General features: G+C 68.7%; 108 protein-coding genes (1 of these 108 cut by a window edge). 44 read left to right on the plus strand and 64 right to left on the minus strand.

Translation table 11 applies throughout. The features are described 5' to 3' along the window. From ACE3QW_RS00735 to arsH, 3 genes are all read right to left on the minus strand, one after another. The coding region (locus ACE3QW_RS00735; protein WP_374250032.1) for a beta strand repeat-containing protein at window positions 1-2,751 on the minus strand (2,751 nt) is incomplete at its 3' end. 318 nt (window positions 2,752-3,069) lie between these two features. Beyond that, complete coding sequence (locus tag ACE3QW_RS00740) at window positions 3,070-4,254, minus strand: MFS transporter (RefSeq protein ID WP_374250033.1); 1,185 nt, start codon at window positions 4,252-4,254, stop codon at window positions 3,070-3,072. Further along, on the minus strand, window positions 4,251-4,973 hold the full coding sequence (gene arsH / locus ACE3QW_RS00745) for an arsenical resistance protein ArsH (RefSeq protein WP_374250034.1): 723 nt from the start codon (window positions 4,971-4,973) through the stop codon (window positions 4,251-4,253). Before arsH ends, ACE3QW_RS00740 begins: the two co-directional genes overlap by 4 nt. 300 nt (window positions 4,974-5,273) lie before the next feature. Between arsH and ACE3QW_RS00750 the strand changes: the two genes are divergently transcribed. Continuing rightward, a complete protein-coding gene (locus ACE3QW_RS00750) occupies window positions 5,274-6,419 on the plus strand; it encodes a hypothetical protein (protein WP_374250035.1) in 1,146 nt (381 codons plus the stop codon). A 12-nt stretch (window positions 6,420-6,431) separates the two neighbouring features. On the opposite strand, the gene ACE3QW_RS00755 is transcribed toward ACE3QW_RS00750, so the two are convergent. The 8 genes from ACE3QW_RS00755 to soxY all read right to left on the minus strand — a co-directional run bounded on the left by ACE3QW_RS00755 (window position 6,432) and on the right by soxY (window position 13,655). Continuing rightward, window positions 6,432-7,703: an FCSD flavin-binding domain-containing protein gene (locus ACE3QW_RS00755; RefSeq protein ID WP_374250036.1), complete on the minus strand. Its 1,272-nt coding sequence runs from the start codon at window positions 7,701-7,703 to the stop codon at window positions 6,432-6,434. Window positions 7,704-7,707: 4 nt separating this feature from the next. Continuing rightward, window positions 7,708-8,229 carry a DsrE family protein gene (locus ACE3QW_RS00760; protein WP_029555570.1) on the minus strand — a complete coding sequence of 174 codons (522 nt, stop codon included), beginning with the start codon at window positions 8,227-8,229 and terminating at the stop codon, window positions 7,708-7,710. A 99-nt stretch (window positions 8,230-8,328) separates the two neighbouring features. Beyond that, complete coding sequence (locus tag ACE3QW_RS00765) at window positions 8,329-8,709, minus strand: cytochrome c family protein (protein ID WP_374250181.1); 381 nt, start codon at window positions 8,707-8,709, stop codon at window positions 8,329-8,331. A 110-nt stretch (window positions 8,710-8,819) separates the two neighbouring features. Next, window positions 8,820-9,596 carry a c-type cytochrome gene (locus ACE3QW_RS00770; protein WP_374250037.1) on the minus strand — a complete coding sequence of 259 codons (777 nt, stop codon included), beginning with the start codon at window positions 9,594-9,596 and terminating at the stop codon, window positions 8,820-8,822. Next, entirely contained in the window at window positions 9,580-10,893 is a 1,314-nt protein-coding gene (gene soxC / locus ACE3QW_RS00775) for a sulfite dehydrogenase (protein ID WP_374250038.1), read from the minus strand. The genes ACE3QW_RS00770 and soxC overlap by 17 nt, the downstream gene beginning before the upstream one ends. A 78-nt stretch (window positions 10,894-10,971) precedes the next feature. Beyond that, a complete protein-coding gene (soxB, locus tag ACE3QW_RS00780) occupies window positions 10,972-12,666 on the minus strand; it encodes a thiosulfohydrolase SoxB (protein WP_374250040.1) in 1,695 nt (564 codons plus the stop codon). 98 nt (window positions 12,667-12,764) lie between these two features. Continuing rightward, window positions 12,765-13,094 carry a thiosulfate oxidation carrier complex protein SoxZ gene (gene soxZ / locus ACE3QW_RS00785; protein WP_024280673.1) on the minus strand — a complete coding sequence of 110 codons (330 nt, stop codon included), beginning with the start codon at window positions 13,092-13,094 and terminating at the stop codon, window positions 12,765-12,767. A gap of 87 nt (window positions 13,095-13,181) precedes the next feature. Beyond that, a complete protein-coding gene (gene soxY / locus ACE3QW_RS00790) occupies window positions 13,182-13,655 on the minus strand; it encodes a thiosulfate oxidation carrier protein SoxY (RefSeq protein ID WP_374250041.1) in 474 nt (157 codons plus the stop codon). Between the two features lie 256 nt (window positions 13,656-13,911). Between soxY and soxA the strand changes: the two genes are divergently transcribed. After that, the gene (soxA, locus tag ACE3QW_RS00795; RefSeq protein ID WP_374250042.1) at window positions 13,912-14,742 is read left to right on the plus strand and encodes a sulfur oxidation c-type cytochrome SoxA; all 831 of its coding nucleotides are present in this window, start codon (window positions 13,912-13,914) and stop codon (window positions 14,740-14,742) included. Window positions 14,743-14,756: 14 nt separating this feature from the next. After that, on the plus strand, window positions 14,757-15,383 hold the full coding sequence (gene soxX, locus ACE3QW_RS00800) for a sulfur oxidation c-type cytochrome SoxX (RefSeq protein WP_374250043.1): 627 nt from the start codon (window positions 14,757-14,759) through the stop codon (window positions 15,381-15,383). Window positions 15,384-15,425: 42 nt separating this feature from the next. Here the strand turns inward: soxX and ACE3QW_RS00805 are convergent, their stop codons facing one another. Then, entirely contained in the window at window positions 15,426-15,989 is a 564-nt protein-coding gene (locus ACE3QW_RS00805) for a SoxW family protein (RefSeq protein WP_374250044.1), read from the minus strand. Between the two features lie 17 nt (window positions 15,990-16,006). Continuing rightward, the gene (locus tag ACE3QW_RS00810; protein ID WP_374250045.1) at window positions 16,007-16,735 is read right to left on the minus strand and encodes a cytochrome c biogenesis CcdA family protein; all 729 of its coding nucleotides are present in this window, start codon (window positions 16,733-16,735) and stop codon (window positions 16,007-16,009) included. A 117-nt stretch (window positions 16,736-16,852) separates the two neighbouring features. Between ACE3QW_RS00810 and ACE3QW_RS00815 the strand changes: the two genes are divergently transcribed. The 3 genes from ACE3QW_RS00815 (at window position 16,853) to ACE3QW_RS00825 (ending at window position 18,835) form a co-directional block, all read left to right on the plus strand. Continuing rightward, the gene (locus ACE3QW_RS00815) at window positions 16,853-17,245 is read left to right on the plus strand and encodes a thioredoxin fold domain-containing protein (RefSeq protein WP_374250046.1); all 393 of its coding nucleotides are present in this window, start codon (window positions 16,853-16,855) and stop codon (window positions 17,243-17,245) included. Window positions 17,246-17,277: 32 nt separating this feature from the next. Further along, window positions 17,278-17,649 carry a metalloregulator ArsR/SmtB family transcription factor gene (locus tag ACE3QW_RS00820; protein WP_024280680.1) on the plus strand — a complete coding sequence of 124 codons (372 nt, stop codon included), beginning with the start codon at window positions 17,278-17,280 and terminating at the stop codon, window positions 17,647-17,649. A 79-nt stretch (window positions 17,650-17,728) separates the two neighbouring features. Next, window positions 17,729-18,835: a YeeE/YedE family protein gene (locus ACE3QW_RS00825; RefSeq protein ID WP_374250047.1), complete on the plus strand. Its 1,107-nt coding sequence runs from the start codon at window positions 17,729-17,731 to the stop codon at window positions 18,833-18,835. Between the two features lie 9 nt (window positions 18,836-18,844). Here ACE3QW_RS00825 and ACE3QW_RS00830 read toward each other — a convergent pair whose 3' ends face one another. Further along, a complete protein-coding gene (locus ACE3QW_RS00830; protein ID WP_374250048.1) occupies window positions 18,845-20,188 on the minus strand; it encodes an ATP-binding protein in 1,344 nt (447 codons plus the stop codon). After that, entirely contained in the window at window positions 20,185-20,847 is a 663-nt protein-coding gene (locus ACE3QW_RS00835) for a response regulator (protein WP_374250049.1), read from the minus strand. Before ACE3QW_RS00835 ends, ACE3QW_RS00830 begins: the two co-directional genes overlap by 4 nt. Before the next feature lie 76 nt (window positions 20,848-20,923). Between ACE3QW_RS00835 and dsbD the strand changes: the two genes are divergently transcribed. Genes dsbD through ACE3QW_RS00850 form a run of 3 tightly spaced genes read left to right on the plus strand, consistent with a single transcriptional unit; the run spans window position 20,924 to window position 24,075 of the window. Continuing rightward, on the plus strand, window positions 20,924-22,738 hold the full coding sequence (gene dsbD, locus ACE3QW_RS00840) for a protein-disulfide reductase DsbD (RefSeq protein ID WP_374250050.1): 1,815 nt from the start codon (window positions 20,924-20,926) through the stop codon (window positions 22,736-22,738). A gap of 22 nt (window positions 22,739-22,760) precedes the next feature. After that, entirely contained in the window at window positions 22,761-23,390 is a 630-nt protein-coding gene (locus ACE3QW_RS00845) for a DsbA family protein (RefSeq protein WP_374250051.1), read from the plus strand. A gap of 7 nt (window positions 23,391-23,397) precedes the next feature. Beyond that, window positions 23,398-24,075: a L,D-transpeptidase gene (locus tag ACE3QW_RS00850; protein WP_374250053.1), complete on the plus strand. Its 678-nt coding sequence runs from the start codon at window positions 23,398-23,400 to the stop codon at window positions 24,073-24,075. 203 nt (window positions 24,076-24,278) lie between these two features. Here the strand turns inward: ACE3QW_RS00850 and ACE3QW_RS00855 are convergent, their stop codons facing one another. Then, on the minus strand, window positions 24,279-26,381 hold the full coding sequence (locus ACE3QW_RS00855) for a c-type cytochrome (protein ID WP_374250055.1): 2,103 nt from the start codon (window positions 26,379-26,381) through the stop codon (window positions 24,279-24,281). Window positions 26,382-26,658: 277 nt separating this feature from the next. Here ACE3QW_RS00855 and trxC point away from each other — a divergent pair, with 277 nt between their 5' ends. Continuing rightward, window positions 26,659-27,105 carry a thioredoxin TrxC gene (trxC, locus tag ACE3QW_RS00860; RefSeq protein WP_374250056.1) on the plus strand — a complete coding sequence of 149 codons (447 nt, stop codon included), beginning with the start codon at window positions 26,659-26,661 and terminating at the stop codon, window positions 27,103-27,105. A 31-nt stretch (window positions 27,106-27,136) separates the two neighbouring features. Here trxC and ACE3QW_RS00865 read toward each other — a convergent pair whose 3' ends face one another. Then, entirely contained in the window at window positions 27,137-28,054 is a 918-nt protein-coding gene (locus ACE3QW_RS00865) for an alpha/beta fold hydrolase (protein ID WP_374250057.1), read from the minus strand. A 64-nt stretch (window positions 28,055-28,118) separates the two neighbouring features. Further along, window positions 28,119-28,694, minus strand: a complete 576-nt coding sequence (locus ACE3QW_RS00870) for a TetR/AcrR family transcriptional regulator (protein ID WP_250167234.1) — start codon at window positions 28,692-28,694, stop codon at window positions 28,119-28,121. Window positions 28,695-29,179: 485 nt separating this feature from the next. On the opposite strand from ACE3QW_RS00870, the gene ACE3QW_RS00875 reads away from it, so the two are divergent. The 3 genes from ACE3QW_RS00875 to ACE3QW_RS00885 are packed head-to-tail and all read left to right on the plus strand — an operon-like array spanning window position 29,180 to window position 34,322. After that, the gene (locus ACE3QW_RS00875; RefSeq protein ID WP_374250059.1) at window positions 29,180-30,163 is read left to right on the plus strand and encodes an efflux RND transporter periplasmic adaptor subunit; all 984 of its coding nucleotides are present in this window, start codon (window positions 29,180-29,182) and stop codon (window positions 30,161-30,163) included. A gap of 14 nt (window positions 30,164-30,177) precedes the next feature. After that, window positions 30,178-31,236, plus strand: coding sequence for an efflux RND transporter periplasmic adaptor subunit (locus ACE3QW_RS00880; protein ID WP_374250182.1), 1,059 nt, complete (start codon window positions 30,178-30,180; stop codon window positions 31,234-31,236). Next, a complete protein-coding gene (locus ACE3QW_RS00885) occupies window positions 31,233-34,322 on the plus strand; it encodes an efflux RND transporter permease subunit (RefSeq protein WP_374250060.1) in 3,090 nt (1,029 codons plus the stop codon). The genes ACE3QW_RS00880 and ACE3QW_RS00885 overlap by 4 nt, the downstream gene beginning before the upstream one ends. Before the next feature lie 16 nt (window positions 34,323-34,338). Here ACE3QW_RS00885 and ACE3QW_RS00890 read toward each other — a convergent pair whose 3' ends face one another. From ACE3QW_RS00890 to ACE3QW_RS00925, 8 genes are all read right to left on the minus strand, one after another. Next, on the minus strand, window positions 34,339-35,406 hold the full coding sequence (locus tag ACE3QW_RS00890; protein ID WP_374250061.1) for an ABC transporter ATP-binding protein: 1,068 nt from the start codon (window positions 35,404-35,406) through the stop codon (window positions 34,339-34,341). Then, the gene (ugpE, locus tag ACE3QW_RS00895; protein WP_374250062.1) at window positions 35,406-36,272 is read right to left on the minus strand and encodes a sn-glycerol-3-phosphate ABC transporter permease UgpE; all 867 of its coding nucleotides are present in this window, start codon (window positions 36,270-36,272) and stop codon (window positions 35,406-35,408) included. Before ugpE ends, ACE3QW_RS00890 begins: the two co-directional genes overlap by 1 nt. Further along, a complete protein-coding gene (locus tag ACE3QW_RS00900; RefSeq protein ID WP_250167238.1) occupies window positions 36,269-37,150 on the minus strand; it encodes an ABC transporter permease subunit in 882 nt (293 codons plus the stop codon). Before ACE3QW_RS00900 ends, ugpE begins: the two co-directional genes overlap by 4 nt. A 23-nt stretch (window positions 37,151-37,173) precedes the next feature. Further along, entirely contained in the window at window positions 37,174-38,514 is a 1,341-nt protein-coding gene (ugpB, locus tag ACE3QW_RS00905; protein ID WP_374250063.1) for a sn-glycerol-3-phosphate ABC transporter substrate-binding protein UgpB, read from the minus strand. 117 nt (window positions 38,515-38,631) lie between these two features. Then, window positions 38,632-40,335: a diguanylate cyclase gene (locus ACE3QW_RS00910; protein ID WP_374250064.1), complete on the minus strand. Its 1,704-nt coding sequence runs from the start codon at window positions 40,333-40,335 to the stop codon at window positions 38,632-38,634. 388 nt (window positions 40,336-40,723) lie between these two features. Further along, complete coding sequence (locus tag ACE3QW_RS00915) at window positions 40,724-41,218, minus strand: lipocalin-like domain-containing protein (RefSeq protein ID WP_374250065.1); 495 nt, start codon at window positions 41,216-41,218, stop codon at window positions 40,724-40,726. 26 nt (window positions 41,219-41,244) lie between these two features. Further along, the gene (locus ACE3QW_RS00920) at window positions 41,245-42,216 is read right to left on the minus strand and encodes a c-type cytochrome (RefSeq protein ID WP_374250066.1); all 972 of its coding nucleotides are present in this window, start codon (window positions 42,214-42,216) and stop codon (window positions 41,245-41,247) included. Between the two features lie 136 nt (window positions 42,217-42,352). Next, the gene (locus tag ACE3QW_RS00925; RefSeq protein WP_374250067.1) at window positions 42,353-43,291 is read right to left on the minus strand and encodes a hypothetical protein; all 939 of its coding nucleotides are present in this window, start codon (window positions 43,289-43,291) and stop codon (window positions 42,353-42,355) included. Between the two features lie 316 nt (window positions 43,292-43,607). Between ACE3QW_RS00925 and ACE3QW_RS00930 the strand changes: the two genes are divergently transcribed. Then, a complete protein-coding gene (locus ACE3QW_RS00930; RefSeq protein WP_374250068.1) occupies window positions 43,608-44,156 on the plus strand; it encodes a hypothetical protein in 549 nt (182 codons plus the stop codon). A 15-nt stretch (window positions 44,157-44,171) separates the two neighbouring features. Here ACE3QW_RS00930 and budA read toward each other — a convergent pair whose 3' ends face one another. Further along, a complete protein-coding gene (budA, locus tag ACE3QW_RS00935) occupies window positions 44,172-45,005 on the minus strand; it encodes an acetolactate decarboxylase (RefSeq protein WP_374250069.1) in 834 nt (277 codons plus the stop codon). A 171-nt stretch (window positions 45,006-45,176) separates the two neighbouring features. On the opposite strand from budA, the gene ACE3QW_RS00940 reads away from it, so the two are divergent. Both ACE3QW_RS00940 and ACE3QW_RS00945 read left to right on the plus strand, forming a co-directional pair. Further along, window positions 45,177-45,365, plus strand: coding sequence for a hypothetical protein (locus ACE3QW_RS00940; protein WP_024280704.1), 189 nt, complete (start codon window positions 45,177-45,179; stop codon window positions 45,363-45,365). 94 nt (window positions 45,366-45,459) lie between these two features. Further along, on the plus strand, window positions 45,460-46,086 hold the full coding sequence (locus ACE3QW_RS00945; RefSeq protein WP_245272312.1) for a glycosyltransferase: 627 nt from the start codon (window positions 45,460-45,462) through the stop codon (window positions 46,084-46,086). Window positions 46,087-46,088: 2 nt separating this feature from the next. On the opposite strand, the gene ACE3QW_RS00950 is transcribed toward ACE3QW_RS00945, so the two are convergent. The 6 genes from ACE3QW_RS00950 to ACE3QW_RS00975 form a co-directional block, all read right to left on the minus strand. Beyond that, a complete protein-coding gene (locus ACE3QW_RS00950; protein WP_374250070.1) occupies window positions 46,089-47,042 on the minus strand; it encodes a cupin domain-containing protein in 954 nt (317 codons plus the stop codon). Beyond that, complete coding sequence (locus ACE3QW_RS00955; protein WP_374250071.1) at window positions 47,039-48,286, minus strand: Zn-dependent hydrolase; 1,248 nt, start codon at window positions 48,284-48,286, stop codon at window positions 47,039-47,041. Before ACE3QW_RS00955 ends, ACE3QW_RS00950 begins: the two co-directional genes overlap by 4 nt. Window positions 48,287-48,487: 201 nt before the next feature. Then, a complete protein-coding gene (locus ACE3QW_RS00960) occupies window positions 48,488-49,393 on the minus strand; it encodes an alpha/beta fold hydrolase (protein ID WP_250167246.1) in 906 nt (301 codons plus the stop codon). A 171-nt stretch (window positions 49,394-49,564) separates the two neighbouring features. After that, window positions 49,565-50,698 carry a pyridoxal phosphate-dependent aminotransferase gene (locus tag ACE3QW_RS00965; RefSeq protein WP_374250072.1) on the minus strand — a complete coding sequence of 378 codons (1,134 nt, stop codon included), beginning with the start codon at window positions 50,696-50,698 and terminating at the stop codon, window positions 49,565-49,567. A 63-nt stretch (window positions 50,699-50,761) separates the two neighbouring features. Beyond that, a complete protein-coding gene (locus ACE3QW_RS00970) occupies window positions 50,762-51,541 on the minus strand; it encodes an SDR family oxidoreductase (protein ID WP_024280710.1) in 780 nt (259 codons plus the stop codon). 105 nt (window positions 51,542-51,646) lie between these two features. Then, the gene (locus ACE3QW_RS00975; RefSeq protein ID WP_250167247.1) at window positions 51,647-52,351 is read right to left on the minus strand and encodes a GntR family transcriptional regulator; all 705 of its coding nucleotides are present in this window, start codon (window positions 52,349-52,351) and stop codon (window positions 51,647-51,649) included. A 240-nt stretch (window positions 52,352-52,591) separates the two neighbouring features. Between ACE3QW_RS00975 and ACE3QW_RS00980 the strand changes: the two genes are divergently transcribed. From ACE3QW_RS00980 to ACE3QW_RS01010, 7 genes are all read left to right on the plus strand, one after another. Further along, window positions 52,592-53,443 carry an ABC transporter ATP-binding protein gene (locus tag ACE3QW_RS00980; RefSeq protein ID WP_245279273.1) on the plus strand — a complete coding sequence of 284 codons (852 nt, stop codon included), beginning with the start codon at window positions 52,592-52,594 and terminating at the stop codon, window positions 53,441-53,443. Further along, window positions 53,443-54,234 carry a class II aldolase/adducin family protein gene (locus tag ACE3QW_RS00985; RefSeq protein WP_374250183.1) on the plus strand — a complete coding sequence of 264 codons (792 nt, stop codon included), beginning with the start codon at window positions 53,443-53,445 and terminating at the stop codon, window positions 54,232-54,234. Before ACE3QW_RS00980 ends, ACE3QW_RS00985 begins: the two co-directional genes overlap by 1 nt. A gap of 122 nt (window positions 54,235-54,356) precedes the next feature. Next, the gene (locus tag ACE3QW_RS00990) at window positions 54,357-55,379 is read left to right on the plus strand and encodes an ABC transporter substrate-binding protein (protein WP_374250073.1); all 1,023 of its coding nucleotides are present in this window, start codon (window positions 54,357-54,359) and stop codon (window positions 55,377-55,379) included. After that, on the plus strand, window positions 55,376-56,182 hold the full coding sequence (locus ACE3QW_RS00995; RefSeq protein ID WP_374250074.1) for an ABC transporter permease: 807 nt from the start codon (window positions 55,376-55,378) through the stop codon (window positions 56,180-56,182). Before ACE3QW_RS00990 ends, ACE3QW_RS00995 begins: the two co-directional genes overlap by 4 nt. Next, a complete protein-coding gene (locus ACE3QW_RS01000; RefSeq protein ID WP_029555614.1) occupies window positions 56,179-56,931 on the plus strand; it encodes an ABC transporter permease in 753 nt (250 codons plus the stop codon). The genes ACE3QW_RS00995 and ACE3QW_RS01000 overlap by 4 nt, the downstream gene beginning before the upstream one ends. Window positions 56,932-57,133: 202 nt before the next feature. Then, window positions 57,134-58,432, plus strand: a complete 1,299-nt coding sequence (locus ACE3QW_RS01005; RefSeq protein WP_374250075.1) for an LLM class flavin-dependent oxidoreductase — start codon at window positions 57,134-57,136, stop codon at window positions 58,430-58,432. A 78-nt stretch (window positions 58,433-58,510) separates the two neighbouring features. Beyond that, a complete protein-coding gene (locus tag ACE3QW_RS01010; protein WP_374250076.1) occupies window positions 58,511-58,912 on the plus strand; it encodes a VanZ family protein in 402 nt (133 codons plus the stop codon). A gap of 15 nt (window positions 58,913-58,927) precedes the next feature. Here the strand turns inward: ACE3QW_RS01010 and ACE3QW_RS01015 are convergent, their stop codons facing one another. Beyond that, complete coding sequence (locus tag ACE3QW_RS01015) at window positions 58,928-59,473, minus strand: copper chaperone PCu(A)C (protein WP_374250077.1); 546 nt, start codon at window positions 59,471-59,473, stop codon at window positions 58,928-58,930. A 69-nt stretch (window positions 59,474-59,542) separates the two neighbouring features. After that, window positions 59,543-59,902 carry a hypothetical protein gene (locus ACE3QW_RS01020; RefSeq protein ID WP_374250078.1) on the minus strand — a complete coding sequence of 120 codons (360 nt, stop codon included), beginning with the start codon at window positions 59,900-59,902 and terminating at the stop codon, window positions 59,543-59,545. Window positions 59,903-60,097: 195 nt separating this feature from the next. Here ACE3QW_RS01020 and zigA point away from each other — a divergent pair, with 195 nt between their 5' ends. After that, the gene (zigA, locus tag ACE3QW_RS01025) at window positions 60,098-61,345 is read left to right on the plus strand and encodes a zinc metallochaperone GTPase ZigA (protein WP_374250079.1); all 1,248 of its coding nucleotides are present in this window, start codon (window positions 60,098-60,100) and stop codon (window positions 61,343-61,345) included. Window positions 61,346-61,434: 89 nt separating this feature from the next. On the opposite strand, the gene ACE3QW_RS01030 is transcribed toward zigA, so the two are convergent. After that, window positions 61,435-62,934 (minus strand): CoA-acylating methylmalonate-semialdehyde dehydrogenase, encoded by a 1,500-nt coding sequence (locus tag ACE3QW_RS01030; RefSeq protein WP_374250080.1) that lies wholly within the window; start codon window positions 62,932-62,934, stop codon window positions 61,435-61,437. Window positions 62,935-63,030: 96 nt separating this feature from the next. On the opposite strand from ACE3QW_RS01030, the gene ACE3QW_RS01035 reads away from it, so the two are divergent. Further along, window positions 63,031-63,933: a LysR family transcriptional regulator gene (locus ACE3QW_RS01035; protein ID WP_374250081.1), complete on the plus strand. Its 903-nt coding sequence runs from the start codon at window positions 63,031-63,033 to the stop codon at window positions 63,931-63,933. Here the strand turns inward: ACE3QW_RS01035 and ACE3QW_RS01040 are convergent. Continuing rightward, window positions 63,920-64,825: a LysR family transcriptional regulator gene (locus tag ACE3QW_RS01040; protein WP_374250082.1), complete on the minus strand. Its 906-nt coding sequence runs from the start codon at window positions 64,823-64,825 to the stop codon at window positions 63,920-63,922. The two genes, ACE3QW_RS01035 and ACE3QW_RS01040, sit on opposite strands and share 14 nt — an antisense overlap. A gap of 130 nt (window positions 64,826-64,955) precedes the next feature. Between ACE3QW_RS01040 and ACE3QW_RS01045 the strand changes: the two genes are divergently transcribed. Then, a complete protein-coding gene (locus ACE3QW_RS01045) occupies window positions 64,956-66,596 on the plus strand; it encodes a GMC family oxidoreductase (protein ID WP_374250083.1) in 1,641 nt (546 codons plus the stop codon). 21 nt (window positions 66,597-66,617) lie between these two features. Here the strand turns inward: ACE3QW_RS01045 and ACE3QW_RS01050 are convergent, their stop codons facing one another. From ACE3QW_RS01050 to ACE3QW_RS01060, 3 genes are all read right to left on the minus strand, one after another. After that, window positions 66,618-68,150 carry an acyl-CoA synthetase gene (locus ACE3QW_RS01050; protein WP_374250084.1) on the minus strand — a complete coding sequence of 511 codons (1,533 nt, stop codon included), beginning with the start codon at window positions 68,148-68,150 and terminating at the stop codon, window positions 66,618-66,620. 189 nt (window positions 68,151-68,339) lie between these two features. Beyond that, a complete protein-coding gene (locus ACE3QW_RS01055; RefSeq protein WP_374250085.1) occupies window positions 68,340-69,044 on the minus strand; it encodes a class I SAM-dependent methyltransferase in 705 nt (234 codons plus the stop codon). A gap of 19 nt (window positions 69,045-69,063) precedes the next feature. Then, window positions 69,064-70,542, minus strand: a complete 1,479-nt coding sequence (locus ACE3QW_RS01060) for a PLP-dependent aminotransferase family protein (RefSeq protein WP_374250087.1) — start codon at window positions 70,540-70,542, stop codon at window positions 69,064-69,066. Window positions 70,543-70,739: 197 nt separating this feature from the next. On the opposite strand from ACE3QW_RS01060, the gene ACE3QW_RS01065 reads away from it, so the two are divergent. Together ACE3QW_RS01065 and ACE3QW_RS01070 are read left to right on the plus strand one after the other, a co-directional pair. Beyond that, window positions 70,740-71,264 (plus strand): CinA family protein, encoded by a 525-nt coding sequence (locus tag ACE3QW_RS01065; protein ID WP_374250088.1) that lies wholly within the window; start codon window positions 70,740-70,742, stop codon window positions 71,262-71,264. Between the two features lie 10 nt (window positions 71,265-71,274). Beyond that, a complete protein-coding gene (locus ACE3QW_RS01070) occupies window positions 71,275-72,234 on the plus strand; it encodes a GTP-binding protein (protein WP_374250089.1) in 960 nt (319 codons plus the stop codon). Window positions 72,235-72,297: 63 nt separating this feature from the next. Here the strand turns inward: ACE3QW_RS01070 and ACE3QW_RS01075 are convergent, their stop codons facing one another. Further along, complete coding sequence (locus ACE3QW_RS01075) at window positions 72,298-72,792, minus strand: hypothetical protein (protein ID WP_374250090.1); 495 nt, start codon at window positions 72,790-72,792, stop codon at window positions 72,298-72,300. A 293-nt stretch (window positions 72,793-73,085) separates the two neighbouring features. Between ACE3QW_RS01075 and ACE3QW_RS01080 the strand changes: the two genes are divergently transcribed. From ACE3QW_RS01080 to ACE3QW_RS01125, 10 genes are all read left to right on the plus strand, one after another. Continuing rightward, the gene (locus ACE3QW_RS01080; protein ID WP_374250091.1) at window positions 73,086-73,835 is read left to right on the plus strand and encodes an orotidine 5'-phosphate decarboxylase / HUMPS family protein; all 750 of its coding nucleotides are present in this window, start codon (window positions 73,086-73,088) and stop codon (window positions 73,833-73,835) included. Continuing rightward, window positions 73,832-75,289 carry an aldehyde dehydrogenase gene (locus tag ACE3QW_RS01085; RefSeq protein ID WP_374250092.1) on the plus strand — a complete coding sequence of 486 codons (1,458 nt, stop codon included), beginning with the start codon at window positions 73,832-73,834 and terminating at the stop codon, window positions 75,287-75,289. Before ACE3QW_RS01080 ends, ACE3QW_RS01085 begins: the two co-directional genes overlap by 4 nt. Before the next feature lie 119 nt (window positions 75,290-75,408). Continuing rightward, window positions 75,409-76,665 carry an amidohydrolase family protein gene (locus ACE3QW_RS01090; protein ID WP_374250093.1) on the plus strand — a complete coding sequence of 419 codons (1,257 nt, stop codon included), beginning with the start codon at window positions 75,409-75,411 and terminating at the stop codon, window positions 76,663-76,665. Between the two features lie 114 nt (window positions 76,666-76,779). Then, entirely contained in the window at window positions 76,780-77,652 is an 873-nt protein-coding gene (gene nadC, locus ACE3QW_RS01095) for a carboxylating nicotinate-nucleotide diphosphorylase (protein WP_197022931.1), read from the plus strand. A 37-nt stretch (window positions 77,653-77,689) separates the two neighbouring features. After that, window positions 77,690-78,445: a pyrimidine 5'-nucleotidase gene (locus ACE3QW_RS01100; protein WP_374250094.1), complete on the plus strand. Its 756-nt coding sequence runs from the start codon at window positions 77,690-77,692 to the stop codon at window positions 78,443-78,445. Beyond that, window positions 78,442-79,575, plus strand: a complete 1,134-nt coding sequence (locus tag ACE3QW_RS01105) for an ABC transporter substrate-binding protein (protein ID WP_374250095.1) — start codon at window positions 78,442-78,444, stop codon at window positions 79,573-79,575. Before ACE3QW_RS01100 ends, ACE3QW_RS01105 begins: the two co-directional genes overlap by 4 nt. 195 nt (window positions 79,576-79,770) lie before the next feature. Beyond that, window positions 79,771-80,655 carry a branched-chain amino acid ABC transporter permease gene (locus ACE3QW_RS01110; RefSeq protein ID WP_374250096.1) on the plus strand — a complete coding sequence of 295 codons (885 nt, stop codon included), beginning with the start codon at window positions 79,771-79,773 and terminating at the stop codon, window positions 80,653-80,655. Next, entirely contained in the window at window positions 80,652-81,533 is an 882-nt protein-coding gene (locus ACE3QW_RS01115) for a branched-chain amino acid ABC transporter permease (protein WP_051678802.1), read from the plus strand. The genes ACE3QW_RS01110 and ACE3QW_RS01115 overlap by 4 nt, the downstream gene beginning before the upstream one ends. After that, window positions 81,530-82,303, plus strand: coding sequence for an ABC transporter ATP-binding protein (locus ACE3QW_RS01120; RefSeq protein ID WP_374250097.1), 774 nt, complete (start codon window positions 81,530-81,532; stop codon window positions 82,301-82,303). Before ACE3QW_RS01115 ends, ACE3QW_RS01120 begins: the two co-directional genes overlap by 4 nt. Continuing rightward, window positions 82,296-83,024, plus strand: a complete 729-nt coding sequence (locus ACE3QW_RS01125) for an ABC transporter ATP-binding protein (RefSeq protein WP_374250098.1) — start codon at window positions 82,296-82,298, stop codon at window positions 83,022-83,024. Before ACE3QW_RS01120 ends, ACE3QW_RS01125 begins: the two co-directional genes overlap by 8 nt. Before the next feature lie 82 nt (window positions 83,025-83,106). On the opposite strand, the gene ACE3QW_RS01130 is transcribed toward ACE3QW_RS01125, so the two are convergent. Beyond that, window positions 83,107-84,831: a SulP family inorganic anion transporter gene (locus ACE3QW_RS01130; RefSeq protein ID WP_374250099.1), complete on the minus strand. Its 1,725-nt coding sequence runs from the start codon at window positions 84,829-84,831 to the stop codon at window positions 83,107-83,109. Window positions 84,832-85,135: 304 nt separating this feature from the next. On the opposite strand from ACE3QW_RS01130, the gene ACE3QW_RS01135 reads away from it, so the two are divergent. Continuing rightward, on the plus strand, window positions 85,136-85,630 hold the full coding sequence (locus ACE3QW_RS01135; protein ID WP_374250100.1) for a DUF2165 family protein: 495 nt from the start codon (window positions 85,136-85,138) through the stop codon (window positions 85,628-85,630). A gap of 27 nt (window positions 85,631-85,657) precedes the next feature. Here ACE3QW_RS01135 and ACE3QW_RS01140 read toward each other — a convergent pair whose 3' ends face one another. From ACE3QW_RS01140 to ACE3QW_RS01150, 3 genes are all read right to left on the minus strand, one after another. Continuing rightward, a complete protein-coding gene (locus ACE3QW_RS01140; protein WP_374250101.1) occupies window positions 85,658-86,863 on the minus strand; it encodes an ABC transporter substrate-binding protein in 1,206 nt (401 codons plus the stop codon). A 122-nt stretch (window positions 86,864-86,985) separates the two neighbouring features. Further along, the gene (locus tag ACE3QW_RS01145) at window positions 86,986-88,680 is read right to left on the minus strand and encodes a dihydroxy-acid dehydratase (RefSeq protein WP_374250102.1); all 1,695 of its coding nucleotides are present in this window, start codon (window positions 88,678-88,680) and stop codon (window positions 86,986-86,988) included. Between the two features lie 17 nt (window positions 88,681-88,697). Then, window positions 88,698-90,023, minus strand: coding sequence for an FAD-dependent oxidoreductase (locus ACE3QW_RS01150; RefSeq protein WP_374250103.1), 1,326 nt, complete (start codon window positions 90,021-90,023; stop codon window positions 88,698-88,700). A gap of 119 nt (window positions 90,024-90,142) precedes the next feature. Here ACE3QW_RS01150 and ACE3QW_RS01155 point away from each other — a divergent pair, with 119 nt between their 5' ends. Next, window positions 90,143-91,195 carry a LacI family DNA-binding transcriptional regulator gene (locus tag ACE3QW_RS01155; RefSeq protein ID WP_374250104.1) on the plus strand — a complete coding sequence of 351 codons (1,053 nt, stop codon included), beginning with the start codon at window positions 90,143-90,145 and terminating at the stop codon, window positions 91,193-91,195. A gap of 21 nt (window positions 91,196-91,216) precedes the next feature. Here the strand turns inward: ACE3QW_RS01155 and ACE3QW_RS01160 are convergent, their stop codons facing one another. The 6 genes from ACE3QW_RS01160 to ACE3QW_RS01185 form a co-directional block, all read right to left on the minus strand. Further along, on the minus strand, window positions 91,217-92,833 hold the full coding sequence (locus ACE3QW_RS01160) for an MFS transporter (RefSeq protein ID WP_374250106.1): 1,617 nt from the start codon (window positions 92,831-92,833) through the stop codon (window positions 91,217-91,219). Next, on the minus strand, window positions 92,830-93,237 hold the full coding sequence (locus ACE3QW_RS01165) for a DoxX family protein (protein ID WP_374250107.1): 408 nt from the start codon (window positions 93,235-93,237) through the stop codon (window positions 92,830-92,832). The genes ACE3QW_RS01160 and ACE3QW_RS01165 overlap by 4 nt, the downstream gene beginning before the upstream one ends. Window positions 93,238-93,276: 39 nt before the next feature. Continuing rightward, window positions 93,277-95,142 carry an amidohydrolase gene (locus ACE3QW_RS01170; RefSeq protein WP_374250108.1) on the minus strand — a complete coding sequence of 622 codons (1,866 nt, stop codon included), beginning with the start codon at window positions 95,140-95,142 and terminating at the stop codon, window positions 93,277-93,279. 38 nt (window positions 95,143-95,180) lie between these two features. Next, a complete protein-coding gene (locus tag ACE3QW_RS01175; RefSeq protein ID WP_374250109.1) occupies window positions 95,181-95,468 on the minus strand; it encodes a XapX domain-containing protein in 288 nt (95 codons plus the stop codon). 61 nt (window positions 95,469-95,529) lie between these two features. Beyond that, window positions 95,530-96,360, minus strand: coding sequence for an alpha/beta fold hydrolase (locus ACE3QW_RS01180; protein WP_305852723.1), 831 nt, complete (start codon window positions 96,358-96,360; stop codon window positions 95,530-95,532). A 196-nt stretch (window positions 96,361-96,556) separates the two neighbouring features. Next, window positions 96,557-97,180, minus strand: a complete 624-nt coding sequence (locus tag ACE3QW_RS01185; RefSeq protein WP_374250184.1) for a hydrolase — start codon at window positions 97,178-97,180, stop codon at window positions 96,557-96,559. Window positions 97,181-97,299: 119 nt separating this feature from the next. Here ACE3QW_RS01185 and ACE3QW_RS01190 point away from each other — a divergent pair, with 119 nt between their 5' ends. Beyond that, a complete protein-coding gene (locus ACE3QW_RS01190) occupies window positions 97,300-97,662 on the plus strand; it encodes a winged helix-turn-helix transcriptional regulator (RefSeq protein WP_374250110.1) in 363 nt (120 codons plus the stop codon). A 191-nt stretch (window positions 97,663-97,853) separates the two neighbouring features. On the opposite strand, the gene ACE3QW_RS01195 is transcribed toward ACE3QW_RS01190, so the two are convergent. The 7 genes from ACE3QW_RS01195 to ACE3QW_RS01225 form a co-directional block, all read right to left on the minus strand. Continuing rightward, window positions 97,854-98,750 carry a helix-turn-helix transcriptional regulator gene (locus tag ACE3QW_RS01195; protein WP_374250111.1) on the minus strand — a complete coding sequence of 299 codons (897 nt, stop codon included), beginning with the start codon at window positions 98,748-98,750 and terminating at the stop codon, window positions 97,854-97,856. A gap of 136 nt (window positions 98,751-98,886) precedes the next feature. Continuing rightward, complete coding sequence (locus ACE3QW_RS01200; protein WP_374250112.1) at window positions 98,887-99,510, minus strand: HupE/UreJ family protein; 624 nt, start codon at window positions 99,508-99,510, stop codon at window positions 98,887-98,889. Between the two features lie 47 nt (window positions 99,511-99,557). After that, a complete protein-coding gene (locus ACE3QW_RS01205; protein ID WP_374250113.1) occupies window positions 99,558-100,079 on the minus strand; it encodes a DUF1097 domain-containing protein in 522 nt (173 codons plus the stop codon). Between the two features lie 141 nt (window positions 100,080-100,220). Then, entirely contained in the window at window positions 100,221-100,559 is a 339-nt protein-coding gene (locus ACE3QW_RS01210) for a nitrile hydratase accessory protein (protein WP_051678805.1), read from the minus strand. A 13-nt stretch (window positions 100,560-100,572) separates the two neighbouring features. Beyond that, window positions 100,573-101,199 (minus strand): nitrile hydratase subunit alpha, encoded by a 627-nt coding sequence (nthA, locus tag ACE3QW_RS01215; RefSeq protein WP_374250114.1) that lies wholly within the window; start codon window positions 101,197-101,199, stop codon window positions 100,573-100,575. 55 nt (window positions 101,200-101,254) lie between these two features. After that, window positions 101,255-101,929, minus strand: a complete 675-nt coding sequence (nthB, locus tag ACE3QW_RS01220; protein ID WP_029555657.1) for a nitrile hydratase subunit beta — start codon at window positions 101,927-101,929, stop codon at window positions 101,255-101,257. Beyond that, window positions 101,926-102,297: a hypothetical protein gene (locus ACE3QW_RS01225; RefSeq protein ID WP_374250115.1), complete on the minus strand. Its 372-nt coding sequence runs from the start codon at window positions 102,295-102,297 to the stop codon at window positions 101,926-101,928. The genes nthB and ACE3QW_RS01225 overlap by 4 nt, the downstream gene beginning before the upstream one ends. A 268-nt stretch (window positions 102,298-102,565) precedes the next feature. Between ACE3QW_RS01225 and ACE3QW_RS01230 the strand changes: the two genes are divergently transcribed. The 3 genes from ACE3QW_RS01230 to ACE3QW_RS01240 all read left to right on the plus strand — a co-directional run bounded on the left by ACE3QW_RS01230 (window position 102,566) and on the right by ACE3QW_RS01240 (window position 105,539). Beyond that, window positions 102,566-103,717 carry a transporter substrate-binding domain-containing protein gene (locus tag ACE3QW_RS01230; RefSeq protein WP_374250116.1) on the plus strand — a complete coding sequence of 384 codons (1,152 nt, stop codon included), beginning with the start codon at window positions 102,566-102,568 and terminating at the stop codon, window positions 103,715-103,717. 17 nt (window positions 103,718-103,734) lie between these two features. Beyond that, complete coding sequence (locus tag ACE3QW_RS01235) at window positions 103,735-104,382, plus strand: ANTAR domain-containing response regulator (protein ID WP_374250117.1); 648 nt, start codon at window positions 103,735-103,737, stop codon at window positions 104,380-104,382. A 185-nt stretch (window positions 104,383-104,567) separates the two neighbouring features. Beyond that, window positions 104,568-105,539, plus strand: a complete 972-nt coding sequence (locus ACE3QW_RS01240) for an acetamidase/formamidase family protein (protein WP_374250185.1) — start codon at window positions 104,568-104,570, stop codon at window positions 105,537-105,539. Window positions 105,540-105,603: 64 nt separating this feature from the next. On the opposite strand, the gene ACE3QW_RS01245 is transcribed toward ACE3QW_RS01240, so the two are convergent. The 6 genes from ACE3QW_RS01245 to ACE3QW_RS01270 form a co-directional block, all read right to left on the minus strand. Then, window positions 105,604-105,912 carry a GNAT family N-acetyltransferase gene (locus tag ACE3QW_RS01245; RefSeq protein ID WP_250167283.1) on the minus strand — a complete coding sequence of 103 codons (309 nt, stop codon included), beginning with the start codon at window positions 105,910-105,912 and terminating at the stop codon, window positions 105,604-105,606. Between the two features lie 55 nt (window positions 105,913-105,967). Continuing rightward, a complete protein-coding gene (locus tag ACE3QW_RS01250) occupies window positions 105,968-107,050 on the minus strand; it encodes a glycerol dehydrogenase (protein ID WP_374250118.1) in 1,083 nt (360 codons plus the stop codon). Then, on the minus strand, window positions 107,047-107,823 hold the full coding sequence (locus tag ACE3QW_RS01255) for an SDR family NAD(P)-dependent oxidoreductase (RefSeq protein ID WP_374250119.1): 777 nt from the start codon (window positions 107,821-107,823) through the stop codon (window positions 107,047-107,049). The genes ACE3QW_RS01250 and ACE3QW_RS01255 overlap by 4 nt, the downstream gene beginning before the upstream one ends. A 12-nt stretch (window positions 107,824-107,835) precedes the next feature. Beyond that, a complete protein-coding gene (locus tag ACE3QW_RS01260) occupies window positions 107,836-108,672 on the minus strand; it encodes a carbohydrate ABC transporter permease (RefSeq protein WP_374250120.1) in 837 nt (278 codons plus the stop codon). Between the two features lie 7 nt (window positions 108,673-108,679). Then, the gene (locus ACE3QW_RS01265) at window positions 108,680-109,540 is read right to left on the minus strand and encodes a carbohydrate ABC transporter permease (protein ID WP_029555665.1); all 861 of its coding nucleotides are present in this window, start codon (window positions 109,538-109,540) and stop codon (window positions 108,680-108,682) included. A 174-nt stretch (window positions 109,541-109,714) separates the two neighbouring features. Continuing rightward, window positions 109,715-110,458: the 3' portion of an ABC transporter substrate-binding protein gene (locus ACE3QW_RS01270; protein ID WP_374250121.1), read on the minus strand. Its footprint extends 600 nt past the window's final position; only the last 744 of its 1,344 coding nucleotides appear in the window; its start codon lies off the right edge, out of view — the gene reads right to left on this strand; it ends in the stop codon at window positions 109,715-109,717.

The raw sequence follows: 110,458 nt of genomic DNA on the forward strand, positions 1-110,458 counted from the left end.
GATGTCCGCGCCCACATCGACCCGGGCCGCGCCCGTGCCGCCGGAGGTCGCGCCCACGCCGAAGCTGCCGCCCGCCGTGATCTTGCCCGCGACCGTGACCGTGGTCGCGCCGCCGGTGTTGAGGGCGAGGATGCCGGAGCCCGTCGCGTCGATCTCCGCCGTGTTCTTGACCGTCACCGTGCCCCCGGCGCCGGAGAGGCCGGCATCGATGCCGGTGCCGCCCGCCGTGACCTTGGCGTTGGTGGTGACGCCGACCGTGCCGCCATCGCCCGTGAGCGCGGCGAGGATGCCCGCGCCGCCCGCCTTCACGATGCCGTCCGTGGTGACGGTGACGCTCATGCCCGTGCCGGTGGCACTGGCGTCGATGCCCTGCGCGCCGGAGGTGATGGCGCCGTTCGCCGTCGTCGTCACCGTGGCGGAGCCGCCGGCGCCGGTGGAGACGGCGCGCACGCCGAAGCCCGAGACGGTGATGGCATTCTCCACCTTCACCTCGGTGGTCGCCGTGCCCGCCGCCGTGGCCGCGGCATCGGCGCCGCTGGCGCTGTCGGTGATGGCGCCGCGCAGGGTGAAGCGGCTCACGGCGTCGCCCGTGGTCGAGGTGGCGAGCCCCTTCACCGCCGTGCCGGTGCCGCCCTTCACGGTGGCGTCGGTGGTGATGAGGGTCGTGGCGTTGCCCTTGGTGCTGGTGGCGTCGGCGACGATGCCGCCGACCGCCCCCGTCACCGCGCCGGTGACGCCGATCTTGGTCTGGGTCGTCCCCTCCACCGAGGAGACGGCCGCGATGGCCGCGCCGCCGCTGCTGGAGACGGTGCCGGCCGTCGTCACGTCCACATTGCCGGAGATGCCGGTCTTGTCGATGCGGATGCCGCCCACCGCGCCGGACACCGAGGTGCCGGGCGCCGTCTCCACCACGATGTCGCCGCTGCTGCCCGCATCCGACGACACGCGCAGGCCGACGCTCGAGCCCTTCACCTCGGTGGTGCCGCCGAGATTCACCGCGACCTTGCCGCCCATCTGCTTCAGGAACACGCCATCCTGCGTGCCTTCAATGGATGCGCTGCCGGACGTGGTAAGCGTGATGGTGCCGGTGGCCTCGCCATAGAGGCCGAACCCGCCCGCCGCCGTGGACTTCGCCGTGCCGGAGAAGGTCTGGATGGAGAGGTCGCCGCCGGTGGCGTTGAAGAAGGCGCCGTATTGCCCGCCCGAGGCGCTGCCGCTGAAAGTGTCGGCGGTGACGCTGCCGCCCAGCGTGCGCGCGAACACGCCCGCCCCGGTGCCGCCCGTCGCCGTACCGGAGAAGCCGGAGACAGTGATGTCCCCGCTGGTGCCCGCCTGCGCGAAGATGCCGTACTGCCCGCCCGAGGCGCTGGCGGCGAAATTCTTCACGCTGATGCCGCCGGTGTCGGTGAGCAGCATCACGCCGTTGGCGCCGCCGACGATGTTGGGCGAGCCGGCGGAGCCGCCGGTGAAATTGTCGGCGGTGATGGCGCCGCTGGTGGTGCGGCCATAGACGCCGTAGTCGCTGGTGCCCGTGGCCGAGCCGGAGAAGCCGGAGACATTGACGCTCCCCGCCCCGGTCTGGGCGAAGATGCCGTATTGCCCGCCCTGGGCGCTGGAGCCGAAATTCTGGATGCTGATGGCGCCCGACGTGGACAGCGCCTGAAGGCCGGCTGCGCCGCCGGTGAGGAACGGCCCGCTGCCCGCGCCGGCCGCGAAATTGTCGGCGGTGATGGCGCCTGTCGTGGTCGAGAGCAGAAGGCCGCTGCCAGCCGTGCCCTTGACCGTGCCGCTGAAGCCGGAGGCATCGATGGCACCGGTGGTGGCGAAGGCGACAATGCCATTCTGGCTGCCCGTCGCGCTGCCGCTGAAGGCCTTCAGCGAGATGTCCCCGGTGGTGACCACCTGGGCGAAGATGCCGTTGGCGCTGGTGCTGTCCGCCGTGCCGCTGAAACCCGAGAGATCGACGGTGCCGGCATTGGCCTGGGCGAAGATGGCGTTCTGGCCCGCCGTCGCGCTGCCGCTGAAGTTGCGGATGTTGATGTCGCCCGTTCCGGTCACCTGTGCGAACACGCCGTTGGCGCCGGTGCCATCGGCACTGCCGGTGAAGCGGTCGATGGCGATGGTGCCGTTGACCGACTGGGCGAACAGGCCATTCTGGCCGCCGGTGGCGCTGCCGGCGAAATCGTTCACCGTGATGTTGCCGACGGCGATGAGGGTGAGGCCGTCCGAAGTCGTGCCCTTGAAAGTGCCGCCTTCGGCCGCGATGTCGATATTGCCGGTGGTGGAAGCGAGCACGCCGCTCGCCCCGCCGCTGAGGCTCGCGCCCGCCAGCACCCGCACGCTGGCGTCGGTGGCGGGCAGAAGCGTGAGGGCATAGCTGTCCGCCGTCACCGTGGCGCCGATGCCGGTGCCGGCCGCCTGCGAGATGGCGCCGCTCGAAATCAGCGAGATGCCGTCGGTGGTCGCCGTGAAGCTGCCGCCGATGTTGTTCAGCACGATGTCGCCGCCGCCGAGGCCGGAGCCGACGATGACGGAGATGGGCAACGCCGCCGTGATGGTCGTGTCGTCCGCAGTGGTGACGGTGATGGTGTTGTCTGTCAGCACCGCCGCGGCCGTGCTCGCGCCCGAGCAGTCCAGCGCCGTGGGGTTGCCCACCGGTCCGGAGGTGACGCAGGCGCCGTAGGCGACCGTCGCCGGCATCAGGCCCGCGAGCACGGTGGCGAGCGCCGATCCCGAGAGAAGTGCGCGCATGAGGCGCGCGCGCCGATGGGTCCCGGTTATAACCCGGCTAGGTCTGTGCCCATGCGTGGCGCCGAACATGCGCTTGTCCTCCCTCCCGGTCCCGGACGCGCCCCCTTTAGCGCGGCACAAGGACTCCGGCGCACGTTCGCGCATGCGACCGGCCCGCCAGAGGGGCGCCGGTCGGCGACAGCGAAGCAGCCGTTTCGGGTGGGGACAGAATTTCCCATCATGGTTAACCTAGAGTTACGTAACGCAACAAATGCTCGCAAGGTCTTCCCGAAGCTCTCGCCGGCATTCTTCGCGCCCTGAGGGCTACACGCCTGAGCGCTACACCTGCCGCCACAGCAACGCGAGCAGCACCGCCGCGCCGAGCCACAAGGCGATCAGCGCCGAGAGCACCGCGCCCGCCCCGCCGGCCGTCAGCAATTGCGCTGCACCGAGCGGCGCCAGCGCCTGCGCCAGCAAGGCCGGCCGGGCGAGGCGGCCGGCGAGGATGGGATAGCGCTCCGCCCCCAGCACGGCCAAAGGCACCGTGCCCTTGGAAATGGAGAAGATGCCGTTGCCGGCGCCGTAAGCCACCAGCGCCACCGCGACGATGGGAAAGCCCGCCGCCAGCAGCACCAGCCCCAGCCCCATCAGCGCCACCGCCCAGATCATCGTCCAGAGCGGATGGTGACGCCCGCCGGACGCCTGCTCGATGATCCGCGCGAACACCTGCGCCGGGCCGATGAAGGCCCCGGCGGCCACCGCCTCGGCGAGGCTCAGGCCGCGCGACTGGAGCAGCGCCAGCACCTGCACCGACATAGCGGAGGCGATGGTGCCGATGAGGGTGACGATGCCGGCCATGAGCAGGAAGGAGATGCGCTCGGGCCCGCCCAGCACCACCGGCCCGCCCCGCGCCGGCCGGCCGGTCTCCGCCCGCGGCGCGATCGCCGGCATGAAGGCCAGCACCAGCGGGATCGACACGAAGAGATGGAGGCCGGCATAGACGAGGCAGGTCGCCCGCCAGCCCAGATGCGCATCGAGGAAGGCGGTGATGGGCCAGCACACCGTGCTGGCGAACCCGCCCCACAGGGTGAGCATGGTGATCGCCCGCCGCGCCCCCGCGCCATAGAGCCGGCCGAGGGCGGCGAAGGCCGCGTCATAGAGGCTCGCCGCCATGCCCGCGCCGGCGATGCACCAGCCCAGCATAAACATCGCCGGCCCCGGCGCCAGCGCCAGCAGCGCGAGGCCGCAGGCCAGCAGTGCGCATCCGCCCGCCAGCACCGGCCGCCCGCCGCGGGCATCGATCAGCGCGCCCACCTTCGGCGAGACCAGCCCGGCCACCAGAAGCCCGACGGAGAGGCTGCCGACGATCCATTGCAGCGGCCAGCCGGTATCCCTGGAAATCGGCCCGGCCAGCACCGTGAGCAGATAGAAGGACGAGCCCCACGTGAGGATCTGCACCACGCCCAGCGCGGCGATGACCGAACGGCCGGCGCCCTCCGTCCCGGCGGGTAAAGCGGCGCTCACCGCACGGCCGCGTCGAGGGCGAGCCGCGCCTCCAGCGCCTCGGCCGCTTCCTTGCGCTCGCTGTAGCGGTCGGTGAGATAGGGGGAGATGTCGCGCGTCAGCAGCGTGAACTTCACCAGCTCCTCCATCACGTCCACCACCCGGTCGTAAAAGGCGGAGGGCTTCATGCGGCCCGCCTCGTCGAACTCCTGATAGGCCTTGGCGACGGACGACTGGTTGGGGATGGTAAGCATGCGCATCCAGCGACCGAGGATGCGCATCTGGTTCACCGCATTGAAGGATTGGGAGCCGCCGCACACCTGCATCACCGCCAGCGTGCGCCCCTGCGTGGGGCGGATGGCGCCCAGCGCGAGGGGGATCCAGTCGATCTGCGCCTTCATCACCGCGCTCATGGCGCCGTGCCGCTCCGGGCTGCACCACACCTGCCCTTCGGACCACAAGGTGAGTTCGCGCAGCTCCGCCACCTTGGGGTGCTCCACCGGGGCACCATCGGGCAAAGGCAGGCCATCCGCGTGGTAGACCCGCGTTTCCGCGCCGAGCCGGTTCAGCAGCCGCTCCGCCTCCAGCGTCAGCAGGCGGGAATAGGAGCGCTCGCGCAGGGAGCCGTAGAGCAGCAGGATGCGCGGCGGATGGCGCGACGGCGCGGCGGGGAGCAGCCGGTCGAGGCTCGGGACGTGAAACAGGGCCTCGGTTACGTTGGGGAGGGTGTCGTCGGTCACGGGGGCGTCCTCGCCTGGGCTGGCTCCGGCGCTCTCATAGCAGGCCCGCGCACGGCTCACAGCATCGATCCGCTCCCGGCGGCGTTGCGCCGCGCGGGAGCATCTGCACGCGGCTTGAGCAGCGCGAAAGTCAAAATATCATCAAAAGTACAAATACTGCGCACGATTGGGCGGAACGTAGGATCACGCTCCAATCATTCCGCCGCGATCCGAACTATTCGATTGACGCCGCGCCCGGTCGCCCGAATATATCCCGAGGCCTTCACGGCCCCGCATCCGCTTCGCAACCGGGAGATTGCTATGGGTCTTCAGTCCATGGGCGATTTCAAATGGCCCGGCCTCATGCAGCCGGATGGGGCGCCCATCGCCCTCAATCGCGACGCCTTCATCGCCGTCGATCGCTACAAGGACATCAGCTACGATCCGGTGTACCGGCCGCAGGCGCTCTATCACCGTGCGCTGGAAGGCCTTAACGCCAACAACGGCGCCTTCCTGCTGCAGGAGGTCGCGACCAACCTGCCCGTCTATCGGGAAGACACGGGGCCCACCGACTTCCACCTGCACCTGCCGCCCGGCGGCTTCCAGCTGGTGCTTGTCACCTCCGGCATGTTCACCTTCGACTATGACGGCAAGGTCCATTACGTGGGGCCGGGCGCGGCGATGCTGCAGAGCGCCATCGTCCACCGCCAGCTGTTCTACACATGGTCCGGCCTCTCCACCGAAGAGAACCTGAAGACGCCGCAGACCGTGGTGCCCGACCCGCTCTGCATGGGCTATTCCGGCAAGTTCCTCGAAGCCTTCATCACCGATCCCTCCACCTTCCCGAACCCCACCGTGGTCGGGCCGGACAAGATCCGCGAGGACGAGACGCCCCGCACCGCCTGGAAGCATCCGCTGCACAACCGGCCAAAGGGCGCAGGCTTCTGGGTTCAGGACCCGCTCGCCCTCGACGCCCTCTTCCGCCCCTACCCGGCCGACGCGCTGGGGCCGCTGGCCTCCCCCATGCCGGTGCATGTGCGTGACCTCGGCATCGAGGCGCCGAGCGGCCATCTCGTCACCGGCCATATCATCGCCACCGATCCGCGCGGCGGGGCGGTGCTGCCCAAGTCGGCGATGGCGGCGGATGCGGAGGGGCTGGCGAAGGGCGAGGTCGTGGTCTACCGCCTCATCCGCGGCACCGCCGGTTTCACGGACGGCGCGGGCAAGCTCATCGAGCTGGCCACCGGCGATACCGTGACCGCCGGCGCGGGCGCCATCCGGCTCGTGGAGATCGGCGAGGACACGCAGATCCTGCGGCTCGGCCTCCTCAACGGCTTCGATGCCCTGAAGATGTGGACGCCCGGTCAGCGGGACGAGATCGACGCCCTCGCCGGCCGGATCATCACCCGCGCGGACCTGCGCAGTGATCGCCTCGCCGGCAGCCCGGTGGGCTATCTCTACGAATAGGACGGGCGCCGCTCAGCCGAACATGCCGGCGACCATGGCGCGGTACCAGTCGGCATTTTCCTCAAGCTGGCGACGGCGCAAGGCCGGCGGCTCGCGGGCAGCTGAGACGGTGCCCTCCACCTCGCGGATGCGACCGTCCTGCGGGCGATAGAGCCCGCTCACCTTCACCGCGTCGTCGGCCGTGATGAGGCTCCAGCAGGTGCTGGCATAGCTGGCCGATGGGGCAGCCGCGCCGAACAGGCCGGCGAGCAGCGCCCGCGCCGCCACCTGCGCCTGGCTCCCTGCGGCGAAGGCGGATTTCGGAATGTCGCCCCCAATGGCCGCGTCGCCGATGACGAAGACGGCCGGGTCCAGCGCCGAGGCCATGGAGCCGGCATCCACCGGGCACCAGCCCGAGGCGTCCGCGAGCCCCGCCTGCCGCGCGACGGCGCCGGCCTTCTGCGCCGGGATCACGTTCACCAGCGCCGCCTCCTTATAGGTCTCGAAGCCGGTGACGACGGTGCCAGTCGCCGGGTCCACCGAGACGAGGCCGTCGGAGATGTCCGGCGCCATCCATTCCACCATGCCGGGATAGTGCCCCTCCCAGCCTTCCTGAAAGAGGCCCTGCATGGAGAATTTCGGCTTCGGATCGACGATGACGATGCGCGCCCCGCCACGCCCGGTGCTCTTCAGGCGATGCGCCATCATGGAGGCGCGCTCGTAGGGCGCCGGGGGGCAGCGGAAGGGGTTGGGCGGGGCGGTGATGACGATGAGGCCGCCGTCGGGCACCTGATCCAGCCGCTCCTTCAGGAGGCGCAGCTGGGCGCCGCCCTTCCAGGCGTGGGGCATCGCCGTCTCCGCCGCGCGGCTCCAGCCGGGCACGCTGTCATAGTCGAGATCGATGCCGGGGGAGAGGATGAGGCGGTCGTAGGGAAGGCGGCCGCCATCGGCGAGCCGCACCTCGCGCCGCTCCCGGTCGATGGCGTCGGCCCGTTGCGGCACGAGGCGCACGCCGGCCCGCGCGAGGCCCTCATAGCCAAATTCCAGCGCGGCGAAATCGATGATGCCGCCGAGCCAGAGGTTGGAGTGGAATACCGCCACGTAACGCGGCTCCGGCTCCACCAGCGTGACCTCCACCCGGCCATCGCGCAGCAGCGCCCGGGCGGCATTCGCCCCGCCGGCGCCGCCGCCCACGATCACCACGCGCGGCTTGCCCTGCGCGGCGACATGCGGCGCACAGAGCAGCGCCGCCGCCAGCGCCGAACCGCCCAGCAGCGCCCGCCGCGAGACGCCCGCGCGTGTCATGTCGTCAGCCGACCTTGAGGTAGCCGAACCCCTTGCCCTGCAATGCGCCGGCGGTGGCGATGCCGGAGGGCACGAAGGCGATGAAGGCCTCATCGCGCGCCTTCTCCTTGGGCACATGGTTGCGCTCGAAGGTGTAGGCGCACAGGTAGACCTTCAGCCCGTTCTTGGCGAGGGCGGCGATCTTCTCGTTGAGCGTGGGATCGAGGGTTTCCTTCTCCCACATGGTGCCGTTGAGATTGTCGAGGAAGAATTTGATGCCGCCCGCATGGGCCACCATCACGATCTGCAGCGCGAAGGGATCGGCGCCGTAGGAAGCGTAATGGTTGTTGATGTTGTTCAGCGTCTGGGCGAAGCGGGCATGGTCGCCATAGTCCACGTGATAGACGCAGGCGGTGTCCGCTTCCTTCTTGATGTCGGCGAGCTGGAGCGACTGCACGGCGGCATGGGCCGACGTTGAGGCCGCGATCGGTGCGGCGCCCGCAAGCGCCATGGTGCCGAGGAAGGCCCGGCGGTCGAACTGGGGCATGGTTTCCTCTCCCGTCATCGGCGTCTGGCGCGCCGTGTGCTTCGGACTGTGCCACCCGCCGCCCCCGCTCCGCAACGGCGCGGCGGGCCGGCGCGCGAACTACTTCTTCGAACCGTCCGGCTTGAACTGGGCGAGGAAGGCGATGAGATCGGCGCGCTCCTGCTCGTTCTTGACGCCGGCGAAGGCCATCTTGCCTTTGGGGGCGAGGTGCTTGGGATTCTCGATGTAATCGTTGAGGTTGGCCTCGTCCCACACCTTGCCGGCGGCGGCGCCGTCCTTGATGTCCTGGGAGTAGGAATAGCCCTCGAAATGCGCCCATTTGGCGCCGACGATGCCATTCAGCGGCGGGCCGACCTTCACCTTCGCGTCAGGGCCGACCGCATGGCAAGCCATGCACTTCTTGAACACGGTCTCGCCCTTGGCGATGTCCGGGTCGGCGTGCGCCGGGGCAGCGGCGACGCCGAGCAGAAGGGCGACCATCACGGGGATGCGCACGATCCTCGTCCTTTCCGTTGGAGGGGCTGTGTGGTGTCCCGGCCGCGGCCGGGACCCTTCCTTGGTGTCACGACGGGCGGCTCACTCGAGGGTGCTCACTCCAGATTCCCCTTGGGCGGATCGCCATCCGGCGTCACGTTGAGGATCTGGGCGCGGGCGGTGACATGGACCTCGCCGCTGCAGTCCTTCATGCAGGGGTTCTTCTTCCAGAAGGCCTTTTCCGAAGTCTCCCGGTCGTCGTCGTAGAAGTTGGCCTCGTTGGGCAAATCCACCTTTGGAAAGTTGTCCTTCGAGAGCACGTAGTCCTCGGCAACGAGATCGTTGAGGTTCAGAAGATACGCGACGATGGCGTAAGTCTGGTCCGGCGAGAGCGACAGATTGCTGCCGAAGGGCATGGCCCGGTGCACGTAGTCATAGACCGTGGAGGCATAGGGCCAGAAGGAGCCGATGGTCTTTTCCGGCCGCTCGGATTTCAGGGTGCCGCGCCCGCCGGCCAGCACCGGCCAGCGGCCAGCGCCTTCGCCGAACTCGCCGTGGCACTGGGCGCAGTTCTGCAGGAACAGCTCCTCGCCCTGCTTCACCGAACCCTTGCCCGGCGGCAGGCCCTCGCCATCGGCGCGCACGTCGATGTTCCAGGCGGCGATCTCCTCGGGCAGCGCGGGGCGGCCGAGGGCGATGGTCTTGGCCGCGGCCGATGCCGTTGCGGCGGCGGGAGCGGCTACGTTCACCGCCTGCCGGGCCTTGTCCGTCCCGACCTTCTCCGCCTTCGCCGCGGGCTTTCCGCCCGGCTGCTCCGCCAGGGCGACGCCGGCGACAGCCAGCCCACCGGCGAGAAGGGTGGCGGCGAGGAGCGTCTCAGCCGACTTCCACATTTTCCGTCTCCCCGTTGGAGCGCACCAGCCACGTCTGGATGCCGTTGTTGTGATAGATGGAGTTGGTGCCGCGGATGGCCCGCAGCTCCTGCTTGGTGGGCTGGACATAGCCGGTGTCATCCATGGCGCGGGACTGCACCATCAGCTCCTGCCCGGCCCAGTCGAAATCGAGATAGAAGCGCGTCATGGACATGGGCGTGGCCGGCCCGTCGAGGCGCGCGGTGGTCCAGTTGCGCCCGCCGTCCAGCGACACATCCACCCGCGCGATGGTGCCGCGCCCGGACCAGGCGATGCCGGAGAGCACGTTCGGCCCCTTGTGCTTCAGGGGCGCCTGGGGGCTCGGGCTCGTCACCACGGATTTCGCATCCATCACGAAGGTGAAGCGGCGCGAGCGGCCGTCGGCGAGGAGGTCGGTGTATTTCGACGTCTCCTCGCGCTGCTGCCAGGGCTGGTCGCCGATCTTGAGGCGGCGCAGCCACTTGACCCACATATTGCCTTCCCAGCCCGGCACCACGAGCCGCACCGGATAGCCCTGCTCGGGCCGGAGCGCCTCGCCATTCATGCCGAAGGCGACGAGGCAGTCGTTCATGGCCTTTTCGAGCGGGATGGAGCGCGTCATCACCGCCGCGTCGGCGCCCTCGGCGAGCACCCATTTGCCCTTGGGATTGACGCCGGCCATGTCCAGCAGCGTCTTCAAGGGCACGCCGGTGTAGAAGAGATTGTGGATCATGCCGTGGGTGAACTGGCAGCCGTTGAGCTGCGCGCCGCGCCACTCCATGCCTGAATTGGCCGCGCATTCGAGGAAGTAGGCCCGGTTCACCCGGCCCGGCATGCGCTTCAGGTCTTCCAGCGTGAAGACGAGGGGCTTGTCCACGAGGCCGTGGATCATCAGCCGATACTTGTCCGGGTCGATCTCCGCCTGCCCGCCATGGTGCCGCACGAAGCACAGGCCGTTGGGCGTGATGACGCTGTCGAGGGCATAGAGCGGGGTGAAGCTGACCGAGCTTTGCGAGCTGGCGGTGAGCCACGTCACCTCCCGGCGCACCACGTCCTTCTCGAAGACGGACGGCTTGCCATAGGGGTTCTCGTTGACCGGCGCGCCCAGTGTCTTGGTCCAGTCGGGCACCGGCACGATGTTGGGATCGGGCGTGCCGGCGGCCGGGGCGGCAAGGGCGGAACCTCCGCCGGCGGCAACGGCGCCCGCGCCGATCCCGGCGAGGTTGAGGAAGCGCCTGCGGGAGAGCGACGGTTTCGCGCCGGTCGCGCGCTCCGTCGGGGGCAGACTGGTGTCGGACATGGACGTCCTCCCTGATATTCTTTTATTCGTAGATTTGAATATTTCGATTGGAATCGTGTGCCGGAGGGGCGTTGCGCCTCACGCGCCCGTCACCTTCACCGAGGCGTTGGGGGCGATCTTCACGGCCTTCGTGTCGGTCACGTAGCGCTCCACCAGCTCCCACACCGGCGGGCCTTCCACATTCTGGGCGATGGAGGCCCAGCCGGCGACCGTATAGGCCTTGTCGGCCTCCAGCGGCTTGCCGGTCTTGAGGAAGGTGAGGTCGGAGATGCGTTGGCCCGAGCCCTTCGACACGTCGATGGCGTAGCCCACCCCGCCGACGCGCACCATGTCGCCGCCGCCCTGGAAGTAAGGATCGGGATTGAAGATGTTGTCGGCCACGTCTTCCAGTACGTCCTTCAGCTGCTTGCCGGTCATGGTGTTGCGGTAGCAGGCGGGATAGGTGATGGCGGTGGCGTTGGCCACGGCATCGAAGGTGATGGGATCGCCCGGCAGCAGCGTGCCACCCCAGCGGAAGCCGGGGGAGAGGGCGATCTCCGCATCGCGCTCCTTCATGATCGCATCGCAGATCATGTCGTCGAACGTGCCGTTGAAATTGCCGCGGCGGTAGAGAAGGCTGTCGGCGCGGCCCAGCTCGCGGGCGAGATCCTTGGCATAGGGCGCGCGGATGTCCGTCACGAGCTTCGCCATCTCCGGGTCGGGCGCGATGACGTCCGAGAACACCGGGATGAGCTGGAAGCGATAGCCGGTGACCTTCTTGTCCTTCACGTCGAGATCGAGGCGGGACACGAATTTGCCGTGGGAACCGGTGGCCACCAGCAGCGTCTTGCCCACCTCCACCGCGCGCGGCATGGCATCGTGGGTATGGGCGGTGAGGATCACGTCGATGCCGGAGACGCGGGACGCCATCTTGCGGTCCACGTCGAAGCCGTTGTGGGAGAGCACCACCACCGCATCGGCGCCGCCGGCGCGGGCGGCGTCCACCTGCTTCTGCATGTCCTCCTCGCGGATGCCGAACTCCCAGTCCGGGATCATCCAGCGCGGGTTGGAGATGGGGGTGCGGGGGAAGGCCTGGCCGATGACCGCCACCTTCGCGCCGCCCTTCTCGAAGGTCTTCGCCGCCTCGAACACCGGCTCCTGCCACTCGGCCGAGCGCACGTTCTGGGCGAGGAAGGCGAAGGGCGCCTTCTCCTTGATCTCGGTGACGCGGTCGGCGCCGTAGGTGAATTCCCAGTGCCCGACCATGGCGTCCGTGCCGAGGGCGGAAAACACCTTCACCATGTCCTCGCCCTGCGTCTTCAGCGAGGACCAGGAGCCCTGGAGCCCGTCGCCGCCGTCCAGCAGCAGCACCTTGTCCGCCCCGCGCTCCGCCCGGATCGCCTTCACCAGAGTGGCGATGCGGTCCACGCCGCCCATACGCCCATAGGTGTGGGCAAGCTGGGTGAAGTCTTCGGAGGTGAGGGAATAGGCGTCGCGGGTGCCGCCCTTCAGCCCGAAATACTTGAGGAAGGCTGCATCGGTGAGGTGCGGCGGCACGCCCCGGGCCTCGCCCACGCCGAGATTGATGGAGGGCTCGCGGAAATAGAGCGGCACGAGCTGGGCGTGGATGTCGGTGATGTGCAGGATGGTGAAGGTGCCGGCATTGCCGAACTTCAGCAAATCCGCCTGGCTCAGCGCCTGCGCGCCGACTGCCTGCGCCAGCCCGGTGCCGGAGGCGGCGAGCAGGCCGGCGAGGGCCGTTCCGGCGGACAGAAAATCGCGCCTTGAGATCATGAGGGCCACGCTTTCTCAGGTCATGGCTGGAGCGCCCACCGGATCGCGTGATCCGGCGGCACATCCACCGTCAACGAAACAATGCGAGGGGCGTCGCCTCAGGCGACGGTGAGCTTCGCGGTGGCCTTCTGCTCGGCGCCGCCGTCATCCTTCCAGGTGAAGGTGAACTCGCCGCTCTCCTTCGCCTTGAAGAAGAAGGACTGGTAGGGATTCGCCGAAATGGAGGTGAACCACTCCGCGGTGAAGAAGGGCTTGCCGTTGAAGGCGGCCTGGAAATTGTTGATGATGTCGCGCGGCACGGTCTTTCCGGCGGCGTCCTTGCGCTGGCCGCTTTCCATCTCGTGCGAAATCAGGGTCTTGATCTCGATGATCTCGCCCGCCTTGGCCTGGGCAGGCACGCGCACGCGCGGCTGGGACTTGAGGGCCATGGGTTTCCTCCGGTTTCTGCTCGGCGGCGCTCCGGCGCGCGCCTGTTCTGTTCTTTTGTGCGTTCGGGCCGTGATTCGACTGTCGTATCAGCCGCCGCAGCCGCCGATGGTGACTTTCACCTGCACCTTGGCCGAATAAAGCTGTCCGTTGGACATCTCCGCCACGGCGATGACGTTCTGCGTCTGCGCGAGCCGCATACGGGTGGAGGCGGAGGCTTTTCCGCTCTCGGGGGTGAAGTGATAGGTCACCACCTGCGGCAGCGGATTGCCGTCGGCGAAGACGTGGACGGACTTCACGAAGTCCGCCTCGGTCATCGGGCTTTCCACATCGATGTTGATGGGCACGACGAGACCGTTCTCGGCGATCTCGGGCATGTCGAGCTTGATCTTGCCCTCGCCCATGGCCTTGCCGGCGAACAGCTTCTTCATTTCGTCCGCCACCTGCGCCTCGGTGGCGAGCGCCATGCGCGGCGCCAGCACGGCCGCGAATGCGGCGAGGCCGGCGAGCTTCAGCGCGCGGCGTCGCGTAGAGACAAGGGTGACGTCGAGACGGGGCGGCATGCGTTTTCCTCCTGGCACGACCGGCGCTTGAGGGCCGGCTTTTGGCGTTGTTCTTGTTGAATCTCGTCCCCGTGACGGCGGTGGTCTCGGCGGATCAATTTCACATATTGTGATATCGAATTTTTTGAATGTAAAGTAGCTCCTATCCGCCGATCGCATCCATCTATGAGGGATGGAGCGTCGCAGGTGGATCGCCGCGGCTCAAGGGCTTCAACGAGAAGGCCCCAGGCCCCGGACGTCTCGCTGGGGAGGATACATGCGACCCAAAGCCACGATTCTCACATGCCTGTGCGCCCTCGCTCTGGCGTTCTTGCCCTTCGTCACGGCCCGCGCGCAGGAGGACGCGAGCGAAAAGGAGATTGAGCGCTACCGCGCCATGATCAACGATCCGATGGCCAATCCCGGCTATCTCGCCGTTGACCGCGGCGAGGCCATCTGGGCCGATCCGCGCGGCACCAAGAACGTCTCGCTGGAGGCCTGCGACCTCGGCCAGGGGCCGGGCAAGCTGGAAGGCGCCTATGCCGCCTTGCCGCGCTATTTCGCCGACGCCGGCAAGGTCATGGACCTCGAACAGCGCCTCTTGTGGTGCATGGACAAGATCCAGGGCGTCGACATCAAGCCCATCATGTCCAAGCCCTTCTCCGGCCCCGGCCGCGGCTCGGACATGGAGGACCTCGTCGCCTTCATCGCCAACAAATCCAACGGCATGAAGATCAACATTCCCCTGGCTGATCCGAAGGAAAAGGAGGCCTATGCCATCGGCGAGGCGCTGTTCTACCGGCGCTCGTCCATCAACGACTTCTCCTGCTCCACCTGCCACGGCGACCCCGGCAAGCGCATCCGGCTCCAGGGCCTGCCGCAGCTCGACAAGCCCGGCAAGGACGCCCAGCTCACCATGGCCTCCTGGCCCACCTACCGCGTCTCCCAGAGTTCGCTGCGCACCATGCAGCACCGGCTGTGGGACTGCTATCGCCAAATGCGGATGCCCCCGCCCGATTATGCGTCCGAGGTCGTCACCGCGCTCACCGTCTTCCTGCAGGCGCAGGCGGCCGGGGGCGAGCTGAACGTGCCGTCCATCAAGCGCTGAGGGGAGGAAGAGCCATGAATAAAATCATCATCGCCGCGGCGCTTCTTCTTCCGCAGATCGCCCCTGGAATCGCGTTTGCCCAGCAGATCCCCCCTGCCCCGCCCGCCGTGGTGGACAAGGTGGTGAAGGAGAGCTTCACCAAGCTGCCCGACGGCTGGGCTGCGCGCCTCGTGCCCGACGAGACCATGGAAATCTGCTCGGTCACGCGCAACCAGCCCTCCGCCAAGCAGGCGGAGGCCATCATGGCCCGCGAGGCCAAGACGGTGAAGTATCCGCAAGGCAGCGTGCTCGGCGACTGGAAGAAGGGCGCGGAAGTCGCGCAGAACGGACGCGGCGGCCAGTTCTCCGATCCACCCGGCACGGTGAGCGGCGGCAATTGCTACGCCTGCCACCAGATGGACCCGAAGGAAGTCAGCTACGGCACCCTCGGCCCGAGCCTCGTCAACTACGGCGCGGAGCGGAAATTCTCCGCCGAGGACGCCAAGGCCGCCTATGCCAAGGTCTACAACGCGCAGGCCGTCTTCGCCTGCTCGCCCATGCCGCGCTTCGGGCATAACGGCGTGCTCAGCGAAGAGCAGATGAAGGACGTGGTGGCCTATCTGTTCGACCCGAATTCGCCGGTGAACAAGCCGGCGAAATGAGGCGACCGGCGGGGGCGCTCCGGCGTCCCCGCTCTTTGTTTTTCAGCCCTTGCCCTGCCGGCCGAGCCACGCATCGAACGGCTCGCGCGCATAGGCGCCTTCCGCCACATAGCGGAACAGGGCGGAGAATTCCGGCCGTGGCAGCAGGCCGGGCATGCGCGCGACCTCCTTCGGCTTTCCGTCCACCTCGGCGAAGAACTGGAAAGTGGGCGTGGCGCGGATGCGCTCGCGCTGGCCGAGCGCCTTCTCGCTGAGCTTCGCGCCATCGAGAAACGTCACCTCCCGCGCGCCGAACAGGTCCAGATGCACGATGTCGAACGCCTCCCTGATGGGCGTCTCGATGGCCGGATCGGCGAAATAGGAGGTGTGCAGCTCCTTGCAATAGATGCAGCCGCGCTGGCTCCACTGCAGCGCGAAGCCCCGCCCCTTCCCGCGCGCGGCGGCGAAGTCTTCCGGCAGGTCGAGGAAGCTGTCCACGTACCAGTCTTCAGTATAGAGCCCATCGTCGCCGAGGTGCGCCTTGGCCTGCGCGGCGGCGGGTACGAGCGCCGCGAGCCCCGCCGAGGCCTTCAGGAGGCGCCGGCGGCTGAGCGTGGGGTCTGCCATGGGGAGGTCCTCCTGTCCTATCCGATGCGGCCGAGGCCGGGCGCGGCATCGAGCAGCCATTGGGCGATCTCAGGCATGAAGCCGGTCATGAAGGCGATGCCGGTGAGGATGAGCAGCCCGCCGGCGATCTTCTCCACGAGGCCGAGCCGGCTGCGCGCCGCCCGCGTCCAGGCGAGGAACCGCTCGGTGAAGGCCGCGGCGATGAGAAAGGGAATGCCGATGCCGGCGGCATAGATGGCGAGCAGCAGCATGCCCCGCCCCACCGATGCCTCGGCCCCGGCGACGAGCAGGATCGCCGCCAGCACCGGCCCGACGCAGGGCGACCAGCCGAAGCCGAAGGCGAGCCCCACCACGTAAGGTCCGATGAGCCCCGCCGGCCGCGCCATGGGCTCCAGCCGCGCCTGCCGGTAGAGCAGCGGGATGCGGATGAGCCCCGTCATGTGCAGCCCGAACACCACCAGCAAGGCGCCGGAGAGCAGCGTCAGGGTCTCGATATGGTCCATCAGCACCCGCCCCAGCGAAGAGGCGGTTGCCCCGAGCAGGATGAAGACGGAGGCGAAGCCGAGGACGAACAGCAAGGCCGCGCCGAGGATGCTGCGCCGTGCGGGCGCGGTGCTCTCCCCGTCCTCCGCAGCCGCACCCGCGAGGAAGCCGAGATAGGCCGGCACCAGCGGCAGCACGCAGGGCGAGGCGAACGAGAGGAGGCCGGCAAGGAACGCCCCTGCGAGGCTGACATCGAGAGACATGCTCCTCCCCGATCGTTGGAAACCGCGTCGGTTCAAGGTGCGCGGATTGGTCCTTGCCCAAGATATATGCGAATGCGATAATATGTCTTGTGAAATCCACGTCTGGATTGTGAATTCATGCGCCCTTCAGCGGTCCTGATGCTCGCGGCCGGCCTCATCGCGGCCGGTCTTTCGCTGTTTCTCGCGCCTGCTGCCTCGGCGCGGGAGCTGCTGATGTTCGAGCGCAAGGGCTGCGCCTATTGCCTGAAGTTCGACCACGACGTGGCGCCCATCTACGAGAAGACCGACGAGGGGCAGCGCGCGCCGCTCCGCCGGGTGGACCTCTCCAACGGTGCGCCGGGCGACGTGGTGCTGGCCGCGCCGGTCCGCTTCACGCCCACCTTCGTGCTGGTGGACGAGGGGCGCGAAGTCGGGCGCATTACCGGCTATGCTTCAGATGAAGCATTCTGGGGCCTGCTCGGCTCGATGCAGAACACGATACCGGACAGGATGGCAGGCGCGCGGCCGTGAGGTCGCCCCGCCAGGATTGAGAAGGCAGGCACATGTCGATCGTTTCCAGGCGCCTTGAGGACGAGCTGCGGGAAGGCCCGGAGATTTCGCCCGAGCTCGACCGCCTCATGCGCAACGCCCGCAAGGCGAGCGACTTCCTCAAGGCGCTCTCCCACGAGAACCGCCTGCTGCTCCTGTGCCTGCTGGCAGAGGGCGAGCGCTCGGTGACGGAGCTGGAGAACATCCTGTCCCTGCGCCAGCCCACGGTCTCCCAGCAGCTAGCGCGCCTGCGCCTCGACGATCTCGTCACCACGCGGCGCGACGGCAAGACCATCTATTACAGCCTCGCCAACGATGATGTGCGCCGGGTGATCTCGGTCATCTACGACATGTATTGCGGCACGCCCGCATCGGACGCAAAGTAAGCTCAGTAAAAATGCGCCGGGCCGGCGACGGGACGCTCCATAAGTCCCGCTCCGGCCATCTCAGGGAGGAAGGCGCGCAATGGATGTTTCAAGCCCCTGGTGGACCGCGCTGGCCGGTCTCGCCGTGGGCGGGGTGGTCGGCTTCGCCGTGTTCCGCGCCCGCCTGTGTACCTTCGGCGCGCTGGAAGACGCCATGGTGGGCCACGACTGGCGCCGCATGAAGGTGTTCGCGCTCGCCCTCGGCCTCGCCGTGCTGGGCACGCAAGCCCTCACCATGGCCGGCATTCTCAGCCCCGACCGCACGAACTACGTCACCACCGCGCTGCCGTGGCTCGGCATCCTCACCGGGGGCGTGCTGTTCGGCCTCGGCATGGCGCTGGTGGGCACCTGCGCCTTCGGCTCGCTGGTGCGCCTGGGCTCGGGCGATCTGCGCAGCCTCGTGGTGCTGCTGGTGTTCGGCGCGGTCGCCTATGCGACGCTGCGCGGCATCTTCGCCGGCATCCGCGTGGACGGGCTGGAGCGCGTCGCCCTTCTGCTGCCGGCCGGCACCGCCAGCGACCTGCCCTCCATCATGGGGCGCCTCACCGGGCATGATTTCAGGGGCATCCTCACCGCCGTCGCGGGCGTCGCGCTGGTGGCGCCGGCTTTTGCCGACCGCAGGCTGCGCCGCGCCGGACGATTGATGACGGCGGGGGTGATGCTGGGCCTCGGCGTGGTCGCCGGCTGGCTCGCCACCACCTGGCTGGTGGATGAATTCGCCCACCCCATGGCGCCGCAGAGCCTCACCTTCGTCTCGCCGGTGGCCCGCGCTTTGTTCGGCGTGCTGTTCGAGCCCGCGAGCCTCGCCGAGTTCGGCGCCGGCAGCGTCTTCGGCGTCGCCCTCGGCGCCTTCGCCGCCGCCCGGCTCGCGGACGAATTCCGCTGGGAAGCCTTCGACGACCCGCGCGAGATGAAGCGCCATCTGCTCGGCGCGGTGCTCATGGGCTCCGGCGGCATCCTCTGCGGCGGCTGCACCATCGGGCAGGGCCTGACGGCCGGTTCCCTCTTCGCCTTGTCCTGGCCGCTCGCGGTGGCGGGCATGGCGGTGGGCGCGCGGCTCGGCATCGCGCTGCTGATGGAAGGCTCTCTGACCGGCTTCGTGCGCCAGAGCGTGGCTGGCCGCTTCGGCTTCCACAACAAGCCCTGACGGCGCGCCTCAGGCGGCGGCGCGCGGCCACACGATGGTCGCCCTCAGGCCGGCGCCATCGCGGCGGTTCTCCAGCGTCAGCCGGGCACCGGCGCGGGCGGCGGCCATGGTGGCGATGGTGAGCCCAAGGCCGCTCCCCGCCCCGCTGCGGCTGCGGCCCCGGTAGAAGCGGCGCGTCACCAGCGGCAGCTCGTCCTCGGGAATGCCCGGCCCCTCATCCTCCACGCACAGACCGCCGGCGCAGGGACGCCACGCGATGGTGCCGCCGGCCGCATGTTCTACGGTATGCTCCACCGCGTTCTCGTGCAGGTTCCGCAGCATCAGGTGCAGCGCCTCGCGGTCGCCCTTCAGCTTCACCGCGTCGAGGGCCTCATCCACCACCACATGCGCCGTCCCGGGCCTCGCCGTCTGGCGCACGATGTCGCGCAACAGCGCCCCGGCCTCCGTCTCGCCGGAAGCTTCCAGCGGCGGGGACGGCGTGCCTTCGAGCTTGGCCAGCGCCAGCAGCTGCCGCACGAGGCGGGTGGTGCGGTCCACCGAGACGAGGATCTGCCGCAGCGCGCCTTCCCGCGTCGGCGCGTCATGCGCCGCCAGCGCGATCTGGGCCTGCGTCTTCAGGCCGGCGAGGGGCGTGCGCAATTCGTGGGCGGCGAAGGCGGTCACGTCGCGCTCCTGCCGCCGCGCGGCCTCCACCTTGGCGAACAGGCCGTTGATGGCCTCCAGCAGCGGGCGGATCTCGGCCGGGGCGGCGGCGGGCGCCACGGGGCGCATGTCCTCGCCGTCGCGGGCGGCGATGTCGCCGGCCACCGCATGAAGCGGCGCGAGCCCGCGGCCGACGCTGATCCAGATGAGCAGGCCGAGCAACGGCACGATGAAGATCACCGGCGCCAGCAGCCCCGCCACCAGATCACGCACCAGCCGGTCGCGCAGGCCGATGCGGTCGCCCACCATCACCCGCACGCCCTTGTCCGGATCGAGGATGGTGTAGACCCGCCACGGCTCGCCATTCACCGTGCGCTCGGAGAAGCCTTCCGCGGGCCCCGCCAGCGCCTCCTCCGGCGCACCTCCGGATTTCGCGACGAGGCGGCCGTCCAGTGACCAGATCTGGCAGGAGAGCTGGCGCTCGTAGCCGGCCTCGGGCGGAACCGTGGCCTGCGCCACGGCCTCGGCGGCCGCGATGTTGCCGCCGGCCACCAGCGAATGAACCATGCGCGCCGCCTCCTGCAGGCGGGTGTCGAGCACATGCTCCAGCTCGCTGCGGCTGGAGGCGTAGATCCAGCCGGTGGCGCACAGCCAGATGACGCCGGTTGCCGCCAGCAGGATCAGCACCAGCCTGCGCTTGAGCGAGGTCATGCCGGCCCCCTGACGCGATAGCCGAGGCCGCGCACGGTCTCGATGGTCTCGCGGCCGACCTTGGCCCTCAGATTGTGGATGTGCACCTCCACCGCGTTGCTCTCCACCTCCTCCTGCCAGCCATAGAGCCGCTCCTCGATCTCCATGCGGGAGCGGATCACGCCGGGCCGCTCCATGAGCGTGGAGAGCACCGCGAACTCGCGCCGCGACAGGGCGATGGACTGCCCGTCCAGCGTCGCCGCGAGGGTGGCGGGATCGAGCACCAGCGCGCCCACCTTGAGCAGCGGGCCGGCCCGGCCGTGGCCGCGGCGGGCGATGGCGCGCACGCGGGCGTTCAGCTCATCGAGGTCGAAGGGCTTGCCGAGATAGTCGTCGGCACCGCCATCGAGGCCACGCACCCGGTCCGGCGCCTCATCGAGGGCGGTGAGCAGGAGGACGGGCGTCGCGTCACCTTGCGCACGCAGGCCGGCGAGCACATCGAGGCCGGAGCCGTCCGGGAGCATCACGTCCAGCACCACCGCATCGAAACGCGCGGCCGCGAGCGCCGCCCGCGCGTCGGCGCAGGTCGTCGCATCGTCCACCGTCGCCCCGGCGAGGCCGAGCCCCACCTTGAGGCCGTCCATCAGGATCGGATCGTCCTCGACGACCAGTATGCGCATCACACCGCTCTCCTTGCCCCTTCCCTTCTACCCCGACCTTAAGGCCCGCTTAAGGTGGGCATCCGAGGGAGCGGCCATGGTCGCGAACACGCCCCGCTCTCCCCTCTCCCCCCTCCGCCACGCGCTCGCCGTGCTGGCGCTGGCCATGCTGACGGCCACCGGCGCCGCCCCCGCGCTGGCGCAGGGCCGTATCCTGAAGGCGGACGAGGCCTTCACCGTCTCGGCGACACGGGGGACGGACGGCACCCTCTCCCTGAGCTGGCGCATCGCGCCGGGCACCTATCTCTATCGCGAGAGCCTGAAGGCCGGGACGGGGGGCGCCGCCGTCCCCCTCGCCTTGCCGCCGGGCGAGGAGAAGGATGATCCGAATTTCGGGCCGGTGGAGATCTATCACCGGTCCGTCACTGCGCAGGCCACCGGCCTGCCGGCGACGGGGGCGCTGGACATCTCCTTCCAAGGCTGCGCCGAGCAGGGTGTCTGCTACCCCGCCGTGACACGGCGGGTGGATCTGGCGACGCTCGCCATCACCACCGCTCCTCCGCGCGCCGAAGCCGCGCCCTTGGAGCAACCGGCCTCCCCGGCCGCAGCGCAGCCCGCCGCCCCGCCCACCGCCATGGATGGGCTGTTCCACAGGGGCCTGCTACCCCTGCTCGGCGCCTTCTTCGGCCTCGGCCTGCTGCTCGCCTTCACGCCCTGCGTCTTCCCCATGCTGCCGATCCTCTCCGGCATCCTCGCGGGCGGCGGAGCGAAGCCGACACCGGCCCGCGGCCTCGCATTGTCCGGGGCCTATGGTCTTGCCATGGCCGCCGCCTATGGCGTGCTCGGCATGGGCGCAGCCTGGACCGGCGCGAACCTTCAGGCGGCGTTGCAGACGCCATGGGCCATCGGCCTGATGGCCGCTGTGTTCGTCGCGCTGGCCGGCGCCATGTTCGGCCTCTTCGATCTCGCCGTCCCCTCCGCACTGGCTGCCCGGCTGCCGTCGGGCGGGCGCGGCTCCATCGCGGGCGCGGCGGGGCTCGGCTTCGCGTCGGCGCTGGTGGTGGGGCCGTGCGTGACGCCGCCGCTCGCCGCCGCCATGCTCTATGCGGCGCAGACGGGGGATGCCGCGCGCGGCGCCTCCGCTTTGTTCATGCTCGGCCTCGGCATGGCGGCGCCGCTGGTGGCGGTGGGCGCGTTCGGCGCGCAGATCCTGCCCCGCTCGGGACGCTGGCTTGTCGCCATCAAGCAGGGCTGCGGCGTGCTCTTCCTCGCCATCGCCGTCTGGCTCGCGGCGCGCGTGCTGCCCGATGCCGCCGGCCTTGCCCTCTACGGCCTGCTCGCCATCGGCCTCGGTGTGTTCACCGGCGGCTTCGATGCGCTGGCCTCCGACGCCGATGCCGGCCGCCGGATAGGCAAAACCTTGGGCAAGACGGCAGGCATCGCCGCCGTGGCGTGCGGGCTCCTGCTGCTGGTCGGCGCGGCCGGCGGGGCCAATGATCCCCTGCGCCCCCTCGCCTTCCTCGCCGCACCGGTCCGCCCGGCCACTGCGGAGGCAAGGGAGGTGCGGGTGTCGTCCCCCGCGGCGTTGACGCAGGCGCTCGCCGCCGCCGGTCAGGACGGCCGCCCCACCCTCGTCTCCTTCACCGCCGACTGGTGCACGGTATGCAAGTCCAACGAGGCGGCGATGGCCGCGCCGGCCGCCGCTGCGCGCCTGTCGGGGCTCGATCGCATAGCCGTGGACGTGACCCGGTATGGCGACGGCGCGCAGGCCCTCATGGGCCGCTACGCGGTGATCGGCCCGCCGACCCTGTTCCTCCTCGATCCCGCCGGACGCGAGGTGCCGGGCTCGCGCCACGTGGGCGCGCTGACCCTCGCCGACATCGACCACCTCGCCCTTGAAGCAGGGCTCTGACCCCATAACCGAAGGACACCCCATGCAACGCAGGGACTTCATCCGCATCGCCGCCGTGGCGGCCCTGATGCCGGCCGTGCTGGCGCGCGCAGGCACCGCCTGGGCGGACGGGGTGGACGTCAACGCCATCCTCCACGACCCGGCCGCGCCGACGTTCGGCAATGCGGAGGGCGATGTCACCATCGTCGCCTTCCTCGACTACAATTGCCCCTTCTGCAAGAAATCGGCGCCGGACCTCGCCCGCGTGGTGAAGGAGGACGGGCACATCCGCCTCGTCTACAAGGATTGGCCGGTGCTCACCGAGGCTTCGGTCTACGGCGCGCAGCTGGCGCTGGCGGCCACCTATCAGGACCGCTACGAGAGCGTCCACAACGCGCTGATGGCCATCCCCGGCCGCCGCATCGACGAGCCCACCATGCTGAAGGCGGTGGCCGGCTCGGGCGTCGATCTCGACCGGCTGATGGCGGATCTCAAAGCCCACATCGCCGACATCGGCGCGCTCCTGAAGCGCAACGCCGCGCAGGCGGACTCCCTCGGCCTCAGCGGCACGCCCACCTATCTGGTCGGCCCGCTGCTCGCCTCCACCCTTGACTACTCAAGCTTCAAGCGCGCCGTGGCCGAAGCCCGCCGCCGCCAGACCGCAGGGGAGTGAGCCGGCCTTGGATTCCCTTCCCGCGTCCCCCCTGCTGTCCCGTCGCGGTCTCTTCACCACCCTCGTCCTGCCGCTGGCCCTCGGGGCCTGCGTGACCACGCAGGACGAGATGCCGGTGAAGGCACCGCGCGTCGCCCCGGCTGATGCCGCGCGCTATGGCGCGCTGGAGGACGGCGGCTTCCGCATTCCCGCCGCCGATCCCGACGACATCAAGCCGCGCAACGTGCGCCAACTGGTGAAAGCCCCCACCGGGGAGGAGCCGGGCACGCTGGTGGTCGATCCCCGGAACCGCTTCCTTTACCTCGTGCAGGAGAACGGCAAGGCGCTGCGCTACGGCGTGGGTGTCGGCCGCGAAGGGCTGGAATTCTCCGGCACCGCGAACGTGGGCAACAAGCGCGAATGGCCGAGCTGGCGGCCCACCGACGCCATGATCGCGCGCGAGCCCGCCAAGTATCGCCCCTGGGCAGGTGGCATGGCCGGCGGCGAGACCAATCCGCTCGGCGCTCGTGCGCTTTATCTCTTCAAGGACGGCAAGGACACGCTCTACCGCATCCACGGCACCAACGAGCCCTGGACCATCGGCGAGGCGGTCTCCTCCGGCTGCATCCGCATGATGAACCAGGACGTGATCGACCTGTACCGCCGCGTGCCCAACGGCACGAAGGTGGTGGTGCTTCCCGTCTGAGTTCTTCCAAGCCCGCGCGGCGTTTGAGCGTAGGCAACGCAAAGAAGCCCGCGCGGCGTTTGAGTGAGGGCAACGCAAAGAAGCCCGCGCGGCACCTGAGCGTAGGCAACGCAACACCCTTTCCACCCGTCCATTGTCCCGCGACGGGGGGATGCGCGAGCGCCCGGACCCTGCACGGTCCGGGCGCTCGTTGTTTCAGGGGGTCAGTAGCGGGCGTCCGCCGGCTTCTTGTCCTTCGGCCAGTCGTTCACCTTGGGGGCGAAGTCCGGCCGCGGCATGTGGCTGAAGTATTCGGCCACATCCACCGCCTCCTGATCGGTGAGGCCGCCCTGGCCCAGCGGGAAACCGCCGTGGAAGCCGATGGGCATGTTGCGCTTCACGAACGCCGCTGCCGTGTACGTGCGCGCCATGCCCGCGCCGATGTTGAAGGACTGGTCGCCCCAGAGCGGGGGATAGACGAAGGCGCCGGCGGCGTCCTTGATGCCCTCTCCGTTGCCGCCGTGGCAGACGGCGCACTGGGCGGCGTAGACCTTGGCACCGTTCTCGGTGTCCGGCTTGATCTGCTGGCTGATCTTGCCGACGCCCCGGCCCTCCACCTTGTCCTCGGGCTTGGTCTCCCGCTTCATCCAGTCGAAATAGGCGACCATGGCCTTCATGTCGTCGCCGTCCTTGGCGAGCGGCTTGCCGTTCATGGAGCGCAGGAAGCAGCCGTTGATGCGGTCTTCCAGCGTGATCTCCCGCCCGGCCCGCGGCGCGTAGCTGGGGAAGAAGGCGGAGACGCCCACATAAGGCGAGCCGTCGGCCACCGTGCCGGCATTGAGGTGGCAGCTGGAGCAGTTCAGCACGTTGCCCACGTTCTTCGGCAGCAACGTGTGCGTCTCGGTGTTGAGGCGCATGCCGCGCACCAGCTGGGTGGCGTTGGGCTCATTGAGCACGTCGGCGATGCGGGGCGTGTCGAAGGGCCGGGTGTCCACCTTCGGGTCGAGGGTGGCGCGCGCCGCCTTCACCTCGCCGGCCGTCACCGGCGCCGCCCCGCCGCCCCAGCTGGCGCGGACGAAGGAGAGGATGTCGGCGATCTCGTCGTCGCCCAGCCGGGCGAAGCCGGGCATGGTGAAGACGCGGGCATGGGCCTGCGTCTGCGCCGTCGCCCAGCCGGTCAGGGTGATGTGGACGAGCGTCGAGGGGTCCTTGGCCGCGACGGTCGGATTGCCGGCAAGCGGCGGGAACACCTTGGCGACGCCTTCCCCGTTCAAACGATGGCAGTCGGCGCAGAACTGGGCGTAGGCGAGCCCGCCCCGGCTGGTGAACATGGCGGCGGGAACCGCCGAGGCCACGCCCGTGTCCGGCGTCGCCGGGCGCGGTGCGCGCGGCTGGTCGGTGGGCAGACCGCCGAGATAGGTGGCGATGGCCACAAGATCAGGGTCGGTGAAGTTCTGGGTGGAGTTGTGGATCACCTCGGTCATGGAGCCGGAGACGGTGCCGAAGCGATTCTGACCGGTCTTCAGCAGCTCCACTGTGTCATCCACGTCGCCGAGGCCGCGCAGATTGACCGCGTTCCACTCCTCCACCTTGGAGCCGGAGAGGAACTTTTCGCCGCCGCCACCCGTGTCGGCCATGGCGAGTTCCTGGAAGCCGATGCCGCGCGGCGTGTGGCAGGCGCCGCAATGGCCGAGGCCCTGCACCAGATAGGCGCCGCGGTTCCACACCTCGCCCTTGCCCGCGTCCGCGACGAAGGGGTGGCTGTCGAGGAACATCTGGTTCCAGAAGGCGAGCGTCCAGCGCTGGTTGAAGGGGAAGCCGATGCCGGACGGCCTGTTGAGGCTGTCCACCGGGGCCACGCCCTTCATGAGGTAGACGTAGAGCGCATACATGTCGTCCGGCGACATCTTCGCATAGGACGGGTACGGCATGGCCGGGTACATGTGGGTGCCATCGGCGGTCACGCCCTTGCGCATGGCGCGGTCGAAGGCGCCGAAGCTGTAGCGGCCGATGCCGGTCTTCGGATCGGGCGTGATGTTGGTGGAATAGAGCATGCCGAACGGCGTCTCCAGCCCGCGCCCGCCGGCCATGGGCTTGCCGTCCGCCGTGGTGTGGCAGGCGACGCAGTCGCCCAGCTCGGCGATGTACTTGCCACGCGCCACCAAATCCGCGTCCGCCGCCTGCGGCAGCGCGCGGCCGCCATCCTCGATGCGTGGCGGGGTGACGACCCACCAGAACACGGCCGCGCCAACCACCGCGACGCCGGCTGCGGCCGCCGCGAGCGTCTTCAATCGCGGCCTGCGCCGGATTGTCCCTTCGTCGTTCATGGAACGACCTCCTGTCATGGCCGGCGCCCCGAACGCGCACACGAACCCTTCCGGAGAAACGGCATCCCGTCCCTCCGGCGATTCGCGGCTGCTTTCGCACCGCCTTCCAAGTCCCGCGCGACGACACTACAGCCGCACCGCAGCAGGGCATTGACGCACCGCAACTGTGAAATTCCCGCCCTCGCCTTGCGGCGCCGCCACGGCCGCCTATCTGGACGGGAGAAAGGAGCGGCCGCAGGCGAACCGGGTCCGGCGCCCGGCGGCCGTCATCGACATCATGTCCGACAAGATCATCATCCCCTGCCCCCATTGCGGGCAGCTGAACCGCCTGCCCGCCGAGCGGCGCGGCGGCGGACGATGCGGTTCGTGCGGGCAGGCCCTGTTCACGGGCCATCCCGTGGCGCTCACCACGGCGGCGTTCGACCGGCAGATCGGCTCGGACGACCTGCCGGTGCTGGTGGACTTCTGGGCCGGCTGGTGCGGCCCCTGCCGCGCCATGGCCCCGGCATTCGAGGCCGCCGCCGCGGCGCTGGAGCCCCGCGTGCGGCTGGCCAAGGTGGATACGGAAGCCGAACCGCAGCTCGCCGCCCGCTTCCAGATCCGCTCGATCCCGACGCTGATCCTGTTCCGCGGCGGCCGGGAAATCGCCCGCCAGAGCGGCGCCCTCTCCGGCGGGCAGATCCGCGCCTTCGTGGAGCAGCACGCCGCCGGCCCGGCACGCTGAGCCACGGCGGAGCGCGCGGTCGGAACCGTGCTCAGTGACAGGTTCCGGCCTGATCGCGGCCGGCCGCTTTCGCCACACGAACGATGGCCTCCGCCACCACGCGGTGGAGGCTCGCCGGCACGTGATGGCCCATGCCGTCGACCAGCAGGAATTCGGCGCCGGGGATCGAAGCCGCGGTGTCGGCGCCGCAGGCCGGCGGGATCAGGGGATCGCATGCGCCGTGGATGACCAGCGCGGGCACGGCGATGTCCGCGAGCCGGGCGCGGCGGTCCCTCGCCACGACCATGGCGGCGAGCTGCCGGCCCGCGCCGCCGGGATCATGGGCGCGTCTCGCCTCCTCCAGCACGAGGCGGCCATGCGCGCCTTCGTCCACCGGATGCGCCGGACCGGCGATGCGGCGGGCGAAGGCGAGGCTGTGGGCCAGAAAGCCGGCTTCGTCGCGGGCCGGATCGGGCGCGGGGCGCATCATCATGGCCAGAACGTCCGGCTCGGCCTGGGGCAGCGCCGGATTGCCGGTGCCCGACATGATCGAGGTGAGGGACAGCACCCGTCCGGGGTGCTCGCTCGCCATGATCTGCGCGATCATGCCGCCCATGGACAGGCCGACCACATGCGCCCGCGGAATGGCCAGGGCATCGAGCAGGCCCACCGCGTCGGCCGCCATGTCGGCGAGGGTATAGGGAACGTCCGGCCGTCGCCCCGCCATCAGCGCGGCGACGAGGGCGCCGAGGTCTAGCGGCGTGTGCTGGCCGAAATGGGTCGAGCCGCCGGCATCGCGATTGTCGAAGCGGATCACGCGAAAGCCCTGCCCCGCGAGGGCCGCACAGAACGGCTCGGCCCAGCGGATCCTCTGAACGCCGAGACCGGCGACCAGCAGGATCGCTTCGCCGTCCTGCGGGCCGAAGCTGTCGAAGGCGATGTCGAGACGGTTGGCTTTCACGAGGGGCATGGCGACGTCCGGGAGAGGGCCCGCTATTAATACCCGGACGAAATTATAGTCAATATTACCCGGATCAAATTTTCGGACCGGCCTGTCCCAGCACCATCGCCAGCGTATCGGCGACACTGCGCTCAAGGGTGCCGCCCGGTCCTTCCGAGAGGGCCGGAAGCTCCAGCACGTCGCGCAGGATCCCGACCCCCATCAGCAGCGCCGCCGCCAGCGCCGCACGCTGCGTGGCGTTGGTGTCGAGATGCGCGCCCAGCGGCGTCACGAACTCCTCCATCACCGCCGTGCGCAGCACCGCCGCCGCCTTCGGGCTGGTCAGGGACCGGATCAGAATGTCCATGGGCCGGACCGTCGCGTCCGGCTCGTCTTCCGCCAGCAGATGGGCCGCCAGCATCCGGGCCGGGTCGGAACCGAGCGCGTCGAAAATCTTGTCCATCTGCACGGCGCACTTCAGCGCTTCGTGAAACAGCTGCTCCTTGGAGCCGAAGGCGCGGTGCACGTAGGCGACGTCCACGCCCGCGTCGGCGGCGATCTCGCGCAGTCCGGTCTCGTCGTAGGACTGCCGCGAGAAGCGCGCGACAGCCGCCGCCAGAATGCGCTCCCGCCCGGAGGCGGGCGCCGAGCTGTCACGGGTCTTGGTCATCACATCCGTCCTCATCCGGCCTCAAGGCGTAGGAGGTCGCGGGCATCTGGTCAACACCCGTTGACTTTCACCCGCGGCTCGCGCTACAGGGATAGCAGAACCGAGGGGCGCGAGGTTCCGGAGCGGAGATTTTCATGCCTGTGCACCGGCGCGCGCCCCCCGGACATACGTCCCCTCGAGATGAATCCCCAGGACATCGGTCCCTTGGAGATTCGCACCCTGGACACTGGCCCGCCGATTGCGCCGTAGGGCGTGGCGGCGGCGCGGTGCGCCGGGTCTTGAACAGAACGGCCTGATTTCTCATGCAATTCCCGTATCGCGCGCCGGCGGCGAACACCGGAGCGGGCGTTCGTTCGCCTGCGCGACGGCCGACGGCCGCGCTGATCTGCATCTTCGCCCTCTCGGGCCTGCTCGCCGCCTGCGACGGACAGGGAACCCCGAAGGACGCATCCCACCCCACACCGGACGCAGGGCGGCCCGCGTTCGTGGTCCGGGCCACGGCCGTCGCGGTCACGAACCGCACCACCTCCGTCTCGCTGACGGGGGATGTCGAGGCCAAGGTCCTCACCCAGCTGTCCTTCCGGGTCGGCGGGCGGGTCACGGAACGTCTGGTGGACGTGGGCGCGCACGTCGCCGCCGGCGATCTCCTGGCGCGGATCGATCCCACCGAGCAGCAGGCCGAACTCGACGCCGCCACGGCCGCCGTCTCCGCCGCCGAATCCCGGCTGCGCGTCGCCAACGCCAATTTCCAGCGGCAGTCGACGCTGCTCGCCAAGGGCTACACCACCCGCGCCGCCTACGATCAGGCGACGGAGACGGCCGGCGCGGCGGAAAGCGCGCTGGAGACCGCGCGCGCCCAGCTGGGAACGGCACGGGATGCGCTGGGCTACGCCGAGCTGCGGGCCCGCGCGGCCGGCGTCATCACCGCCCGCACCATCGAGGTGGGGCAGGTGGTGCAGCCCGCCCAGCCGGCGTTCACGCTGGCCGAGGACGACACGCGCGACGCGGTGTTCGACGTCTACGAGACCTTCTTCCACAACAGCGACACCGACCGCATCAGGGTCTCGCTCGTCTCCGATCCCAAGGTCGTCGCGGACGGGCGCGTGCGGGAAGTCTCGCCGGTCATCGATGCGACCACCGGCACCGTGCGGGTGAAGGTGGCCATCGACGCCCCGCCCGAAGCCATGCCCCTCGGCAGCCCGGTGACCGGAACCGTGATGTGGAAGGCGAAGCCGCGCATCGTCCTGCCCTGGAGCGCGCTGGCCTCCGATGGCGGAGACCCCGCGGTCTGGCGGATCGATCCGAAGACCCATGCGGTATCCCTCGCCAAGGTCGTCGTGGACGCCTTCGAGACCGGCTCCATCGTGATCTCCTCCGGCCTCGCGCCGGGCGACCTCGTGGTCGTGGACGGCGCCAAGCGCCTCAGCACCGGCCAGACCGTCGACTACACACTGGAGAGCGGCTCGTGAGACACGCCCATCTGATGCTGGTGCTCGCCGCGGCGGCCGCCCTCGCCGGCTGCGGCGAGCAGGCGGCCGCTCCCGCAGTTCCGCCGCGTCCGGTGCTGACGGCGGTGGTGCAGCCCATGTCCCGCGAAGTGCTCGAAGTGGCGGGCACCATCGAGCCGCAGGTGCAGACGGACCTCAGCTTCCGGGTGCTGGGGCGGCTGCTCGTGCGGTCGGTGAACGTGGGCGATGTGGTCGCGAAGGACCAGGTCGTCGCCGCCATCGACGACACCGCCCTGAAGCTCTCGGTGCGGTCCGCCCTCGCGGAGGTCGCCAACGCCCAGGCCCAGCTCACCAACGCCTCCGGTACGGAGGATCGCCAGCGGACCCTTCTGGAGACCGCGGCCACCAGCCGGGCGACGTTCGAGACCGCCGAGCAGGGCCGCTCGGCGGCCGAGGCGTCGCTGGCCCGCGCCCAGGCGAACCTCGTCAAGGCGCGCGAGCAGCTGGGCTACGCGCAGCTCAAGGCCGAGTTCGCCGGGGTCGTCACGGCGGTCGGCGCGGAACTGGGACAGGTGGTTTCCCCCGGGCGCAGCGTCGTCACCATCGCGCGGCCCGACATCCGCGAGGCAGTGGTGGATATCGGCGAGGACTTCATCGGCGATATCAGGATCGGATCGCCGTTCCAGGTCAGCCTCCAGCTCGACGGGGCGCCCGTCGTGACCGGCCGGGTGCGGGAGATCGCGCCCCAGGCCGACAGCGTGACCCGCACCCGCCGCGTCCGCATCACCCTCGACCATCCGCCCGCGGTGTACCGGCTCGGCTCAACCGTCGCGGCGCGTCCCGCCGACACTCTTGCCGCCGACCTGTTGATTCCGGGCTCTGCGGTGTTCACCCGCGACGGCAAGTCCTTCGTCTGGTGCGTCGCGGCGGACGGCCGGACGGTGCACGCGCAGCAGGTCACCGTGTCCGCCGCCTCCGGCGACAAGGCGCGCGTGACCTCGGGATTGGCAGCAGGAACGCGCCTCGTGACCGCGGGCGTGCACAGCCTGTCCGAGGGCCAGAAGATCCGTCTAGAGCAGGATGTCCAGCCGTGAAGTCGTTCAACCTGTCCGACTGGGCGCTCGAGCATCGCTCGCTCGTCTGGTACTTCATGCTCGCCTTCGTGCTCGCGGGCTTCCTGTCCTACCTGCAGCTCGGCCGCGAGGAGGATCCCGCCTTCACCATCAAGACCATGGTGATCCAGGCGCAATGGCCCGGCGCCTCGGCTCAGGAGATGACGCGGCAGGTCACGGACCGCATCGAGAAGAAGCTCGAGGAGCTGGAGGCGCTGGACTACACCCGCAGCCTCACCGTCCCCGGCGAGACGACGATCTTCGTCAACCTGCGCGACACCACCAAGGCCCGCGATGTGGTGCCCACCTGGCTGCAGGTGCGCAACATGGTCAACGACATCCGCGGTACCTTCCCCCAGGGGGTGACGGGGCCGCAGTTCAATGACCGGTTCGGCGACGTCTACGGCAACATCTACGCCTTCACCAGCGACGGGCTGACCCAGCGCCAGCTGCGCGACCGGGTGGAGGAGGTGCGCGCGCAGGTGCTCACCGTGCCCAACGTGGGCCGCGTGGACATCATCGGCGCACAGGACGAGGTGATCTTCCTCGAATTCTCCACCCGCAAGATGGCCGCCCTCGGCATCGACCAGCGCGCCGTCCTCACCTCGCTCCAGGCGCAGAACGCGCTGGTGCCCTCGGGCGTGCTGCAGGCCGGGCCGGAACGCATCGCGGTGCGCGTCAACGGGCAATTCACCTCCGAGGAGAGCCTCAAGGCCATCAACCTCCGGATCAACGGCCGCTTCTTCCCCTTGACCGACGTCGCCACCATCCGGCGCGGCTATGTGGACCCGCCGCAGGCGCTGTTCCGCTTCAACGGCGAGCCGGCCATCGGCCTCGCCATCGGCATGAAGGCCGGCGCCAACCTGCTTGAGTTCGGCGAGGCCCTGAAGGCGGAGATGGCGCGCATCGAGGCCGACCTGCCGGTGGGCGTCGGCGTGCATCTCGTCTCCGACCAGCCGCAGATCGTGGAGGAGGCCGTGGGCGGCTTCACCCGCGCCCTGGTGGAGGCGGTGGTGATCGTGCTCGCCATCAGCTTCGTCAGCCTCGGGTTTCGGGCGGGGCTGGTGGTGGCGATCTCGATCCCGCTGGTGCTCGCCATCACCTTCATGGTGATGGCCTATTCCGGCATCTCGCTCCAGCGCATCTCGCTCGGCGCGCTCATCATCGCCCTCGGCCTGCTGGTGGACGACGCCATGATCGCGGTGGAGATGATGGTGGCGCGGCTGGAGGCCGGCGACACGCTCAGGAAAGCCGCCACCCACGTCTACACCTCGACGGCGTTCCCCATGCTGTCGGGCACGCTGGTGACGGTGGCCGGCTTCATCCCCATCGGCCTCAACAGCTCCAACGCCGGCGAATTCACCTTCACCCTGTTCGTGGTCATCGCGGTGTCGCTTCTGGTGTCGTGGCTGGTGGCGGTGCTGTTCACACCGCTCCTGGGCGTGGCCATCCTGCCGAAGAGCCTGCCGCATCATCAGGAAGGCGGCGGCCGCTTCGCCCGTGCGTTCGCCTGGATCCTGAAGCGCGCCATGCTGTGGCGCTGGACCACCATCGGCGTGACGCTGCTCGTCTTCATCCTCTCCATCGCCGGCATGGGCCTCGTCCAGCAGCAGTTCTTCCCGTCCTCCGACCGCCGCGAGCTGATCGTCGACTGGAACGTGCCGCAGAATGCCTCCATCGCCGAGACCAACGCCCAGATGGCGCGCTTCGAGCAGGAGGTGCTGAAGGGCAATCCCGACATCGACCACTGGTCCACCTATGTGGGCACCGGCGCCCCGCGCTTCGTGCTGCCGGTGGACGTGCAGCCGGCGGACGTGGCGTTCGGCCAGACCATCATCGTCACCAAGGGGCTGGAGGAGCGCGACCGGCTGAGGGGGCAGTTCCAGGCCTATCTCGACAAGACCATGCCCGGCACCGACGCCTTCGTGCACTTCCTCGACATCGGTCCGCCGGTCGGCCGACCGGTGCAGTATCGGGTGAGCGGGCCGGACATCCAGAAGGTGCGCACCATCGCCCTCGACTTCGCCAGCGTCATGCGCGGCAATCCGCACCTCGGCAACGTGGTGTTCGACTGGATGGAGCCCGCCCGCGTCATCAAGGTGGACGTGCTCCAGGACAAGGCGCGCCAGCTGGGCGTGACCTCCGAGGACATCGCCGGCGCGCTCAACGGCGTGTTGGACGGCACGGCCATCACCCAGGTGCGGGACGACATCTATCTCGTGACCGTGCTGGGCCGCGCCAATGCGCAGGAACGCCAGTCCATCGAGACCCTGCGCGACCTTCAGCTGCCCGGCTCCGGCGGGCGCTCCGTGCCGCTCGCGGCGGTGGCGACCCTGCGCTACGAGATCGAGCAGCCCACCATCTGGCGGCGCTCGCGGCTGCCGACCATCACGGCGAAGGCCGGCATCATCGATGCGGTCCAGCCGAACACGGTGGTGGAGCAGCTGACGCCCGCCGTCGCGGCCTTCAACGCGAAGCTGCCGCCCGGCTATAGTGTCGTCATCGGCGGCGCGGTGGAGGAGAGCCAGAAGAGCCAGGCCCCCATCCTCGCGGTGATGCCGCTGATGCTGTTCATCATGGCCACCATCCTGATGATCCAGCTCCAGAGCTTCCAGCGGCTGGTGTTGGTGTTCGCCGTCGCCCCGCTGGCGCTCATCGGCGTGGTCGCCGCGCTGGTGCCGAGCGGCGCGCCGCTGGGCTTCGTCGCCATCCTCGGCGTGCTGGCGCTCATCGGCATCCTCATCCGCAACTCGGTGATCCTGATCGTCCAGATCGAGCATCTGCGGGCCGAGGGCCACCCGCCGTGGGAGGCGGTGCGGGAGGCGACGGAGCATCGCATGCGGCCCATCATGCTCACGGCGGCGGCGGCAAGCCTCGGCCTCATTCCCATCGCCCGCGAGGTGTTCTGGGGACCCATGGCCTACGCCATGATGGGCGGCATCATTGTGGGAACGGTGCTGACGCTCCTGTTCCTGCCGGCGCTCTATGTGGCCTGGTTCCGCATCCCCGCACCGAAGCCCGGGGATGGCCCGCAAGGCCCCGACGCGACCGGCGCGCACACCGGGTGAGCCGGGGGGCGGCGCATCATCGGGCCGCCGGACCGGCCGGCCCGATGCGTTGCCCCGAACCCGGATCGAACAGGTGCAGCCGCTGCGCCGGGCAATGGAAATCGAGGGGGGACCCCAGCGCGAAGCTGGCCGGCAACGTGCGCACCGAGAATGCGGCGCCGGTGTCGAGGCGCCCCACCAGAAGCACCTCGGCGCCCATGGGCTCCACCGTGTCCGGGGTGAAGCCCAGGGCCAGCCCGTCGCCGTCGGGGCGCCCGCCCGCCACATCCTCGGGACGGATGCCCACGAGCACCGGCCGTCCGTTCCCCGGGCCGTCCTTCTCCAGTTGCACCCGGCCATCGGCATCGAGCCATCCGGGAAGCAGGTTCATGGGCGGATCGCCGATCAGCTCCGCGACAGCGGTGTCGGCCGGGCGGGCGTAGATCTCCATGGGCGGTCCGAGCTGGGCCGGACGGCCCTCGTTCAGCACCAGAATGCGATCGCCGAGGCTCATCGCCTCATGCTGGTCGTGGGTCACATAGAGGCTGGTGACGCCAAGGCGGCGTTGCAGGCGCTTGATCTCGGCACGCATGGAGGTGCGCAGCCGCGCGTCGAGGCTGGACAGGGGCTCGTCGAACAGGAACAGGCGCGGCTTGCGCACCACCGCCCGGCCGATGGCCACGCGCTGGCGCTGGCCACCGGACAGCTCGCGCGGCTTGCGGCCCAGCAGCGGCGAAATGTGCAGCATCTGGGCGGCCTCCTCCACGCGCGCGGCGATCTCGGCGCGCGGCAGGCGGCGCACCTTCAGCCCATAGGCCATGTTGTCGAACACGCTCATGTGCGGATAGAGCGCATAGTGCTGGAACACCATGGCGATGTCCCGCGCGGCGGGATCGCGCGCGGTGATGTCCTCGCCATCCAGCATGATCCGGCCGGAACTCGGCTGCTCCAGACCGGCGACGAGCCGCAGAAGCGTGGACTTGCCGCAGCCCGACGCCCCGACGACCACCACCATTTCGCCCGGCGCCACATCGAGGTCGATGCCCCGCAGCACCTCGGTGCGGCCGAAGCTCTTGCGCACCTGATCGAGGACCAGCCCGGCCATCAGCGTTCGCTCTCCGTAAGGCCCTTCACGAACCACCGGAGCATGGCCAGAACCACCAGCGTGGGCGGCAGCATGGCGAGGATGGCGGTCGCCATCACCTCGTTCCAGGCGGTGCGGGATTCCGGGCCGATCATGCGCACGATCCCCACCGTGATGGTGTCGAGCCGCGGGTCGGTGGCCACCACCAGCGGCCACAGATACTGGTTCCAGCCGTAGACGAACAGGATGACGAACAGCGCCGCCATGTTGGTGCGCGACAGCGGGATCAGCACGTCCCGGAGAAACCGCCAGGGACCGGCCCCGTCCATGCGGGCGGCCTCCACCAACTCGTCCGGCACCAGCACGAAAGCCTGCCGGAACAGCAGGGTCGCCGTCGCCGATGCGGTGAGCGGCAGGACCAGGCCGGCGAAGGTGTTCACCATGCCGAAATCCGCCACCACCGCGAAGGTGGGGATGATGCGCACCTCCACCGGCAGCATGAGGGTGATGAACAGCAGCCAGAAGCACAGCATGCGGCCGGGAAAGCGGAAGAAGGCCACCGCATAGGCCGAGAGCAGCGACACCGCGATCTTGCCGGCGGCGATGGCGAGCGCCATGGCGAAGGAAAGGGCCAGCATGCGCCACACGGGCACCCCGCCGGGCGCGGGCGAAAGCAGGCGCGGGTAGATCGCGAGGCCTTCGAGGCGCGGCAGGAGGCCGATATCGCCCCGGTTGATGGCGCCGCTGTCCAGCGTCGACCCCACGAACACCAGCCAGATGGGCAACAGGAACAGGGCCGTGCCCATGAGCAGCACCGCGTGGGCGACCAGATTCCCGGCCAGCAGATTTCCCCGCAGCCGGGCGCGCAGATCCGATGCCCCCGTCATCGCCCGCCCCGCCGCCGGAGGAAGTGGAACTGCAGCGCCGTCAGCCCCATGACGAGGGCCATCAGCACCACCGACTGGGCGGCGGAGGCCCCGAGGTCCAGATTGACCACACCGTCGCGATAGACCTTCACCATCAGGGTCTGCGTCGCCCGGCCCGGTCCGCCCTGCGTCAGGGCCTCGATGGTGCCGAAGGTCTCGAAGGCGGAATAGACGAGGTTCACCACCACCAGGAATGCGAGCGTCGGCGCGAGCATGGGCAGGAGGATGGTGCGGAACCGCCGCCAGCCGCGCGCGCCGTCCATCCGCGCGGCATCGATGATGGTGCGCGGGATGGATTGGAGGCCCGCGAGGACGAAGATGAAATTGTAGCTCACCTGCCGCCACGCGGAGGCGCCGACCACGGCGATCATGGCCTGCGTGTCGTTCAGCTTGTAGTTCCAGGCGATGCCGAGATGCTTCAGGAGGCCGGCGACGCCGCCGATCTGCGGATGGAGCAGCAGCGCCCAGATCACGCCCGCGGCCGCCGGGGCGACCGCATAGGGCCAGACCAGCGCCGCCCGGTAGGCGCCCCGCCCGCGGATGTCCGCGTCGGCGAACACCGCCAGCAGGACCGCGAGGCCGAGCGCCAGCCCTGTCACCGCCCCACAGAACACCAATGTGCGCCCGATGGCGGCGAGATAGAGCGGGTCGGTGAAGAGCGCGGTGAAATTGTCGAGGCCCGCGAAGGTCTCGCTGAGGCCGAACGGATCGGCGCGCATGACGCTCGCGCGCACCGCCACCGCCGTGGGCCACAGGAACAGCAGCACGGTCAGCGCCATCTGCGGCACCAGCAGCAGCGCGGGCGTCGCCCAGCCCGGAAAGATCGTTCGCCGCTCCATGTCCGGGCCGTGCTCCGCAGGACCTATCTGGATACGGACTTCTCGAACTCGCGCAACACCTTGTTGCCGCGTGCCACGGCCGTGTCGAGGGCGGCCCCCGCGTCCTGCTTGCCCTGCAGGGCGGTCTCGAACTCTTCCTCGACGATGGCCCGGATCTCGGTCAGCCGCCCGAGGCGCAACCCCTTGGAATTGACCGTGACCTCGCCGCGGTTGAGCTGGCGGATGGGAATGTCCGCGCCCGGATTGCGGGCATAGTAGCCCTGGGCGAGCGAAAGGCCCGCGCCGCCCAGCGTGACCGGGACATAACCCGTGCGCTGGTGCCAGGACGCATCGGTGTCGGCCCGGGCGAGAAAGGCGAGGAAGCTGGCGACGGCCTTGTATTCCGCCGCCGACCGGTCGGGCGCCGTCATGGTCCACAGGCTCGCGCCGCCGATGATCGAATTGTTCGGTGTGGCCCGCACCGCCGGGTCATAGGGCAGTTGCGCCGCAGCGAAACGGAAGCGGGCGTCGCGCACCACGGCGGCGCGCAGCCCGGACGAGTTGAAGGAGATGCCGGTGTCGCCGGCCGGGAAAAGGCTGTCGCCGGCGGCGCCACGGCCGGCATAGGTGAAGGTGCCCGCCTTCGCCATTTCGAGAAGGCGGGTGATGTGGCTGCGCATGGGCGGGGAATTGAACACCAGCTCGGCGTCGAGCCCCTCGAAGCCGTTGGCCTTTGTGGCGAAGGGTACATCATGGATGGCGCCGAAGCATTCCAGATGCACCCAGGTCGGCCACGCTGTGGTCATGCCCACCTTGGCGCCGCCCTTGGACCGCAGCGCCTCGGCGGCCGTCACCACCTGCTCCCAGGTCTCCGGCGGCCGCTCGGGATCAAGGCCCGCGCGCTCGAACAGGTCCTTGTTGCACCACATGATGGGGGTCGACGAATTGAACGGCATGGAGGCCATGCGGCCATCCGGCAGGCTGTAGTAGCTGCGCACGGCCGGCATGTAGATGGCCGGATCGAGCCGGACGCCGGTCTCGTCGACGAGCTGCCAGACCTGCTTCACGGCCGCGCCGGCGGCCAGCATGGAGCCGGTGCCGACCTCGTACATCTGCACCAGATGCGGCGCCTTGCCGGCACGAAAGGCGGCGATGGCGGCGGTCATGGTCTCGGGATAGGTGCCCTTGAACACCGGTTCCACCACCACCGCCTTCTGGGCGGCGTTGAAGGCGTCGCAAAGCCGCTTCAGTTCCTCGCCGAGGGGGCCGGCCATGGCGTGCCAGAAGGTGATCTGCACGGGTGCGCCTTGCGCAAGGGCGAGGCCCGGCACCAGCGCGAGGCCGGCAGAAGCGGCGGTTCCGGCGAGCAGTTCGCGGCGATTCATCGACACCTCCTGGACGCGGACGGGCGCTAGCGCGGCGCGGTTCAATTGTGGAGAAAGGCGCGCGACCTTGCCAAGGGGGGATGACGCCCGCGTGACTTTCCGGCGAAGCAGCCATCCTCAGACGGCATGCTGTACCTCCGTGCAGTTCCGCCCCGAGCTTTTGGCCCTGTAGAGCGCCTCGTCGGCGATGCGGATCAGCCCGGCCATGCTGGCCCCCTGCGGGGCCCGCGCGATGCACAGGCCGATGCTGACGGTCACCGCGTCGAGGCCCGGCGCCACCGCCGACCACGGCTCCCGCTTGAGATCGTTGTGGATGCGCTCGCAAAGCGCCTGCCCCTGCGCTGCGGAGGCATTGGGAAGCAGAAGCACGAACTCTTCCCCGCCATAGCGGGCCGCCAGCCCGGCTCCGGGCGGGAGATTGGCCTTGATGACCATCGCCACCCGCTTGAGACATTCGTCCCCGGCGAGATGCCCGAAGGTGTCGTTGACCGCCTTGAAGCGATCGATATCCACCATCGCCAGGCACAGCCCCAGCCGCTCGCGTCCCGCCCGGTGCCATTCCTCATCGAAGATGGCCTCGAAGCGGCGCCGGTTCGCAAGGCCGGTCAACGGATCACTGCCGGCGATGAGCGCCAGCTCCTCGTGCGCCCGCTTGAGCGCCCGCTCCGCGAGCACCCGCTCGCGGGCATCGCGCAGCGAGCAGATGAAGGCGATATCGGCTCCGTCGAGCGTTGTCTCCTGAACCGCTCCGATGGAGGCTTCCATCCACACCCAGTCGTCATGGCGGGCACGGACCCGGCACACGAAAGCGGCGCTGCGGCCAAGACCGCTTCCCTCGCCGGCGCAGAGCGCCGCCAGGAACATGGGCTGCTCATCGGGATGGAGAAAATCGATCACGTCGCGATCGAGCATCTCAGAAGGCCCCCAGCCGAGAATGCGGCTGCAGGCCGGCGACATGAAGCGGATCGTCCGGTCGCCGGAGATCGCGGCGATCACGTCGGTCGAGTTCTCCGCCAGCAGGCGATAGCGCCGCTCCCCCTCCCACGCCCGGCGTTCCGCCACCAGCAGGTCCGCCTGCTGGCGCTTGAGGAGGGAGATGTCCGAATGGGTGAAATATCCGATGCCGTCGCTGGTGCGACGGGCGATGACACGGCGCCATTGATCGCGCGGCAGCTCGATCTCGAACGGCGATCCGGCGAAGCGCATGTTGTCGAGAAGTCCGGGCTCCAGCTGCTCGTCGGGCCGGCCGGCCGCCGCCCAGGCCCGGCGGACCACGGCGGCGAACGGCTGGCCGACGACCGTCTCGCTCGGGCGCACGCCATAGAGCCGGCGGAATTCGTCGTTCGCGGCGATGATGAGGTCGTTCTGGTCGAGCACCATGGCCCCGTCGGGAATATGGTCGAGCAGGTCGATGGAGAAGCCGCGCTGCGCGTCGCTCCGTTCGGACTCTGCCGGCTCCTGCACGAGCGCCTGCCAGATGCGGACGCGGTTGCCATCGGAGTCCGTCAAGGCATTCACACGCAGGCGCCGGCCGCGATGGTCGAAGACGAAGGGGCGCGATTGCGTCCGATGCCGCAGGACCCCGTCGCGGATGTAGCGCTCGATGTTGGCCTGCTCGGAAGCGTCGAGCCGGGCGGCGTAGAAGCGCCGGAGATTCTCCTCGTAGGGCTCGCCCACATGGACGTGGCCGTCGTGCTCCGGAAAGAACTTCAGAAATGTGTTGTTCCACAACAGGCAGCGGTCGTCCGCATCGAAGAGGCACAGCCCCATGTCCATGCCTTCGAGCAGGTCGGCGAAGAAATCATAATGCCGGCCGGTCACCGCAACACTCCGCTGGAGCTCATGGCGGATCGAGCCGCCCCTGAGCTTCGACGCGAATCTTTTCCTCCGCGCAATCACCTTAAAGGGAAAGATCGAAATCGCCTATGGTCAGCCACGCGGGGCTCCGGCGGTGCGGAATGACAAGTCTAAGCTTGCTGATTACCCCTCATGATACCACCAACGAGGATCGGGAAAAGGGCGCGGCCGCCGGATGGCGGGAGGTCGTCACGCCGGGATCTTCACGCTCCCCTGCGGGGAGGAGCGCCGGCGGGCCGCGCCAGTTGCCCACCATCCATCGGAGGATTGCCCGGCGTGGTCGCGCCATCGCCTAGCTAGTGGGATTCCATTGAAAGCCGGGCGGGCGCCCGGCAGGGGCCAGAGGCCCGCGTCATTTCACGCGATCGAGCTCCAGATGCGGCACGAACTGCCGGCCGGTGGCATCGGTGATGGGCGCTGCCCTGACCTTCAAATGGTCCCCGTCGAGCGCCTCGATGGTGCGCAGCAGGGTCTGGCCCTGCCATTGGGGAAACGTCGATTGCCAGACCGTGGTGGAGAAGGTGCGCGCCGCTTCGTCGACGCTGTAGGCGCCGGCATAGGCCATGGCAGGCCCCACCGGCTCGGAGGGCACGCCGCCGGTCCGTGGCGTCCGGTCCCGGCCGACGATGATGGCGCTGAACTGGCCGCCGGGCGTGAAGACGACGAGGCCCTGCGCGCCGGGTCCCCAGGTGTCGCGCCGCGACCCGTCGGTGAACGCGTCGTAAACGCTCACGATCTTCCACGCGCCCACGAGCCGGGCACCGATCGTATCCGCGGCCAGTGCCGCGCCGGCGTTGCACGCAGCGAGCGCCACAACGACAGCGGGAATGAAGGTCCTCATGCGCATGGCTGTTCTCCAGTCCTTCGGGACGATCAGGGCTTCAGGGACGCCGCATAGGCGGCGAGCGCCACCATTTCCGGCTCGCTCATCTCTTCGGTGTTCGCGCGCATGGGCGCGGCCAAGGGGCCATTGCGAAGGCCGTGCTTGAACTCGTAGAGCTGGCGCACGAGATAGGACGGCGAGCGGCCGGCGAGCGGCGGGATGTCGCCGATGCCCGTCAGTCCCTCGCCATGGCAGGCGACGCAGGCCGGGATGCGCGCGCCCAGCCCCTCATTCGCAATGCGCTCGCCCAGCGCGACGCTGCCGCGCGGGACATAGGCGGTGAAGGTCACGTGGTAATCGCGGTTGACGAAATTCTCCTCGTCGTCCGGCATCTCGATGATGCGGCCGGCGAGCGGCTCGGATGTCCCGTCCTTTTTCGGCGTGTAGTACCAGGAGGGGACCGTGCTCGCGGGAACCGTGTCGGTCTCCACCACATTGATGCGCGGCGGCAGCTTCAGCGCGGCGTAATAGGTGACGGCCTCGGCGATCTCCTGCTCGCTCAGGCTCCTGAGGGCCGCGATCATGCGGAAGACGTGGGTTCGCGCCTTGACCCCGGTGGAGCGGGCGCCGCTGCGGAAGTCGTCGATCTGCCGCAGCATGTAGTCGGCCGGCAGGCCTGCGAGGCTCGCATTCTCCGGCCCGCCGACGCCCTCGGGCCGGTGGCATACGCCGCAGGGCCGGGTATCGGGGTGACGCCCCTCCGCCACCACGGCGGGCATGGGCGGATGGGCGTCGGGAAACCAGTCGCGAGCCACGAAGAGATCGCGGATCTCGGTCAGCGTATAGCCCCGGCTGCTGCCCGGCACATGGCGCACCGTGCCGTCGTCCTTCGGCGGCACGGTGTCCGGCGGTGCGATGGGATAGGCCCAGACGGGCGGCGCCTCGTCGGCCCCGGCGGCCGAGGCGAGGAGGCAGGCTGCGGCGACGATAACGCCCCGCGCCAGCCGGCACGGAAAAAACATCTGCGGCCCCGATGAGTGCGAGATCGGCAGCCACCCCTGATGCGGCGCCGCGCAGATTATTATCGGGGCCGTGGGCGTGATGGACGGCAAAGTTTGCGTCTATTGACGGGCGGATGCGTCCGCCCGGCGCGCACGATCACGCCTGCTTCACCCATACCGTATCGGCAGGTTCCGCCGGGGCGCATGGCTGTGCGGCCAGCTCTGCCGAGGCCCGCAGGAAGGCGATGTCGCGCAGCCGGGCGCCGACGCCGTGGCCGATGGCATCGCTGCGCCAGAGCCGGGGCAGGATCTCCACCGCCCGCCCGCCGCGGCCGTGCAGGCGGATGAAGCCGGCCGCCTCCGCATCCTGCATCACCCCGCGCACGTGGGAGCGCGACAGGCCGAAGCGATGGGCCACGTCGCCGAAGACGAACGGACACTCCCGGCCATCGGGGGAGGACAAGGCGGCCTCGAACAGGGCCTCCAGCACCATGAGCCCGCCGGGCCGGCTGAAGAACAGGAGGAAATCCGTCTGCTCGCAGAGCAGGCGCGCACCCTCGGGCAGCAAGGCGAGGGACTGGCGCCGGATGGCGGCGTGGACCGCCGGATCCCGGTTGCGCACGCCGGCATAGCCGTTCCGGGGGCACAGGGTGTCGAGGATGATGTAGTCCGTGGCCATCCACTCCCGGTCGTGGGCGAGCATCCTGTCCGTGAGGCGGAGCAGCTTCACCCGGCGATCCCGCGGGGCTTGGCTGATCTCGACGAAGCCCACCGCCTGCATCCGCTCGATGAGGTGGTCCACATGGCGCGGGCTCGTCATGCCGAAGGCGGCCATCTGCTGCTTCAGCCGCCCCACCGAGAACCAGGTCTCCCGCCGGTCCACATGGTGATTGGCGTTGAGGATCACCGAGAGGGTGAACAGGAGGTAGCGGCTGGAATCCGTCAGCAGGCGGATGAGGAACGGGTTGCGGTCGAACAGAGCGAGGAAGCTGTCGCAATAGAGCTTCCGCGCCCGCAGATAGTCGGGATGATCGGCGATCTCCTCCACCGCCACCGGCACCCGCCCCAGCATTTCCATACCGCCGCCCTGCAACATGTCTCCCCCGACGCAACCTTGACGCAGCGACAACCGCAATTCGACTGCGCGGAAACGTGAGGAGGGCCGCGGCGGCATCGCGAAAACAGGCGACTATACCATTGCGAATCATCATCCGCAGCGCGGAGCGCAGCACGATTACCTGCCGCAACGGCATCGCTGATGGCGCCGCGACGAGAGGGAGCTTGAGCGTCTCCGTGTTGCCTTCGCCTTCCCGCGCATGTACGCCCCCGCCACGCCGCGCCACATGCGTCACGCGGAGGAGGTCGCGGCCCGGCGACGACATCGGGCGGGCCGCAACAGGGGGAGAGCGGGCATGAGCGAGCGGAATCCGAAGGCCGAGGGGACCGCCAGCCGGGCCGCGGCGCTGAAGGGGATGGCCATCCGGCAGGCCCGCAGCTTCGTGGTGCTGTTCCTGTATCTGTGGGTTCTGCTCGGCCTGTTCGTGCTCAATCAGGCGCTGGTGGAGCGCGCGCACGGCGATACCGTCACCTTCCAGGGCTTCGCCTTCCTCAACGCGCTGGTGCTCGCCAAGGTGATGCTGGTGATCGAGGAGCTGGAGGTCGCCCGCTGGCTCAGGGGCCGGCCGCTCATCCTCGTCATCTTCTACGAGGCGGCGATCTGCACGCTGTTCTTTCTCGTCTTCCACGTCATCGAACGCTCGGTGATCGCCAAGTTCAGCGGCCATGCCATCACCGCCAACGACATCGAGATCGGTGGCGGCGGGCTGGTGGGCGCGCTGATCGTGTCCGTCATCCTGTTCGTGTCGCTGCTGCCCTTCTTCGCCTTCAAGAACGTCACGCGGGCCATCGGCGCGGACCGGATGCGGCACATCCTGTTCAGCCGCCACGCCGCCGCCGACTGAGGCGGCGGGCGCCGCCTAGCTGTGCGAGCGCTCCACGCTGCTGAGGGTCGCCGCCACGTCCTGGTCGAGGTTCGCCTTCAGGAAGTGCTCGGTCTCGGGCAGGATGAGGTGGAAGTCGGTCAAGTTCTCCACCGCGATCCTCAAGGGCCCCGCCTCCACCTCCAGCACGTGGCCGCCCTGCCTGCGGTCGTCGGAGAGGAAGTGGAAGTGATAGCCCTCCACGCTGAACTCGGCGGAATAAGCCGGCGACCATATGCCCACCAGCGTGCCGTCCACATCCTCGAAGGTGAATTCGCTCTGGGTTTTCGCCGCATCGGCCAGCAGCGTGCCGGGCTTGGGCGGGCATACGGCGCGGGCCTTCACGCGCTTGAAGCGCCCGTCGAGCCGCACGGCGTGGAAGATGTTGTTGGAGGAGCGGAAGCAGTCGCAGGCGGCGCCGAGGCCGTCGAAGCTGGTGACGCCCTCCGTCTCCCCCACCTGATCGGCGGAAAAGCGCGTCACCACGGCGAAGGGCGAGCCCGCCTCCGCCGGTGCCTCATGCACCTCGCCGCCGGCCCGCGCCTGGAAGGCCTTGCCATCCAGCACCACCATCTCACCGTCGAGCCCGGCGAAGGTGCCGAGGCCGAAGTCGCCGTGCTCCAGGAGCGCGCCGACGCTGACCTCCCGGTCGTAGACCCCCGCCACCAGCGCGCCTGATGTGGAGATCTGGAACACCGTGTGCACCTCGGCCTTCAAGTGGTCGGCGAGGATGGCGCGGATATGCGTGCCGAGGTCCTTGCCCGACCGGGCCGCCTCCTGTTCCAGCGCGGTCTTGAGGGAGAGCGGAAGATCGATCTCGATGCGGGGCATGGGTCCGTCTCTCCGGCCGTCTCAGAGGCAACCGTCCTCCAAGAGCAGATTCAGGAGGCCGAGGCAAACGCAGGCGCGCCGGCAGAACGCCAGCTCGGGCGGGGCCATTCTTGATTCGGCGGGCGGGCGAACCCATACTGGCGGCATTGCCATCGCCAGCGGATTTTTGCCATGCCTTTGAAGGAAGAGGATATTCAGCCCGGCAAGTGCTACAAGACGAAGGGCCTCGACAATTACAAGGTCATCTCCATGACCCGGGGCATCGTCACCTACCAGACCTGGACCTCGCCTTTGCGCATCAACGTGGGCGTGAAGCAGTTCGCCGACGCGGTCTACAAGGAAGTGCCCTGTCCGAAATAGCGTAGACGCTGGGTTCGGATGACGCATCCGTCAGGAATGTTGCATTGCGGCATCGACGCGGCACGTCGGTAGAGGTATAGCTGGGAAACGCCCTGTGAGAACGTTTCCCGTGCTGTCCGCCGTCATCGCAACGCACAATTCCGAGCGCCGGCTCGTCCCGGTGCTGTCCGCGCTCGTGCAGGGCGTGACGGCCGGCGTGCTGAGCGACGTGACGCTGGCGGATTCCGGCTCCACCGACGGCACGGCCACCATCGCCGATGCCGCCGGCTGCAATTTCTTCAAAGGCGCGCAGGATCTCGGTCTCCGGCTGAAGCAGGGCGCGGCGCAGGGCCGGGGCTCCTGGCTCCTCTTCCTCACCGACGGCTCCATGCTGGAGGAAGGCTGGCCGCGCGAGGTGCTGGCCTTCATCGAGACCGCCCAGCGGCGCGGGCAGGCGGACCGGCTCGCCGCCACCTTCCGCCTCGCCGTGGATGGCTACGGCCTGCGTCCCCGCCTCGGAGAAGCCATGGCCGCCGCCCGCCTCGCCGTCATCGGCCTGCCGGCGCCGGGACAGGGCCTGCTGATCTCCCGCCGCTACTACGACAGGCTCGGCGGCCATCCCCAGGGGTCCAAGGCCGAGCGCCGCCTTGTCGCCCGCATCGGCCGCCGCCACATCCACGTGCTGCGCCCCCGCGTGCTGCTGCCGGAGACCGGCAAGGCGCCCGAGCTCATCCCGGCCTGATCTCACTCCAGAAAGCTGAAGCCCATGGTGCGGGCGTGATAGTGCAGCCCTCCATCCTGCACGATGAGGAACAGCGCGCGTTCGCTGCCGTCATTGTGGTGCGAATGCGGGGCGCCGGGCGGCGTCACCAGCGTCGCCCACTGGCGCCACGGGCAGCGGGCGCCGTCCACCATGGAATGGCAGGTCTCGCCCTGCAGCACGAGGGTGATGGCCGCGGAATTGTGCCGGTGTGCCCGCTGGTGCTCGCCGGGCGGCAGCGTGTTCAGCGAGAGGGTCAGGCTCGGCAGGATGTTGCGCGCCGCCGCCTGCGGCTCCGACGAGAAGATGAGGGCGATGCCTGAGGTCTGATTGTTCTGGGCGTGGTCGTAGATGATGTCGACCTGCCGGGCGATCTCCGCGGCCGGATAGTGCACCACCGCCACCGGCCGGCGCGCCTCGTCCGGCGGCAGGTCGCCGTTGAGGGCGAGCTGCGGCTCGTTGGAGACCACCCACAGCACGAGCTTTTCCGCCCCGGCGGTGATGCGCACGGGCGAGCCCGGCAGCAGGAACACGTCGCCCGGCGCGACGGCGAGGCTCTCGCCGAGGCAGTCCACCTGCCCCCGCCCCGCGATCACGTACCAGATGGAGCCGGTGGCCCTGAGGTCCACGGTGAAGCGCGCGCCCGCCGCCACCACCGCATAGCGCGCCAGCATCAGCGGCGTGGTGGCGGGGAAGGCGCACGCCAGCGCGTCCGACTGGTCGCAGGGGATGAAGCCGGTGGTCGCGCCATCCGCCAGCGCGCGCGCCGGCTCGTCGGTGAACAGGCGGCTCGGCACCGGCGGCAGCTTGATGTTGAAGGCGTTGCCGGAATTGAAGTAGCGCGCCCGCGCCTCCGCCGGGCTGTGGGGCGCGGCGGGCATCTGGGCCGGCAGATCGGCCATATCGGGTTTTTCACGCACGGCGGCTTGCTGGCTCATGATGCGGTCTCCTCGGAAACCAGCGCACCCAGCACGTCGGCCAGCACCTGCGTGCCGGCGGCGATGTGGGCGGGCTCGGCGAATTCATGCTCGGCGTGGGACACGCCATCGCGGCAGGGAATGAAGATCATGGCACTGGGGCACACCTTGGCGAGGTGGCGCGCATCGTGTCCCGCCGCCGAGAGGATGGGCATGGCGGGAATGGCGTGACGCGCGGCCGCTGCCGTGATCTTCGCCATCAACCCGGCGTCGAAGCCGTTGGGCGGCGCATCCACGAGGCGGGTGAGGCTGAGGCCGCAGGGCGCCGCCTCCTCCGCGCAGATGGCCTCGAAGCGCGCGCCGAGCAGATCCAGCGCCGCGCCGTCGGGATGGCGCAGGTCCACCCGGAAGGTCACGCGGGCGGGCACCACGGAAGGGGCGTTAGGCTCCATCACCAGCCGGCCGATGGTGAACATCACCTGATCGTCGTGGCCGCCGACCTCGGGATAGAGCCGGTGGGCCATGCGGGCGAAGGCGGCAAGCGCATCGCGCCGCTCGGCCATGGCCAGCGTGCCGGCATGGCCGGGGGCGCCTTCGATGACAGCTTCCCACGTCTTCTTGCCCTGGATGCCGGTGACGACGCCCACCACCTTGCCTCGTGCCTCCAGCACCGGCCCCTGCTCGATGTGCAGTTCCAGATAGGCGGCGACGGGAAAGCCGAGCGGCCGGCGCGGCAGATCGGGGAAGGCGGCGTGGAGCGCATCGAGCGCGGTCGCGACGCTCACGCCCTCCGCATCCGTCACGGCGCGGATGTCGGCGAGGCTGCGCACGCCGGCGAAGGCTTCGGAGCCCATCATGCCGGGGGCGAAGCGGGAGCCTTCCTCATTCATCCAGGCGACGACTGTGAGGTCGCGGCGGGGCTTTACGCCCGCATGCTTCAGCGTCACCACCGCTTCCAGCGCCGCCATCACGCCGGCCGCGCCGTCATATTTGCCGCCGGTGGGCTGGGTGTCGATGTGGCTGCCGGCGAGGATGGGCGCGAGCGTCCGGTCAGTGCCCGGCCAGGTGAGGAAGAGGCTGCCGGCAGCGTCGCACGCCGCCTCCAGCCCTTCCTCCCCGGCCCATGTCAGGATGAGCCGCCACGCTTCGATCTCACCTTCGGTGAGCGCCTGCCGGTCCACCCCGCCCTTGGGCAGCGCGCCGATCTCGGCGAGCCCCATCAGGCGAGACATGAGGCGGTCGGAGGAGATGGATGGTGTCGTCATGCCATGCCTCGTGTCCCGGCCGACTGGAGCGGAGCGCAAGGAGAGCCGGGACCCAGCGCAAGAACGTGCCGAAGGCGCGAGACCCCTGCCGCCGCAGGGGTCTTGACCGCTGCGCGGACGTCTCTCCTGGGTCCCGGCTCGGCGCTCCGGCTATGCCGTCGCTGGTCCGGGAGGCGTGTGCGCGCAACGTCCATCATCCCCTCACGCGGTGCGCATGATCTGGCCGGGGATGGCGCGCGGGTCGCGCGGCAGCCACTTGCCGGCTTCCACCTGCGCGATGAACTCGGCGAGCTGGGCGTTGAACAGCGCCGGTTCCTCGAGATTCAGCGTGTGCCCGGCCTTGGGGAAAACGCTGAGACCGCAGGCGGGGATCATCTTCTTGAGGTAGATGCCCGGCTGGAGGCAGTGGTCGTCCTCGTCGCCCACCATGACGAGGGTGGGCACCATCATCTTCTTCAGCCCCTCTTCCAGGTCCCAGAAGGAGGGTCGGCGCGCCTGCACGCCGCGCATGGTCATCGCCGCGCCGATGTCCGAATGGGTGGCGAGGCGGTCGGCGAACTCGCGCCAGCCGCGCGGGTCCTTCACTTCGAACTGCACGCGGCTCGCGCCCAGCGCGTAGATCTTGGAGAATTCCTTGGCGCCCAGCTTCTCGAAGTTTTCCGCGACCGCGAGGGAGACGCCGCGGAAATATTCCTCATGCGCCTTCTCGCAGCCATATCCCGCGCCGGCGACGGTGAGGGAGAGCGCGCGCTCGGGCGTGCGCAGACCGAAATGCACGGTGCAGAAGCCGCCCATGGAGAGGCCGACGATATGCGCCTTCTCGATGCCGAGGCCGTCCAGCACCGCCACGGCGTCATCCGCCGCGATGGCCTGCGAATAGGCCTCCACGTCGGTCGGGATGTCGGAGGGGGCATAGCCGCGCGCGGCGTAGGTGATGCAGCGGTGGCGGCGGGCGAAGAACCGCATCTGCGGCTCCCAGCTCATGTGATTGCCGCCGAATTCGTGGATGAAGAGGATGGGCGTGCCCTGCCCCGCCTCCTCCACATGGAGCTTCACGCCGTCCTTGGCGGGGATTTTGTGGGTCGCGGTGAGGTCTGCGTAGGTCATGGCAATGGTCCCTTGAGGGGGAATATTCAATTCTAGCGCACAGTCATGGCCGGGCTTGTCCCGGCCATCCACGTCGTAGCGCGGGGAACACCTACCTGGCATGTGTCCCGTCGGCCCGACGTGGATGCCCGGCACGAGGCCGGGCATGACGGCGTGACAGGAAACCCGTCCTCAGAACTGCGCCGGCACGTCATTCAACGTGCGGGCCTCGGCCACCAGCGACGGCAGCAGCTCCACGAAGCGGTCGGCCCATTCTTCCGGCACCGAGGTGGACACCTTGATGAAGCGGTCGCCGAAGCGGGCGGTGTGGTAGGTGCCCTGGCGGATCATCAGATCCTTGCGGCGGGCGGCCTCCACCAGGGCCTCGGGGCGGATGCCCGCCGCCTCGGTCTCGATGACGAGGAAGTTGCCGTGGGAGGGATAGACCGGCACGCTCAGGCCCTCGATGGCGAGGGCGGCGTCGTGGATCTTCGCCTTGTTGGCGCGGTCGATGCGGCGCACGGTCTGCATCCACTCGCCCTTCACCTTCAGCCCCGCCTCCGCCGCGCGCTGGGCGAGGACGCTCGCGCCGAGCACGGACGTGGTGCGGGCCGAGCAGGCGTCGAGCAGCTCCGGCGCGCCCACCAGCGCGCCGATGCGCATGCCGGCTAGACCCAGCCACTTGGAGAAGGAGAGCGAGACCAGCGCGCGATCCGGCGCTGCCAGCAGCGCGGGATAATGGCCATCGGCGAAGTCGCGATAGGTGCAGTCGTGCACCAGCAGCGCGCCGCAGTCCTTGGCGATCTCGCAGAACGCCTCAATCTCCTCGCGGGTGTAGCGGATGCCCAGCGGATTGTTGGGGTCCACGAGGTAGATGATGGCGGTGCGCTCATCCACGTTGGCGCGCAGCGCCTCGGGGGTGAGCTTGTAGTCCACCGCCGGATCGTAGATCGGGATCTCGATCACCTCGGCGCCCATCTGGCTGGCGAACAGGCAGGGCCACTTCCAGGTGGGATCGGTGGTGACGAAGGTGGTGCCCGGCCGGCAGTGGGCGCGGCACACGAGGGCCAGCGCATTCACGCCGCCCTCGGTGATGAGGGCTTCGGCGCCCGGCGTGCCGAGGTCGTCCACGATGGCGGCGCGCAGCGCCTCGAAGCCCAGCGGGGGCGCGTAGGCATTGTATTCCTGCGCGCGGATGGAGGCGATCATGGCCTCTTCCACGGCGGGATGGGCGGCGATGTGGTTGGTGTTCTGGCCCATCCAGATGAGGCCGGGAGTGGAGAACAGGGTATCGAAATAGCGGTTGCGCAGCCGGGCGGAGGACATGAAGGCAGTTTCCTCGAAGGGGAGGCCGGCGCGCCCTTGCGGCGGCGCCGGCAAACGGGTGCGTCAGATGACCGAGCCGCGGGCGGAGATGCCGCCGTCGATGGTCACGTTGGTGCCGGTGATGTAGCCGGCGCGCGGGGAGGCGAGGAAGGCGACGAGATCGGCCACTTCCTCGGCGGTCGCGGGGCGCTTGCCGGGATACTTGTCGAACAGCTCCTCCCAGCGCTCCTCGGCGCCGAGCATGTCGATGGCCTTGCGCTTCATGATCTTGAGCATGCGGTCGGTGGCGACCGGGCCGGGGTTCACGCCCACCACCCGCACGCCGTCATTCAGGCTCGCGCCGCCGAGCGCCTTGGTGAAGCTCATGAGCGCGGCATTGCCGGTGGAGCCGGCGATGTAGCTCGCATCCCAGTTCTCGCCGGAATTGCCGATGACGTTGACGATCACACCGTCCTTGCCGCGCATGCGGGCGTAGTAGGCGCGCGAGAGGGTGATGTAGCCGAATACCTTGAGGTCGAAGCCGCGCCGCCAGGACGCATCGTCCACCACGTCCAGCGAGCCGGCCGGGATGTCGCCGGCATTGTTGACGAGGATGTCCACGTCACCCACGTCCGCCGCCAGCTTCTCCATGGCTTCCGTGGAGCCGAGGTCCACCGGATAGATCCACACCTTCACGCCGTGGGCGGCCTCGATCTCGGCCTTGGCCTCGGCGAGGGCCTCGCCGTTGCGGGCGGCGAGATGGAGATGGCAGCCTTCAGCCGCGAACACGCGGGCCGTCGCAAGGCCGATGCCCTTGGACGCGCCGGTGATGAGGGCGGTCTTGTCGGTGAGGTCGAGCTTCAAGTTTGCATCTCCGATGGGCAGGTGGCGCCGAAGGGGTCGCCAAATTGGATATACAAACTCTAGCAATATGCATACCAAGAAATTCAAAAAACGCTCAGAAGCGGCTCACCCATAGGCGGCGAGGAAGTCCAGAAGATCGTCCCCCAGCAGGTTCACATGGTCCCGCATGGCGCGCTGGGCGGCCTCGTCATCGTGCACGCGAATGGCCGCGATGACCTCGCCATGTTCTTTCAATGTCTTGGGAATCCGGCTCGGGCGGTGGGTCACGCGGCGGCGATAGGCGGCCACCTGGTTGCGCAGGCGGCGCGTCTGGTCGGCGAGGAAGCCGTTGCAAGAGGCCTCGTAGACCGCCTCGTGGAACTCCTGATTCACATCATAGAAGAGATCCACGTCGCCTGACGCACTAACCTCCTCCAAGCGCTTGTGAATTGCTTCGATTCGGCCGAGCTGCGCGGGGCTCGCCCGCCGCGCCGCCAGGCGCGCGCACAGGCCTTCCAGCTCGGCCATCACCTGGAACATCTCGATCAGGATCTGCGCGGAAATGGTGCGCACGACGGCGCCCTGCCGGCCGCGCAATTCCACCAGATGGCTGGCGGCAAGCAGCCGAAAGGCCTCGCGCACGGGGGTGCGGGACACGCCGAACTGCTCGGCAAGCTCTTGTTCGTCCAGCTTCGAGCCCGGTTCCAGCCGGCCGGAGGAAATATCCGCCTCCAGCGTGCGGCGGATGCGATCAGCCAGGGTCTCGCCGGGCAGGCCGGAGCGACCATTCTGATCAAGCGGCAGGCAGGTGCTGCCTTCTTGTGCACTCATGATAGCCATTTGCATTCTCGAAATTGCAGTTCAGTATACATCAACGCAACCGCGGCATCCATCCAAGGGCCTCCGGAACGCGCAATGTCCCGTTACCTTCAGTGGTTGACGCCCGGCGTGCGGTCCATAGAGTGTCCTTGCAAGAAGTGTGGCATGTCGATTGCTAGCAGGGAAGGCATGACCACCGTTCTTTCGCATGCGCCGATGGGCGCTCATTATACAAAGAAGAAAGAGGCAGGCTTGCCGGTTTCCATCCAAGGTTCCGGCGAGGCCGCCCTCGCCGCCAAGGCGGCGGGCGCGTCCGACGCCGCGCAGATTCTCTCCCTCACCGGCGTCACCAAGACGTTCGGGGCCACCCGCGCCCTCGACGGCTTCACGGCGACCATCGACAAGGGCGAGTTCGTCACCGTGGTCGGCCCCTCCGGCTGCGGAAAGAGCACGCTCTTCAACATCGTCGCCGGCCTCGAGGAGCCGGACCCCGGCTGCGCCATGCGCTTCGAGGGCAACAGTGTGATCGCCGCCGACCTGCTCGGCCGCGTCTCCTTCATGCCCCAGCGCGACCTGCTGCTGCCGTGGCGCACGGTGATCGACAACGCCATCCTGGCGCTGGAGGTGGAAGGCGCCCCCCGCAAGGAGGCCCGCGCCCTCGCGGAAAAGATGTTGCCGGAGTTCGGCCTCACCGGCTTCGGCCAGCAGTATCCGCACCAGCTCTCCGGCGGCATGCGCCAGCGCGTGGCGCTGATGCGCACCTTCCTGTTCAAGCGCGACCTGATGCTGCTGGACGAGCCGTTCGGCGCGCTGGACGCCCTCACCCGCACCATGATGCAGCGCTGGCTGCTGGACGTGTGGCAGAAGCACCAGCGCACCATCCTGTTCATCACCCACGACGTGGACGAGGCCCTGTTCCTCGGCGACCGCGTGCTGGTGATGAGCGCTCGTCCGGGCAAGGTGAAGCTGGAGCAGAAGGTGGACCTGCCCCGCCCGCGCCCGGCGGAGATCGTCATCTCCCCCGAATTCATCCGCCTCAAGCGCACGCTTCTGGAGGCCATCGAGGAGGAAGCCATGAAGTCCTTCACCGCGGAGGGCAAATGATGACCACTCAAGTGATGGCTGCTCTTGTTGAAAAGCCCGGCTCCATGGAGGCCTCCGAGTGGGAGGCCCGCGTCGCCCTCGCCGCCTGCTACCGCATGGTGGCGAAGCTCGGCATGGACGACCTGATCTACAACCATATCTCCATGCGGGTGCCGGGGCATGAAGAGCAGTTCCTGCTCAACCCCTACGGCCTTCTCTTCGACGAGATCACCGCATCGAGCCTGGTGAAGATCGACATCGACGGGCGCAAGATCGACAACACGCCCTACGAGATCAATCTCGCCGCCTTCGTCATCCATGCGGCGATCCACAAGACCGGCTCGGATGCCGCCTGCGTGCTGCACACCCATTCGGACGCGAGCGTCGCCGTCTCGGGGCAGGAAGAGGGGCTGCTGCCGCTCTCCCAGTTCGCCATGCGCTTCTACAACCGGCAGGCGTTCCACGATTACGAGGGCGTCGCCATCGACATGGACGAGCAGGCCCGCCTCGTGGCGGACCTCGGCACGAACAAGGTGATGCTGATGCGCAACCACGGCATCCTCACCGTGGGCCGCACGCCGGGCGAAGCCTTCATGCTGCTCTATTATTTCGAGCGCGCCGCGCGCATCCAGCTCGCCATGCAGGCGGCCTGCGCCTCCGGCGTGAAGCTGGTGATGCCGCCCCCCGAGGTGTGCGAGAAGGCCGCCCGCCAGTTCTGGGAGATGCAGGGCGACATCCTTGTCCCCGGCGAGCGCGAATGGCCGGCCCTCATGCGCCAGCTCGACCGCGCCGACCCGAGCTACCGGAGCTGAGCGGCATGGCCGGTTCCCGCCGCGCTGTCATGCCCCGGACAAGCCGGGGGATGACGAGCGGATAGAGCCAGACGACCCTTACAAAAACACCAAGAACGCACCCTTCCAGCGGAGACCACCTGATGATCCCTCGCCGAACCTTCCTCTCCACCCTCGCGGCCGGCGCCGCGCTTCTCTCCACCGCCGTCGGCGCCCTGCCGGCCCTCGCGGCTGACCCGGTCCCCGCCACGCTGCGGCTCAAGTGGCTGCCCCAGGCGCAGTTCGCCGGCTTCTACGTCGCGGTGGCCAAGGGCTACTACAAGGCCGAGGGCATCGACCTCACCATCAATCCGGGCGGCCCGAACATCCTCGCGGAAAACCTCGTCGCCACCGGCGCCGACACGTTCGGCCTCTCCGGCGGCCTCGACAGCGTGTTCGCCGCCCGCGACAAGGGCCTGCCGGTGGTGTGCGTCGGCATCTCCCACCAGCTGACGCCCTTCGTCTTCGTGGTGCGCGCCGACGGTCCCATCAAGACCATCCAGGACTTCAAGGGCAAGAAGGTCACCACCTGGTTCACCGGCGCGAACCACGTGCTCAAGGCCATGCTGACCAAGAACGGCATCGATCCCGCGCTGGTGGACATCCAGCCCCAGCAGGTGAGCGTGACGCCGTTCGTGGACGGGCAGGTCGATGTCATCACCGCCACCCGCTACAACGAATACTACACCATCAAGACCCGCATGGGCGAAGAGAAGCTCCGCACCTTCGTGGCGGAGGATTCCGGCATCACCTTCCCGCGTGACACGCTGATCGTCTCGGAGACGACCGCCAAGGAGAAGCCGGAGCTGGTGAAGGCCTTCCTGCGCGCCTCCATCAAGGGCTGGAAGGATGCCTTCTCCGATCCCAAGGGCGCGGTGGACACCATCATGAAGGCCGCCCCCACGCTGGACCGCGCCCATCAGGAATTCCAGCTCGCCGAGGTGCAGAAGCTGATGACGGCCGGCAAGGTGAAGGAGGACGGCCTGTTCTGGATCGACATGGACGCGGTGAAGATCACCCAGCAGCTCTTCCTCGACGCCAAGGTCATTTCCAAGCCCGTCGACCTCGCCGCCACCTTCAACCGCTCCTTCCTTGAAGCCATCCCGGTGGCGGACCGCCGTCCGTGAGCGCGGCAACCCTCCAGTCCCCGGCCACACGGCCGGGGACTTCCCCGCTCGTCACGGCGCTCTTCCGCGCCGTGCGCGGGCTCGCCATCCTCCTCGCCGTGCTGGCGGCGGTGGAGGGACTCGTCATCGTCCTCAATGTGAAGCCCTGGTACGTGCCGCGGCCGACCCTGGTGCTGAACGCCATCCTCGCCACGCCCGAGCCCTATGTGCAGGGCTTCCTGCGCACCCTCACCGAGACGCTGATGGGCTTCACCTCGGGTGCGATCTTCGGCGTGGGCATCGCCATCGTCTTCTTCCGCGCACGGGTCTTGCGCGAGCTGATCTTCCCGGTGTTCGTGGTCTCGCAGACCATCCCGGTCATCGCCTTCGGCGCGCTGGTGGTGCTGTGGTTCGGCAACACGCTCATCGCCAAGGCCGCCATCTCCTTCTACCTCACCTTCTTCCCGGTGACGGTGAACGCTTTGCTGGGCCTTGAAAGCGTGGACCCGCGCCAGGAGGCGCTGATGCGCTCCTTCGGCGCCAGCCGCTTCCAGATCCTCACCCGGCTCCAGCTTCCGGCGGCCCTGCCGCAGATCTTCGTGGCGCTGCGCCTCGCCTCGGCGCTGTCGCTGGTGGGCGCCATCGTCGGCGAATGGTTCGGCGACACGGTGGGCCTCGGCGTGCTGCTGCTGCAAGGCATGTACAACGAGAACGTCACCGCCATCTGGGCCGCCATCGCCATGTGCGCGCTGCTCGGCACCGGCTTCTATGCCGTGGTGGCCGCCGCCGAGCGCGCCCTCGTGTTCTGGGGGGCCGAGCAATGAGCGCGCCTCAATCCTCCCGCGCGCTCCAGCGCGGCGCCCTCGGCATGGTGCTGCTGGTCCTCGCCTGGGAAGGCGTCGCCCGCGGCTTCAATCTGCCGGCCTATACGCTGCCCTCGGTCAGCGCCATCCTCGGCAGCATCTTCGACCACCGCACGACGCTGTTCCTCGCCGGGGCCTACACCTTCGCGGAAGCGTTCTCCGGCTATGTCATCGGCGCCGTCATCGGCATCGCGCTGGCGGTGGTCATCACCCTCATTCCCATGACGCGCAACGCCATCGTGCCGGTGGCCACCTCCATCAATTCGGTGCCGGTGGTGGCGTGGTCGCCGCTGATCCTCCTGTGGTTCGGCATCGGCATGCCGTCGAAGGTGGTGATGGTGGCGCTTGCCGTCTCCTTCACCGTCTTTCTCTCGGCCCTCGCCGGCCTCGACCGGGTGGACCGCCGCTCGGTGGACCTCATGCGCTCCTTCGGGGCGGGGCGGCTCGCCATCCTGTTCCGCCTGCGCCTTCCCACCGCGCTGCCGTTGATCGCCGCGGGCCTGCGCGTCTCCACCGTGCGCGCGGTCATCGTCGCCATCGTCACCGAGATGCTCGGCGCCTATGACGGCCTCGGCTGGGTGATCTATCAGGCGGTGCTGCAGGTGGATTTCGTGAAGGTGTGGTCGGCCATCTTCATCGCCTCGGCTGCAAGCCTCGCCTTCTTCGGCCTCGTCGGCCTCGCCGAGCGACGGCTGGTGTTCTGGAAGTAGAGCGGTCGCGGTGACCGCCTCCACTTCACCGCCCTAACCGTCATGCCCAGGCTTGTCCCGGGCATCCACGTCGTGCCGATCGCGCCACCGTCGGCGGATGGAGCGCCCGGCCGCGCCACATGGATGGCCGGGACGAGCCCGGCCATGACAGCCCCAGATGTCTGCCCCGAGCGCTTCCACGACCTTTCACAACGGACCGCCCATGACCCGCAAGATGCATTTCGGACTGTTCCTACTCGGAACGGGGAGCCACATCGCCGGCTGGCGCGTGCCGGGGGCCGTCGACACCTTCGAGGACATCGAGGCGGTGCGGCAGATCGCGGCCACCGCCGAGCGCGGGCTGTTCGACCTCATCTTCATGGGCGACAACCTCAACGCCGACCCGTCCGCGCACCCCTCCTACACGGCGCGGCTCGAGCCGCTGACACTGCTCTCCGCCGTTGCGGGCGCGACGAAGCACATCGGCCTCGGCGGCACCGTCTCCACCACCTATTCCGACCCCTACACGGTCGCCCGCGCCTTCGCCTCGCTGGACCACATCTCCGGCGGCCGCGCCGTGTGGAATGCGGTGACCACCGCCGCCCCGGCCGCCGCCGCGAACTTCGGCACCCAGCACCCCGACCATTCCAAGCGCTACGAGATCGCCGGCGAGTTCCTCGACGTGGTGAAGGGCCTGTGGGACTGCTGGGCGGACGACGCCATCGTCGCCAACCGGGAGACCGGCCTCTACATCGACCCCGCCAAGGTGAAGGCGCTGGACCATGAGGGCGAGTTCTTCAAGGTGAAGGGGCCGCTCAACATCTCCCGGTCCCCGCAGGGCCATCCCATCATCTCCCAGGCCGGCGGCTCCGAGCCGGGCCAGCAGCTCGCCGCGCGCACCGCGGACATCGTGTTCGCCGTGGTGCAGGACATGGCGGAGGCGCAGGCCGGCTACAAGTCGCTGAAGGATCGCCTGCCCGCCCTCGGCCGCAAGTCCGAGGACGTCTGCGTGCTGCCGGGCGTGATGCCGGTGGTGGGCCGCACGGCGCAGGAGGCGCGGGAAAAGCTCGCCGAGCTGATGCGCTTCGTGGATGCGAAGAACGCGCTGGGTATGCTCTCCGAGCGTTTCGGCACGGACATGAGCGCCTACGACCTCGACGGCCCCATCCCCGACCTGCCCGAGGCGGACACCTACAAATCGTTCACCGGCGTGATGCTGGCCAAGGCCAAGCGCGAGGGCGGCACCCTGCGCGACGTCTACAACATGGTCGCAGCCGCCCGTGGCCACTGGGTGCTGGTGGGCTCGGCGGAGGAAGTCGCCGACACACTCCAGCTCTGGTTCGAGAGCGGCGCGGCGGACGGCTTCAACGTGATGCCGCCCTATTTCCCCGGCGCGTTCGACGATTTCGTCGATCTGGTCATCCCGATCCTGCAGGAGCGCGGCCTGTTCCGCACCGCCTATGAGGGGCCGACCCTGCGGCACCTTCTGGGGCTGGAGCGGCCGGCCAATCCCAATTTCTGAACGGCAGGCAGACGACTGCCTTTCCTTCGCCGCGGCGATCGGCCAAACAGGCCCATTGCCGCGCCGCAGGGTTGCCCCATGTCCTTCGTTCCTCCCCGCGCGGTCCTCGACCGGCTCCGGCCGGAAGGCCCGCTGCTGAAAGCGCTCGCCGCCGCCTGCTGCCTCGTCATCACCGTGCTGTCACTGCTGCCGGGGAACGAGCGGCCGCACACCGGCTTCTCTGGCAATATCGAGCATGTGGTCGCCTATGCCGGAACAGCCTGCTTCGTCGCGCTGGCGCTGCTGCGGCGGCCCGTGGCGGTGCTGGTGATCGCCTTCTCGGCGGCCTCCGCTTTCTTCGAGATCTGCCAGATCTGGATTCCCGGCCGCTCCGCCGGGTTCGACAACTGGTTCGCGAGCACGCTCGGGGCGCTGATCGGGGTCTCCGCCGCCCGCTATATCGTGCTGCCGCGCCTTTCGGCGTGGCTCGCCCGCCACTGAGAGCGGGCGAGCGCCTCACTGCCCCAGCGGGTGGTGCATCTTGTCGATGGCGGTCGCGCCGATGGCCTCGATCTTGTACTGGATCTTGACCTTGCCGGCCTTCTCGAAGGTGAGCGTGGCGTCCATCATCTCGCCCTCCTTGAGCTGCTCCTTCAGGTCGACGAAGACGAGGTGATGGCTGCTCGGCTCGAGCACGAGGGTGCCGCCGGCCGGGATTTCAAGCCCGCCCTTGATGGGCATCATGCGCATCAGGCCATCCTTCATGGTCATCTCCTGCAGTTCGACGCGCCGGGCGAAGGGCGCGAAGGCGGAGACCAGGCGGTCGGGCGTCATGCCTGAATTGTGGATGGCGACATAGCCGGCGCCCATGTCCGATCCGAGCGGGGTCGCCCGCGCCCAGGGGTGGTCGATGAGCAAGTCGCCGACCTTGTATTCATGGGCCAGAAGCTGCTGCGCCGAGACGAGCAGCAGGCAGAGCGCGAAGAGCGTCGCGGCAAGGATTTCCTCGCCATAGAAGCGGCCAGCAAGGCGGCTGCGCCGCAGGTGCGGACGTTGGGTCATGTTTCCTCCGGAGATGCGATCCGCCTGGGCGGACGTTTGCGTCTGGTCAGCGACCGAGCGGTGGACGCATCACACCGGGGGCGCACGCGCGGGCGGGAGCGGTCGCCCCGGAGCCAGACGAACGGCGACGCCATCGGCGCTCCGGCGGACCGGCGCAGCCTGCCCTTCAGGCAGGTGCGGCACAGGCGGCAGCGGGCCTTCCAGCACATCGAGGATAAGGCAAGCGCCGATGCAGCAATCGTCGCCGGAAACCGCGTGGCCAGACGCCGCGCCGCTGCCCGGGCCGGCGGCCGAGACAGCGCACAGCGCGCCATCCCCCGTGCCGGCGAACGCGCCGCCCGCCAGCCCCGCCAGCAGAAGCTGAAGGACCAGCACATAGGCGCTCAGGATCGCAATCGTATCGCGCGCGGCGGGACGCGGGGCAGCCATGATGGAGGCCTCAGGCGGCGCTGATCGCGCGCGGGGAACTCGCGCGCCTGTCGAGCTTGCCACCGCCTGGGGCCGACGAAAAGCGCCGTCGTTACGGCATCTTGCTGCGCGCCTTGACGCACGCCCCAATCATTCTATTGATACATTATATCAGTTCATGCGCCGCACCTGCGCGCGCTCGTCCGGAGCCTGCCCATGATCCCAATCCGCCGCGACGTCACCGACGCCCGCACCGATGCCCGACTGCCCACCACCGTGCTTTCCGGTTTCCTCGGCGCCGGCAAGACGACGCTGCTCAACCACATCCTCGCCAATCGCGAGGGGCTGCGCGTTGCCGTCATCGTCAACGACATGAGCGAGGTGAACATCGACGCCGAACTGGTGCGCTCCGGAGGCGCCAACCTCTCCCACACCGAGGAGAAGCTGGTGGAGATGACCAACGGCTGCATCTGCTGCACGCTGCGCGACGATCTCCTCACCGAGGTGCGCCGCCTCGCGCAGGATGGGCGCTTCGACTATCTCCTCATCGAATCCACCGGCATCGCCGAGCCCTTGCCGGTGGCCGCCACCTTCGATTTCCGCGACGAGAACGGCCAGTCCCTCTCCGACGTGGCGCGGCTCGACACCATGGTGACGGTGGTGGACGCGGCGAACCTGCTGAAGGACTTCGGCTCCCGCGACTTCCTGCGCGACCGGGGCGAGGTGGCCGGCGAGGAGGATCAGCGCACGCTGGTGGACCTTCTCACCGACCAGATCGAATTCGCCGATGTCATCATCCTCAACAAGGTGTCGAGCATCGACGAAGAGCGGCTGAAGATCGTACGAGGGGTGGTGAAGTCGCTCAATCCCGATGCGCGCCTGATCGAGACCGACCAGTCCCGCGTGCCACTCGCCGAGGTGCTGGGCACCGGGCGCTTCGATTTCGAGAAGGCGAGCACGCATCCCGTCTGGTTCAAGGAGCTGAACGGCTTCAAGGACCATGTGCCGGAGACGCAGGAATACGGCGTGTCGAGCTTCGTCTATCGCGCGCGGCGGCCGTTCCATCCCGAGCGCTTCCAGGCCTTCCTGGCGCAGACCTGGCCGGGGCTGGTGCGGGCGAAGGGGTTGTTCTGGCTGGCGACGCGGCCGAAGCGCGTGGGCGAGATGAGCCTTGCCGGCTCCATCTGCCAGACCGGCACCGCCGGGCGCTGGTGGGCGAGCGTGCCGAAGGAGCACTGGCCGACCCAGCCGGACTGGCGCTCGTGGCTGCGCTCCCACTGGGTGCCCGGCTATGGCGACCGGCGGCAGGAACTGGTGTTCATCGGCATGGGGTTGGACGAGGGCGCCATGCGCGCGGCCCTCGACGCCTGCCTCGTCGGCCCGGCGGACCCCAAGAGGTTCGACGCCAGCGCCTTCAAGAATTTGCCGGACCCCTTCCCCAACTGGGAAGCGGTGCCGGCCTGAGCCAAAAAAGAAAGGGAGGGGCCTGAGACCCCTCCCCTCGCCTCACGTCATGCAAGGACGGGAGGGGCGCGCGGCCCCTCCCTTTGGCGTCACTTCATGGTGGGCATCACGAATTCGGCGCCGGCGCGGATGCCGGTGGGCCAGCGGGTGGTGATGGTCTTGAGGCGCGTGTAGAAGCGCACGCCCTCCGGCCCGTGCATGTGGTGGTCGCCGAACAGCGAGGCCTTCCAGCCGCCGAAGGAGTGGAACGCCATGGGCACCGGGATCGGCACGTTGATGCCGATCATGCCCACCTTGATGCGGTGCGCGAACTCGCGGGCGGCATCGCCGTCGCGGGTGAAGATCGCTGTGCCGTTGCCGAATTCGTGGGTGTTGATCAGCTCGGCGGCGGTGTCGTAGCTGTCGGCGCGCACCACGGAGAGGACGGGTCCGAAGATCTCCTCCTTGTAGATGCGCATGTCCGGCGTCACGTGGTCGAACAGGGTGCCGCCGATGTAATAGCCATCCTCATAGCCCTGGAGCTTGAGGCCACGGCCGTCCACCACCAGCTTGGCGCCTTCCGCGACGCCCTGGTCCACATAGCCGGACACCTTGTCGAGGTGCTGCTTCGTCACCAGCGGCCCCATCTCGGACTCGGGGTCCGTGCCGGGGCCGACCTTGAGCGCGCGCACCCGCGGCTCCAGCTTGGCCATCAGCGCCTCGGCGGTGGCCTCGCCCACCGGCACGGCCACCGAGATGGCCATGCAGCGCTCGCCGGCCGAACCGTAGGCAGCGCCCATCAGGGCGTCGACGGCCTGGTCCATGTCCGCGTCGGGCATGACGATCATGTGGTTCTTGGCGCCGCCCAGCGCCTGGCAGCGCTTTCCGGTGCGCGCGGCGGTCTCGTAGATGTAGCGGGCGATGGGGGTAGAGCCCACGAAGCTCACCGCCTGGATGTCCGGATCGTCGAGCAGCGCGTCAACGGCGGTCTTGTCGCCGTGGATGACGGTGAACACGCCGTCCGGCAGGCCGGCTTCCTTCAGCCACTGGGCCAGCAGCAGGGAGGCGGAGGGATCGCGCTCGGAGGGCTTCAGGACGAAGCAGTTGCCGCAGGCCAGCGCCACCGGGAACATCCACATGGGCACCATGGCCGGGAAGTTGAACGGCGTGATGCCGGCGACCACGCCGAGGGGCTGGCGCACCGCGTGGCTGTCGATGCGGGTGCCCACGTCCTCGGTGATCTCGCCCTTCAGAAGCTGCGGGGCGGCGGTGGCGAACTCCACCACCTCCATGCCGCGCTGCACTTCGCCCTTGGCGTCGGAGAACACCTTGCCGTGCTCGGCGCTCACCACCTCGGCGATCTGGTCCACGCGCTCTTCCAGGATGCGCAGGAAGGCGTTGAGGATGCGCGCGCGGCGCAGCGGCGTGGTGGCGGCCCAGCCGGGGGCGGCCTTGTTGGCGATCTCCACCGCCGCGCGGACTTCGGCGGCGGACGCGAGCGGAACCTCGCCGGTCTGCGCACCGGTGGCGGGATTGTAGACCGGCGCCGTGCGGCCGCTGGTGCCGGCGACGAGCTTGCCGCCGATGAAGTGGGAAATCTGCGTGGGCATGATGCGCCTCCCGTTTGAATTGCCTCCGTGATGGCGCTTCAAACGACGCGCAGCAATGCCATTGTCCGAGCATCTGTTGTGCGAATATTATAGCCCATGGACATCGCCCTCGATTGGGATCACCTGCGCGTCTTCCTCGCCGTCGCCCGGCGCGGGCAATTGCTCGCCGCCGCGCGGCAGCTGGCGTTGAACCACGCCACCATCGCCCGCCGGCTCGATGCGCTGGAGGCGGCGTTGGGCAGCCCCCTGTTCGACCGCCGCCCCACCGGCTGCGTCCTCACCCAGGCAGGCGAGCGGCTTTTGCCGGCGGCGGAGCGGGTGGAGGCGGAAATGCTGGGCATCGCCGAGCGGTTCCGCAAGGAAGAGGCGGAGGTCTCCGGCACCGTGCGCATCGGCGCGCCGGACGGGCTGGGCAATTATTTCCTCGCGGCGGAGCTGGGGCGGCTCGCGCTGCTCCATCCCCATCTGGTGGTGGAACTGGTGCCGCTGCCGCGCACCTTCTCCCTCTCCCGGCGCGAGGCGGACCTTGCCATCGTGCTGGACCGGCCCACCGAGGGCCGCCTGACGGTTTCGCGCCTCACCGACTACACGCTGGGCGCCTATGCCGCCGCCAGCTACATCGCGGCTTTCGGCGCACCGGAGAGCGAGGCGGATCTTGCCGGCCGGCGGGTGGTGACGGGGGTGGAAGACCTCGCCTATGCCTCGGCGCTGGATTATTCCGGCGTGCTGGAGAAGCATGGCGGCCAGCCCTTCCGCTGCGCCAGCGTCACCGGCCAGATGGAGGCGGTGCGCTCGGGTGCCGGCATCGGCGTGCTGCACGACTTCGCCGCCGCTTATTATGGCGACGCGCTGGTGCGCATCCTGCCGCGCATCGCCTTCCGCCGCAGCTATTTCCTGCTCGCCCATCCCGACACGGTGGAGGTGCGCCGCATCGCCACCGTGCGCGCCTTCCTCGCCCGCCGTTTCCGCGAGGAACGCGCCCGCTTCATCTGCGAATGAACGCGGCCCGGTCCGCCCGCACCACCGCCGTGATGGTGTCCAGCACCGCCCGCACGCGGGCGAGGTGGGCGAGATCATCGTGGACGGACAGCCAATAGCTGCGGGTGAGGCGCACCTCGTCCTCCAGCAGCGGCACGAGCGCGTCATGGAGCGCCATTTGGGCCGCCGCGAGGAAGGCCGGCAGCACGCCGATGGCCGCGCCGGAGAGCACCGCATTTACCTGCGCGATGACGCTGGTGGAACGGATGACCGGCTTCAGTTCCACCCCCGGGCCCAATTGCGAGAAGTCGAGGGCGCGGGTGAAGAGGAGTTCGGGGATATAGCCGGCGAGCACATGGTCTTTCAGGTCATCCGCCGTCGCCGGCCGCCCGCGCCGGTCGAGATAGGCCGACGTGCCATAGAGCCCGAGCGTGTAGTCCGTGAGCTTGCGCACCTTTACCTGCCCGGCGATGGGCCGGTCCAGCGTGATGGCGATGTCCACCTCGCGGCTCGCCAGCGAATAGGACCGCGGCAGGGCCACCAGCTCCGTCTCCAGCCTCGGATTGTCGGCGGAGAGGGCGGCGAGCCGCGCCGCGAGATAGCCCACGCCCAGTCCCTCCGGCGCGCCGATCCGCACCCGCCCGGTGGGCTGGCGCTCGCCCTCGCCGAGGCCGGTGATCTTGCGCAGCACGAGGGATTCCATCTCCTCCGCCGCCTGCGCCAGCTTCTGCCCCTCCTCGGTGATGAGGGTGCGCCGCCCGGCGCGGGTGACGAGGGGGGCGCCAACCTGCTTTTCCAGCCGCGCGACGCGCCGGCCCACCGTGGTATCGTCCAGCCCCAGCGCCCGCCCGGCGCCGGCCATGCGCCCGGTGCGGACGAGCTGGAGGAAGATGCGCAGGTCGTCCCAATCCATGGTGCGGTGAAGTCCGTGCGCGTGTTGAGGCCATTCCTGCAAAATTGCAGGATGGATCGGAACCTATCGTTCTTGCGTGCAGAAATCCAAGCTGGGATCACCAGCGGAGACAAACAAGCGGGAGGCGCCGGTGGAACGGCTCGAAGGAGATTACGACTATATCGTCGTGGGCGCCGGCACGGCCGGCTGCATCGTCGCCAACCGCCTCTCGGCCGATCCGCGCACCCGCGTGCTGCTGCTGGAAGCCGGCGGGCGGGACAACTGGATCTGGTTTCACATCCCCGTCGGCTATCTCTTCGCCATCGGCAATCCGCGCGCCGACTGGATGTTCAAGACCGATGCCGAGCCGGGGCTGAACGGCCGCGCGCTGAACTATCCCCGCGGCAAGGTCATCGGCGGCTGCTCGGCCATCAATGCCATGATCTCCATGCGCGGGCAGGCAGCGGACTATGACCACTGGCGCCAGCTCGGCCTCTCCGGCTGGGGCTGGTCGGACGTGCTGACGGCCTTCAAGTCGCTGGAGGACCATTTCCTCGGCGCCAGCGACATCCACGGGGCCGGCGGCGGCTGGCGCATCGAGCCGCCCCGCATCGAATGGCCGGTGCTGAACGCGGTGGCCAACGCTGCTACGGAACTCGGCATCCGCAAGGTGCCGGACTTCAACACCGGCGACAACGAGGGCGTCGGCTATTTCCATGTGAACCAGAAGTTCGGCCGACGCTGGTCCTCCGCACGCGGCTTCCTGAAACCCGCCCTCGGCCGCCCCAACCTGCGACTGGAGACGGACGTTCTCGCCGACCGCCTCATCATCGAGAACGGCCGCGCCGTGGGCGTACACTATCGACAGAACGGGCGCTGGATCGAGGCGCACACGCGCGGCGAGGTCATCCTCACCGCCGGCTCCATCGGCTCGGTGCAGATCCTCCAGCGATCCGGCGTCGGGCCGGGCGACTGGCTCGCCGAGCGCGGGGTGGAGACGGTGCTCGACCGGCAGGGGGTGGGGCGCAATCTGCAGGATCATCTCCAGCAGCGCGCCATCTACAAGGTCTCCGGCATCCGCACCCTGAACGAGACCTATTATTCCCTGCCCCGCCGCGCCCTGATGGGCGTGGACTATGCCCTGCGCCGGCGCGGGCCGCTCACCATGGCGCCCTCCCAGCTGGGCATCTTCACCAGGTCCGATCCCCATCAGGAGCGGGCCAACATCCAGTTCCACGTGCAGCCGCTGTCGCTGGACAAGTTCGGCGAGCCGCTGCACCGCTTCCCGGCCATCACCGTAGCGGCCTGCAACCTGCGCCCCACCTCGCGTGGCATCGTGCGCATCACGGGGGCCGATCCCGAGGCAAAGCCGCAGATCGCGCCGCACTATCTCTCCACGGAGGAGGACCGGCAGGTGGCCGCCGACGCCATCCGCGTCACCCGCCGCCTCATGCGCCAGCAGGCCCTCGCGCCCTACCGGCCGGAGGAATACCTGCCCGGTCCGTCGGTGGGCGACGATGATGCGTCCCTCGCCAAGGCGGCCGGCGACATCGGCACCACCATCTTCCATCCCGTGGGCACGGCGAAGATGGGCCGGGTGGACGATCCCATGGCGGTGGTGGACGAACGCCTGCGCTTCATCGGCCTCGGCGGGCTGCGCGTGATCGACGCCTCCATCATGCCCACCATCACCTCGGGCAACACCAACACGCCGACCGCCATGATCGCCGAAAAGGGCGCGCGGCTGGCGCTGGAGGATGCGCGGGCCGGGGCCTCTTCGGCGGCAGCGTGAGGGCGGGGCGGCAGCGCCGCCCTACCCCCTCAGCGCGCGGCGCATCACCTTGCCGGAGCCGGTGCGGGGCAGTTCCTCGATGAAGACATAGGCGCGGGGGCGCTTGTATTCGGCGAGGTGCTCCGCGGCCCAGGCTTCGAGCGCCGCCGCATCGGCCTCGCCCCCCGCCTGCAGCACCACGAACGCGGTAACGAGGGAGACGTCGCCCGATAGCGTCTCCGCCACCGCCACTTCCGCCACGTCCGGATGGGCGGCCAACGCCCGCTCCACCTCTTCCGGCGCCACGCGATAGCCGAAGGCGTTCATCTGGTCGTCCGCGCGGCCCTCGTACCAGAGGTAGCCATCCGCATCGAAGCGGGCGAGGTCGCCGGTGAGGAACCACGCGCCGCGCATCGCCGCCGCCGTCTCTTCGGCCAGGCCCCAATAGCCCAGCATCAGGCCGGGATCGGAGCGATGCACGGCGAGCACGCCGGTATCGCCCACCGGAAGCGGGTGGAGCGCGTCCGGCGCCTCGCCCTCCGGCGGCAGCACGACCACGCGCCGCCCCGCCTGCGGCTTGCCGGGACTGCCCGGCCGTGTCGGCACGAGAGGGCCGGAGGAGACGTAGGTGGAAATCTCGCTCATCCCCAGCGCCTCGTAGAGCGGGCGCCCGGTTGCCTCCACCCATTCGCCGTGCAACGCCGCTTTGAGCGCCTCACCGGCGGTGAGGCCGTGGCGCAGGGCGGGGAAGCGGTCGGGCGTGATGCGGGCGTATTTCAGGATGCGCCGGTAGAGGCCGGGCACGGCGGCGAACTGGGTGGCGCCGGTCTCTTCCAGAAGGTCGGGCCACGCGCCGGGCGGGCGATCGCCCAGATGGACGATGCTGGTCGCCCCCACCGCCCACGGGTCCATGAGGCCGACGCCGAGCGTATAGGTCCAGTTGAAGGCCCCGGCGTGGAACAGCAGATCGTCGCCCTTCAAATCATGCCAGCCGGCGCGCATGGGAATGCGCCCGAGCCCCACCCTCTGGGCATGGGCGACGCCCTTGGGCCGCCCGCTGGTGCCGGAGGTGAAGACCAGGAAGGCGAGGTCGTCCGCGGCCGTATCGGCGAAATCGATGGCGGAGGCAGCGCCGAGCCGCGACATGCCGACGGCATCGATGATGGAAACGCCCGCGCGCGGCATGGGCATCACGCCCGAACCGTCACCCACCACCAGCGCCGCGCCGGAATCGTCAAGGATCATCTCCACCTCATGCGCCGTGAGCATGGTGGAGGTGGGGATGGGCGCGAGCCCGGCGGCGATGGCACCGAAGAACATCAGCGGGAATTGCGAGGTGTTGCCCACCCGCAGCAGCACCCGCGACCCGCGCGGCAAACCGTATCCGGCGAAGCCGCCGGCCACGCGCAGCACGGCGTCCCTGAGTTCACCGTAGCTCCATCGCTCGATGATGCGTCCCTTCGGTCCCTCGGCCACCAGCAAGGCCGGCTTGTCCGCCGCCGCGCCCGCCCCGGTGAGGCAGAAGCGGGCGAGGTTGAAGGGATGCGGGGCAGCCTGATTCACGGTCTCGGTCATGGTGCGATCATGGCTGGCGCGCCCCGCCCGCGCCAGCGCGATTGCAGAGGTTCAGCTGGGCCACCAACCGGACGCGTGGGGCCGGACGTCCGCCGCGTCGTTCCATCCGCCCGCCGGAGCAGCACCACCGAGAACGGCACCATGGCTGTCACGGCAACGAGCAAGGTCCTTCACCCTCTCAGAGCGATCTCACGCCCGCGCCAGCAGAAGTGCCCGGTGGGGCTGCTCCAGCCGGATGCCGCCGACCTCCGCGACACCCCATCGGGCCAGCAGCGCCTCCACTGTGCCGCGATGCTGCTCCGCCGCTGCGGCCCGCGCGGGATCGACCGCAACCGCACGCGCGAGAAAGCCGTCCACCCCGGCGACACGACGCACGTCGTCGTAATCGAGCCGACGCACCGCCTGTGCCGCGCCGCTTGCGAGGCAGGCCGAGAGGGCCTTCTGGGCGAGGGCGCGGATGGCGGTTTCGTCCTCCACCGGCCGCAGCGCTTCGAAGTAGCTGCCCTCCGCCAGCGGCTCCACCACCAGCACCGGCCCACGGCTGACCCGGAGCGCCTCGCCGAGCGCCGCCGCCATCAGGCCCGCCGGCACATGATGCAGGCTGTTGAGGAAGATCGCGACATCGAAACTCCCGTCCGCGAAGGGCAGCGCCTCGGCCCCCGCCTCGGTGAACGTCGCCTCCGGCACCGCCGCACGGGCCGACGCGATAGCCTCCGGCCCGGGATCGATGCCGTGGACGCGGGCACCCTGCGCTGTCAGCGCCCGCGCCAGTGCGCCATGGCCGCAACCGATGTCGAGGATGGACCGACCGGCCAGCGGCCCCAGCCAGTCCTCGATCACCGCCAGCGCCGTGCCCTGCGGCCGCCCCGCCGCCTCTGCCTGCTGCCCGCTCATTCCGCTTTCTCCCTGCCGCCTACAGCGCGCCGCGCATGCGGTGGATGCCGGCCTCGATCTGCTCCTCGGCGAGGGAGGCATAGCCGAGGAGGAGCCAGTCGTTGCTCACATCGGCGCTGCCGTATTCATGCCCGCCGCCGTTCTGGATGGTGTAGAGGCCGACATTGCGGCTCTTCGCCAGCGCCGCCATCTGGTGCGCGCGAGGCATGCCGGGCGGCAGCTTCCAGGCGAGATGGGTGCCGGCCTCCGTGCCGCGCAGCTCCACCCGCCCGAAGGCGTCGCGCAGGGCGGAGACCAACACGTTGCGGCGCTGCTGGTAGCGCAGCCGCACCCGCCGCAGGTGACGCACGAAACCGCCGGTGTGGAGGAATTCCGCGAGCGCCGCTTGCTCCAGCCAGACATGGCCGTTGTCGAGCAGCGCCTTCGCCGCCCCCGCCGCCGGGGCGAGGTGATCGGGGAAGATGGCGAAGCCCGTGCGCAGCCCCGCGCCCAGCGATTTGGAGAAGGTGCCGAGATAGATCACGTTCTCCGGGCTCATGGCCTTGAGCGCCGGCAGCAGCATGCCGCCATAGTGGAACTCGCTGTCGTAATCGTCCTCGATCAGATAGGCGCCGGTACGATCGGCCCAGGCGAGCAAGTGCTGGCGCCGCTCCAGCGAGAGCACGCCGCCCATGGGATACTGGTGGGAGGGCATCACATAGGCGAGTTGCGCCGCCACTCCCGCCAGGCGCGACGTGTCGATGCCGTGCTCGTCCACGGGCAAAGGGTGGGGGCGCATGTTGACGCTTTCGAACAGATAGGCCGCGCCCTGGCTGCACGGATTTTCCACCACCACCGCGTCGCCCTCCCGCGCCAGAACCCGCAGCGCGAGGTTGAGCGCGAGCTGCGCGCCGGCGACAATCACCACCTGCTCGGGGCGCACATGGATGTCGCGCATCACCGCCACATGGTCGGCGATGGCGGTGCGCAACGCCATGAGGCCGCAGGGCTCGCCATATTCGGTGAGATTGTGCCCGGCCACGGCAAGGGCGTGCAGCACGAGGCGGCGCCATGTCTTCAGCGGGAAGGCGCGCGGATCGGTGCGCTGGGGCCAGAAATCGATGGGGATGCGGCTGGTGTTGAGGATGGAATGAGGCCGGCCGGTGAAGGCGGCGGGGGCGAGCTTCTCCGGCGAGCGCCGCTCCGCCGGGGCCGGCGCCTCCGCGCGCACCGAGGCGGCCGAGGCGGACGCGCTCACCGCGCTCATGGCGGCTTCCGGCACCACCGCAGCCACATAGGTGCCGACCATGGGGCGGGTGACGAGGTAGCCCTCGTTGATGAGCCGTTCATAGGCGAACGTCACCGAGTTGCGCGAGACGCCCAGTTGCTGGGCGAGATGGCGGGAGGACGGCACCGCCGACTCTGCCTTCAAACGCCCGTCGAGGATCTGCTGACGGATCTGTTCGAAAAGCTGTTCCTGGAGACTCAAGGCGGAGGCGCGGTCGAGGGAGATCAGCACGGCGTCGCATCCCATTGGTCCGGGCAGCGCCCCATGTTGGCACCTGTTGGGGCCAGTGGCGAGAGGGCCAGTCGCTGTCGGCGTTTTGGGGCCACCCCGGCCGCTTGCTTGACTTGACCGAGGGGGGACAACCATTTTCACCGTCGACGCGCGTGCTTTGATGAATTGCGGCCGCGCCCGCATCTGAGGCGACACTTATGCCCGACACCGCTTTGCTCCAGGCGGACGAAACCCTGTTTCCCGCGCCCCTCCTCACCCTTGCCACCGACGTGCTGGCGGCCGCGCGGGCGCGGAACATCCGGCTCGCCGCCGCCGAGACGGTCACGTCCGGCCTAGTTGCCGCCTGCCTCACTTCGGTGTCCGGCGCTTCGGAGATCTTCGAGCGGGGCTATGTGCTGTATCACTCCTCCGCCAAGGCCACCGGTCTCGACGTGCCGGCCGCCGTCTCGGCCGCCCATGGTGCCGTGAGCGCCGAGGTCACGCGCGGCCTCGCCCAGGGCCTGCTCGACCATTCCGAGGCCGGCGCCACCGTCGCCATCACCGGCTATGCCGGGCCGGGCGGGGGCAATGCGGTGAACCCCGTGGGCACCATCTTCATCGCAGTCGCCACCCGCGACGGCGGCCTCGCGGAAGAGCGCCACGTCTTCCCCGGCAGCCGGGACAATGTGCGCCTGTGCGCCGTGCAGGCCGCCCTCGCGCTGCTCAAATCCCAGCTCGGCTGACGCCCCGCGCATGAGCGACATTCCGGTCGTCCTCGTCACCGGCTTTCTCGGCGCGGGCAAGACGACCCTGCTCAACGATCTGCTGAAGCGCCCGGCCTTCCGCGACACCGCCGTCATCATCAACGAGGCGGGGGACGCGGGCATCGATCATGCGCTCATCGAGACGGGCAGCGACGAGGTGATGCTGCTGGAAGGCGGCTGCATCTGCTGCCGCATGAAGGGCTCGCTGAACGCCACGCTCAACGGCCTGCTGCGCCGCCGCGCCATGGACGACTTCGCCTTCCGCCGGGTGGTGGTGGAGACGAGCGGCCTCGCCGATCCCGCGCCGGTGCTCCATGCGCTGATCGCCGATCCTTTGTTTAACCGGCATTTCTCCATCGCCGGCGTGACCACTGTCGTGGATGCCGCAAACTTCGCCACCACCCTCGCCCACCATCCCGAGGGGATGACGCAGGTGGCCCTCGCCGACCGCATCCTCATCAGCAAGGCGGACCTTGCGACCGCGGACCAGCTCGCCGCCGCCGAGCGCGAGGTGGCGATGCTCAATCCGCTGGCGGAATGCCATGTGCTGCCGGCATCGGCGCGCGACGGCACGCTGCTGTGGATCGACCCGCGCGAGACGCCGCGCCCCCTTAGCCGGCGCTTCTCGGCCACCGGCGTCGGCCATGCCGTGACCACCGCCTCCCTCGCCTTTCCCGGACGTCTCACCCAGGACCAGGTGGATGCCTGGCTCGACCGGGTGAGCGACCTGTTCGGCGCCGCCTTGCTGCGCCTCAAGGGCATCCTGCATCTGGAAGAGGTGCCGCAGCCGGTGGTCCTGCATGGGGTGCAGGGACTGGTCTACTCCCCCGGCCTGCTCGCCAACGCGGCGGGCGGCGAGAACCGCATGGTGCTCATCGCCCGCGGCATCGAGGAGCAGGACCTCGCCGACGCGCTGACCCTGCTCGCCGGAATGGCACGCCCGGACTGATACCCGAGGCGCCTGGGACTGGCCCGATCGGCCTCGATCGAAGACCGAGGCCGATGGCATCGCTCACCCGCCGTTGGCCTGGACGCACTGGTTCACGCGCGCCCATGCCTGCTGGGCGCTCTTGCCAAGATTGACCGTGCCCATATCCTCGGAATCCGGCAGCGAGAACTGGTAGGCGCCGGCGGCCACGATATGGTCGATGGCGACGAAGGGCATGATGAACCACATGCGGTTGCCATCCGCGCCGCCCGGCACCGTCCATTCCAGCATGCCGCGCGGCTTTCCGGGAACGTTGATGATGGTGCCCTTGAAGTCGCCCTTGCGACCCTCGGCCTTGACGCTCATGTAGACGTGGCCATCGGTGCGCCGGGCGATGAGGTCGTCGCGGTTGCCGACTTTTCGGACGGCGCGGCAATTGATGATGCCGGATTTCTCCGTGGTGGCGGTGAAGGTCCAGCCATCGAAGCCCGCTCCATAGGGCTTGACCTGAGCCTGCGCCCCCACGGAGGAGGCGAGCGTGGCGGCGACGGCGAGCGCGGCGAGAATACCCGTCTTCATGGGCGGCCCTCTTGGGTCGAAGATGAGGGGTGCATGTGGGCGTCGCGCCCTGCCGGCTTGCCCCCCGGTCAAGCTCCAGCAGGGCCATGTGTATGAAATATCGAATGAATGCAAGCTGAACCAAGCGTGGCCGAAGGCGGGCGCGACGCCGGCGGAACGCGGGCGACCGCGCGGACCGCCGCCACTGGCTCCATGCTCCAGACTGGCCCCATGAGCCCGCCACGAGCCGGCGCTACCGTGGCCCCCTCCCCGGCCCTAGCGTTCAGCGACAGATGGAAACGAGCGAGACCGTGATGGCCAGCACTTTTTCGGCGAAGACCTTTTCCGGCACCGTGGGCATCGTCCCCGCCCTCGACATCGAGACGCAGGAGAAGTTCGATGCGGTGGTGAAGGCGACGAGCGGCGTCCCCGGCGTCGCCGGCTACAAGCTCGGCCTCACCAGCGTGCTGCGCCATGGCCTGAAAGAATCCATGCGGCGCGTGCGTGACCTCACCGATCTGCCCATTCTCTACGACCACCAGAAGGCCGGCCCGGACATGCCGGACATGGCGAAGAAGTTCACCGCTTTGTGCGCCGAGGCCGAGGTGGATGGGCTCATCCTCTTCCCCGTCGCCGGCCCCACCGCAGTGGACGGCTTCGTCGGCGAAGCGCTGAAGGCCGGCATCGCACCGGTGGTGGGCGGTGAGATCCCGGTCGCCGATTACGGCGTCTCCGGTGGCGGCTACCTCCTCGACAATGCGCTGGACCTCATCCTCGCCCGCTCCGTGCAGGGCGGCGCCGATCATTTCGTGCTGCCGGCGCACGATGCCGCGAAGGTCACGCGCTGGTCGCGCTGGATTGCGGCGAACGTGAAGAACCCGCTGGTGTTCCTCACCGGCTTCGGCTCGCTGGGCGGCACCATCGAAGGGGCGTTCGCCGCCGCCGAGGCCTGCCCGCGCCGCTTCGCCATCGTCGGCCGCCTCATCACCGATGCGAAGGACCCGGCCGCCGCCGCCACCGCCCTCTATGAGAAGATGCAGGCGCTGGAGGCGACGGCACCATGAACGCCCTGCTGCCGGCCCTCCACCGCGAGCCCTTCGTCGGCGGGCGCTTCGTGCCTGCCATGGGCGGCGGCGTCGAGGCGCTGGTCGATCCCTGGACGGGTACGCCCCTCGCCGAGGTCGCGCTGGCCGGGCCGGTGGAGGTGGAGGCGGCGATCCGCACGGCGCGCCGTGCCTTCGATGCCTGCGACTGGCCCCATCTGCCGCCGGTGGACCGCGGCGCGGTGCTCCACCGCATCGCCGCCGGGATCAAGGCCCGGCAGGACCAGTTCGCACAGATTGAGGCGGTGAACGCCGGCAAGCCCATCTCCGGCGCCCTGCGCGAGGTGGAAGGAGCGATCCGCGTCTTCACTTATTATGCCGGCGCCATGGACAAGGTGTTCGGCGACACCATCCCCCTCGGCAAGGATCTGCTCGATTTCACCCTGCGCGAACCGCTCGGGGTGGTGGCGCAGATCGTGCCGTGGAACTTCCCGCTGCTCGGCGCCTCCTGGAAGCTCGCCCCCGCGCTCGCTGCCGGCTGCGCCGCAATTCTCAAGCCCGCGCCGCTGACGCCGCTCAGCGCCCTGCTGCTCGCCGAGGTGTGCCGCGAGGCGGGCGTGCCCGACGGCTTCCTCTCCGTGCTGCCCGGCGGCGCCGACGTGGGGCGGCGGCTGGCGGAAGATCCGCGCATCGACGGCATCTCCTTCACCGGCTCCACCATTGTTGGGTCGGAAGTGATGCGGCTGGCCTCGGCCTCCATCAAGCGCGTGGCGCTGGAACTGGGCGGCAAGAATGCCTCCCTGATCTTCGCCGACGCGGACATGGAGAAAGCGGCGGCGAGCGCGGTCGGCTCCGGCTTCGGCAATGCCGGCCAGTCCTGCTCCGCCCGCTCGCGCCTTCTGGTGGAGCGCAGCGCGCTGGAGCCCTTCGCCCGTGCCTTCGCTGCCGCGGCGGCCCGGCTGAAAACCGGCATGGCGCTGGACCCGGCGACCAGTCTCGGCCCGCTCATCTCCGCGTCGCACCGGGATGCGGTGGACCGCACCGTGGCGCAGGCGCGGGAGGCGGGCGCGACGCTGGTGGTCGGCGGCGCGATGCCCGAGGGCGACGGCTTCTTCTATCCCCCCACCATCCTCTCCGGCGTCGGGCCGGACAATCCGGCCTTCAGCCGGGAGATCTTCGGCCCGGTCTGCTCCCTCACGCCGTTCGACAGCGAGGCCGGGGCCATCGCGCTGGCCAATGACAGCGAGTATGGTCTCAATGGCTCGGTCTGGTGCCGCGACATCGGCCGCGCGCTCCGGGTGGCGCGGGCCATGCGCACCGGCATGGTGGCGGTAAACGGCCTGCCCAGCGCCTCCAAGACCAGCGTGTTCGCGCCGTTCGGCGGCTACAAGCGCTCCGGCATCGGCCGCGAGCTTGGCCTGCAGGCGCTCGATTTCTATTGCGAGATCAAGAACGTGACGGTGGACCTCACGTAACGGGACAAGCAAGGAGCCACCACTGGCCGTCTGGACCCATCGTTGTGTCGGCGGCTGGCTCTCAAGGCTCAACAAATGGCGTTGCTAACTTTTTGAACAGAGCGAAAGGCAAGGCGCGTATGGCCATCGCAATCGTCGGCGGAACCATGATCGACGGCACGGGGGCGGACCCGGTGCCGAACGCGGTCGTGGTGATCGAGGAAGGGCGCATCGTCGCCGCCGGTCCCGAGAGCCGGGTGAGCGTGCCGGCGGGCGCCCAGAAGCTCGACGCGGCGGGGCGCACCGTGCTGCCCGGCTTCATCGATACCCATGTCCACGGCACCTACCGCGCCCGCGACATGCGCCAGCATCTGCTCAACACGCCCACCTACAACGTGCTGAAGTCCATCGAGGTGTTCCGCGAGACCATCGCCTGCGGCATCACCACCGCCCGCGACATGGGCGGCGCCGACGCCGGCTTCCGGCAGGCCATCGAGGAAGGCATCATCGACGGGCCGCGCCTGCTGATCTCGCTGGGCATGGTCTCGCAGACCGGCGGCCATGGCGACTACTGGCTGCCGGCCGGCATGCGCATCCAGAAGCGCGCCTGGCTGCCCCACACGGTGGCGGACGGGGTGGAGGAGATCCGCCGGCTGGTGCGCGAGCTGCTCATGCGCGGCGCCGACTTCATCAAGATCTGCGCCACCGGCGGCATCACCTCGGTAACCGACAGCTGGGACGAGCCGCAATTCACCATCGAGGAAATCTCCACCGCCGTCTCCGAGGCCGCCGCCAAGGGCAAGCGCGTGGCCGTCCACGCCGAGGGCCTCGCCGGCATCAAGAACGCGGTGAAGGCCGGCATCCACTCGCTGGAACACGGCTGGTTCATGGACGAGGAGAGCGTGGACCGCATGATCGCGGGCGGCATCTGGTGGGTGCCGACGCTGGCGCTGGTGCCGCTCTCCATCGAGCATCGCCGCAAAAACACCGCCTGGGCCAGCCACCAATTGGGCCAGGAGGACGTGAAGGACGCGCAGATCTATTCCCTCATGCAGACGCAGATCCCCCTCTGGAAGGAGGCGGTGAAGCGCGGCGTGAAGGTGGCCATGGGCACCGACCAGTCGCACCGCCTGCTGGTGGGCGAGAACATGGCCGAGCTCGCCTTCATGGTGGACTGGCTCGGCATGTCGCCTATGGAGGTGATCGTCGCCTCCACCACCAAGGCGGCGGAATGCATCGAACAGCCGAACCTCGGTGCGCTCCGGGCCGGCTGCATGGCCGACGTGCTGGTGCTGGACGGCGACCCGCTCGCCGACATCCGCATCCTTGAGCAGCGCGACCGCCTGCATTTGGTGATGAAGGGCGGAAAGGCCTTCACCAATCGCCTGGACGGCTGACCGTTGTCGATAAATGATTTTGTCAATTGATATAGTAGAGAACAGCTGCTAGGCAGCATCACAGAGCCGGGCGGGGAACGCCCCAGGAGCCGCGTAATGAAGTTGAACCGCTTTATGATCCGGCCTCTCGTGGAGCTGGGCCTGCGCGAGGAGTTAAGCTCCGGCGATACAACCGGAGGCTTTCTCGTCGGCGACGATCCGGTGCAGACGGCCAATATCTACGCTAAGGCGAACGGGATCGTCTGCGGCATGCTGTTCGCCGACGAGACCATCCGCTCCATCGAGCCCGATGCGCGCATCGAATGGCTGGTGGAGGACGGCGCCGCGGTAGAGCCCGGCACCGTGCTGATGCGGGTGCAGGCCCGCGCCTCCACCTTCTTCGTCATCGAGCGTTCGGCCCTCGACTGGCTCCAGCAGATGAGCGGCATCGCCACCAAGACGCGCCGCTACGCCGAGCTGGTGAAGCACACCGGCGTGCGCATCACCGACACCCGCAAGGGCTGGCCGGGCCTGCGCATGGTGCAGAAATATGCCGTGCGCGTGGGCGGCGCCCACAACCACATCTTCAACCTCGCCAACTGCGTGCTGGTGAAGGACAATCACATCAAGATCGCCGGCTCCATCACCGAGGCGGTGAAGATCCTCAGGGCGAGCGCGCAGCACACCTTCAAGTTCGAGGTGGAGTGCGAGAGCCTGGAGATGGTGCAGGAGGCGCTGGACGCCGGCGTCGAGATCATCATGTTCGACAACATGGACCTCGACGAAATGCGCGAGGGTCTGAAGCTGACCAAGGGCCGTGCCATGACCGAGGCGTCCGGCGGCATCAACGAGACCACCATCGTACCCATCGCGGAGCTGGGGGTGGACGTGATCTCCATCGGCGACCTCACCCACACGGTAAAGGCCCTCGACATCAGCCTCGATGTGCGGGACATCAAGCCGAGCGCTCAGCGGACCATCGACCGCCTCAAGCAGCTCTCGAACTGAGCACAGGCGGACGATGCGCGGGGACTTGCAAGGGGATTTGCCCTTTCGTCTGAGGCCGGGAACGGAGACCTTCGTCTTCGACCTCGACGATACCTTGTACCCGCGCTCCGCCGGCCTGCACGGCCAGATGCTCGCCCGCGTCTGGCTGTTCATCCAGCAGCTCACCGGTTCCACGCCGGAAGAGGCGGCGGCGCTGCACGCGCATTACTATGAAACCTACGGCACGTCCCTCGTCGGCCTCCAGCGCCACCATGCGGTGAAGCCGCAGGATTTCCTCGCCTTCGTCCACGAGATCGACCTCTCGGTGCTGGACGAAAGCAGCGAATTGCGCGCGGCGCTCGCCTCCCTGCCCGGCCGCCGCCTCGTCTTCACCAACGGCTCGCGCGCCCATGCCGAACGGGTGCTGGAGCGGCTCGGCATCGCCGACCTGTTCGAGGGCGTGTGCGACATCGCCGCCTGCGATTACATCGGCAAGCCCGAGCGCACCGCCTATGACACCATGCTCGCCCGCCACGGCGTCGCGCCCGAGCGGGCCATCATGTTCGACGACCGCGCGGTGAACCTGGCCGTGCCCCACGCGCTCGGCATGCAGACAGTGCTGATCGGCGACCACGGCCTCCCCGAGACGCCGGACGCCGCGCACGTCCATTTCCATTCCCTGGCGCTCGCGCCCGTGCTCGCCCAGATCGAGCCGCGCACGCCCCCGAGACCAACGCCAAAGGCCGCACAAAGCCTCCATAAGGGCCCGCAAAATAAGGGCTCATCAACGACCGACCTTCCTCAGGAGCCATGATGATGCACGCCCGTCTCACGCGCCTACTCATCGCCGCCACCGCCGTCTCGCTCGCCGCCGTGCCTGCCCTCGCGGCGGATGTGAAGCTCGGCATCGTGCAGTCCACCTCGGGCGGCTCGGCCGCGCTCTACGGCACCATGCAGAAGAACGGCGCGGAGCTGGCTGCCGCCGAGATCAACGCCTCCGGCAAGCTCGGCGACCTCAAGCTCGTGCCCGTCCATCAGGACGACGCCGGCGATCGTGGCCAGACCGTCAACATCTTCCAGCGGCTCATCAACCAGGACAAGGTGACGGTCATCTTCGGACCGACGCTGACCACCTCGGCCTTCGCCGCCGACCCCATCGCCAACGCCGCCAAGGTGCCGGTGATCGCCTCGTCCAACACCGCCCCCGGCGTGCCGGCCATCGGCGAATACATCTTCCGCACCAGCGCCCCCGAGGCGGCGGTGTTCCCCGGCGTGCTCGCCTATGCGGTCAAGCGCTACCAGCCGAAGACGGCGGCGCAGATTTACGGCATCGACGACGTGCTGATGAAGGCCGCCTACGGCGTGCACAAGGCGGCCCTCGACAAGGCCGGCATCAAGGTGGTGGCCACCGAGACCTTCCAAAAGGGCGACGTGGACTATTCCGCCCAGCTCACCAAGATCAAGGCGGCGAACCCCGACATCATCGTGGTCGGCGGCCTCGCGGAAGAAACCGCCAACATCGTGCGGCAGGCGCGCCAGCTCGGCATTCCGCAGTCCACCGTCTTCCTCGGCGCCAACGCGGCCATCTCCACCAAGCTCAACGACCTCGCCGGCCCCGCCGCGCAGGGCTTCCTCGTGGGCTCGGGCTGGTTCATCGATTTCGACACACCCGCCAACAAGGCGTTCGTCGAAGCCTACAAGGCCAAGTACGGCAACGCCCCCGACACCTTCGCCGCCCAGGCCCATGCCGCCGTCACCATTTTCGCAGACGCGGTGAAGCGCGCGGGCGGCGTGTCCGATCCGGCGAAGCTGCGCGCGGCCATCGCCGACACCAAGGACCTTGAGACCGTGCTCGGCCCCTTCTCCTTCGACAAGGACCGCGAGCCGGTGCTGGTCGCCAAGGTGCTGGAGCTGAAGGACGGCAAGTTCCAGCTCGCCCAGTGATCCTCCACCGGCTCCGGCCCTGACCGGAGCCGGATGGATTGGCGCGCCGTGCCGCGCGGATATCCGCCGCGGCACGGCGCATGGACCGGTTCCGGCACAAGCCTGAACCGGGCGCCGCGCGGGCCAGACGAAAGCCCATGAGCCAAACTCACGGGCCTCTGGCATGATCCGCGGGCACGTCCGGGGGATCAGTGCATGACCACGTTTTTGCAGCAGGTCGTGAACGGGCTTTCGCTCGGCTCGATCTATGCCGTCTTCGCCATCGGCTGCACGCTGATCTTCGGTGTGCTGAACATCGTGAATCTGGCGCAGGGCGCCTTCTTCATGGTGGGCGCCTATCTCGGGCTGGAGATCGCGCTCCTCGGCCTGCCGTTGCCGCTGGCGCTCGTCGTGGCGCTGGTGGGCGGCGGCGTGCTCGGCATGGCGTCCGAGCTTCTGGTGTTCCGCGTGCTCCGGCTGCGCGGCGGGCACAAATGGATGGGCCTTGTCGCGAGCCTCGCCCTCGCCCGCCTGCTGGTGGGCATCGCGCAGGAGGTGTTCGGCACCGCCGTGCACGGCTATCCGCCCAATCCCTTCACCGCCATCGTGTGGGAGATCGGCGGCGTGCGCGTGCAGCTGCTGCAGGTCATCGTGGTGATCACCGCGGTGATCCTGATGGGCATCCTCGGCTTCACCCTGCAGAAGACCTCCGTGGGCCGCGCCATCCGCACGGTCGCCTTCTCGGAGGATGTGGCGCGCATCGTCGGCGTGGAGGTGGGGCGCACCATCCTCATCACCTTCTTCATCGCCGGCGCGCTGGCGGGGGCGGCCGGCGTGCTGCTGGGCCTCCTCTTCAACGTGGTCTCCCCCTTCATGGGCGAGCACATGCTGGTGAAGGGCCTCACAGTGATGATCCTCGGCGGCCTCGGCAACATTCCCGGCGCAGTGGCGGGGGGCTTTCTCCTGGGCCTCGTGGAGGTGTTCTCCGTCGCCTATGTTTCCTCTGCCTTTCGGGACGCCATCGGCTTCGGGCTCATCTTCCTGATCCTCCTGGTGAAGCCCACGGGCCTGTTCTCCGGCTTCGAGGAGCGCCGCGCATGATGGCCGCCCTCGATGCCTTTCTCGCCAGCTACGGCAACCTCGTGAATCTGTGCCTGCTGAACACCCTGCTCGCCTACGGGGTGTGGCTGGCGCTGGCGGCCAACATGTTCACCTTGGGCACCGGCGGCTTCATGGCGGTGGGCGCCTATTGCAGCGTCTATCTCACCATGCAGCTCGGCGCGCCCTTCGCCGTGGCGGTGGTGGCGGGCGGGCTCTTGGCGGCGGCGGTGGCGCTCGTCATCGGGGCACCGGTGCTGCGGCTCAGGGGCGACTATTTCATGCTCGCCACCTTCGCCTTCACCGAGGTGGTGCGGGTGATCGCGCTGAACTGGGATGCCGTCACCGGCGGCGCGATCGGCATCTACGGCATCCCGCGCTACACCGAGACGTGGCAGCTGGTGCTGCTGGTTCTCATCGCGCTCTACTTCGTCTTCGCCTTGCGCCGCTCCTATTTCGGCCGCTCCATTCTCGCCATCCGGCAGGATGACGTGATGAGCGAGGCCATGGGCGTGAACGTGTTCGGCCAGCGCCTCTCGCTGTTCGTCGCCTCCGGCTTCGTCAGCGGCGGCGTGGGGGGCCTTGCGGCCCATCTCAACTTCTTCGTGGGCCCCTCGGACTTCGGCCTGCTCAGGAGCGTGGATGCCCTCGCCTATCCCATCCTCGGCGGCGTGAATGCGTTGCTGGGGCCGCTGGTGGGCGCCATCTTCACCACCCTCCTGCCGGAACTGCTGCGCTTCTCCAGCCAGTGGCGCGAGATCCTGATGGGCCTGCTCATTCTCGCGGTGGTGCTGTTCCTGCCGGGCGGGGCCATGTCGCTGCTGCGCTGGCGGCCGCGCAAGGCAGCGGCCCGCCGGCCCTCCACCCAGGGAGCCGAATGATGGCGGCAGCCCAGCTCGAACTCTGGCAGGTGGCCAAGCGCTTCCAGGGCGTGGTGGCGGTGGACAGCGTGTCGCTGACCGCCACCGCCGGACAGGTGACGGGCCTCATCGGCCCCAACGGTTCCGGCAAGACCACCACCATGAACATGATCACCGGCCTCTATCCCACGGACGCCGGCCACATCCGCCTCGACGGGGTGGACATCGCCCGCCTCGCCCCGCACAGGGTGACGGCGCTGGGCGTCGCCCGCACCTTCCAGAACATTCGCCTGCTCGCCACCGAGACCACGCTCGCCAACGTGCTGCTCGGCGCCCACCGCCACCAGTCGGCGAGCCTCCTCGACGTGCTCCTCGGCCTGCCGGCGGTGAAGCGCAGCGAGGCGCGGGAGAAGGCGCGCTGCGAGGCGCTACTGGATCTCGTGGGCATCACCCACCTCAAGGACGTGGCCGTGGGCGGCCTCTCCTACGGCGACCGCCGACGCGTGGAGATCGCGCGCGCCCTCGCCACCCAGCCCCGCCTCCTTCTGCTGGACGAGCCAGCGGCGGGCATGAACTTCGCCGAGAAGCGGGCGCTGGCCGACCTCGTGCTCGCCATCCGCGACATGGGCATCACCGTGCTCCTCATCGAGCATGACATCGAGTTCGTGGCGCGGGTGAGCGACCATATCGTGGTGCTCAATTTCGGCCGCGAGATCGCCGCCGGCACGCCGGAGGAGGTGCGCCGCATGCCGAGCGTGATCGAAGCCTATCTGGGGACCGAGGATGCTTGAGCTTACCAAGGTCACCTCCGGCTACGGCTCGGTTGCGGCGGTCGAGGACATCGACATCACCGTCCCGGCCGGAGCCTGCGTCTGCCTCATCGGCGCCAACGGCGCGGGCAAGACGACGACGCTGCTCACCATCTGCGGCCTCGTGCGCGCCTTCTCCGGCACCGTGCGCATCGAGGGCCGGGACATGACCGCCCGCCCCGCAGACAAGATCGTCCGCGCCGGCGTCTCGCTCGTGCCGGAGGGCCGGCGGGTGGTGGCCTCCATGTCGGTGGAGGACAATCTGAAGGTCGGCGCCTATGTGCGCGGAAGCGACTCAGCCATCGCCGACGACATGGAGCTGATCTACACCCGCTTCCCGCGCCTGAAGGAGCGCCGCTTCCAGTATGCCGGCTCCCTCTCCGGCGGCGAGCAGCAGATGCTGGCCATGGGCCGGGCGCTGATGGCGCGGCCGAAATTGCTGCTGCTGGACGAGCCCTCCATGGGCCTCGCGCCCCATGTGGTGAACGACATCTTCGCCACCGTCGCCGACATCAATGCCAAGGGCACCACCGTGCTCCTCGTGGAGCAGAACGCCCGCAAGGCGCTCTCGGTGGCGAGCTACGGCTATGTGATGGAGCACGGGCGCATCCTCTTCGCCGACACCGCCGCAGCGCTCGCCCGCGATCCGCGCGTGATCGCCGCCTATCTCGGCATGCGCGCGGCGGAGACGGCCGCGGGCTGAGCGCCGCCTTCGCTCAGGCGCCGCGCGGGTATGGTACGTTGCTTCGCTCAGGCGCCGCGCGGGCTGCTTGCGCTGCCTTCGCTCAGGCGCCGCGCGGGCTTGGGGCGTCCGTCCCCTCCCCGCTCGCCCTGAAGGCGCGATAGGCGTCGTCGAGATCATCGAAGATCATCTCCGGCCCGATGGCATCCAGCAGCCCGGCGCGGTCGAGCAGGCCGCGCACCTCGTCGTGCATCTCGGCGATGCCGAACTTGAGGCCGCGCCGCGCCAGCTCCGCCCGCACCTCCTCCAGCGCGGCGGCGGCGGTGGAATCCACCTGGGTGATGGCGCTGGCGTCCAGCACCAGCCAGCGCGTGCCCGCAACCAGCGTGTCGGCGATGGCGTCGATGCGGCCCTGCATCCGGTCCGCGTTGAAAAACAGCAGATCGCCCTGGATGAGCACGATGGCAAGGCCCGGCACCTGCCGCGCATCGGCCCGCCGGTGCAGCTTGTAGAAGCCATCATGACCCGGCACGCGGCCGAGCAGGGCGTCGCGCGGATACATCATCTTGTGCAGCAGATAGGCGAAGGTGGCGCCGATGGCGATCAGCACGCCGTTGAGCACGCCGAGGCTGATGGGCGCGAACAGCGCGATCATGGCGAAGGCGAATTCCATGCGGCTGATGCGCCAGAGCTCGCGCAGCGCCGGGATATCCACGAGGCTGAGGGCCGCCGAGATCAGGATCGCACCCAGCGCCGGTATGGGCAGGATGGCGAGCGCCGGCTGGAAGAACAGCACGATGGCGAGCAGCGCCAGCGCCGCCACCACGCTCGCCAGCTGCGAGCGGCCGCCGACGCTGGCGTTCACCGCCGTGCGCGAATCCGAGGCGGTGATGGGGAAGGCCGCGAACAGGCCGGCGGCGACGTTGGCGGCGCCGAAGCCCACCATCTCGCGATTGGCATCCACCGGATAGCCGCCCCGCTCGCCGAAACTGCGCGCCGTCACGATGCCCGCCGCGAAGCTGACGAGGAAGATCGCCGCCGCGCCGATGAGCAACTGGTCGATTGCCGCCCCACCCCAGCCCGGCAGGGCCAGCGCCGGAAGGCCGGAGGGGATCGCCCCCACCACGGCGATGCCGCGCCCCTCGAAATCGAACAGCGCGGACAGCACCACCGAGAGCCCCACCACCACCACCTGCCCCGGCACCGGCAGACGCGTGCGGCGCACGAGATGGAGCACGGCGAACATGCCGAGCGCCAGCAGCAGCGAGGGCCAATGCACCTCATGCGCCTTGCGCACCAGTTCGACCACCGGCGCGATCAGCCCGTCGCCCACGATGGGAATGCCGGTGACGCGCTTCAGCTGACCCACCAGGATGGAGAGCGAGATGCCGGCGAAGAACCCCACCAGAATGGGCCGCGACAGAAAGGTGGAAAGTACCCCCAGCCCCACGAGGCGCGCGGCGAAATAATAGCCCCCCACCACGAGAGCGATGAGCGCCGCCACCCCCGGCTTGTCCACGGCCGCGAGGCCCGGCATGCCGGCGAGCACGGCGGCAAGCACGGTGATGGTCGCCGCATCCGGCCCCACCACCAATTGGCGGGAGGGGCCGAAGATCGCATAGGCGATGAGCGGGGCGATGGAGGCATAAAGCCCGGTCTGCGGCGGCAGGCCGGCGATGGCGGGATAGGCGATGGCGCTCGGCAGCCCTACGGCGGCGATGGCAAGGCCGGCGGCCACATCGCTCTTCAGCCAGGCCGGACGATAGCCGGAGAAGCTCGCCAGCAGGGTGCGGGCGGGAGTTTGAGGGGACGCGCCGTCCGCTGCCACGCGTTTGTCTCCGTCGGCCGGTCCGCCCGGCGCCTTCGCCCGACGATGCCACAGGGCCGACGCCGCGCAAAACTCCGGAACTTCCCGTCTCCAAGTCCCACCGACGGGCGGCGCCTTGCGCGCGGCGAGCCTCGGCCTAGAGCGCGATCCGAGCGGATTGAATCAATCCGTTCGGTGAAACGCCCTCTAACCCTAAGGAAGAGAACGCGTGATCCGACCTGATTGCGATGCAATCAGATGGGCGCGTGCTCTAGTATCCGCCCGGAGCACCATTCAGCGGGCAACCTTTGGGCGGGAGCGAGGCATGGTTTTGATCCGGCTGTGCAAGATCGCCCTTGTGGCAACCATCGCCGTCTTCTTCACGCTCGTCGCCGTCGGAAACGTCACGGACTACGGGACGAACTGGGCCTTCGTTCAGCACGTGATGGCCATGGACACCATCTTCCCGAACTCCACCCTGCGTTGGCGGGCGATCACCGACGAGCGGCTCCAGACCGCCGCATATGTGCTGATCATCACGACGGAAGGCCTTGTCGCGCTTGTGCTGTGGGCCGGCGTCGCGCGGATGCTGGCCCGGCTCCGCACGCCGGGCTTTCTACAGGCCCGCGCGACGGCCGTGGCCGGGCTCACGCTTGGCATGGTGCTCTATGGGTTGGGGTTCGTCGTCATCGGCGGCGAATGGTTCGCCATGTGGCAGTCGAAGACATGGAACGGGCAATCCACCGCCTTCGCTTTCATCGGCTGGATCTCCGCCGTGCTCGTCATTCTCCTCCTGCCGGAGCAGGAGGAGGCGCGCTGACGCGTGCTATGCCGCGCGGGCTTGGTCCTACTTCACCAGCGGGCAGTTGCCGGCGGCGAGGGGGCGGAAGGCCTTGTCGGCGGGGACGGTGGCGATGAGCTTGTAGAAGTCGTAGGGCCCCTTGGATTCCGCCGGGCTCTTCACCTCGAACAAATACATGTCGTGGATCGCGCGGCCGTCCGGACGCACCGCGCCCTTGCCGAACAGGGGGTCGTCGGTGGGAATCGCCTTCATGGCCTCCACCACCTTGGCGCCATCCTTGGCACTGCCCACCTTCTCCACCGCCTTCAGATAGTGCAGCAGCCCGGCATAGACGCCGGCATGGACCATGTTGGGATAGCGCCCGCCATTGGCCTCTGCGAAGCGCTTGGCGAAGGCGCGGGTCTGGTCGTTCAGGTCCCAGTAGAAGGCTTCGGAGAGGAACAGGCCCTGCGCCGTCTCCAGCCCCAGCGCGCTGATGTCGTTGAGCACCATGAGCATGGCGACGAGCTTCTGTCCGGCCTTCACGATGCCGAACTCGGACGCCTGCTTCACCGCATTGATGGTGTCCGCCCCGGCGCTGCCGAGGCCGATCACCTTGGCGCCGGAGGCCTGGCCCTGGAGCAGGAAGGAGGAGAGGTCGGAGGTGCCGAGCGGGTGCCGCACGGTGCCGAGAATCTTGCCGCCGGCCGCCTTGATGGCCTCGCCTGCGTCGCGCTCCAGCGCATGGCCGAAGGCATAGTCCACCGAGATGAAGTACCAGGTGTTGCCGCCGGACTTGGTGACGGCGGTGCCGACCGTGTTGGCCTGGGCCCAGGTGTCGTAGGTCCAGTGGACGGTGTTGGGCGAGCAGTCCTTGCCGGTGAGGTCGGAGGTGCCGCCGCCGGAGATGATCGCCACCTTGTTCTTCTGCCTGGCGATGCCGCTGACGCCCAGCGCCACGGCGGAATTCGGCACATCCAGCACCGCGTCCACGCCGTCCGTGTCGAACCACTGGCGCGTGACGTTCACGCCGATATCGGCCTTGTTCTGGTGGTCGGCGGCGACCAGCTCGATGGGCATTCCGGCGACCTTGCCGCCGAAATCTGCGATGGCCATCTTCGCCGCCACCACAGATCCGGCTCCGGCGAAGTCCGCCTGCACGCCGGCCTGGTCGTTGAGCACGCCCACCTTCACGCTCTCGGCGCTCGCGCCGCCGGCAAAGGTGGCGCAGACGAGGGCTGCGAGCGCGGTGGAGGCCAGAGCGGCCCTCAACGTCCCGGACCTTGCAGTCTTCCCGGACCTTTCAGTCTTCTTGGGCATTTCAAACCTCCCGATCCTGTCTGTTCGTTCTTGTTGTCGTCTTCGTTCAGGGCCGCCTTGTTTGTCGTCGGCCCTCAGGGCCGCATGGGCTTCAGCACGGCCCCCTTGGAGAGCGGCTGCACCATGGCCGCATACTGGCCGAGCCAGCCGCGGATGTGGCTGTGGTCCGGCGCGCGCCACACGGCGCGGCGGGCGGCCAGCTCGCTCTCGGAGACTTCGAGATCGACCCGGCGGGCGCCGATGTCGATGGAGATGACGTCGCCCTCGGCGACAAGGCCCAAAGGCCCGCCTTCCGCCGCCTCGGGCATCACCTGGCCGATGGTGATGCCGCTGTTGAGGCCGGAGAGCTCGCCATCCGTCACCACCGCAACGCCGGCTCCCAAGCCGGCCCCGATGAGAGCGGCCATGAAGCTCGCGGCGAACACGGTGCCCGGTCCGCCCTTCGGCCCGAGGCCGCGCAGCACCACCACGTCGCCGGGCTTGATGGAGTGGGTCTCCAGCGCCTTGATGGCGACCGCCTCGTCCTCGAACACCCGCGCCTTGCCGGAGAAGGTGCGCACTTCGGCGGGCACGGCGGAAACCTTCACCACCGCCCCGTCCGGCGCGAGGCTGCCGCGCAGGATGGTCAGGCCCGGCTCGTGACGGAACGGATCCGCCAGCGGGCGGATGAAGGTGCGGTCGGGCACCGGCACGTCCGTGAGGTTCTCGCCCAGCGTCTTGCCGGTGACGGTCATCACCGAGAGGTCGAGCACGCCAGCAAGTTCGCGCATCACCCCCCGGCAGCCACCGGCCTTGTCGAGATCTTCGATGCGATGGGGGCCGTTGGGCCGCACGGTGGTGATCTGGGGCGTGTCGTTCAGCGCCTCCAGTTCGGCCACGATGTCGATGTCCATCTCGGCTTCGGAGGCGGTGGCCGCGAGGTGGCGCACGCAGTTCACCGAGCATCCCGTCGCCACCGCCACGCGCAGGGCATTGCGGAAGGCGGCGGGGGTGAGGATCTGACGGGGCCGGATGTCCTTGAGGATGAGGTCCACGATGGCTGCACCCGCGCGGGCGGCGTTCTCCATCAGCGCCTGCGAGCCAGCGCGGATGGGCGCGCTGCGCGGCAGGGCCATGCCGAGGGCCTCGGAGAGCACATGCATGGTGTTGGCGGTGGCGAGGCCCGCGCACACGCCGGGACCGGTGATGGCGGTGCAGGTCATCGCCTTGAGATCGGCCAGCGAGATGGACCCCGCCTTCAGCGAGCCGACGCTCTTGTAGACCTCCTCGATGTCAACTTCCTTGCCGGCGCAATGGCCGCCGAGCTGGTAGCCGCAGGGCAGCACCACGGAGGGCACATTCAGCCGCGCCGCGGCCATGAGCTGGCCGGGGGTGGTCTTGTCGCAGGAGGCGAGCAGCACCATGCCGTCCAGCTCCGCCCCTTCCACCTGTACCTCGATGTCGTTCACAAGGAGGTCGCGGCTCGGCATCAGGTAGCGCGCCTGACGGCCCGCGCTGGTGACGAAATCGGACGGCGCCACGGTGCGGATCTCGAACGGCAGACCGCCGGCGTCGCGGATCGCCTGCTCCACCACGCGGCACACATCGTCGAGATGGGCGTAGCAGACCGACAGCTTGCTGGAGCTGTTGACGATGGCGATTTTCGGCTTCAGCAGGTCTTCCTCGCTGTAGCCCATGGCGAGCCACTGGGCGCGGCGCACCGCCCAGCGGGTGGTGCCGGGCTCGAAATTGCTGCGCAGCGCGGGCTTCTTCTGTTCGGCGTCGGACATGAAACGTCCCTGTCTCGTCAGTTGAGCTGGGCGCCGAGCGCGTTCAGCGCGGCGCGGATGTCGGAGCCGGACGGCAGCGCCGCCGGATCGTCGCAGAGCTGGTCGGCGACGAGGCCCATGGCCTGCCCGTAGCCGAAGCACTGGGCGGTGACGCGGGCCGAGGCCATGGCCTCGTGCTCGGCCGAGAGGCAGCGCCCGGCCATCACGAGTCCCGAGCCGGTGGCGGGCAGGAAGCAGCCGAGGGGGATCTCGTAGTAGTCGTCGAGAATCCAGTGCAGCTTCGGCTTCTCGCCGGAATGCAGCTCAATGGGCCAGGGCGAGCGGCAGATGCCGTCCGCGCGCTTGCGGGCGTAGGTGACATCCTCGTTCTTCAGCAGGTCGCGGCCGACGATCTGCCAGGTCTGGCGGATGCCCACCTGCACGCCGGTGTCGTTGACGAAGGAGGCCTCGCAGCCAGTGATATGGTCGCGGATGAAGCGGGCGTATTCGCGCACCTGCTTGCGCCCCTCGATCTCCGCCTCGCTGAGGTCGGCCATGCGGGTGGCGTCCAGCTCGCGCCCATCGGCACCCACGATGCGGGTGGCGTTGCAGATCAGCTCGCCGGGGCGGGGCGTGGGGAAGAGGAAGATCTTGGCGCGCGGCAGGCGGTAGGCGCCGGAGGCGTTCAGCTCCTGGATGAGCGTCATCACCCGCTCGTCGAGGATGGAATCCGGCCCGTGCGCGGCGAGGAAGCGCGCCATGTCCACGCCGAGGATGCGGAAGATCATGGTGGGGTTCTGGATGGCGCCGTCGCGGCCCTTGGTGAGGGCGCGGCCCGCCATGGCCGCCACGTCCGCATCGCCCGAGGCGTCCACGGTGATCTTCGCGCGGACCTCCAGCGGCCCCTGCTTGGTGAAGGCGCTGACGCCCCGCACATGGTCGCCCTCGGCGAGAACGCCGGTGACGGTGACGTGGTAGAGCACGCGGATCTTGCCCTCGGCGCCGAGCAGCGCGTCGCTCGCCTCGCGCCAGACCAGCGGATCGTGGACCCGCACGTAGGTCTTGCCGTACTGGACCGGGCCGGTGAGCCCGCCGCGCGCTTCCATGGCGGCGATGAACTCGTCCACGAAGCCGTGCACCACCTGCTCCGGCTCGGCGTTGCGGCGGTCGGAGGCGGCATAGAGGCCGCAGATGGTGCCGGAGAGGCCAGCCACCGCGGCGCCGCCGCTGAAGCCGTAGCGCTCCAGCAGGATGACACGCCGCCCCTGCCGCGCTGCAGCGACCGCGCAGGCAAGGCCCGCCGCGCCGCCGCCGACCACCAGCACGTCCGTTTCCAGAACCTCCGCGGGCCTGACGTCGGGCATTTCCACCCATCCTTGTTATTAATTGTTAGCGCTATCATTTGTTAGCGCTAACCAGCCTCTATTGTCAAGCGGCCGGCAGGCCATATGGTGAGCCGGGGCCAGTGGTGACGGAATCGGCGATGCGGCAGAAAAGGGGGGGACGGGCGGCAGGCGTCACCATGGAGGATGTGGCGCGGGTGGCGGGCGTCTCCGCCATGACGGTCTCGCGCGTGCTGCGCCAGCCGACGCTGGTGAACGCCGACCTCAAGGCCAAGGTGGAAGCGGCGATCCGCGAGACCGGCTACATCTACAATCTGGTCGCCTCCTCCCTCGCCTCCCAGCGCAGCGGCATCATCGCGCTGATCCTGCCGACGGTGGCGTCCTCCATCTTCACCGACAGCGTGAAGGGGGTCTCAGACGTCGCCCGCACCCACGCGGTGCAGATGATCATGGCGGAGACCAACTATTCCCCGGCGGAGGAGGAAAAGGTCATCGAGGCGCTGCTGCGGCGCCGGCCGGACGGCTTCGTCATCGTCGGCGTTTCCCACACCCGCGCCACGCGGGCTCTGCTGGAAAAATCCGGCGTGCCCGTGGTGGAAACGTGGGACAGCACGCCCACGCCCATCGACAGCCTCGTGGGCCTCTCTAATTTCGATGCCATGAAGGCCATGACCGAGGCGCTGGTGGCGCAGGGCTTCCGCCGCATCGCCTTCGTCGGCACCGCCACCCGTGACCGCCGCGCCCAGATGCGCGCCAAGGGCTACGAGGCCGGCATCGCCGAGGCCGGGCTCGGCGCGCCGCTCATCCTCAACGCGGACGATCTCACCAGCATGGAGTCCGGCCGCATCGTCGCCGAGCGGGTCGCAGCGCTGCATCCCCGCCCCGACGCCCTGCTGTGCCTCAACGACGTGCTCGCGGCCGGCGCGCTGCTGGCGTTCCAGCGCATGGGCCTCGCCGTGCCCGGCGACATCGCGGTCGCCGGCTTCGGCGGACTGGATTTCTCCAGCCACCTCAACCCGTCGCTCTCCACCGTGGACATCCCGCGCTACGAGATGGGCCAGAGGGCCGCTGAGATGCTGATCGGCCGCATCGCCGGCACCGCCGCGCAGGGCGGCACCTGCGAGATGGGCTACCGGATCGTGCTGCGCGAGAGCACGGGGGGCAGCCGCCCGGTGGAGGCTCAAGCCTCTTAGCCAGGGCCGCGTGATCCCGCGCTATCGCGGCGGATCGACCCCGATCCAGTGGCGCACCACCGGCGGCGTATCGCCCTGGTGGAACGAGAGCACCTCCGATTGCACGTCGGCATCGGCACGGGAGACCCGGCGATGCTGGCGCCGGTGCTCGGCCCAGGATTCCACCATAAACCACTCCAGCATTTGCTCGGGATCGGCGGAATCCTCGCTGACGCCCCAGGCGTAGGCCCCATCGCGACGCCGGGCGGCCGAAAGGCGCTCCAGCGCCTTCAGGAACGCCTCCCGGTCTGCCCGCGCCACCCGGTACTCGATGAGGATGAGCACCGGCCCCCGATCGTTGGGGATGGGCTCGGCCATCGCCGGCTCGGGCCAGTGCATGGAGGGCGTCAGATCGGCCTCGCCCGCGGGCAGCGGCACCCGGTGCATGATGAGGCCCACCACCGCGAGACCGCCGGCCGCGATGACCAGCGCCGCCTGCAGCCCCACCGCCTGCGCCACGAGGCCCCAGGCGATGCTGCCGCCCGCCATCGCGCCATTGAAGACCGTGAGATAGACGGCGAGCGCCCGCCCCCGCACCCAGTTGGGCAGGATGGACTGGGCCGTTGCGTTCAGCGTCGTCAGCGCGGTGATCCACGCCGCGCCCATGGCGAGCAGGATCGGCACCGCCAGCCAGCGCGGCGGGGCGAGCGCGAGGGCCACCGTCGCGACGGCGGTGACGAGAGAGGCGGCGAGGATGAGCCCGTCCGCCGAGAGACGGCCGCGCAGACGCGGCATCAGGAGCGCCCCGCCGATGGCGCCGACACCCACCGACCCGAGCAGCAGGCCGTAATAAGCCGCATCCCCCTTGAGCAGCCCGCGCGCGACCAGCGGCAACAGGGCCCAGACCGCGCTGGCGAAGGCGAAGAAAAAGGCCGAGCGCAGCAGGACGACATGCATCTCCTTGCTGGACCGCGCATAGCGCAGCCCGGCCCGGAAGGCGCCGGGAAAGCGCTCGCCCAGTTCGTCCTGCGGGGTGGCGGGCCGACGCCACCAGACGAGGGCGGCGATGACGAAGACATAGCTCGCCACGTCCGCCCCGTAAGTCACCGCGGCGCCGAAGGCGGCGAGCAGCACGCCGCCCAGCGCCGGGCCGATGGAGCGGGAGATGTTGATGCCGAGGGAATTAAGCGCCACCGCGCTTTTCAGGTCCGAGCGCGGCACCAGCTCCGGCACGATGGACTGCCAGGTGGGCGCCATCAGCGCCGCGCCGATGCCGCCGAGAAAGGTGAGCGCGATCAGCGAGGAGACCGTCATCAGCCCGGTCAGCGACAGGAGCATCAGGGCGCCGCTGACGCACGCCAGCCCGATCTGGATGGCGATGAGAAAGCGCCGCCGGTCGAGGATGTCGGAGAGCACGCCCGCCGGCATGGCGAGGAGGAACACGGGCAGCATGGCCGCCGCCTGGATGGTCGCCACGGCGGCGGGCGAGGCGGACAGGTCCGTGACGATCCACGCGCTCGCCACGTCGCGCATGAAGCTGCCGGTATTGCCGAGCACGGTCGCCACCCACAGCACGGCGAAGACCGGCCGCTTCAGGGGCGCGAAGGCACCGGGGGTGGCGGCGGGCGCGGATGGCGGGGATGGGGGATTTTCGCTCATGCTCGCTGTCCCTCCGTTTTGCCCGCAAGATCGTACCACGCCACCAGCACGAAGGCCCCGGCGAGGCCGAGATGCTCGAAGAAGGCGTTGGCGGCGGCGAAGCGCTCGGCTCCCGCCATGCCCCAGAAACGGTTGGCGAGCAGGCTCGCCGCGACTGTAAAGACGGCGAGCGCCAGCGCGCCAGCCCAGCGCAGCAGGCCGGAGAGCACCATGATCGGCGCGATGATCTCCAGCGCGATGACGGCGGCGGCGAGCGGGGCCGCCGGGGCGAGGCCGAAATGGGTCATCTCAGCGACGGCGCTCGGAAAATCCAGCACCTTCGTGAGGCCGCCCTGCAGATAGGCAGAGGTGAGCGCGAGCAGCGCGAACGCCCGCACCGGGCGCGGCGATAGAAACGGCCTCATGGACGCTGCGAGGCGGTCGGGAAGGTCCGGTCCCATCCCTCAGAAGGCCCAGCAGGCGCAACCCAGCGCGCCGAAGAAGCCCTGCTGGTCTCCCACAGGCACGCTCGCGCCCCACGCCCCGGCATGGGCATGACCGTGGACGCCGCAGGCCTTGGCGCAGCCGCAGGCGGCGGCGAAGGCGTATTTCTGCGCACTGTCCGCCTTGCGGGGCTGGTAGCCACCGAAGGTGCGCACCGGCGACCAGTCCGGCATGGCCGGCGGCAGCGGCGGTGCGAGATCGCGGAAGGCGCCATCCCCATGTACCGGCACGCCGCCGAGCAAGGTGAGGACGGAGGTGATGTCCTGGATACGGTCCTCGGACACCGAGAAATAGTCGTCCGAAAGCACCACCAGATCGGCAAGCTGGCCGTCCTTGATCTGCCCCTTCTTGCCCGGCTCGCTGGAGAACCAGGTGTTCGCCTCGGTCCACAATCTCAGCGCATCTTCCCGGTCCAGCCGGTTCGCCGGCGGATAGAGGGAGAGCCCGCCCAGCGTGCGGCCCGTCACCAGCCAGGACAGCGAGACCCAGGGATTGTACGAGGCGACGCGGGTGGCGTCCGTCCCCGCGCCCACCGGAATGCCGGCCTCCAGCATGCGGCGGATGGGCGGGGTGCGCTCGGCCGCCTTGGCGCCGTAGCGATCGACGAAATATTCACCCTGATAGGCCATGCGGTGCTGCACGGCGATGCCGCCACCCAGCGCCGCGATGCGGTCGATGTTGCGGTCGGTGATGGTCTCCGCATGGTCGAAGAACCAGTTGAGGCCCTTGAGCGGCACGTCGGAATCGACCTTCTCGAACACGTCCAGGGCGCGCGAAATGGTCTCGTCATAGGTGGCGTGCAGGCGGAACGGCCAGCGGTTTTCGGCGAGCAGCCGCACCACCGGCTCTAGGTCGCCTTCCATGGCGCCGGGCAGGTCCGGCCGCGCCACCTGGAAGTCCTCGAAGTCGGCGGCGGAATAGACCAGCATCTCGCCGGCGCCGTTATGACGATAGAGGTCGTCGCCCTGCCCCGGCGTGACGGACTTGGACCAGCCGGCGAAATCGGCCAGCTCCGCCTTCGGCTTCTGGGTGAAGAGGTTGTAGGCGATGCGCACGGTGAGGTTTCCCTCCCGGTGCAGATTCTCGATGACCGAATAGTCTTCCGGATAGTTCTGGAAGCCGCCGCCCGCATCGATCACCGAGGTGACACCGAGGCGGTTCACCTCGCGCATGAAGTGGCGGGTGGAGTTCTTCTGGTACTCGGGCGGCAGCTTCGGCCCCTTGGCCAGCGTCGCATAGAGGATGGTGGCGTTGGGCTTGGCCACCAGCAGGCCGGTGGGATTGCCGTTGGCATCGCGGATGATCTCGCCGGCGGGCGGATCGGGAGTGTCCTTGGTGTAGCCCACCACGCGCAAGGCGGCGGCATTGAGCAAGGCGCGGTCGTAGAGGTGCAGGATAAAGACCGGCGTATCCGGGGAGACGGCGTTGATCTCCTCCAGCGTCGGCAGGCGCTTCTCGGCGAACTGGTGCTCGGTGAATCCGCCCACCACGCGCACCCATTGCGGGGCGGGCGTCACGGCCACCTGCCGCTTCAGCATGTCCATGGCCTGGCTAAGCGAACGCACTCCGTCCCAGCGCAGCTCCATATTGTAGTTCAGGCCGCCGCGGATGATGTGCATGTGGCTGTCGATGAGGCCGGGGATGACCCGCCGGCCGCCCACGTCGATGATCTTCGTCGTCGTGCCGGCGAGGCGCATGGCATCGTTGGTTGGGCCGACGAACACGATCACGCCGTCGCGCACCGCCACCGCCTCCGCCGTGGGATTGGTGCGGTCGAGGGTGGTCATCTTGCCGTTGAACAGGATGAGGTCGGCGATCTCGCTCATGGTGCGCGCCTTATGCTGGGGGCGACGAGAATGAAAGCTCAGGATTTGGGAGGGGTCGTGTCGCCCGAGGCAGGCGCATCCGCCGCATCGCGCCGGCCCGGAAGCTGGCCCAGCACGTGGTCCTTGCAATCGGCGAGGCCGATGGCGCGAGCGAGGCCGTCGCCGTTCATCAAATGACGCGCGACGGGCAGGATCTGCTCGCCGACCAGAATGCCGAGCAGCCCCAGCAGCGCCACCACCGGCGGGGCCGGGGAGCGCACGTTGATGAGGCTGTAGACGACACCGACCAGCAGGCCGGCGCCCAGCGAGGCGAGATAGAGCTTCATGGGCCCTCCGGAGGTTCGAACATCCGGCGCCGGCCGGGGGGAGGCCGGCGCCGGAAGGAGATCACGCCTTGATGAAGGCGAGGAGGTCGGCGTTGATCACGTCCGCATGGGTGGTGCACATGCCGTGGGGATAGCCGGGATAGACCTTCAGCGTGCCGTGCTTCAGCAGCTTGGCGGAGAGCAGCGCGCTGTCGGCGATGGGGACGATCTGGTCGTCATCGCCATGCATCACGAGGGTGGGCACCTCGCACGCCTTAAGGTCGGCGGTGAAGTCGGTCTCGGAGAAGGCCTTGATGCCGTCGTAATGGGCCTTGGCGCCACCGGTCATGCCCTGCCGCCACCAGTTCCAGATGGCGCCCTGGGAGACCTGCGCGCCGGGACGGTTGAAGCCGTAGAACGGGCCGGTGGGCACATCGAGGAAGAACTGGGCGCGGTTGGCGGCGAGCGCCTTGCGGAAGCCATCGAAGACCTCCATGGGCAGGCCGCCGGGGTTCGACTCGGTCTTCAGCATGATGGGCGGCACGGCGCCGATCAGCACCAGCTTCGCGACGCGTGCCTTGCCGTGCTTCACGGTGTAGTGCAGCGCCTCGCCGCCGCCGGTGGAATGGCCGATGTGCACGGCGTTCTTAAGGTCGAGATGGTCCATCACGGCCGCGGCGTCGGCGGCGTAATGGTCCATGTCATGGCCGTCGCTCACCTGGGTGGAGCGGCCGTGGCCGCGGCGGTCGTGGGCGACCACGCGATAGCCGTTGTTCACGAAGAACAGGAGCTGCGCGTCCCAGTCGTCCGAGGACAGGGGCCAGCCATGGTGGAAGACGATGGGCTGGGCGGTCTTCGGGCCCCAGTCCTTGTAGAAGATCTCGACGCCGTCCTTGGTGGTCACGCTGGGCATGGGTTGAACTCCGTGGGGGTGGGAGGCTGCGGGGTGGGAGGCTGCGAAGGCAGCGGCGGGAATGTCGAGGCCGAGTGCGGCGGCGAGCGCCGCGGTGGCGCCGGCACCAAGCACGGTCCGGCGCGAGACAAGGGGGAACTGTTCCGGGAGGCGCTCGCCGCCCGGTGCGTCATTGTCAGTCATGGGATTTGGTCCTTCAGTGCCCTTCGGAGGCGCCGAACATGGTCTTGGCGTAGATGATGCCGAGGCCGTAGGCGCCGCCGTAGGTCTTGGCGATGCCGGTGGTCATGTCGTAGGTGGCGGTGCGGGCCCAGTCGCGCTGCAGCTCCAGCAGATATTGCAGCGAGGTCATGGGACGCGCGCCGGCCTGGATCATCCGCTGCATGGCGCGCTCGTGCGCCTCGTCGGAGACATCGCCGCAGGCGTCGGCGATCACGTAGACTTCAAAGCCCTGCTCGAGGGCCGACAGGGCCGGGCCGACGATGCACACGCCGGTCCACAGGCCAGAGAGCACGATGCGGCCCTTGCCGATCTCGTTGACACGGGCGATGACGGCTTCATCCTCCCAGGTGTTCATGGAGGTGCGGTCGAGCAGCTTCTCGCCCGGAAACGCCTCGGTGATCTCGGAGAACATGGGGCCGGAGAAGCTCTTCTCGGCCACAGTGGTCAGGATAGTGGACACCCCGAAGCCGGCGGCGGCGCGGGCGACCAGAGCCGCGTTGTTGCGCAGGTTCACGGCGTCGATGGACTTGGTCGCGAAGGACATTTGCGACTGAAAGTCGATCATGATGAGCGTATGATCCTTCGGCGAAAGAAGCATACTGCCGGGGGCGGCGACAGCGTGGGGCACGGTTGCATCTCCTGTGTGAAAGCCGGGGCGAAGCTAGCGCCCGTTACGGGCTGAGACCATTAGTTACTGGCGGGATACCGGGCACATCCATGAATTTCCAAGACAAGATCGATCCTCAGGCAGAAAAGGCGTGCATGGCCGAGCCCCTCCTGAAGTTCTTCGCTCAGGAGTGGATGGCTCATGTGGTCGCGGCACTGTCGCGCCACGGCACGTTGCGGTTCGGACAGCTCCGGCGAAGCTTGCCGGGGCCGATTTCGGCGCGCGTTCTCTCTGCCCGGCTCAAGGCGCTTGAGGCCGGGGGATATGTGACGCGGCGGGAGATCGAGGGGCGGGTCCGTCAGGTGGAATACAGGCTGACGGATTCGGGTCGCGCCATCGACCTTCTTCTGGTGCAGGCGGAATCTGCGCTGTACCTGGAAGGCACGGTGGGCGCGCTGACTAACGAGCGCTGACCGCACCCACCTTCGCTGGTGGATCGCAGCATGTGGAGAACTTGAGCGGGACAGTGCTCATCGGTTCGATCCCTTGCCGAAGGCCCGAAGCGGGGCTGATGGGGCGGACTATGGCGTTGCAGCTGGAGCCCGTCTTGCCGAAAAGCCCGCATCCTTGAACGATGGGATTTCCCGAAGGCGCCCCCGCTCGCTCAATGGCCGCGCCGCCACAACCCCGGCGCTGATCCGGTAAGGCGCGTGAAGGTGCGCGTCATGTGGCTCTGGTCGGAAAATCCGCAGATGATGGCGATATCCGCCAGCGGCAGGCGCGAGCCGACGATGAGGTCCCGCGCCCGCTCCACCCGCAGGTGAAGCATCCACTGGTAGGGCGTGAGCCCCGTTTCATCCCTGAAGCACTTGATGAAATGGCCGCGCGAGACGCCGCAGGCGGCAGCGATGTCGGAGATCAGCACGTTGCCATCGAGCCCCGCGGCGAGCCGCTCCTTGGCGATGGCGAACTGGCGTGGCGAGAGACCGCCGGGAATGCGCACCGCAGCGCCGTGATAGCGCGTGGCGAGATGGGTCTGGATGGCCGAGACCACCTGATCCAGGAACAGAGGCACCTGCCGCTCCGGCGCATCGAGCATGGGCAGAAGCGCCCGCGAGAGGTGCGCCAGCACAGGGTCTTGCGTGCCAGGCGTGCAGGAGACGCACTCCGCCAGCGGCAGTCCCATCTCGCTGAAGGTCTGGTGCAGCGCCGCGTGGGAGATCTCCAGCAGGAAGAAGTCGAACCCCGTCTCGATGTCGGCGCGATAGGTGTCGGAGAAGGAGCGGACGTAGCAGCTGTCCGGCTCGAAATCGTAGGCGGTCGCCGCGCCGTCGCCGAAGATGCGGCGGCGGTGCCCGCTGGAGAGGGCAACACCCATCAGCAGGCCACGTCCGCTCGGTGGGGTTTCGACCCGGCTCGTGGCCGCGCCATCATGCTGCTTGCGGTAGACGACGAAGCCGGTGCCGACCAGCTCCCTCTCGTCCTCCAGCGCGGCGACGGAACAGCCGAGGCTGTCGCGTCGCGTGATTCCGCCGGGTGCCGCCGTGTCTAAACGGGCCATCTGAAGCCTCGGGGCTGGCTTGCTGGTGCGCGAACCTACACCAGAAGCGGGACGGGTAAAATGAAGTGGCGCTGACCTAGGCTATAGACAAAGGTTTAAAGCCGGCGCCCGTAGGCGGGCGCCGGCTCCCGACCGTTCAGCCCGGGATCAGCTGGGTCACCACCGCCGACAGGCCGATGCCGAAGGCGGCGGCGCCGGCCAGCCGCGGGGCTAGAGACGTGGGGGTCCAGGCGCGGCCCGACGCGACGAGGGCGACACCCGCGCCGATCACCGACTGCACCACCGCGAGGCCGGCGAGATAGGCGACGAGCTGGGTCGGCTCGGCACCGACGATGGACTCGCCATAGGCGTAGCCATGGAACAGGCCGGCGATGGCGAACAGGCCGATCCAAACCCCGCGCACCGGCTTTTCCCGGCCGGCGGCGAGCATGCCGCCGATGGCCACCACGCTCAGCGCGATCACCGTCTCGGCGAACGGCAGATTCACGAGCTGCACATGCAGCATGACGCCGGCAATGGAGGCCACCACGAAGGCCACCGGCACGAAGGCGCCGAGCCCCATCACTCCGGCGATCAGGCCGGCGGCAACGATGAAGCCCAGATGGTCGAGCCCGATCACCGGATGGGCAAGGCCGGAGATGAAGCCTTCGCCGAAGGTCGCCGGGAGCCGTCCGCCCATGGCGTGGTGCGCCTCGGCGGAGGTGGCGGCGAAGAGGGGAACGAGGGACAGGAGCGTGATCCTGCTGACGAGACGGGACATGATGTTCTTCCTTGCTCTGGATGGGTTGGAAACGAGGGATACGGGTCTCAGACGGGGCTGCGCTCCGGCTGGAGCAGCGCCCGCCGGATGCGCGCCGCGCACAAGGCGGAGGCGTAGGCGAAGCAGGCGCCGAGGATCATGGAGAAAGGCACCAGCAGGAGCGCGTTGCGGCCCGTGAGGGACAGCATCGCGGCCGGCGTGAAGGCGTCCGCGTTCTGGGTGAGGAACGCGAAGGTCGCTGCGTAGCCGTAGGTCACGGCCGGGATAGAGGAGAAGGCCGGGATGTAGGCGGCGAGGATGTAGAGGGCGATGGACAGCCCGACGATGACGGCGCCCACCGTCGGCCCCGGCGCGAGGGTGGCGAGGACGAGCCCTGTCGCCCAAGCCACCGCGACACCGAACACGTTCGAGACGATGGTGGTCCGGAACGCCGCGGCGTCGCCGCCCGAGTGGAAGAAGCACGCCCAGGCGATGAACGCCGCCCAGATGAGGAACGCCTGCGTGGTCAGGAACAGCCAGGTGCACAGGCCTCCCAGCACGCCGACGCTCAGGGCCAGGGAAATGATCATGTCGAAGCCTCCGCTGAGGCGGTGAGACAAGCCTCTCCCGTTCCGGCGCGCGGGTGGCGCGCCGGGGGCGAGAGACGACGGTAGGTTGACGGCGATTGATGGCTGGCGTGGCGGCGGACCCGATGCGGCCCGCCGCCCGGCTCAGATCACCTCTTCGCGGGTTCGGTGGAGGAATTCCTCCGTCCTGCGATCCAGCTCCTCGGCGCTGACGAGGCCGCGCTCCAGAGCGAGCTTTTCGAACGCCGCCAGCCACTGCTGGTAGTAGTTCCAGGTCTCGTCATCGGGCGCGTGGGACTTGTCCCAGGTGCCGATGGTGCCGATCAGGCTCTGGCGGAAGTCCTCCCACTGGTAGGCCTTGGCCTCGGCGAGGGCGAGGGCCATGCCGAAGGCGCGGCCCTGCCAGGGCTCCTCGAACTGGAGGCTCTCGCAATTGCGCGGGATGGCGCCGCGCCCGTCGAGCGATTCCACATAGATGTCCATGGCGACGATCCCTTCAGGCGGAGACGAGGCCGAGGCCCTGCATGGCCTCGGTGGAAACGAGGGCGGCGAGCTTTTCCTCGGGCCAGCCCTCGGTGCCGGCGGGCCGCTCGGGGATCACGAAGTAGCGCACCTGCGCGCTCGAATCCCAGATGTCGATCCGCTTGTCCTCGGGCAGGCTCACACCGAAATCGGCGAGCACGCCGCGCGGCTCGCGCACGATGCGGGCGCGGAAGACCGGATCCTTGAACCAGTAGGGCGGCAGGCCGAGCAGCGGCCAGGGCCAGCAAGAGCACAGGGTGCAGCAGACCACGTTGTGCGCGGCCGAGGTGTTCTCCACCACGCGCAGGTTCTCGCCCTCGATACCGTCCTTGAGGCCGAGTTCGGCGATGGCCTTGTTGGCGTCGGCGAGCAGGCGCGCCTTGAAGGCCGGATCGGTCCAGGCCTTGGCCACCACCTTGGCGCCGTTGAACGGCCCCATCTCGTGCTCGAAGAAGCGGATGACGCGATCGACCGTGTCGATGCCGATCATGCCCTTCTCGCGGAACAGGGATTCGAGGGCCTTGGTGCGGGCGGCGTAATAGCTCTCGCTCTCCCGCAGGTGGTGATGATGTTCGTGGTCGTGGTCGTGATCGTCGCTCATGATTTTCCGCTCTGGCGATTGGGCGCGAGGCCGGTTGTTGTGATGAAGAATGAGATCAGGCGGCTTCGAGATAGACTTCGAAGCAGTCGTTGTAGAGAACGTCGCCCTTGTCCGGGATGTCGGACCACAAGTCCCGCGTCTTGAACTTGACCAGATAGACCGGCTGGGTGGTGGAGATGCCGTCGGTGGGCACGTTGTCGGCGTAGAGATAGGCGCCCTTGTAGACGGTATCGATCACGCCGACCTTGTTGCGCAGATAGCCAGGCAACCGGGTGTGGACCGCGGGCGGCATGTCCTTCACGCGCACCTTGTCGCCGACCTTGAACAGGGGATCGACCGCCACGTCCCGATAGGGGTTGGCACCGGTGTAGAAATACTCGATCACCCGCTCGGTGACGGCATTGTCCCCGGAATTGGGGAGCGGCGCGTCGGGGTGTTCCAGGAAGTGCTTGGTGCGTTCCTCAAGCTCTTTTTCGGAAATATAGTTTTTCGCCACAAGGAAATGGCACATGCCGCCGAGCCATTTGATGTAGTAGCGATACTTGAAGTAATCGAGCGGGCTCATGCCTTCCGCGAGCACCCGAAGATCCGGCCAGGCCCAGATGCCGGTGCCCATCATGGTGGTGTGGACCGCGAAGAGCTGGGCCTCCCACGGCTCCACGAACACGCGCTTCTCGACGGCCACGGGGCCGAGATTCTCGATGCCCCCGAGGAAATGCTGAACTTTCATGCCGACGCCTCTCTCTGCCATGCCTGCGATCCCAGGCGGATCGCCAGCCTCGGTTGATCCGCCCCTGCCGCCGCGACGAGCGGCCCGCGGAGCGGCGGAACACGAGGAGCCAGGCTTTCAAGGCCGACGAAGATGATCGCCAACGCAAAAAAGCCCGTCAGCACCTCGCTGCGGGCGGCTTTGCCACTGATCCATAAATCATGCTGGCGGCGTCTTGATGAGCGTCCTTGCTCGACGACCGTGAAAACAGTGCGACGCAACAAAAGAACTGTCAAGCGCGAATTTTCAGGTGCCGGCTTTAGCGCGGAAGCCACGATTTCAATCGGAGATACAGGCACTGACGCACCGCGCCCCGCTGCTCCCGCCATTTATTCCCCGCTTGAATGCGGGCCAGCCACATTTGCGCTTGACACATCGCCGGCGCACAGTCAGGCTAATTCGTAGGCGATAGGCAAGGATGCCTATTAAGTCGCCATTTGCGAACTGACATTCGGGACAGACCCCGTGGCGATGCAGCCCTCAGGCCGAACGGCCCGAGGGCGTTTTTGTTTGCGGCAAGGCCAGTTCAAACAAGGCCACTTGCGGCGGGCGGGCATCGACCGGGGCACCCGGGAACGGACACCTGCGGTGAGGGAAATGGCGAGACCCAGCTATCGGATCGGCCTGATGTTCTCCACCACGGGGCCCTACAGCACGGTTGCCGGCGCCATGCTCAACGGCGCGCTGCTCGCCGTGTCGGAGATCCGTGAGGCGGGACCGGTCGAGCTGGTGCCCGTGGTCGTCGATCCGTGTGGCGACCTCTCGCGCTATACGGCTCTGAGCGGCCAGCTTCTCGCCGAAGGGGTGCGCCATGTGGTGGGGTGCTACACCTCGTCGAGCCGCAAGGAGGTCATCCCGTGCTTCGAGAAGCATGACGGGATGCTCTGGTATCCGTCCCACTACGAGGGCTTCGAGAGCGCCGACAATGTCGTCTACACAGGCGCGGCGCCGAACCAGCACATCCTGCCGCTCATCGACTACCTCATGTCTACCTTCGGCGACCGCGCCTTCTGCGTCGGCTCGAACTATATCTGGGCGTGGGAGAACAGCCGCATCCTGCGCGAGACGGTGACGGCGCGCGGCGGCACGGTGGTGGCGGAGCGCTATCTCCCCGTCGGCGAGACGGACCTGCGCAAGCTCGTGGATGCGGTGATCGAGGCGCGGCCGAGCTTCGTCTTTTCCTCGCTTATCGGGGTCAGCGGCCTCGCCTTCCTCAGCGCGCTGCGCCATGCCTGCCTTGCGCGCGGCATCGACCAGCCGGGGACGATGCCGGTGGCGAGCTGCAACCTGTCCGAGCCCGATCTGGACGAGCTGGAGCCGGAGGCCCGCGACGGCCACATCTCCTCCAGCGTCTATTTCTCGGCCCTGCGCAACCCGGTGAACGATGCCTTCGTCTCCCGCCACGCCGCAGCCTATCCCTCAGCGCCTTTGACCTCGGCGGATGCGGAAGCTTCTTACATCGCGGTGAAGCTGCTGGCCGGCGCGCTGGCTGAAGCCGGCACCGATGAAATCCTCGCGGTGAAGGCGGCGGTGGCGCGCCAGCGTCTCGCCGCGCCCCAGGGCGATGTGTGGGTGGATGCGGAGACTATGCATCTCCATCTCACGCCGCGCATCGGCCGCTCGCGCGGGACGGAATTCGATATCATCCGCGAGGAACCGGCGCCCATCCGGCCGGATCCCTATCTGGTGCGCTCCTCGCCCACCGACAGCTGGTTCGCATCCGCGCCGCGGCTGCGGGTCGCCAAGTGAAGAGGGCCGGGCCAGCCATGTCGCGCAACCTGCTCCAGAACTTCCGCGGCGCCCGGGCGCTCATCGTCGCCTCCGGCGAGGGCGGCATCGATACGCTGGAGAGCGTGCTCGGCAAGCTCGGTCTCGTGGTGGCCCGCGCGGACGTCCCGGAGGCCGGGCGCCATCTCGATCTCGCCTTGGTGGAGGAGCGCGCGGATTTGCTCTTCATCGACGGCGACCTCGACAGCGTGCTGCCCTGCGACCTCGGCGCGGCCCGCACGCCGCCGGTGCCGGTGATCGGGCTGGTCGGCATCGAGGCGCCGGGCCGGCTGAAGGCGCTGATGAACCAGGGCGCTACGGCCTTCCTGCGCAAGCCGGTCTATGCCGGCGCCGTCTACACCACGCTGTTCCTCGGCGTGAACCAGTATCTGCTGCGCAAGGAGATGGCGAGCGAGCTGAACGCCCAGCAGGATCGCCGCCGCCGCCGCAAGGCGGTCATCAAGACCATCCTGCTGCTGATGGAAGAGCACCAGGTGGATGACGACGAGGCCTATGTCATGCTCCGCCGCGACAGCATGCGCCGGCGCCAGAGCCTCGAGGATTATTGCGAGGACTACATCTCCGGCCGGTCGAAGCTGACCGCGTCCTCGCCCGAAGCCGAGCCGCGCACCGCGGCCCGGCGCTGACCTTACCGACCCACATCACGACGGAGCCGCACGGCTCCGCGCACGTGGCAGCTGCCAGCGACGCCAGCCCGCCCGCAAGGAGAAGGCCCATGTCCCGGCATCCCATGTCCCGGCAGCACGCATCACGGCCTCTGACGCCGCCCCCCTATTCCCCTCCCGATCCGGCCTGGCTCGAAGGCTCCATCATGGCAGCCCGCGGCGAAGCCAAAGGGCGCGCCGGCGACCGCTACGAGATCACCGAGGCGAGCCAGGGCAAGTATCACTACGTCTACGGCCCCTATGCCACGCCCGTGCTGCGCGTGGATCCGGGCGCGGTGGTGAGCGCCGAGACCCACGACGCCATGGAAGGGCAGATCAAAAACGAGAGCGACAAGCCGTCGGAAATCCTCAACTTCCCCTTCCTCAACCCACAGAACGGGCCGATCTTCGTCAACGGCGCGGAGAAGGGCGACTGCCTCGCCGTCTACATCCACGACATCGTGCCGCGCGGGCCGCAGCCCATCGGCACCACCTGCATCATGCCGGAGTTCGGCGGCCTCGTCGGCACGGGGGACACCGCGATCCTCAACGCGCCTCTGCCGGAGATCGTGAAGAAGCTGCATGTGGACCCGGCGACAGGCGTGCGCTGGAACGAGCGAATCAGCCTGCCCTATCAGCCCTTCATCGGCACCATCGGCACCGCGCCGGAGATCGAGGCCATTTCGTCCCTCGTCCCGGACTATTACGGCGGCAACATGGACCTGCCGGACGTGGCACCCGGCGCCGTCATCTACCTGCCGGTGCATGCGCCCGGCGCCCTGCTCTATCTCGGCGACTGCCACGCCGCGCAGGGCGATGGGGAGCTGTGCGGATTCGCCATTGAGCATCCCACCGTGACCACGGTGCAGATCGACCTCATCAAGGGGTGGAACTTCCGCTGGCCGCGGCTGGAGACCCACGACCGCATCATGACCATCGGCTCCGGCCGCCCCATGGAGGACGCCGCCCGCATCGCCTATCGCGAGCTGGTGCGCTGGATGGCCGCCGACTACGGGTATGACGAGCTGGAAGCCTACATGCTGCTGACGCAGGCCGGGCACCTCAGGGTCGGTAACATGGTGGACCCGAAGTACACGCTCGGCGCTTCCGTCGACAAGACGCTTCTCGGCGCGGCCTGAGCCACGCACACCTGGCAATGGCTCCGGCGGTCACGTGATCGCCGGCAGCCTCCGGCCGAGCCACCTACGCCCGCAGATCCTGCCACTCGGGATGGCGGCGGAACTGCGTGGCGACGTATGAACACAGCGGGGTAATCTTGAAGCCCTCCGCTCGGGCATCGGCGATGAGGGCATCCACCAGACGCGCGGCGATGCCGCGCCCCTCGAAGGCCGGCGGCACGCCCGTATGGGTGACGACGAACGGGCCATCGCCGCGGCGCTGGTAGCTCAGTTCCGCTTCCGCACCCCCGCCGAGGCGAATGACATAACGGCCTCCGCCCGGCCCCTCCTCGCGCTGAATCTCTTGGCGAGCATCTTGGCTAGCGTCGCTCATCATGCCTCCGTCGGTGGTGGTGCCCCCACCATAACGGCGATGCTATCCCATCAGTTCACTCGGCGCGCCTCAAGCCCGCGAGCGTGCGGAAAGCATCTGCGAGCCGCTCCTTGGACAAAGGCTGCACGAAGTTGCGAATATAGGGCGCGGTGTCCCAGGACACGGAAACGATGCCGTCCACCGCGGCCTCGGTCGCGACGCCGAAATCCTCCAGCGCGCGCGGCAAGCCGAGGCGGGCGTAGAAGGCCAGCATGTCCGCCATGAAATCGGCGTCGCGCCCCTCCGCCAGCAATTGCACCAGAAGCCCGAGGGCCACCTGTTCGCCATGCAGCGCCCGCGCCACCTCCGGCACCGTGGAGAAGCCACGGGTCAGCGAATGGGCGATGGACAGGCCCCCGCTCTCGAAGGCGAGGCCGGAGAGGAGGATGGTCGCCTCCACCACGCGCTCCACCGCCTCGTCCGCCGTCTTGCGGGCGACGGCGGCCACCGCCGCCTCGCCATCCGCGCGGATGGCACGGTAGCAGGCATCGGCGATAGTGACGGCGAGCGTGGTGGGGCGACCCTTGAAGAAATTCAGCCCGCCGGCGGCGGCGCACTGCTCTACTTCAAACTTCTTGGACAGGGCATCGCCGATGCCCGCCACGAAGAAGCGCGCCGGCGCCTGGACGATGACGGACGTATCCACCAGCACCGCATCGGGATTGGCATCCATCAGCCGCACTTCGCTCAGCACGTGCTCGGCGGTGTAGACCACCACGAGGCGGGAGGTGGGGCTGTCGTTGGAGGCGATGGTCGGCACGATCACGAGCGGCGTGCGCAGCGCGATGCGCACGCCCTTGGCGGTGTCGATGGCCTTGCCGCCGCCGACACCGATCACCACGTCCGCGCCCGCCGCTCGCGCGGCGGCTGCCAGCTTGTCGATCTCCGCCGCCGTACATTCCCCGCCGAAGGTGGCGAAGGTGACCGCTTCGGCCTCCGTCATCGCGGCCTTCAGGCGCGCCCCGAGCAGATCCATCACGATGGCATCGGCCACCACGAAGGGCCGGCGGCCGTGCAGGCGCACGAGCGCGCCCAGCTCACCAAGTGCCTCAGGCCCCTGGATGTAGCGGGCCGGAGACCCGAACGCGCGCACGCTCATGCGTCACCCCAGTGGAAATCGCGCTTGCCGCCATCCATGCAGATCAAGGCGCCGTTGATGAAGGCCGCCTGCGTGGAGCACAGGAAGGCGACGAGCGCGCCCACCTCCTCCGGCTGGCAGAAGCGGCCGATGGGATTCTGTCCGGTGATCACCGCCCGCTTCTCCGGCGAGAAGGTAGCTATGAAATCGGTGGCCACATAGCCGGGGGCGATGGCGTTCACGGTGATGCCGTCCGCCCCCACCTCCTTCGCTACCGTGCGGGTGAAGCCGAGCACGCCAGCCTTGGCCGCCGAATAATTGGCAACCCCCGGCCGCCCGCCGCCGGTCACGTTCATGGACGAGGTGTTGACGATGCGGCCGAAACCGTTCGCGCGCATCAGCGGAATGGCGTGTTTGCTGCACAGGAAGGTGCTGCGCAGGTGGGTGGAAACGATGATGTCGAAATCGTCGATCTCCATCTCCGCCACACGCCGCCCGAGATGGCGCCCGCCCGCCCCGGCATTGTTCACGAGAATGTCGAGCCGCCCGAAGGCGACCGCCGCAGCAGCCACAACGCCGGCCGCGCCCGCCTCATCGGCCACGTCGCCCGGCGCTGCCGCCGCCTCGTACCCAGCCTGCCGCAGTTCCTCGGCGCAGTGGGCGGCACCCTCCGCGTCGATGTCGTTGATGACGATGCGCGCGCCCTCGGCGGCGAGCCCCAACGCCTCCGCCCGGCCGATGCCGCGCGCCGCGCCGGTGACAAGGGCGACCCGCCCTTTCAATCCCAGATCCATCTTGGTCTCCGATCAGCCCTTCACCGCGCCCGCGCCAAGCCCCTGAATGAAGTATTGGCTCAGCAAGGCGAAGGCGCCGAACAGCGGCAAGGCGATGAGGGTGGAGCCGGCCATGATCTCACCCCAGCGCAGATCGAACGAACCGACCATGGAGGCGAGGCCCACCGGCACGGTCTTGTTGGCATCGGAGCCGATCATGATCAGCGCATAGGTGTAGTCCGTCCACGACAGGAGGAAGGAGAAGATGGCCACCGTGATGAGCCCCGGCAGCGACAGCGGCAGCACCACCCGCAGGAAGGCGCCGAGCCGCGTGCAGCCATCCACCATGGCGGCCTCCTCCAGCTCGAACGGCATGCTCTTGAAAAAGCCCCACAGGAACCACACGCCAAGCGGCAGCGTGAGGGTGAGGTGGGAGACGATGACGCTCGCCAGCGTGTCGCCGAGTCCGAGCTTGGCGAAGATGGAGAACATGGGAATAGCGATGAGCAGCGGCGGGAACATGTAGGCGTAGAGCATCGCCCCCACGATGATCCCCTTGCCCCGAATGCGGTGGCGCGTGACCGCATAGGCGATCATGATCGAGAACACCATGGTCACCGCCACCGTCACCGCCGCGACGATCAGCGAGTTCAGGAACTGGGTGGGATAATCCGTCAGCTCCAGAAGGTTGGTATAGTATTCCCAGGTGAACGGGCCCGGCAGCAGCGACGTGGAATTGATGAGCGCCTGCGGCGCGCGGGTGGAGGACACCACCATCCAGTAGATGGGAAAGGCCGAATAGACAGCGATGAGCAGGGCGGCGCCATAGAGCGCCACGCGGCCAGCGAGCGAGCGGGGGGAGCGAGACATTCCGGCATCACTCCGTGTCGAGCGGGAACAGGCGGAAATAGATGAACACCACCAGCGACAGGATGGCGAAGGAGATGGTCGCCACCGCCGCGCCGCCGCCGATGTCGAACTGCCCGAAGGCCTGGCGATAGGAGAGGATGGCGAGGTGCTCCGTAGCGCCCACAGGGCCGCCCTGTGTGAGCAGCCAGATGACGTCGAACTTGTTGAACATCCACACCGCGCGCAGCAGCACGATCACGGTCAGGATCGGCTTCAGCATGGGCAGGGTGATGTGGAAGAAGCGCTGCACGGCATTCGTGCCGTCCACCTTCGCCGCCTCGTAGAGCGAGGACGGCACCGTCTGCAGCGCGGCGAGGAAGGTGGTGGTGACGAAGGGCGTCCACATCCACACGCTCACCAGGATTACCGACGCCATGGCCGCGCCCGGGCTCTCGAACCACTGCACCTGTGGCAGGCCGACGGCGGACATCATGGTGGTGAGGACGCCGATGGAGCCGTCGACCATCCATTTGAAGGTCAGTACCACCACCACGGTCGGCAGCAGATAGGGCAGGATTGAGAGGCCGCGCACGATATTGCGGCCGGGGAAGACCTGGTTGAGCACCAGCGCGAAGCCGATGCCCAGCACCACCTGGAAGATGATAGTGCCAAACGAATAGATAAAACCGTTGATGAGCGCGCGCCAGAACACCCACTGCGACAGCATGCGCGTGTAATTGTCGAGCCCAGCCCATTTGGGGGCGCCGACGAAGGAATCCATCTGGTAGAAGCTCAGCGACACCGCATAGACCACCGGCGCCACGATGAGCAGCGCGGTCACGGCGAGGCCCAGGATGAGGAAGGAATAAATCGTCGCTTTGGAGCTCACCTGCGGCGCCTCGCTGGAGCGGCTTGTGACCCGTCAGGGCCAGCACGGAAACGCCCGGCCTGAGGGCCGGAGCGATGTGGAAGGAATGGCCGGCAGGCCACGATCAGGGCAGAGCCTGCCGGCCTTGCGTCTTCGGACGAAACCCTCAGGACGCAATCATGTGGCGGTGACCGCTCACGAAGCGATGACCTGCCGCATGCGGTCGGCCGCGGTCTTCACGCACTCGGCGGAGGACATGCCCTTCAGCACCTTGTTCTGGAGCATCTCCGGGAACACGAAGGCCTCGAAGATCTTGCCGGGCTTCAGGCTCGGCGAGGGGCCCTGCGTGTCGATGGAGGTGAGGATCATGTTCTTGTCGGTGAGGAACGACTTCATCATCTCCACCGCCGCATTGTGCTTCTCGATGAGCGGATGGGCCCGCCAGCGCGCATCGTCATAGACATCGAGGCGCGGCGGCTGGAAGTGCAGCGGGGCGGTGTGCAGGAAGTTGATGTACTGGTTCTCCGTGAACCACTTCATGAACTTCATGGCCTCGTCGGACTGGGGCGTCTTCAGCACCACCCAGCCGTCATAGCCGTGGTTCACCGCCTGGTGCTTACCGGCGGAATCCATGTAGGGCATGATGCCGTACTTGTCGGCGAGGGCGGGATTGTTGCGCTCCAGCACCTCGATGATACGGCCCGCATAGGCGGTGTGCGCCACCTTGCCCGAGGTGAAGTTGGACAGCACCTCGCCGAAGCTCGCCTGGCTGGTACCGGACGGCATGGTCTTGTAGAGATCGCCGAAGAAATCGAGATAGCGGCTCGCGCGCGGCGCCATGTCCGCATTGTCGAAGATGATGTTCCACTTGTCGTCGAACAGCTGCACGCCCTCGGCCCACATGAAGCCGGGGGAGAGCCAGTTGGTGGCGCCGTTCGA

Origin of the sequence: Xanthobacter sp. (assembly GCF_041911315.1) — a bacterium.
Taxonomy (GTDB): Bacteria; Pseudomonadota; Alphaproteobacteria; order Rhizobiales; family Xanthobacteraceae; genus Xanthobacter; species Xanthobacter aminoxidans.

What these genes read in the sequence shown, in the direction of transcription:
- ACE3QW_RS01205 (WP_374250113.1), bottom strand. Translation starts at nt 100,079, where the DNA reads ATGATCATTTCCCTGGCCCTGAGCGTCGGCGTGCTGGGAGGCCTGTGC.
- ACE3QW_RS01170 (WP_374250108.1), bottom strand. Translation starts at nt 95,142, where the DNA reads ATGAGCGAGATCGCCGACCTCATCCTGTTCAACGGCAAGATGACCACC.
- ACE3QW_RS00870 (WP_250167234.1), bottom strand. Translation starts at nt 28,694, where the DNA reads ATGACCAAGACCCGTGACAGCTCGGCGCCCGCCTCCGGGCGGGAGCGC.
- ACE3QW_RS00960 (WP_250167246.1), bottom strand. Translation starts at nt 49,393, where the DNA reads ATGACCTACGCAGACCTCACCGCGACCCACAAAATCCCCGCCAAGGAC.
- nadC (WP_197022931.1), top strand. Translation starts at nt 76,780, where the DNA reads ATGATCCGGCCTCTCGTGGAGCTGGGCCTGCGCGAGGAGTTAAGCTCC.
- ACE3QW_RS01200 (WP_374250112.1), bottom strand. Translation starts at nt 99,510, where the DNA reads ATGTCCCGTCTCGTCAGCAGGATCACGCTCCTGTCCCTCGTTCCCCTC.
- ACE3QW_RS00940 (WP_024280704.1), top strand. Translation starts at nt 45,177, where the DNA reads ATGCCTTTGAAGGAAGAGGATATTCAGCCCGGCAAGTGCTACAAGACG.
- ACE3QW_RS00865 (WP_374250057.1), bottom strand. Translation starts at nt 28,054, where the DNA reads ATGCCCCTCGTGAAAGCCAACCGTCTCGACATCGCCTTCGACAGCTTC.
- ACE3QW_RS00830 (WP_374250048.1), bottom strand. Translation starts at nt 20,188, where the DNA reads ATGACCTCGCTCAAGCGCAGGCTGGTGCTGATCCTGCTGGCGGCAACC.
- ACE3QW_RS01180 (WP_305852723.1), bottom strand. Translation starts at nt 96,360, where the DNA reads ATGCCCAGCGTGACCACCAAGGACGGCGTCGAGATCTTCTACAAGGAC.
- ACE3QW_RS00890 (WP_374250061.1), bottom strand. Translation starts at nt 35,406, where the DNA reads ATGGCCGGGCTGGTCCTCGATCAGGTGCGCAAGAGCTTCGGCCGCACC.
- ACE3QW_RS00770 (WP_374250037.1), bottom strand. Translation starts at nt 9,596, where the DNA reads ATGTGGAAGTCGGCTGAGACGCTCCTCGCCGCCACCCTTCTCGCCGGT.
- ACE3QW_RS01125 (WP_374250098.1), top strand. Translation starts at nt 82,296, where the DNA reads ATGCTTGAGCTTACCAAGGTCACCTCCGGCTACGGCTCGGTTGCGGCG.
- soxX (WP_374250043.1), top strand. Translation starts at nt 14,757, where the DNA reads ATGAATAAAATCATCATCGCCGCGGCGCTTCTTCTTCCGCAGATCGCC.
- ACE3QW_RS01090 (WP_374250093.1), top strand. Translation starts at nt 75,409, where the DNA reads ATGGCCATCGCAATCGTCGGCGGAACCATGATCGACGGCACGGGGGCG.
- ACE3QW_RS00760 (WP_029555570.1), bottom strand. Translation starts at nt 8,229, where the DNA reads ATGCCCCAGTTCGACCGCCGGGCCTTCCTCGGCACCATGGCGCTTGCG.
- ACE3QW_RS01050 (WP_374250084.1), bottom strand. Translation starts at nt 68,150, where the DNA reads ATGACCGAGACCGTGAATCAGGCTGCCCCGCATCCCTTCAACCTCGCC.
- ACE3QW_RS00900 (WP_250167238.1), bottom strand. Translation starts at nt 37,150, where the DNA reads ATGGAGCGGCGAACGATCTTTCCGGGCTGGGCGACGCCCGCGCTGCTG.
- ACE3QW_RS00925 (WP_374250067.1), bottom strand. Translation starts at nt 43,291, where the DNA reads ATGTTGCAGGGCGGCGGTATGGAAATGCTGGGGCGGGTGCCGGTGGCG.
- dsbD (WP_374250050.1), top strand. Translation starts at nt 20,924, where the DNA reads ATGGTCGCGAACACGCCCCGCTCTCCCCTCTCCCCCCTCCGCCACGCG.
- nthA (WP_374250114.1), bottom strand. Translation starts at nt 101,199, where the DNA reads ATGAGCGACGATCACGACCACGACCACGAACATCATCACCACCTGCGG.
- ACE3QW_RS01020 (WP_374250078.1), bottom strand. Translation starts at nt 59,902, where the DNA reads ATGGCTGCCCCGCGTCCCGCCGCGCGCGATACGATTGCGATCCTGAGC.
- ACE3QW_RS01040 (WP_374250082.1), bottom strand. Translation starts at nt 64,825, where the DNA reads ATGGATTGGGACGACCTGCGCATCTTCCTCCAGCTCGTCCGCACCGGG.
- ACE3QW_RS01250 (WP_374250118.1), bottom strand. Translation starts at nt 107,050, where the DNA reads ATGAGCGTGCGCGCGTTCGGGTCTCCGGCCCGCTACATCCAGGGGCCT.
- ugpB (WP_374250063.1), bottom strand. Translation starts at nt 38,514, where the DNA reads ATGAATCGCCGCGAACTGCTCGCCGGAACCGCCGCTTCTGCCGGCCTC.
- ACE3QW_RS01065 (WP_374250088.1), top strand. Translation starts at nt 70,740, where the DNA reads ATGCCCGACACCGCTTTGCTCCAGGCGGACGAAACCCTGTTTCCCGCG.
- ACE3QW_RS01115 (WP_051678802.1), top strand. Translation starts at nt 80,652, where the DNA reads ATGATGGCCGCCCTCGATGCCTTTCTCGCCAGCTACGGCAACCTCGTG.
- ACE3QW_RS01135 (WP_374250100.1), top strand. Translation starts at nt 85,136, where the DNA reads ATGGTTTTGATCCGGCTGTGCAAGATCGCCCTTGTGGCAACCATCGCC.
- ACE3QW_RS01165 (WP_374250107.1), bottom strand. Translation starts at nt 93,237, where the DNA reads ATGAGGCCGTTTCTATCGCCGCGCCCGGTGCGGGCGTTCGCGCTGCTC.
- ACE3QW_RS01195 (WP_374250111.1), bottom strand. Translation starts at nt 98,750, where the DNA reads ATGGCCCGTTTAGACACGGCGGCACCCGGCGGAATCACGCGACGCGAC.
- zigA (WP_374250079.1), top strand. Translation starts at nt 60,098, where the DNA reads ATGATCCCAATCCGCCGCGACGTCACCGACGCCCGCACCGATGCCCGA.
- ACE3QW_RS00965 (WP_374250072.1), bottom strand. Translation starts at nt 50,698, where the DNA reads ATGTCCTCCGCCCGGCTGCGCAACCGCTATTTCGATACCCTGTTCTCC.
- ACE3QW_RS01035 (WP_374250081.1), top strand. Translation starts at nt 63,031, where the DNA reads ATGGACATCGCCCTCGATTGGGATCACCTGCGCGTCTTCCTCGCCGTC.
- ACE3QW_RS00810 (WP_374250045.1), bottom strand. Translation starts at nt 16,735, where the DNA reads ATGTCTCTCGATGTCAGCCTCGCAGGGGCGTTCCTTGCCGGCCTCCTC.
- ACE3QW_RS01000 (WP_029555614.1), top strand. Translation starts at nt 56,179, where the DNA reads ATGAGCGCGCCTCAATCCTCCCGCGCGCTCCAGCGCGGCGCCCTCGGC.
- ACE3QW_RS00920 (WP_374250066.1), bottom strand. Translation starts at nt 42,216, where the DNA reads ATGTTTTTTCCGTGCCGGCTGGCGCGGGGCGTTATCGTCGCCGCAGCC.
- ACE3QW_RS01260 (WP_374250120.1), bottom strand. Translation starts at nt 108,672, where the DNA reads ATGTCTCGCTCCCCCCGCTCGCTCGCTGGCCGCGTGGCGCTCTATGGC.
- ACE3QW_RS00750 (WP_374250035.1), top strand. Translation starts at nt 5,274, where the DNA reads ATGGGTCTTCAGTCCATGGGCGATTTCAAATGGCCCGGCCTCATGCAG.
- ACE3QW_RS01110 (WP_374250096.1), top strand. Translation starts at nt 79,771, where the DNA reads ATGACCACGTTTTTGCAGCAGGTCGTGAACGGGCTTTCGCTCGGCTCG.
- ACE3QW_RS00825 (WP_374250047.1), top strand. Translation starts at nt 17,729, where the DNA reads ATGGATGTTTCAAGCCCCTGGTGGACCGCGCTGGCCGGTCTCGCCGTG.
- ACE3QW_RS00855 (WP_374250055.1), bottom strand. Translation starts at nt 26,381, where the DNA reads ATGAACGACGAAGGGACAATCCGGCGCAGGCCGCGATTGAAGACGCTC.
- ACE3QW_RS01010 (WP_374250076.1), top strand. Translation starts at nt 58,511, where the DNA reads ATGTCCTTCGTTCCTCCCCGCGCGGTCCTCGACCGGCTCCGGCCGGAA.
- ACE3QW_RS01075 (WP_374250090.1), bottom strand. Translation starts at nt 72,792, where the DNA reads ATGAAGACGGGTATTCTCGCCGCGCTCGCCGTCGCCGCCACGCTCGCC.
- ACE3QW_RS00805 (WP_374250044.1), bottom strand. Translation starts at nt 15,989, where the DNA reads ATGGCAGACCCCACGCTCAGCCGCCGGCGCCTCCTGAAGGCCTCGGCG.
- ACE3QW_RS00990 (WP_374250073.1), top strand. Translation starts at nt 54,357, where the DNA reads ATGATCCCTCGCCGAACCTTCCTCTCCACCCTCGCGGCCGGCGCCGCG.
- soxZ (WP_024280673.1), bottom strand. Translation starts at nt 13,094, where the DNA reads ATGGCCCTCAAGTCCCAGCCGCGCGTGCGCGTGCCTGCCCAGGCCAAG.
- ACE3QW_RS00915 (WP_374250065.1), bottom strand. Translation starts at nt 41,218, where the DNA reads ATGCGCATGAGGACCTTCATTCCCGCTGTCGTTGTGGCGCTCGCTGCG.
- ACE3QW_RS01015 (WP_374250077.1), bottom strand. Translation starts at nt 59,473, where the DNA reads ATGACCCAACGTCCGCACCTGCGGCGCAGCCGCCTTGCTGGCCGCTTC.
- ACE3QW_RS00755 (WP_374250036.1), bottom strand. Translation starts at nt 7,703, where the DNA reads ATGACACGCGCGGGCGTCTCGCGGCGGGCGCTGCTGGGCGGTTCGGCG.
- ACE3QW_RS00930 (WP_374250068.1), top strand. Translation starts at nt 43,608, where the DNA reads ATGAGCGAGCGGAATCCGAAGGCCGAGGGGACCGCCAGCCGGGCCGCG.
- ACE3QW_RS00815 (WP_374250046.1), top strand. Translation starts at nt 16,853, where the DNA reads ATGCGCCCTTCAGCGGTCCTGATGCTCGCGGCCGGCCTCATCGCGGCC.
- ACE3QW_RS01155 (WP_374250104.1), top strand. Translation starts at nt 90,143, where the DNA reads ATGCGGCAGAAAAGGGGGGGACGGGCGGCAGGCGTCACCATGGAGGAT.
- trxC (WP_374250056.1), top strand. Translation starts at nt 26,659, where the DNA reads ATGTCCGACAAGATCATCATCCCCTGCCCCCATTGCGGGCAGCTGAAC.
- ACE3QW_RS00975 (WP_250167247.1), bottom strand. Translation starts at nt 52,351, where the DNA reads ATGAGTGCACAAGAAGGCAGCACCTGCCTGCCGCTTGATCAGAATGGT.
- ACE3QW_RS01080 (WP_374250091.1), top strand. Translation starts at nt 73,086, where the DNA reads ATGGCCAGCACTTTTTCGGCGAAGACCTTTTCCGGCACCGTGGGCATC.
- ACE3QW_RS01245 (WP_250167283.1), bottom strand. Translation starts at nt 105,912, where the DNA reads ATGAGCGACGCTAGCCAAGATGCTCGCCAAGAGATTCAGCGCGAGGAG.
- ACE3QW_RS00985 (WP_374250183.1), top strand. Translation starts at nt 53,443, where the DNA reads ATGACCACTCAAGTGATGGCTGCTCTTGTTGAAAAGCCCGGCTCCATG.
- ACE3QW_RS01185 (WP_374250184.1), bottom strand. Translation starts at nt 97,180, where the DNA reads ATGCTTCTTTCGCCGAAGGATCATACGCTCATCATGATCGACTTTCAG.
- budA (WP_374250069.1), bottom strand. Translation starts at nt 45,005, where the DNA reads ATGCCCCGCATCGAGATCGATCTTCCGCTCTCCCTCAAGACCGCGCTG.
- ACE3QW_RS00880 (WP_374250182.1), top strand. Translation starts at nt 30,178, where the DNA reads ATGCTGGTGCTCGCCGCGGCGGCCGCCCTCGCCGGCTGCGGCGAGCAG.
- ACE3QW_RS01190 (WP_374250110.1), top strand. Translation starts at nt 97,300, where the DNA reads ATGAATTTCCAAGACAAGATCGATCCTCAGGCAGAAAAGGCGTGCATG.
- ACE3QW_RS00950 (WP_374250070.1), bottom strand. Translation starts at nt 47,042, where the DNA reads ATGAGCCAGCAAGCCGCCGTGCGTGAAAAACCCGATATGGCCGATCTG.
- nthB (WP_029555657.1), bottom strand. Translation starts at nt 101,929, where the DNA reads ATGAAAGTTCAGCATTTCCTCGGGGGCATCGAGAATCTCGGCCCCGTG.
- ACE3QW_RS01235 (WP_374250117.1), top strand. Translation starts at nt 103,735, where the DNA reads ATGTCGCGCAACCTGCTCCAGAACTTCCGCGGCGCCCGGGCGCTCATC.
- ACE3QW_RS01225 (WP_374250115.1), bottom strand. Translation starts at nt 102,297, where the DNA reads ATGGCGGGAGCAGCGGGGCGCGGTGCGTCAGTGCCTGTATCTCCGATT.
- ACE3QW_RS01005 (WP_374250075.1), top strand. Translation starts at nt 57,134, where the DNA reads ATGACCCGCAAGATGCATTTCGGACTGTTCCTACTCGGAACGGGGAGC.
- ACE3QW_RS01120 (WP_374250097.1), top strand. Translation starts at nt 81,530, where the DNA reads ATGATGGCGGCAGCCCAGCTCGAACTCTGGCAGGTGGCCAAGCGCTTC.
- ACE3QW_RS00820 (WP_024280680.1), top strand. Translation starts at nt 17,278, where the DNA reads ATGTCGATCGTTTCCAGGCGCCTTGAGGACGAGCTGCGGGAAGGCCCG.
- ACE3QW_RS01030 (WP_374250080.1), bottom strand. Translation starts at nt 62,934, where the DNA reads ATGCCCACGCAGATTTCCCACTTCATCGGCGGCAAGCTCGTCGCCGGC.
- ACE3QW_RS01055 (WP_374250085.1), bottom strand. Translation starts at nt 69,044, where the DNA reads ATGAGCGGGCAGCAGGCAGAGGCGGCGGGGCGGCCGCAGGGCACGGCG.
- soxA (WP_374250042.1), top strand. Translation starts at nt 13,912, where the DNA reads ATGCGACCCAAAGCCACGATTCTCACATGCCTGTGCGCCCTCGCTCTG.
- ACE3QW_RS01240 (WP_374250185.1), top strand. Translation starts at nt 104,568, where the DNA reads ATGGCAGCCCGCGGCGAAGCCAAAGGGCGCGCCGGCGACCGCTACGAG.
- ACE3QW_RS01175 (WP_374250109.1), bottom strand. Translation starts at nt 95,468, where the DNA reads ATGAAGCTCTATCTCGCCTCGCTGGGCGCCGGCCTGCTGGTCGGTGTC.
- soxY (WP_374250041.1), bottom strand. Translation starts at nt 13,655, where the DNA reads ATGCCGCCCCGTCTCGACGTCACCCTTGTCTCTACGCGACGCCGCGCG.
- ACE3QW_RS01085 (WP_374250092.1), top strand. Translation starts at nt 73,832, where the DNA reads ATGAACGCCCTGCTGCCGGCCCTCCACCGCGAGCCCTTCGTCGGCGGG.
- ACE3QW_RS01105 (WP_374250095.1), top strand. Translation starts at nt 78,442, where the DNA reads ATGATGATGCACGCCCGTCTCACGCGCCTACTCATCGCCGCCACCGCC.
- ACE3QW_RS00845 (WP_374250051.1), top strand. Translation starts at nt 22,761, where the DNA reads ATGCAACGCAGGGACTTCATCCGCATCGCCGCCGTGGCGGCCCTGATG.
- ACE3QW_RS01070 (WP_374250089.1), top strand. Translation starts at nt 71,275, where the DNA reads ATGAGCGACATTCCGGTCGTCCTCGTCACCGGCTTTCTCGGCGCGGGC.
- ACE3QW_RS01230 (WP_374250116.1), top strand. Translation starts at nt 102,566, where the DNA reads ATGGCGAGACCCAGCTATCGGATCGGCCTGATGTTCTCCACCACGGGG.
- ACE3QW_RS00835 (WP_374250049.1), bottom strand. Translation starts at nt 20,847, where the DNA reads ATGCGCATACTGGTCGTCGAGGACGATCCGATCCTGATGGACGGCCTC.
- ACE3QW_RS01150 (WP_374250103.1), bottom strand. Translation starts at nt 90,023, where the DNA reads ATGCCCGACGTCAGGCCCGCGGAGGTTCTGGAAACGGACGTGCTGGTG.
- ACE3QW_RS01255 (WP_374250119.1), bottom strand. Translation starts at nt 107,823, where the DNA reads ATGGATCTGGGATTGAAAGGGCGGGTCGCCCTTGTCACCGGCGCGGCG.
- ACE3QW_RS01210 (WP_051678805.1), bottom strand. Translation starts at nt 100,559, where the DNA reads ATGGACATCTATGTGGAATCGCTCGACGGGCGCGGCGCCATCCCGCGC.
- ACE3QW_RS00955 (WP_374250071.1), bottom strand. Translation starts at nt 48,286, where the DNA reads ATGACGACACCATCCATCTCCTCCGACCGCCTCATGTCTCGCCTGATG.
- ugpE (WP_374250062.1), bottom strand. Translation starts at nt 36,272, where the DNA reads ATGACGGGGGCATCGGATCTGCGCGCCCGGCTGCGGGGAAATCTGCTG.
- ACE3QW_RS01160 (WP_374250106.1), bottom strand. Translation starts at nt 92,833, where the DNA reads ATGAGCGAAAATCCCCCATCCCCGCCATCCGCGCCCGCCGCCACCCCC.
- soxB (WP_374250040.1), bottom strand. Translation starts at nt 12,666, where the DNA reads ATGATCTCAAGGCGCGATTTTCTGTCCGCCGGAACGGCCCTCGCCGGC.
- ACE3QW_RS01145 (WP_374250102.1), bottom strand. Translation starts at nt 88,680, where the DNA reads ATGTCCGACGCCGAACAGAAGAAGCCCGCGCTGCGCAGCAATTTCGAG.
- soxC (WP_374250038.1), bottom strand. Translation starts at nt 10,893, where the DNA reads ATGTCCGACACCAGTCTGCCCCCGACGGAGCGCGCGACCGGCGCGAAA.
- ACE3QW_RS00765 (WP_374250181.1), bottom strand. Translation starts at nt 8,709, where the DNA reads ATGGTCGCCCTTCTGCTCGGCGTCGCCGCTGCCCCGGCGCACGCCGAC.